This window comes from Vandammella animalimorsus (assembly GCF_002288875.1).
In the GTDB taxonomy this organism is placed as follows: Bacteria; Pseudomonadota; Gammaproteobacteria; order Burkholderiales; family Burkholderiaceae_C; genus Lampropedia; species Lampropedia animalimorsus.
The window spans coordinates 1-107,344 of sequence record NZ_NTBH01000010.1 but is presented as its reverse complement, the minus strand read 5'-3'; the positions used below and the strand labels follow the sequence as shown (position 1 = coordinate 107,344).

At 65.1% G+C, this 107,344-nt stretch carries 93 protein-coding genes, 4 tRNA genes and 2 pseudogenes; 36 read left to right on the top strand and 63 right to left on the bottom strand.

Translation table 11 applies throughout. The annotated features are described in order from the left end of the window. Positions 1-2,135: putative Ig domain-containing protein (locus CLI93_RS13070; protein ID WP_172425555.1), on the top strand; the 2,135-nt coding region annotated here is incomplete at its 5' end. 256 nt (positions 2,136-2,391) lie between these two features. Here the strand turns inward: CLI93_RS13070 and glyS are convergent. The 6 genes from glyS to CLI93_RS15225 all read right to left on the bottom strand — a co-directional run bounded on the left by glyS (position 2,392) and on the right by CLI93_RS15225 (position 7,824). Continuing rightward, positions 2,392-4,539 (bottom strand): glycine--tRNA ligase subunit beta, encoded by a 2,148-nt coding sequence (gene glyS, locus CLI93_RS13065; RefSeq protein ID WP_095543317.1) that lies wholly within the window; start codon positions 4,537-4,539, stop codon positions 2,392-2,394. 21 nt (positions 4,540-4,560) lie between these two features. Next, complete coding sequence (locus tag CLI93_RS13060) at positions 4,561-4,995, bottom strand: type II toxin-antitoxin system VapC family toxin (RefSeq protein WP_095543316.1); 435 nt, start codon at positions 4,993-4,995, stop codon at positions 4,561-4,563. Further along, the gene (locus CLI93_RS13055; protein ID WP_095543315.1) at positions 4,992-5,261 is read right to left on the bottom strand and encodes an AbrB/MazE/SpoVT family DNA-binding domain-containing protein; all 270 of its coding nucleotides are present in this window, start codon (positions 5,259-5,261) and stop codon (positions 4,992-4,994) included. The genes CLI93_RS13060 and CLI93_RS13055 overlap by 4 nt, the downstream gene beginning before the upstream one ends. A gap of 46 nt (positions 5,262-5,307) precedes the next feature. Further along, positions 5,308-5,625: an antibiotic biosynthesis monooxygenase family protein gene (locus tag CLI93_RS13050; protein ID WP_095543323.1), complete on the bottom strand. Its 318-nt coding sequence runs from the start codon at positions 5,623-5,625 to the stop codon at positions 5,308-5,310. A 676-nt stretch (positions 5,626-6,301) separates the two neighbouring features. After that, positions 6,302-7,222, bottom strand: a complete 921-nt coding sequence (gene glyQ / locus CLI93_RS13045) for a glycine--tRNA ligase subunit alpha (RefSeq protein WP_095543314.1) — start codon at positions 7,220-7,222, stop codon at positions 6,302-6,304. A gap of 443 nt (positions 7,223-7,665) precedes the next feature. Next, entirely contained in the window at positions 7,666-7,824 is a 159-nt protein-coding gene (locus CLI93_RS15225; protein ID WP_172424343.1) for a hypothetical protein, read from the bottom strand. On the opposite strand from CLI93_RS15225, the gene CLI93_RS13040 reads away from it, so the two are divergent. From CLI93_RS13040 to CLI93_RS13030, 3 genes are read left to right on the top strand one after another with little or no spacing between them, the layout of a single operon-like run. After that, entirely contained in the window at positions 7,823-9,109 is a 1,287-nt protein-coding gene (locus CLI93_RS13040) for a COX15/CtaA family protein (protein ID WP_095543313.1), read from the top strand. The two genes, CLI93_RS15225 and CLI93_RS13040, sit on opposite strands and share 2 nt — an antisense overlap. Then, positions 9,106-10,020, top strand: a complete 915-nt coding sequence (cyoE, locus tag CLI93_RS13035; RefSeq protein WP_095543312.1) for a heme o synthase — start codon at positions 9,106-9,108, stop codon at positions 10,018-10,020. Before CLI93_RS13040 ends, cyoE begins: the two co-directional genes overlap by 4 nt. Beyond that, positions 10,017-10,643, top strand: coding sequence for an SCO family protein (locus CLI93_RS13030; protein WP_095543311.1), 627 nt, complete (start codon positions 10,017-10,019; stop codon positions 10,641-10,643). Before cyoE ends, CLI93_RS13030 begins: the two co-directional genes overlap by 4 nt. Before the next feature lie 117 nt (positions 10,644-10,760). On the opposite strand, the gene CLI93_RS13025 is transcribed toward CLI93_RS13030, so the two are convergent. From CLI93_RS13025 to gluQRS, 4 genes are all read right to left on the bottom strand, one after another. Beyond that, entirely contained in the window at positions 10,761-11,783 is a 1,023-nt protein-coding gene (locus CLI93_RS13025) for a Bug family tripartite tricarboxylate transporter substrate binding protein (RefSeq protein WP_095543310.1), read from the bottom strand. 330 nt (positions 11,784-12,113) lie between these two features. Continuing rightward, positions 12,114-12,398 carry a cell surface protein gene (locus tag CLI93_RS13020; RefSeq protein WP_095543309.1) on the bottom strand — a complete coding sequence of 95 codons (285 nt, stop codon included), beginning with the start codon at positions 12,396-12,398 and terminating at the stop codon, positions 12,114-12,116. Positions 12,399-12,549: 151 nt separating this feature from the next. Next, the gene (rpoH, locus tag CLI93_RS13015; RefSeq protein WP_347485092.1) at positions 12,550-13,506 is read right to left on the bottom strand and encodes an RNA polymerase sigma factor RpoH; all 957 of its coding nucleotides are present in this window, start codon (positions 13,504-13,506) and stop codon (positions 12,550-12,552) included. A gap of 176 nt (positions 13,507-13,682) precedes the next feature. Next, the gene (gene gluQRS / locus CLI93_RS13010; protein ID WP_275249667.1) at positions 13,683-14,636 is read right to left on the bottom strand and encodes a tRNA glutamyl-Q(34) synthetase GluQRS; all 954 of its coding nucleotides are present in this window, start codon (positions 14,634-14,636) and stop codon (positions 13,683-13,685) included. A gap of 116 nt (positions 14,637-14,752) precedes the next feature. Between gluQRS and CLI93_RS13005 the strand changes: the two genes are divergently transcribed. Next, positions 14,753-15,529, top strand: coding sequence for a tyrosine-protein phosphatase (locus tag CLI93_RS13005; protein WP_095543307.1), 777 nt, complete (start codon positions 14,753-14,755; stop codon positions 15,527-15,529). Positions 15,530-15,636: 107 nt separating this feature from the next. Here the strand turns inward: CLI93_RS13005 and rpmG are convergent, their stop codons facing one another. From rpmG to tolB, 14 genes are all read right to left on the bottom strand, one after another. Next, on the bottom strand, positions 15,637-15,807 hold the full coding sequence (gene rpmG / locus CLI93_RS13000; RefSeq protein WP_095539778.1) for a 50S ribosomal protein L33: 171 nt from the start codon (positions 15,805-15,807) through the stop codon (positions 15,637-15,639). Between the two features lie 19 nt (positions 15,808-15,826). Beyond that, positions 15,827-16,060 (bottom strand): 50S ribosomal protein L28, encoded by a 234-nt coding sequence (gene rpmB / locus CLI93_RS12995; RefSeq protein WP_095539777.1) that lies wholly within the window; start codon positions 16,058-16,060, stop codon positions 15,827-15,829. 181 nt (positions 16,061-16,241) lie between these two features. Beyond that, positions 16,242-17,114, bottom strand: coding sequence for an endonuclease/exonuclease/phosphatase family protein (locus CLI93_RS12990; protein WP_095543306.1), 873 nt, complete (start codon positions 17,112-17,114; stop codon positions 16,242-16,244). A gap of 25 nt (positions 17,115-17,139) precedes the next feature. Continuing rightward, positions 17,140-17,976, bottom strand: a complete 837-nt coding sequence (locus CLI93_RS12985; protein ID WP_095539775.1) for a carbohydrate ABC transporter permease — start codon at positions 17,974-17,976, stop codon at positions 17,140-17,142. Continuing rightward, positions 17,973-18,878, bottom strand: coding sequence for a carbohydrate ABC transporter permease (locus tag CLI93_RS12980; protein ID WP_095543305.1), 906 nt, complete (start codon positions 18,876-18,878; stop codon positions 17,973-17,975). The genes CLI93_RS12985 and CLI93_RS12980 overlap by 4 nt, the downstream gene beginning before the upstream one ends. Positions 18,879-18,988: 110 nt before the next feature. Beyond that, positions 18,989-20,293: an ABC transporter substrate-binding protein gene (locus CLI93_RS12975; RefSeq protein WP_095543304.1), complete on the bottom strand. Its 1,305-nt coding sequence runs from the start codon at positions 20,291-20,293 to the stop codon at positions 18,989-18,991. Positions 20,294-20,356: 63 nt separating this feature from the next. Next, positions 20,357-21,388, bottom strand: coding sequence for an ABC transporter ATP-binding protein (locus CLI93_RS12970; RefSeq protein WP_095543303.1), 1,032 nt, complete (start codon positions 21,386-21,388; stop codon positions 20,357-20,359). 51 nt (positions 21,389-21,439) lie between these two features. Next, entirely contained in the window at positions 21,440-22,024 is a 585-nt protein-coding gene (locus tag CLI93_RS12965; RefSeq protein ID WP_095543302.1) for an anthranilate synthase component II, read from the bottom strand. A gap of 149 nt (positions 22,025-22,173) precedes the next feature. After that, positions 22,174-23,478, bottom strand: coding sequence for a solute carrier family 23 protein (locus tag CLI93_RS12960; RefSeq protein WP_095543301.1), 1,305 nt, complete (start codon positions 23,476-23,478; stop codon positions 22,174-22,176). Positions 23,479-23,772: 294 nt separating this feature from the next. Next, positions 23,773-23,848, bottom strand: a tRNA-Lys gene (locus tag CLI93_RS12955). A gap of 91 nt (positions 23,849-23,939) precedes the next feature. After that, positions 23,940-24,713 (bottom strand): tRNA threonylcarbamoyladenosine dehydratase, encoded by a 774-nt coding sequence (locus CLI93_RS12950; protein WP_095543321.1) that lies wholly within the window; start codon positions 24,711-24,713, stop codon positions 23,940-23,942. A 134-nt stretch (positions 24,714-24,847) separates the two neighbouring features. Beyond that, on the bottom strand, positions 24,848-25,648 hold the full coding sequence (ybgF, locus tag CLI93_RS12945; RefSeq protein WP_095543300.1) for a tol-pal system protein YbgF: 801 nt from the start codon (positions 25,646-25,648) through the stop codon (positions 24,848-24,850). A gap of 7 nt (positions 25,649-25,655) precedes the next feature. Continuing rightward, positions 25,656-26,201 (bottom strand): peptidoglycan-associated lipoprotein Pal, encoded by a 546-nt coding sequence (pal, locus tag CLI93_RS12940; protein ID WP_095543299.1) that lies wholly within the window; start codon positions 26,199-26,201, stop codon positions 25,656-25,658. Positions 26,202-26,307: 106 nt separating this feature from the next. Next, positions 26,308-27,591, bottom strand: a complete 1,284-nt coding sequence (gene tolB, locus CLI93_RS12935; RefSeq protein WP_095543320.1) for a Tol-Pal system beta propeller repeat protein TolB — start codon at positions 27,589-27,591, stop codon at positions 26,308-26,310. Between the two features lie 331 nt (positions 27,592-27,922). Here tolB and msbA point away from each other — a divergent pair, with 331 nt between their 5' ends. Further along, positions 27,923-29,761 (top strand): lipid A export permease/ATP-binding protein MsbA, encoded by a 1,839-nt coding sequence (gene msbA / locus CLI93_RS12930; protein ID WP_095543298.1) that lies wholly within the window; start codon positions 27,923-27,925, stop codon positions 29,759-29,761. A gap of 173 nt (positions 29,762-29,934) precedes the next feature. On the opposite strand, the gene CLI93_RS12925 is transcribed toward msbA, so the two are convergent. The 3 genes from CLI93_RS12925 to CLI93_RS12915 form a co-directional block, all read right to left on the bottom strand. Continuing rightward, a complete protein-coding gene (locus CLI93_RS12925) occupies positions 29,935-30,633 on the bottom strand; it encodes a hypothetical protein (protein WP_143327012.1) in 699 nt (232 codons plus the stop codon). Positions 30,634-30,730: 97 nt separating this feature from the next. Then, positions 30,731-32,770 (bottom strand): bifunctional chorismate-binding protein/class IV aminotransferase, encoded by a 2,040-nt coding sequence (locus tag CLI93_RS12920; RefSeq protein WP_095995972.1) that lies wholly within the window; start codon positions 32,768-32,770, stop codon positions 30,731-30,733. Beyond that, positions 32,767-33,579, bottom strand: a complete 813-nt coding sequence (locus tag CLI93_RS12915) for an arylesterase (protein WP_095543295.1) — start codon at positions 33,577-33,579, stop codon at positions 32,767-32,769. The genes CLI93_RS12920 and CLI93_RS12915 overlap by 4 nt, the downstream gene beginning before the upstream one ends. An 87-nt stretch (positions 33,580-33,666) precedes the next feature. Here CLI93_RS12915 and CLI93_RS12910 point away from each other — a divergent pair, with 87 nt between their 5' ends. The 4 genes from CLI93_RS12910 (at position 33,667) to CLI93_RS12895 (ending at position 38,112) form a co-directional block, all read left to right on the top strand. Beyond that, on the top strand, positions 33,667-34,338 hold the full coding sequence (locus CLI93_RS12910; protein ID WP_238944887.1) for an ABC transporter ATP-binding protein: 672 nt from the start codon (positions 33,667-33,669) through the stop codon (positions 34,336-34,338). A 105-nt stretch (positions 34,339-34,443) separates the two neighbouring features. Then, complete coding sequence (locus CLI93_RS12905; RefSeq protein ID WP_095543293.1) at positions 34,444-35,994, top strand: fumarate hydratase; 1,551 nt, start codon at positions 34,444-34,446, stop codon at positions 35,992-35,994. A gap of 11 nt (positions 35,995-36,005) precedes the next feature. Beyond that, entirely contained in the window at positions 36,006-37,379 is a 1,374-nt protein-coding gene (locus CLI93_RS12900; protein ID WP_238945905.1) for an FAD-dependent oxidoreductase, read from the top strand. A 97-nt stretch (positions 37,380-37,476) separates the two neighbouring features. Then, a complete protein-coding gene (locus tag CLI93_RS12895) occupies positions 37,477-38,112 on the top strand; it encodes a response regulator transcription factor (RefSeq protein WP_095539761.1) in 636 nt (211 codons plus the stop codon). A 177-nt stretch (positions 38,113-38,289) separates the two neighbouring features. Here CLI93_RS12895 and CLI93_RS12890 read toward each other — a convergent pair whose 3' ends face one another. Then, entirely contained in the window at positions 38,290-41,847 is a 3,558-nt protein-coding gene (locus CLI93_RS12890) for a hybrid sensor histidine kinase/response regulator (RefSeq protein ID WP_095995975.1), read from the bottom strand. 114 nt (positions 41,848-41,961) lie between these two features. Here CLI93_RS12890 and CLI93_RS12885 point away from each other — a divergent pair, with 114 nt between their 5' ends. After that, positions 41,962-43,680 carry a lysylphosphatidylglycerol synthase domain-containing protein gene (locus CLI93_RS12885; protein ID WP_095543007.1) on the top strand — a complete coding sequence of 573 codons (1,719 nt, stop codon included), beginning with the start codon at positions 41,962-41,964 and terminating at the stop codon, positions 43,678-43,680. A gap of 7 nt (positions 43,681-43,687) precedes the next feature. Here CLI93_RS12885 and CLI93_RS12880 read toward each other — a convergent pair whose 3' ends face one another. From CLI93_RS12880 to CLI93_RS12865, 4 genes are read right to left on the bottom strand one after another with little or no spacing between them, the layout of a single operon-like run. Further along, complete coding sequence (locus CLI93_RS12880; RefSeq protein ID WP_095543006.1) at positions 43,688-44,638, bottom strand: ABC transporter ATP-binding protein; 951 nt, start codon at positions 44,636-44,638, stop codon at positions 43,688-43,690. Next, positions 44,635-45,540, bottom strand: a complete 906-nt coding sequence (locus CLI93_RS12875; RefSeq protein WP_095543005.1) for an ATP-binding cassette domain-containing protein — start codon at positions 45,538-45,540, stop codon at positions 44,635-44,637. Before CLI93_RS12875 ends, CLI93_RS12880 begins: the two co-directional genes overlap by 4 nt. Next, a complete protein-coding gene (locus tag CLI93_RS12870; protein WP_095543004.1) occupies positions 45,537-46,400 on the bottom strand; it encodes an ABC transporter permease in 864 nt (287 codons plus the stop codon). The genes CLI93_RS12875 and CLI93_RS12870 overlap by 4 nt, the downstream gene beginning before the upstream one ends. A 13-nt stretch (positions 46,401-46,413) precedes the next feature. After that, positions 46,414-47,409 carry an ABC transporter permease gene (locus CLI93_RS12865; protein WP_095543003.1) on the bottom strand — a complete coding sequence of 332 codons (996 nt, stop codon included), beginning with the start codon at positions 47,407-47,409 and terminating at the stop codon, positions 46,414-46,416. Positions 47,410-47,571: 162 nt separating this feature from the next. On the opposite strand from CLI93_RS12865, the gene CLI93_RS12860 reads away from it, so the two are divergent. The 5 genes from CLI93_RS12860 to CLI93_RS12840 all read left to right on the top strand — a co-directional run bounded on the left by CLI93_RS12860 (position 47,572) and on the right by CLI93_RS12840 (position 52,331). Continuing rightward, positions 47,572-47,787, top strand: a complete 216-nt coding sequence (locus tag CLI93_RS12860) for a hypothetical protein (RefSeq protein ID WP_143326432.1) — start codon at positions 47,572-47,574, stop codon at positions 47,785-47,787. Positions 47,788-47,820: 33 nt separating this feature from the next. Further along, the gene (hemB, locus tag CLI93_RS12855) at positions 47,821-48,828 is read left to right on the top strand and encodes a porphobilinogen synthase (protein WP_095543002.1); all 1,008 of its coding nucleotides are present in this window, start codon (positions 47,821-47,823) and stop codon (positions 48,826-48,828) included. Positions 48,829-48,926: 98 nt separating this feature from the next. Beyond that, on the top strand, positions 48,927-50,009 hold the full coding sequence (locus CLI93_RS12850) for an SPFH and helix-turn-helix domain-containing protein (RefSeq protein WP_095543001.1): 1,083 nt from the start codon (positions 48,927-48,929) through the stop codon (positions 50,007-50,009). A 102-nt stretch (positions 50,010-50,111) separates the two neighbouring features. Next, positions 50,112-51,269 (top strand): TFIIB-type zinc ribbon-containing protein, encoded by a 1,158-nt coding sequence (locus CLI93_RS12845; protein ID WP_095543000.1) that lies wholly within the window; start codon positions 50,112-50,114, stop codon positions 51,267-51,269. Positions 51,270-51,599: 330 nt separating this feature from the next. Beyond that, entirely contained in the window at positions 51,600-52,331 is a 732-nt protein-coding gene (locus CLI93_RS12840) for a response regulator transcription factor (protein WP_095542999.1), read from the top strand. Between the two features lie 85 nt (positions 52,332-52,416). Here the strand turns inward: CLI93_RS12840 and CLI93_RS15650 are convergent, their stop codons facing one another. Then, complete coding sequence (locus CLI93_RS15650) at positions 52,417-52,878, bottom strand: heavy-metal-associated domain-containing protein (RefSeq protein ID WP_420823128.1); 462 nt, start codon at positions 52,876-52,878, stop codon at positions 52,417-52,419. On the opposite strand from CLI93_RS15650, the gene CLI93_RS12830 reads away from it, so the two are divergent. After that, positions 52,878-54,341 carry an NAD-dependent succinate-semialdehyde dehydrogenase gene (locus tag CLI93_RS12830; protein ID WP_095542998.1) on the top strand — a complete coding sequence of 488 codons (1,464 nt, stop codon included), beginning with the start codon at positions 52,878-52,880 and terminating at the stop codon, positions 54,339-54,341. The genes CLI93_RS15650 and CLI93_RS12830 overlap by 1 nt on opposite strands. Positions 54,342-54,391: 50 nt before the next feature. Here the strand turns inward: CLI93_RS12830 and CLI93_RS12825 are convergent, their stop codons facing one another. Then, on the bottom strand, positions 54,392-55,105 hold the full coding sequence (locus CLI93_RS12825) for a hypothetical protein (protein WP_095542997.1): 714 nt from the start codon (positions 55,103-55,105) through the stop codon (positions 54,392-54,394). A 487-nt stretch (positions 55,106-55,592) separates the two neighbouring features. Here CLI93_RS12825 and CLI93_RS12820 point away from each other — a divergent pair, with 487 nt between their 5' ends. From CLI93_RS12820 to CLI93_RS12785, 8 genes are all read left to right on the top strand, one after another. Next, complete coding sequence (locus tag CLI93_RS12820; RefSeq protein WP_095542996.1) at positions 55,593-55,955, top strand: hypothetical protein; 363 nt, start codon at positions 55,593-55,595, stop codon at positions 55,953-55,955. Between the two features lie 128 nt (positions 55,956-56,083). Beyond that, positions 56,084-59,725: a hypothetical protein gene (locus CLI93_RS12815; protein ID WP_095542995.1), complete on the top strand. Its 3,642-nt coding sequence runs from the start codon at positions 56,084-56,086 to the stop codon at positions 59,723-59,725. Between the two features lie 43 nt (positions 59,726-59,768). Further along, complete coding sequence (locus CLI93_RS12810; protein ID WP_095542994.1) at positions 59,769-60,182, top strand: hypothetical protein; 414 nt, start codon at positions 59,769-59,771, stop codon at positions 60,180-60,182. Between the two features lie 128 nt (positions 60,183-60,310). Then, positions 60,311-61,519 carry a hypothetical protein gene (locus CLI93_RS12805; protein ID WP_095542993.1) on the top strand — a complete coding sequence of 403 codons (1,209 nt, stop codon included), beginning with the start codon at positions 60,311-60,313 and terminating at the stop codon, positions 61,517-61,519. 2 nt (positions 61,520-61,521) lie between these two features. Beyond that, the gene (locus CLI93_RS12800; RefSeq protein ID WP_095542992.1) at positions 61,522-62,400 is read left to right on the top strand and encodes an SEL1-like repeat protein; all 879 of its coding nucleotides are present in this window, start codon (positions 61,522-61,524) and stop codon (positions 62,398-62,400) included. Positions 62,401-62,450: 50 nt separating this feature from the next. Next, a complete protein-coding gene (locus CLI93_RS12795; protein ID WP_095542991.1) occupies positions 62,451-62,849 on the top strand; it encodes a hypothetical protein in 399 nt (132 codons plus the stop codon). 164 nt (positions 62,850-63,013) lie between these two features. Further along, complete coding sequence (locus tag CLI93_RS12790; protein ID WP_143326431.1) at positions 63,014-63,967, top strand: hypothetical protein; 954 nt, start codon at positions 63,014-63,016, stop codon at positions 63,965-63,967. Between the two features lie 61 nt (positions 63,968-64,028). After that, entirely contained in the window at positions 64,029-64,802 is a 774-nt protein-coding gene (locus CLI93_RS12785) for an OmpA family protein (protein ID WP_095542989.1), read from the top strand. A 106-nt stretch (positions 64,803-64,908) separates the two neighbouring features. Here CLI93_RS12785 and CLI93_RS12780 read toward each other — a convergent pair whose 3' ends face one another. Beyond that, entirely contained in the window at positions 64,909-67,329 is a 2,421-nt protein-coding gene (locus tag CLI93_RS12780) for a penicillin acylase family protein (RefSeq protein ID WP_095542988.1), read from the bottom strand. Positions 67,330-67,534: 205 nt separating this feature from the next. Between CLI93_RS12780 and CLI93_RS12775 the strand changes: the two genes are divergently transcribed. Beyond that, positions 67,535-69,385, top strand: a complete 1,851-nt coding sequence (locus CLI93_RS12775) for a M48 family metallopeptidase (RefSeq protein WP_095995971.1) — start codon at positions 67,535-67,537, stop codon at positions 69,383-69,385. Between the two features lie 91 nt (positions 69,386-69,476). Here the strand turns inward: CLI93_RS12775 and CLI93_RS12770 are convergent. From CLI93_RS12770 to CLI93_RS12710, 13 genes are all read right to left on the bottom strand, one after another. Next, a tRNA-Asp gene (locus CLI93_RS12770) sits at positions 69,477-69,553 on the bottom strand. Between the two features lie 60 nt (positions 69,554-69,613). Continuing rightward, positions 69,614-69,688 (bottom strand) — tRNA-Glu (locus CLI93_RS12765). Between the two features lie 72 nt (positions 69,689-69,760). Continuing rightward, a tRNA-Pro gene (locus CLI93_RS12760) sits at positions 69,761-69,837 on the bottom strand. Between the two features lie 18 nt (positions 69,838-69,855). Then, complete coding sequence (locus tag CLI93_RS12755) at positions 69,856-70,344, bottom strand: MerR family transcriptional regulator (RefSeq protein ID WP_095542986.1); 489 nt, start codon at positions 70,342-70,344, stop codon at positions 69,856-69,858. 141 nt (positions 70,345-70,485) lie between these two features. Then, positions 70,486-70,818 carry an integration host factor subunit alpha gene (locus tag CLI93_RS12750; protein ID WP_095542985.1) on the bottom strand — a complete coding sequence of 111 codons (333 nt, stop codon included), beginning with the start codon at positions 70,816-70,818 and terminating at the stop codon, positions 70,486-70,488. A gap of 13 nt (positions 70,819-70,831) precedes the next feature. Beyond that, complete coding sequence (pheT, locus tag CLI93_RS12745) at positions 70,832-73,294, bottom strand: phenylalanine--tRNA ligase subunit beta (RefSeq protein ID WP_095550109.1); 2,463 nt, start codon at positions 73,292-73,294, stop codon at positions 70,832-70,834. 10 nt (positions 73,295-73,304) lie between these two features. After that, the gene (locus CLI93_RS12740; protein ID WP_143327011.1) at positions 73,305-73,952 is read right to left on the bottom strand and encodes a hypothetical protein; all 648 of its coding nucleotides are present in this window, start codon (positions 73,950-73,952) and stop codon (positions 73,305-73,307) included. A 22-nt stretch (positions 73,953-73,974) separates the two neighbouring features. Beyond that, positions 73,975-75,030: a phenylalanine--tRNA ligase subunit alpha gene (gene pheS, locus CLI93_RS12735; protein WP_095995969.1), complete on the bottom strand. Its 1,056-nt coding sequence runs from the start codon at positions 75,028-75,030 to the stop codon at positions 73,975-73,977. A 382-nt stretch (positions 75,031-75,412) separates the two neighbouring features. After that, positions 75,413-75,772 carry a 50S ribosomal protein L20 gene (gene rplT, locus CLI93_RS12730; protein ID WP_095539729.1) on the bottom strand — a complete coding sequence of 120 codons (360 nt, stop codon included), beginning with the start codon at positions 75,770-75,772 and terminating at the stop codon, positions 75,413-75,415. 18 nt (positions 75,773-75,790) lie between these two features. Further along, a complete protein-coding gene (rpmI, locus tag CLI93_RS12725) occupies positions 75,791-75,994 on the bottom strand; it encodes a 50S ribosomal protein L35 (protein WP_095549940.1) in 204 nt (67 codons plus the stop codon). Positions 75,995-76,173: 179 nt separating this feature from the next. After that, positions 76,174-78,342, bottom strand: coding sequence for a peptidase U32 family protein (locus CLI93_RS15475; protein WP_238946645.1), 2,169 nt, complete (start codon positions 78,340-78,342; stop codon positions 76,174-76,176). Between the two features lie 72 nt (positions 78,343-78,414). Beyond that, complete coding sequence (locus CLI93_RS12715; RefSeq protein WP_095542981.1) at positions 78,415-81,573, bottom strand: efflux RND transporter permease subunit; 3,159 nt, start codon at positions 81,571-81,573, stop codon at positions 78,415-78,417. Continuing rightward, positions 81,570-82,721 (bottom strand): efflux RND transporter periplasmic adaptor subunit, encoded by a 1,152-nt coding sequence (locus tag CLI93_RS12710; RefSeq protein ID WP_238946074.1) that lies wholly within the window; start codon positions 82,719-82,721, stop codon positions 81,570-81,572. Before CLI93_RS12710 ends, CLI93_RS12715 begins: the two co-directional genes overlap by 4 nt. A 379-nt stretch (positions 82,722-83,100) precedes the next feature. On the opposite strand from CLI93_RS12710, the gene CLI93_RS12705 reads away from it, so the two are divergent. Continuing rightward, complete coding sequence (locus CLI93_RS12705) at positions 83,101-84,387, top strand: lactonase family protein (protein ID WP_095542980.1); 1,287 nt, start codon at positions 83,101-83,103, stop codon at positions 84,385-84,387. A gap of 99 nt (positions 84,388-84,486) precedes the next feature. Here CLI93_RS12705 and efeO (CLI93_RS12700) read toward each other — a convergent pair. The 4 genes and pseudogenes from efeO (CLI93_RS12700) to efeU all read right to left on the bottom strand — a co-directional run. After that, positions 84,487-85,335 (bottom strand): annotated as a pseudogene (efeO, locus tag CLI93_RS12700) (iron uptake system protein EfeO); the annotation flags it as partial. Between the two features lie 34 nt (positions 85,336-85,369). Next, positions 85,370-86,776, bottom strand: coding sequence for an iron uptake transporter deferrochelatase/peroxidase subunit (gene efeB, locus CLI93_RS12695; RefSeq protein ID WP_095542979.1), 1,407 nt, complete (start codon positions 86,774-86,776; stop codon positions 85,370-85,372). 64 nt (positions 86,777-86,840) lie between these two features. After that, on the bottom strand, positions 86,841-88,061 hold the full coding sequence (gene efeO, locus CLI93_RS12690; RefSeq protein WP_095542978.1) for an iron uptake system protein EfeO: 1,221 nt from the start codon (positions 88,059-88,061) through the stop codon (positions 86,841-86,843). Positions 88,062-88,099: 38 nt separating this feature from the next. After that, positions 88,100-88,930, bottom strand: a complete 831-nt coding sequence (gene efeU / locus CLI93_RS12685) for an iron uptake transporter permease EfeU (RefSeq protein WP_095542977.1) — start codon at positions 88,928-88,930, stop codon at positions 88,100-88,102. A 193-nt stretch (positions 88,931-89,123) separates the two neighbouring features. Here efeU and CLI93_RS12680 point away from each other — a divergent pair, with 193 nt between their 5' ends. The 9 genes from CLI93_RS12680 (at position 89,124) to CLI93_RS12645 (ending at position 99,748) form a co-directional block, all read left to right on the top strand. Continuing rightward, positions 89,124-91,646, top strand: coding sequence for an ATP-dependent helicase (locus tag CLI93_RS12680; protein WP_238945880.1), 2,523 nt, complete (start codon positions 89,124-89,126; stop codon positions 91,644-91,646). 28 nt (positions 91,647-91,674) lie between these two features. Next, the gene (locus CLI93_RS12675; RefSeq protein WP_095542975.1) at positions 91,675-92,625 is read left to right on the top strand and encodes a LysR substrate-binding domain-containing protein; all 951 of its coding nucleotides are present in this window, start codon (positions 91,675-91,677) and stop codon (positions 92,623-92,625) included. A 143-nt stretch (positions 92,626-92,768) separates the two neighbouring features. After that, positions 92,769-94,193 carry an FAD-dependent tricarballylate dehydrogenase TcuA gene (tcuA, locus tag CLI93_RS12670; RefSeq protein WP_095542974.1) on the top strand — a complete coding sequence of 475 codons (1,425 nt, stop codon included), beginning with the start codon at positions 92,769-92,771 and terminating at the stop codon, positions 94,191-94,193. A 5-nt stretch (positions 94,194-94,198) separates the two neighbouring features. Beyond that, the gene (gene tcuB / locus CLI93_RS12665) at positions 94,199-95,389 is read left to right on the top strand and encodes a tricarballylate utilization 4Fe-4S protein TcuB (RefSeq protein WP_095543009.1); all 1,191 of its coding nucleotides are present in this window, start codon (positions 94,199-94,201) and stop codon (positions 95,387-95,389) included. 41 nt (positions 95,390-95,430) lie between these two features. Next, positions 95,431-96,414, top strand: a complete 984-nt coding sequence (locus CLI93_RS12660; protein ID WP_095542973.1) for a Bug family tripartite tricarboxylate transporter substrate binding protein — start codon at positions 95,431-95,433, stop codon at positions 96,412-96,414. Between the two features lie 231 nt (positions 96,415-96,645). After that, the gene (locus tag CLI93_RS15220) at positions 96,646-96,966 is read left to right on the top strand and encodes a hypothetical protein (RefSeq protein ID WP_172424316.1); all 321 of its coding nucleotides are present in this window, start codon (positions 96,646-96,648) and stop codon (positions 96,964-96,966) included. Positions 96,967-96,988: 22 nt separating this feature from the next. Further along, entirely contained in the window at positions 96,989-97,861 is an 873-nt protein-coding gene (locus CLI93_RS12650) for a formylglycine-generating enzyme family protein (RefSeq protein WP_095542971.1), read from the top strand. Further along, positions 97,827-98,246 carry a hypothetical protein gene (locus CLI93_RS15000; RefSeq protein ID WP_143326429.1) on the top strand — a complete coding sequence of 140 codons (420 nt, stop codon included), beginning with the start codon at positions 97,827-97,829 and terminating at the stop codon, positions 98,244-98,246. The genes CLI93_RS12650 and CLI93_RS15000 overlap by 35 nt, the downstream gene beginning before the upstream one ends. Further along, positions 98,243-99,748: a CoA-acylating methylmalonate-semialdehyde dehydrogenase gene (locus CLI93_RS12645; protein ID WP_095542970.1), complete on the top strand. Its 1,506-nt coding sequence runs from the start codon at positions 98,243-98,245 to the stop codon at positions 99,746-99,748. Before CLI93_RS15000 ends, CLI93_RS12645 begins: the two co-directional genes overlap by 4 nt. A gap of 151 nt (positions 99,749-99,899) precedes the next feature. Here the strand turns inward: CLI93_RS12645 and CLI93_RS12640 are convergent, their stop codons facing one another. The 11 genes and pseudogenes from CLI93_RS12640 to CLI93_RS14980 form a co-directional block, all read right to left on the bottom strand. After that, positions 99,900-100,169, bottom strand: coding sequence for a hypothetical protein (locus tag CLI93_RS12640; RefSeq protein ID WP_476726713.1), 270 nt, complete (start codon positions 100,167-100,169; stop codon positions 99,900-99,902). A gap of 440 nt (positions 100,170-100,609) precedes the next feature. Then, positions 100,610-101,080, bottom strand: a complete 471-nt coding sequence (locus tag CLI93_RS12630; protein ID WP_172424315.1) for a tetratricopeptide repeat protein — start codon at positions 101,078-101,080, stop codon at positions 100,610-100,612. Continuing rightward, positions 101,077-101,982: an RHS repeat domain-containing protein gene (locus CLI93_RS12625; protein WP_476726712.1), complete on the bottom strand. Its 906-nt coding sequence runs from the start codon at positions 101,980-101,982 to the stop codon at positions 101,077-101,079. Before CLI93_RS12625 ends, CLI93_RS12630 begins: the two co-directional genes overlap by 4 nt. Positions 101,983-102,060: 78 nt before the next feature. Further along, positions 102,061-102,525 (bottom strand): hypothetical protein, encoded by a 465-nt coding sequence (locus CLI93_RS14995; protein WP_143326428.1) that lies wholly within the window; start codon positions 102,523-102,525, stop codon positions 102,061-102,063. Between the two features lie 121 nt (positions 102,526-102,646). Then, positions 102,647-103,321 carry an RHS repeat-associated core domain-containing protein gene (locus CLI93_RS12620; RefSeq protein WP_095542966.1) on the bottom strand — a complete coding sequence of 225 codons (675 nt, stop codon included), beginning with the start codon at positions 103,319-103,321 and terminating at the stop codon, positions 102,647-102,649. Positions 103,322-103,369: 48 nt separating this feature from the next. Beyond that, positions 103,370-103,606 carry a hypothetical protein gene (locus CLI93_RS12615; protein ID WP_095542965.1) on the bottom strand — a complete coding sequence of 79 codons (237 nt, stop codon included), beginning with the start codon at positions 103,604-103,606 and terminating at the stop codon, positions 103,370-103,372. A gap of 1 nt (position 103,607) precedes the next feature. Then, positions 103,608-104,810: pseudogene (locus CLI93_RS12610) on the bottom strand (RHS repeat domain-containing protein); the annotation flags it as partial. A 27-nt stretch (positions 104,811-104,837) separates the two neighbouring features. Continuing rightward, the gene (locus tag CLI93_RS14990; RefSeq protein WP_143326427.1) at positions 104,838-105,182 is read right to left on the bottom strand and encodes a hypothetical protein; all 345 of its coding nucleotides are present in this window, start codon (positions 105,180-105,182) and stop codon (positions 104,838-104,840) included. A gap of 1 nt (position 105,183) precedes the next feature. Next, on the bottom strand, positions 105,184-106,293 hold the full coding sequence (locus tag CLI93_RS12605; protein WP_476726711.1) for an RHS repeat domain-containing protein: 1,110 nt from the start codon (positions 106,291-106,293) through the stop codon (positions 105,184-105,186). A gap of 14 nt (positions 106,294-106,307) precedes the next feature. After that, complete coding sequence (locus tag CLI93_RS14985) at positions 106,308-106,661, bottom strand: hypothetical protein (RefSeq protein ID WP_143326426.1); 354 nt, start codon at positions 106,659-106,661, stop codon at positions 106,308-106,310. Positions 106,662-106,768: 107 nt separating this feature from the next. Beyond that, complete coding sequence (locus CLI93_RS14980) at positions 106,769-107,164, bottom strand: hypothetical protein (RefSeq protein ID WP_172425554.1); 396 nt, start codon at positions 107,162-107,164, stop codon at positions 106,769-106,771. Positions 107,165-107,344 lie beyond the last annotated feature (180 nt).

Below are 107,344 nucleotides of genomic sequence, written 5' to 3'. Positions count from 1 at the left end.
AAAGCCGCGACGGCCAACTGCTGCTGCAGCGCAGCGGCGACGACCTGCAACTGCGCAGCGCCACGCCCGGCGCGCAAGAAGGCGTGGTCGTGTTTGCCAACTTCTTCAGCCAGCAGCAATTTTTGGGGCTGCAACTGCCCGAATACGTGCCGCCGGTCAACGAAGAAGAGCCGCCGGCCAACCAGCCGCCGGTGGCCGGCGCGCCGCTGGCGGCGCAGCAGGCCGATGAGGACAGCGCCTGGCAATTCACACTGCCGGCCGATGCCTTCAGCGACCCCGAAGGCCAGCCGCTGCGCTACCGTGCCAGCCTGGCCGATGGCGGCCAGCTGCCGTCCTGGCTGCAATTCGATGCGGCCAGCGGCCGCTTCTGGGGCACGCCAGCCAACGAAGACGTCGGCACACTGGCGCTGCGCGTGCAAGCCATCGACGCCCAGGGCCAGCCCTCGCCCTGGCAGGCGCTGCAGCTGCAAGTGCGCAACACCAACGACGCGCCCGAGCCCGGCGCGCCCCTGAGCGCACAACCACTGGCCGCAGGCCAGGCGCTGGATTGGACTCTGCCCGCAGACGCCTTCATCGACGTGGACGAAGGCGAGCAGCTGCGCTATGGCGTGCAACTGGCCAATGGCGCAGCCCTGCCGACCTGGCTGCACTGGGACGCGGCCAGCGGGCGTCTGCACGGCACGGCCCCGGCCGATGCGCCCAGCGCAAACCTGGACATCCTCATCACCGCCACCGACCCGCACGGCCAAAGCGCCAGCCAGCGCCTGGTGCTGCAACTGGGCGCAGCCAACGAACAGCCCGAACCCCAGCCGGGCGGCCCCATCGTCGGCAGCGAAGCAGATGACACCCTCACCGGCACCGCCGCGCGCGATGAAATCTATGGCCTACAGGGCAACGACCAGATCTACGGCTTGGAAGGAGACGACTTCCTGGCCGGGCACGCGGGCGATGACTTCATCGCCGGCCACGAAGGGCGCGACGAACTCTATGGCGAGGCCGGCGACGACCAGCTCTACGGCGGCTGGGGCGAAGACCGCATCGCCGGCGGCCAAGGCCAGGACTTCCTCGCCGGCGGCCAGGACGACGACCTGCTCTTTGGCGACGCCGGCGAAGACCAACTCTATGGCGACCAGGGCAGCGACAGCCTCTACGGCGGGCAAGGCCACGACCAACTCTTTGGCAGCGAGGGCGACGACTACCTCGAAGGCGGCCAGGGCGAAGACCGGCTCGACGGCGGCGCAGGCCGCGACGTGCTGCACGGTGCCCAAGGCAGCGACAGCCTCTACGGCGGCAGCGACGGCGACTTCTACATCCTCCAAGCCGGCGACGGGCAAGACCGCCTCATCGAAGTGCTGGACGACAGCGCCGCGCACGACATCATTGAACTGCGCGGATTGGCCTCCAGCGACAGCTGGCAACTGCGCCGCGTGGGCCAAGACCTGCACCTGCACTACGGCCAGGGCGGCCAGGACCTGCTCATCGTGCAAGACCAATTCGCCGCCGGCGCCATGGCCATCGAAGAAATCCGCTTCAGCGACGGCGTTTCGCTGAGCGCAGAACAAATCGCCCAGCAAGCCATAGACAGCGCAGCGCCAGGCAGCGGCAGCGCGCACGGCGGCGATACCGGCGCCGATGCAGACATCAACCCCGGCAGCGGCACAGGTGGCGGCACAGGCAGCAAACACGGCAGCGCCGACCAAGGCCTGACTGCGCAGCCCAGCGCAACAGCGCGCGCCGACATCGCCGCACTGCTGGTCGCTGCCCAGGCCCTGCCCAAGCCCGCCAACGCCGCAGCCGCCGACGACGCATGGATGCTCGAAGACCTGCAGACCCAGGCCTGGCTGCCCCAACACGGCCTGGCCCAGACCCCATGGCATGCCCAGACCTGGAACGAAGCAAACAGCGCAGCAGCCTTGCAGGCCGGTGCGCAGGCGAGCAGCGCAGCGGGCAGCACACCAAGCAGCGCACTGGACAGCGCAATGAGCAGCGCCGCCCAGGCGCAACAGCTCATCGCCGCCATGGCTGCCATGGCCCCGGCCGACGCCCTAGCCAGCGCCAGCTTCATGACCGCAGCGGGCTACCAGCCGGGCAGCTACCAGGACCTGACCAAGCCCTTGCTGGCTGCGGCGGCTTGAGCGTTGCCACAAAAAACCGCCGCACGGCTTTGGCCGTTGCGGCGGTTTGTTCTTTTTGGGGTCAAGCCAAATGGCTTTCGGAAAATTTCAGGGAGGAAGTCTCTGCACGAATCACAGGACTGTATGCATCTACGGCATTGGGCGGTGTGCGGCGATGCAGATTCTCACGAGCCCGATGAGCATCGCCACGCTTTGCATTTTGCAGCCCATCTCAATCCGAAACAAACATGTCACCGTGGATTCGCGCAGTCCTTTGTTAGCCTGCCAGCCGCGCCAGATCGGCCACGCGGTTCATGGCCTGGTGCAGCATCTTGAGCAGGCCCAGGCGGTTCAGGCGCAGGTCCATTTGCTCGGCGTTGACCATGACGCCGTCGAAGAAGGCGTCCACCGGCGCGCGCAGCTGGGCCAGGGTTTGGAGGCTGGCGGTGTAGTCGCCGGCCTGGAACTGGCTGTCGGCCTGGGGCAGCACCTGGTTCATGGCGGCGAACAGGGCTTGCTCGGCAGGCTCTTGCAGCAGCACGTCGCTGACGTGTGCGTCCACCGCGCCTTCGGCCTCGGCTTTCTTGAGGATGTTGCCGATGCGCTTGTTGGCCGCGGCCAGCGCGGGGGCTTCGGGCAGCTGGGCGAAGGCGCGCACGGCCGCCAGGGCCTTGGGCATTTCGCCCCACATGGGGCGTGCGGCGATGACGGCATCGGCCTCTTGCACGCTGGCGCCCAGCTCGCGCAAATAGCCGGCGATGCGTTCGTAGATGAAGGCCAGCAGCTGCTCGTTGCTTTTGGCGGCGTCGGGCAGCAGGGGGCCGAAGGCCTGGGCGGCGCTGGCCACGGTGGCAGGCAGGTCCAGCGGCAGGCGTTTTTCGACCAGCATGCGGATCACGCCCAGCGCGTGGCGGCGCAGGGCAAAGGGGTCTTTGTCGCCGGTGGGCAGGTTGCCGATGCCGAACATGCCGACCAGGGTTTCCAGCTTGTCGGCCAGGGCGACGACGGTGCCCACGTCGCCGCGCGGCAGTTCGTCGCCGGCGAAGCGGGGTTTGTAGTGGTCTTCGATGGCGAAGGCAATGTCTTCGCCCAGGCCGTCGTGGCGGGCGTAGTAGCCGCCCATGATGCCTTGCAGCTCGGGGAATTCGCCCACCATGTCGGTGAGCAGGTCGGCCTTGGCCAGCATGGCGGCCTGGTCGGCAGCGGCGACCAGCGCGGGGCCGCCCAAATGCGGGCCCAGTTGTTCACCCAAGGCTTTGGCGATGGCGCGCACGCGCTGCACGCGATCGCCCTGGGTGCCCAATTTGTTGTGGTAGACGACTTTGGCCAGGCCCTCGACGCGGCTTTCCAGCGTTTTCTTGCGGTCGGTGTCGAAGAAGAACTTGGCATCGGCCAGGCGCGGGCGCACCACGCGCTCGTTGCCGCCGGTGACGGCGCTGGCGTCCTCGGGGCGGATGTTGCTGACCACGAGGAACTGGTGCGTCAGGCGTCCGTCCTCGTCCAGCAGCGGAAAGTATTTCTGGTTGGCCTTCATGGTCAGGATCAGGCATTCCTGCGGCACGTCCAGAAATTCTTTTTCAAACTGGCAGATGAGCACGTGGGGGCGCTCGACCAATGCGGTCACTTCGTCGAGCAGGGCCTCGTCTTCGATGGGCTTCAGGCCCGCGCCTGCTTTCTGGGCGGCGGCTTGGAGTTGGGTGGCGATGTCGGCGCGGCGCTCGTCAAAGCTGGCGATGACGGCGCCCTGGGAACGCAAGGCTTGGGCGTAGCTGTCGGCGTCGGGCAGTTCGATGGGGTCTTGCTGCGCCTCGAAGCGGTGGCCGTGGGTGGCGCGGCCGGCGGCCAGGCCCAGCGCGGTGACAGGCACGACGGCGCTGCCGTGCAGGGCCACCAGACCGTGCGCGGGGCGCACGAATTGCACGCTGTCCCAGCCGGGCAGGGCGGTGCCGCTGTGCAGCTGGTAGGTCATGACCTTGGGGATGGGCAGTTTGGCAATGGCCTCGTGCAGCGCCTTTTGCAAGGCCACGTCCAGCGTGGCGCCAGTGGCCACACTGTCGAAGAACAGGGCTTCGGCCTTGCCGTCAATGGCGCGCTGCAATTGCGCCACGGCCTCGGGCCCGGCGCCGATGGCTTGCAGCTTCTTCAGCAGTGCGGGCGTGGGCTGGCCATTCGCATCCAGCCCCACACTGACGGGCATGAGCTTGGTGCGCAGCGGCTTGTCGGCTGCCTTGGCCGCCACGTGCGTGATGTGCACGGCCAGGCGGCGCGGGCTGGCGTAGGGGGTGACCTGCGAATCGGCCGCCGTCAGGCCCAGGGCCTGGAGCTGCTCAAACAGCTGGCCGGCAAAGGCTTCGCCCAGCTTTTTCAGCGCCTTGGGCGGCAGTTCTTCGACAAAGAGTTCAACGAGGAGGTTGTGTGCGGTCATGAAGAAAAGGGGGACGGATGTTCAGAAGGCAATGGGCGACAGGCCCAGCTTGCGGGCGGCTTTTTGCATGTCGGCGTCCAGCGTGGCCAGCGCCTGGCAGCCGCTGCGCGCGGCCACGGCCAGGTGCAGGGCGTCGGGCGCGCGAAGGCGGGCGCGGGCGTCGGCGCACAGGCCGGCGGCGGTGTCGAAGTCGGCGGGGGTGATATCCACGCCCTGCGTGTCGGCCAGCACTTCCAGCCCCTGCGCGTAGGCCTTGCGCGCCGCAGCCGGGCTGAGCTGCCGCGCGCGCTGCTTGACGGACAGGGCGCTGCACAGCTCGGTGTGCAGCCAGGGCGAGCCGATCAGTGCGTCAGGCGTGCGTTCGTACCACTGCATGATGCGCTCGGACTCGGGCTCCTTGCACAGCAGCGCCATGAGGATGCTGGTGTCCAGGTACACCCGCTGCGGCGGCGTCATATCTCTTCATCCCGCATCTGGCGCACCACGGACGTACCCATGGGCATCTTGCGGTGCGAGGCACGCAACCTGGCCACCAGTTGCGCACGGCTTTGCGTGGGCGGCTGCACGGGCTTGATGAGCAACCCGCCCGTGGGCAGGCCGGTGATTTCCACCTTGGCGTTTTTGTCGCCGCCCAGATAGGCCAGCAGCTCGGCCGGGATGCGCAGGCCGGTGCTGTTGCCCCATTTGCTCAGCTGGGTTTGCATGGCGTGGCTGGTTGGCATGGCAGGCTCCCTGATGGTTTATACGTGATGGTCAATTGTATATACGTCAGAGGCCCTCGCCCAGCACGCGCTGGTAATGCAGCACGGTGGGGAAAGGGTCGTAGAAGTGGTGGAGCAAGGCTTTCCACTGCTGGTATTGGGGCGAGCCGCGAAAGCCTTCGGTGTGGTCTTGCAGGCGGCGCCAGCGCACGAGCAGCAGGTAGTGGTGCTCCTGCTCCAGGCAGCGCTGCAGCTCATGCCCCAGGTAGCCGGGCATGCTGGCGATGATGGCCTGCGCCTGGGCAAAGGCAGCCTCGAAGGCGGTGGCCTGGCCGGGCTTGATGTGCAAGGGGGCTGCTTCCAGCACCGTCTGGGCCGCAGGCATGGCCTGGGTGCGCTGGCGCCGCCTGGGTTGGGGTGTGACCGCTGCTGGCGCGGGGGCCGGTGCTTCAGGGCTGCGCCAAAAGCGTGCTTGCGTCTTGGCAGCGCTGAAGTCGGCCTGGGCGCTGCGGCGCAACGACGGGCCGAGCCAGACCAGTTCGCTGATTAGGCCGTCGCAGACGAAGCGGCCACGGTATTCGCAGACGCCGGTTTCGATCATGGAGCCGCTGCCGCCGATGATGGCGCTCAGCGGCTGGGTCAGGGCGTGCACGGCCCAGGCGGCGGGCGGCTTGCTGTCGTCGAGGAAGACGGCGTGGCGCGTCAGTTCCTTGAGGAACACCCAGCGCCGCACGCGCAGTGTGCGCAGCGCGTGCTGCATGTCGCCTGCGATGGGGTGGCCGTCGGCGGCGCAGCGCGCCAGCACTGCGTCCAGCCGGGCCGGCTGCGCCTGGGGCTGGAACAGGTGGTCGCGCCCGGCCAGCAGCAGCTGGTGGTAGTCCAGCTTCTTCTTGCTAGGCGCGGGTTGGGCGGCATCGCGCCAAGCTTCCAGCAGCACGCGCTGGTAGGCGTCCAGGAATGCCTGGGCGTCGGGCGGGGGCAGGCAGAGCGGGTCCATTGCCGGGTCCATTGCCGGGTCCATTGCCGGGTTCATTGCCGGGTTCATTGCCGGGCGCGGGGCATCAGGCGGCCTTGATCTCGATCTGCTCCACCCACTCGCGCGGCGCCAGCGGAAAGCCCAGGCGTGCGCGGCTGTCGTAATAGCTTTGCGCCACGGCGCGCGCCAGGTTGCGGATGCGGCCGATGTAGGCGGCGCGCTCGGTCACGGAAATGGCCCCGCGCGCGTCCAGCAGGTTGAAGGTGTGGGCGGCCTTGAGCACCTGCTCATACGCGGGCAGCGCCAGCTGCTCGGCCATCAGGTGCTGGGCCTGTTTTTCATGCGCGGCGAAGGCGGTGAACAAAAAGTCGGCGTCGCTGTGCTCGAAGTTGTAGGTGGACTGCTCCACCTCGTTCTGGTGGTAGACGTCGCCGTAGGTCAGGCGCGTGCCGTCAGGCTGCTCGGTCCAGACCAGGTTGTAGACGTTGTCCACCCCTTGCAGGTACATGGCCAGGCGCTCCAGGCCGTAGGTGATCTCGCCGGTGGCGGGCTTGCAGTCGATACCGCCGACTTGCTGGAAGTAGGTGAATTGCGTCACCTCCATGCCGTTGAGCCAGACCTCCCAGCCCAGGCCCCAGGCGCCCAGCGTGGGGTTCTCCCAGTCGTCCTCGACGAAGCGGATGTCGTTCTTCTTCAGATCAAAGCCCAGCGCCTGCAGGCTGCCCAGGTACAGGTCGAGGATGTTGGCCGGCGCGGGCTTGAGCACCACCTGGTACTGGTAGTAGTGCTGCAGGCGGTTGGGGTTGTCGCCGTAGCGCCCGTCCTTGGGGCGGCGGCTGGGCTGCACGTAGGCGGCCTTCCACGGCTCGGGGCCGATGGCGCGCAGGAAGGTGGCGGTGTGGCTGGTGCCCGCGCCCACTTCCATGTCGTAGGGCTGCAGGAGGGCGCAGCCCTGGTCGGCCCAGTACTGTTGGAGCTTGAGAATGATTTGCTGGAAGGTGAGCATGGCGGGGGCGAAAAAGCTGGATATGCAGGCTGCTTTGGCCTTGGTGACAGGGCAGGCCTCGTGTGCAGCTGCATGCGGTGTCTGCCAGCCTGGGCGCGGTGCCGAGCCTGGGCAATGGCATCGGTGAGCATGAGCAGTCTGGGCCTTGCCAGTGGCCAGGGAAACGTGCGATTTTACGCTCTGGCACTATCCATGAAATCAACGGAGCACTCCTGCGCAAGGCGGCTGGCAGGTATGGCGCGCATGCCAAGCCAGATGCCCCCTGGGCAAGGTCATGGGTTGGAATGCGGCAAAATAGCGCCTTTTGCCGCCGACCTTACCCGCTTGCCTTGATCCGGCCGCTCTGCCGGGTGCCTGGGCACTTCAAGCCGCTTTCTGCATGTGCATGTAAGTGCCGATGGAACAGAGTTTCCCTAAAGCTGCCTTATGCCAAATCCCGAGAGTCAAACGCGCATCTGCAGCTTGTGCAGGCGGTAAACGCCTTCGCGGAGATTCTGAACTGGCGCTGGCTGGTGAGCTTGTGGCGGGAAGGCGGGCGTTGCATCGCTGGGTTGCGCGCTGCCATCGTTGCGCACCTGGCGCTGCGGCATGAGAAATGCCATGGATACCGACATCGCCTTGTACGACTGGAGCCCTTTGCTGCATTTGCTGCTGGTAGGGGCTGCTGTGGCCGCCCTGCCTTTGCTGTGGGTGTGGCGGCGCCACCGTGCGCGCGGCACGCGCGGCGTCATGTATGCGCTGACGTTGATGACGTTGGTGCTGACTTTTGACTTGGTGATGTTTGGCGCCTTCACCCGCTTGACCGACTCTGGCCTGGGCTGCCCGGATTGGCCCGGTTGCTACGGCCATGCCAGTCCGGTAGGGGCGCAAGAGCAGATCAGCGCGGCGCAGCAGGCGCAGCCCGACGGCCCGGTGACGCACAAAAAGGCCTGGATCGAGATGGTGCACCGCTATCTGGCTACTGGCGTAGGGGCCTTGATCGTGGTGCTGACGGCGCTGGCCTGGCGATATTGGTTGCGCTGGGGCCGACAGGGTGAGGCCGACCCGGTGGCGCAGGCGCTGGCCGATGACCCGGATGCCATTGGCGCCGCAGGCGCGCCGCAGGCGCTGCGCAAGCCGGTGCACCCCATCTGGCCCACGCTGACGCTGCTCTGGGTGTGCCTGCAAGGGGCGTTTGGCGCCTGGACGGTGACGATGAAGCTCTTGCCGGCCATCGTGACATTGCATTTGCTGGGGGGCATGGTGTTGCTGGCATTGCTGGGCCTACAGGCGGCCTGGTGGCAGCATCGTGTCACAGGCCGGCGGCCTGTCGCGGTGCGGCCTGGGTACATGTTGCTGGCGTCGCTGGTGTTCGTGGCGTTGTTCGTGCAGATTGCGCTGGGCGGTTGGGTCAGCACCAACTACGCAGTGCTGGCTTGCAGCACCTTCCCCGATTGCAACGGCGCTTGGTGGCCGCAAATGGATTTGCGCCAGGGCTTCACCATCTGGCGCGAGCTGGGTCATCAGGGCGATGGCGGACTCATCACGTTTGAGGCCTTGGTGGGCATCCACTACGTGCATCGCTTGTTTGCGTTGGCGCTGCTGATGTTGGGGGGCTGGTTGGTGGCAGTGCTGTGGCGCCACAGCGCGCCATTGCGCCGGCTGGCCCAGTGGCTGCTGGTGCTGCTGGTGCTGCAGCTGCTGACGGGGCTTTCCAACGTGGTGCTGGACTGGCCCTTGCTGGTGGCGGTTTTGCACACTGGTGGGGCCGGGGCGTTGGTCGTGGTGCTGACGCGGGTGCTGGCCAGCATGAGGATGGCCAAGGTATGCGGGACAACGCCGTTTTTCACTGAATCCAACCTGGCTCGCCAGGTCGATACGCGCCGCAATAAAAGGGGGCAGGCATGAATGGGGCCGCTTTGCCGCTGCCGCAGCGTTCGCGCTGGTCGCAATTTTGGGTGTTGACCAAGCCACGCGTGGTGCAGCTGATCGTATTTTGTGCCCTGATCGGCATGTTGCTGGCCATCCCTGCCGTGCCTGACGGGCCGCAGATGATGCGCATCGTGCTGGCCGGCCTGGGGATTTGGATGGTGGCCTCGGCAGCTGCGGCATTCAACTGCCTAGTGGAAAAAACCATCGATGCGCGCATGAAGCGCACCGCCTGGCGGCCCACGGCGCGTGGCGAGCTGCCCGACTGGCAGGCGCTGGTGTTTTCCGCGCTGCTGTGCACGGCAGGCAGCGCGCTGCTGTGGGTGACGGTGAACACCTTGACGATGTGGCTGACGCTGGCGACTTTCGTCGGCTATGCGGTGATCTACACCGTCGTGCTCAAGCCCATGACGCCGCAGAACATCGTCATCGGCGGCGCATCCGGCGCCATGCCGCCAGTGCTGGGCTGGGCGGCAATGCGCGGTGAGGTCGGGGCGGAGGCCTTGGTGCTGTTTCTCATCATCTTTTTGTGGACGCCGCCGCATTTCTGGGCCTTGTCGCTGTACCGGATTGAGGACTACCGCCAATCGGGCCTGCCGATGATGCCCATCGTGCACGGCCCGCGCCATACGGCCATGCAGGCCTTTTTCTACACGCTGGTGCTGTTTGCCGCCTGCACGCTGCCCGTGGCATTGGGCATGAGCGGGCTGTTCTATGCCATGGTCGCGGCCGTGCTCTGCGCGGTGTTCTGCGTCTACGGCTGGTATTTGTGGCGCGATTATTCGGATGCGCTGGCGCGGCGCATGTTCCGCTGGTCCTTGTGGCATTTGAGCGGCGTGTTTGCCGCATTGCTCATCGACCATTACCTGAGAATTGGAGGTCTTCTATGACGGCGTGCAAGCCTGGGCGTGCATTGCGCTCGCGGCTGCTGGCGGCAGCGCTGGTCGGCGCTGCCCTGCTGGGGCTGGCTGGCTGTACCGGCAGCGAGCCAGCGGCCAAGTTCCACACTCTGGACATCAGCGGCGTGGACTATGCCAAGGGCTTTTCCATGCCCGATGCGCATGGCCAGCATCGCAGCCTGGCCGACTTCGCCGGCAAGGTGGTGTTCGTCTACTTCGGCTTTGCGCAATGCCCTGACATCTGCCCTACAACCATGCTGGAGATGGCCGAGGTCAAAAAGCTGCTGGGTGAGGATGGCGACAAGCTGCAAATCGTCTTCGTCACTGTCGACCCCGAGCGTGACACCCCCGAGGTCATGCGCGCCTACATGGAAAGCTTCGACCCGCAGGCCGTGGCGCTGGTGGGCAATGCTGAGCAAATCGCCGCCATGGCGCGCGACTTCAAAGTCTTCTACGAGAAAAAGCCCGGCAGCACGCCCGATACCTACACCATCGACCACTCGGCCTCCGGCTACATGTACGACCCGCAGGGGCGCCTGCGCCTTTACGTGCGCTACGGCACGCCGGTGGATCAGATCGCCGCCGACGTGCGCCAACTGCTGCAAGGGCGTTGAGCACAAGGCCTGCACGCATCCAGCGCGCCTCTACAACAGCTTTCAGCGGCGCAATGTGCGCTGCGAGCATCGCTCAGGCAGCTGTGGCGCCTGCGCGCTGTGGCAGGCGCGGCGGCTTCAGCCTGAAATCTGGATGTCCTGCTCGCGAATGATGTCGCCCAGTGCCTGGGTGTCGGCGGCGATGCGTTGGCGCAGCGCGGCGACGCTGGTGTCTTGCACCACCCAGCCCTGGGTCAGCAGTTTTTGCTGCACCTCGGGCAGGGCCAGCGCCTTGCCTACGGCCTCGCGCAACTGCGCCTGAATGGCTTCGGGCATGTGCGCTGGTGCGGCCACGGCATTCCAGACCTCCAGATCCAGCCCTTGCACGCCCAGCTCCTGCAGGCTGGGCAAGTCGCCGGTGAGCGGGCTGCGCGCGGCGCTGGTGATGCCAATCAGCGCCACCGTGCCGGCCTTTTGCTGCGCCAGCGCCGTGGCCGGCGGCAGCAGCGCCATTTGAATCTCGCCACTGACGATGGCCTGCAGCGCCTGCGGATTGCCCTGGTAGGGCACATGCACTGGGGCAATACCGGTGCGGCTCTTGAGCAGCTCCATGCCCAAATGGGCCACCGTGCCAATACCGGGCGAGCCGTAGTTCCATTGGCTGCCTGCCTCGCGCGCCTTGGCCAGGAATTGCGCCGGGCTCAAATCCTTGGCCAGTGCGGCATTCACCGTCAGCACGTAGGGGGCCGTGCCAATCAGCGCGATGGGGGCCAAATCCTTGTGTGGATCGAAGCCCAGCTTGGGGTTGAGCAGGCGGGCAATGGTCATGTTGCCATTGATGAGCACGCCAATGGTGTGTTCATCGCGGGCGCGCGCCAGCGCTGCCGTGGCCACATTGCCCCCTGCGCCGGGGCGGTTTTCCACCACCAGCGGTTGCCGATTGGCCAGGAACTGGCCCAAGTGCTCGGCCAGCAGGCGCGCCGTTAGATCTGGCGAAGTGCCGCCGGGAAAGCCCACCATCAGCGTCACCGGGCGGCTGGGCCAAGATGCGTGATCGGCGGCACTGGCCAGTGGCCAGTGCAGGCCTGGCAGGGCCGCCAGGCCCAGGGCGCTGCTGCGCAGCAGTTGGCGACGGGAGAGGGGAGGGCGGGAGTCGTTCATGGGTAGACGATGAGAAAAATCATGAAGGCCGCAGCGACGCGGACGGGATGAATCGGCCTTGGCGGGGAAACAGCCGCTTGCAGTTGTGCCCAGCCGCGATTGGCGCGCGGGGCAATGGGTGGTGCCCTCGGCGGGGGCCCCCAAGGCTGTGTGGATGTCACTGCGCATTATCGGCCAAGCGCTGGCGCTTGAAGCGCGCCGCCCTGCGCTGAGCGCTGGCGGCGGGATGCGAGTCGGGCGAGTACAAAGAAAAAGGCGCAACCCGTCAATGGGTCGCGCCTTCAAAGAATGTTGATTCGATTGAGTTGGTGAACAGACCTTCAACAGGCGTCACTTCTTCTCTTCATCGTCCTTATCGTCATCTTTGTCGTCGTCCTTGTCATCGGCGTCGGAGTTCTTCACGCTCTCCAAGGCGCTTTTGCAGAAGGCGCTGCGCTGGTCGGCGCCCACGGCGTTGATTTGGTCATCGATGATTTTCATGGCCTGCTCGGAGTAGGAGCCGTCTTTCTTCATCGTTTCGGCCATGTGGTTCTTGTATTCGGTGCAGGCCGCATCGGCGGCAAATGCAGGGGCAAAGGCACCGGCCACCAACGTGCAAATCAGCAGTTTTTTCATTTCAGAAACTCCTCTTGGAAGGGAAAGCAGAAACGGCCACGCGCCGTTTCAGGGGTGCCCATCGTAGTGCCGCCGGGGGGTTGCAACTGATAGGGAAATGTAAGTTCGGTTGGCGTCTGCAGCAGTGGCGTGCGGGCGCTCAAACGTGGATTCAATGTGCGGCGGCGTTGGCCGTCATGGCTTTTTTCATTTTCTTCATCGCAGCCACTTCGATCTGGCGAATGCGTTCGGCGCTGACACCGTACTCATCGGCCAGCTCATGCAAGGTCATGCCGCCGGAGCCGTCGTCGTTGACGTTCAGCCAGCGCTCCTGAACGATGCGGCGGCTGCGCTCGTCCAGGGTTTGCAGCGCCATCTGGATGCCATCGGTGGCCAGGCTGTCGCGCTCGCGCGCCTCCAGCACGGCGGTGGGCTCTTGCGAGTAGTCGCTCAGGTAGGCGATCGGGGCGATGCCGGGGCTGTCCTCATCGTGCGGCGTTGGGTCCAGCAGCACATCGCCGCCGCCCAGGCGCGTTTCCATCTCGATGACTTCTTCGCGCTTGACGTTGAGCTGGCTGGCCACTTGGTCGATCTCACGTTCGGTCAGGCTGGCGCGGTAGATCTCGCCATCGCTCAGGGCCTGGTTGGCCTTGAGCTCCTGCTTGAGCGAGCGCAGGTTGAAGAACAGTTTGCGCTGGGCCTTGGTCGTGGCGACCTTGACCATGCGCCAATTCTTGAGGATGTATTCGTGGATCTCGGCCTTGATCCAGTGCAGCGCGTAGCTGACCAGGCGCACGCCCTGGTCGGGGTCGAAGCGTTTGACGGCCTTCATCAGGCCGATGTTGCCTTCCTGGATCAGATCGCCTTGGGGCAGCCCATAGCCCTGGTACTGGCGCGAGACGGCCACGACGACCCTCAGATGGGACATCACCAGCCGACCGGCAGCCTCCACGTCGTTGTGCTGGCGCAGGCGCTGCGCGTACAGGCGCTCTTCCTCGGGAGTGAGCATTGGCATGCGATTGACGGCAGAAATGTACGCATCCAGATTCCCCAGCGCAGGCAAAACGGCAGGCCATTGGGTGGCGCTCGTGGTGCTCGGCATCAGTGTGGTGGTGCGGGCAGTGCTCATGTGGCGGGGTGTTCCTTTCGCTGTGCTGCAAAGATCAGGACCTTTGCAAAGATTGGCGGCTATGTTAGCACTCGTTCAGAGAGAGTGCTAAAGCGAAAGTTCAATGGCCCTACGAGTTTTTTTGAGCGATGCCCTGCAGTCGTCCAGATGGGCAGGCACCGGATTGGCGTTGGGGATCACAGCGGGTAACGCTGGGCCCACAGGGCCGTCCAGTGGGCCAGGGCATCGCTGACGCTGGCACGCCCGGAGCCGTCAATATTAGGCGGCAGGCCCAACACTTGGGCGGCCAGGCACAGTGTGGGTAAAGGAGCGTTGGCGTCGATGCTGGGGGCATGGTTGCCCTTGGAGAGCTTTTCGCCCCGCGCATCCCGCGCCAGCGGCACGTGCAGGTAGCTGGGGCGCGGGTAGCCCAAGGCCCGTTGCAACAGGATTTGCCGCGCCGTGTTGTCGGCCAGATCCTCGCCGCGCACGATGTGCGTGATGCCTTGCAGGCCGTCGTCCACCACGCAGCCCATCTGGTAACTCCACATGCCATCGCCGCGCAGCAGGGCAAAGTCGCCCACGGCCTGGGCCACGTCCTGCTGCTGTGGCCCCAGCCGCCGGTCTTGCCAGTGCACCAGGGCGCTGCCCAGCCCACCATGGGCCGCCGGGTCGTCGGCTTGCACCAGGAAGCGCCAGGTGCGCACTGGCTCGCTGTGGGCCGAGCGGTGGCGGCAGGTGCCGGGGTAGACCAGGGTTTGAAAGCGCTGTCGGCCGCCGCCCAGAGTCTGCTGAGCGGCGGCAATGTCCTTGCGCGTGCAGCTGCATGGATAGGCGCGCCCCTGAACCTGCAAGGTCTGCAGGGCCTGCGCGTAATGCCGCTGGCGTTGGGATTGCCATTGCACGGGCGCATCGGGCACCAGGCCCAGGCTGTGCAGTTGCTGCAAAATGGTTTGCGCAGCCTGGGGCGAGCAGCGCTGGGTATCGAGGTCTTCGATGCGCACCAGCCATTGCGCGCTCAGGCCTTGCGCACTGGCGGCGCGGGCGTCCAGCCAGCTGGCCAGTGCCGCCACCACTGAGCCCAGGTGCATGGGCCCGGTGGGCGAAGGGGCAAAACGGCCAACGTAGCGCCGAGCTGTCGTGGATGTCACAGCAGTGGCAGGCCAAGGCAGGGCAGTGGCCAGGTGAGCAAGAGCATGAAAGCAGAGTCGCAAAGGTGGCAGGCAGGCATGGGCCGATGATACGCAATCCCTGCAACAATGCGCCCATGAGCACCACGGTCCCCGCCCCATCCCCCAGTGCTGCGCTGCAGCGTCACATCCCCTTGCAAGGGGCGAGCAACTTCCGCGATTTGGGTGGCTATACCACCAGCGATGGCCGGCGCGTACGCTGGCGTCGGCTGTTTCGTTCCGACCGCCTCTCCAGCCTGAGCCAGGAGGATGTGCGCACCCTGCAGGCTTTAGGGGTGCGGCACAGTATTGATTTTCGTGGCGATGCCGAGCGTTTGCGCAACGACTATGAGATTGAGCAGCTCACGCGCATTGCCATTCCCATAGAGCCGCAGGTGGTGCAAAGCCTGCAAGGCCTGCTGGCGCAGGGCGCGGCGCTGGATGGGCCTTCGGCCCACCACTTGATGGAGCAGACCTATGCGGCCTTCGTCGAGCACAATGCGCCGCAGTTTCGCGCCTTTTTCGACGCCTTGCTACAGCACGAGGGCCCCTTCGTGTTCCACTGCACGGCAGGCAAGGATCGCACCGGTTTTGCTGCAGCCTTGTTGCTCGAAGCCCTGGGCGTGGCGCGCGAGGCCATCATGGACGACTATTTGCTGACCAATGCGCTATACCAGCCGCCGGCCTACAAACCTTCGGGTTCGTTGCCCGAGAGCGTGCTGCAGGTGCTCTGGCGCGTGACGCCCAATTTTCTGCAGGCAGCGCAGCGTCAGATCGAGGCAGAGCACGGCAGCGTCGCTCAGTATCTGCGCGAGGTGCTGGGCCTGGGGCCGGATGCGCTGGCGCAGCTCAAGGCGCTTTATCTGGAGCCGTGATGCTTTTGGGCGTGGCCTGGTGCGAGCACAGGCGACAGGCACAAAAAAGCCAGCGCGTGCGCTGGCTTTTTTGCTGGGTAAGCCCGGTGTAGCCGCCAATGATGGCTTTACTTGAGCTTGACTTCCTTGTATTCCACGTGCTTGCGGGCCTTGGGATCAAACTTCATGAACGAGAGCTTGTCCGGTGTGGTCTTCTTGTTCTTGGTCGTGGTGTAGAAGTGGCCTGTGCCCGCTGTGGATTCGAGCTTGATCTTGTCGCGACCGCCTTTGGATGCCATGGTGTTACTCCTTCAATGATTAGGCTTGACCGCGGGCGCGCAGGTCGGCCAGTACGGATTCGATGCCATTCTTGTCGATCAGGCGCAGTGCGGCGCTGGAGACGCGCAGACGCACCCAACGGTTTTCGCTCTCGACCCAGAAGCGCTTGTACTGCAGATTGGGCAGAAAGCGGCGCTTGGTTTTGTTGTTGGCGTGGGAGACGTTGTTGCCCACTTGCGGGCGCTTGCCCGTGACTTCACATACGCGTGCCATTGCATGTTCCTTGTATTTGCGGCAGGGCTGCTTGAACGGCGGCCTCTTTGCCTCACCTCGCCAGATATCAGGGTGGCGGTATCCCCCGCGCTTGGCGCAGTTCAAGGCCCAAAATTGGGCCAGGGCGCGCCGCGCGCATGCGGCAAAACGGGCGATTATAGCGCGGCCCGCACACAGGCGCTCACTGCAGCACCAGCAGCAGCGGCTGATGGTCCGAGGCGCGGGTGTAGCCATCGACCTGCAGCTGGCGCACGCGCGGGGCCAGTGATTGGCTGACGAAGGCGAAGTCACAGGCCACGGGTTCGGGGCCGTAGCTGCGATCGAACAGGCGGAAGGTGGGCGCATGCGGCTGGCTGCCATGCACCAGCGGCCAGGCGTCGCACAGCGGGTTGTCCAAGGGCGCTGCGCCTGAAGGCGCTTCAGTGGCAGTGATGGCGGCGTATTCGGGCGAGCCGGGTTCTAGGTTGAAGTCGCCGCACAGGATGGCATGCGGCGTGTGCGTCTTGGCCTGGAAGGGGCCGCCGCTGTCGTCGGCCAGCGGCGCTGCGGCGGCCAGCGCGCAGGCCTGTTGGTGCAGTGCGTGCAGCGCCTGCGCCTGGGCCATGCGCTGGCGCGCCGAGTAGTACTCCAGATGCGTGGTCATGACGCGCACGGCGCCCAGTGCCGGGCTGAGCAGCGTCAGCTCGGTGCACAGGCGCGGCATGCTGCGCAGGCCGGCATCGGCTGGCCAGGGCAGGCGGTGGTGCGCTACCTGCGCCACCGGCAAGCGCGTGGCAATCAGGTTGCCAAAGCGCTGGCGCTGGCCTTCGGGGCCGAATTCGTCCACGGCAGGGCCGAAGAACAGCTGGTAGCCCGGCAGCAGCGCGGCCAGCTCGGCGGGCTGGTCGCCTGGGGCGCCTTGCAGGCGCGGGTAGCCCTGGGCGATTTCCTGCAGGCACAGCACGTCAAAGCCCTGCGCGCCGGCCAAGGCCTGCGCTCCGGCCACGATGCGCTGCGCGCTGACCTGCCCATCCAGCCCGCAGCACCATTGGGTGTTCCAAGTGACCAGTCGCATGCGGGCAAATCCTATTTCTTCTGTGTCATTTGATGCCGGCGCGCATGAAGCTTTGCACGAACTGGCGCTGAAACAGCAGAAAGGCGACCAGCAGCGGCGCGCAGCTGAGCAAGGTGGCGGCGGTGATGATCGACCAGTCCACTCCCTGATCGACCGAGGAGAAGACCTGCAAGCCCACGGTCAGCGGGCGGGCATTGGGGCTGTTGGTGATGATCAGCGGCCAGAGGAAGTTGTTCCAGTGAAAGCTCACCGACACCAGCGCAAAGGCGGTATAGACTGGCTTGGCCAGCGGCACGTAGACGCGCCACAGGGTTTGCATGGCATTGGCGCCTTCGACGCGCGCGGCCTCGTCCAGCTCCTTGGGGATGCCCATGAAGGTCTGGCGCAGCAAGAAGATGGCAAAGGCCGAGGCGAAATAGGGCAGGCCGATGGCCAAAAGCGTGTCCATCAGGCCCAGGCGCACCATGGTTTCGTAGTTTTCGACCAGCAGGATGTCGGGCATGATCATCAGCTGTACCAGCACCAACGCGAAGGCCAGGTTGCGACCCGGGAAGCGGTAGCGTGCAAAGGCATAGGCCGCCAGCGTGGCCAGCACCAGTTGCGCGGCCAGGATCATGGCCACCAGCAGCGTGGTGTTGAGCAAATAGCGCGCAAAGGGCGCTGCCGCCCAGGCGCGGCGGAAGTTCTCCAGCGTCAGCGGCGCCAGCAGCTCGAAACGGGTGGCGTATTCGATGGGGTGAAAGGCCGTCCAGACGGCATAGGCCAGTGGCAGGATCCACAGCAGCGCCAGCAGCCAAGCGGCCACAGTGTCCAGCCAGCTGGGTTCGTTGAAGGCCAAGTGGTGTGTGGCAGGCGTACTCATTGGTAGTGCACCTTTTTGTCGAGCACGAAGAATTGCAGCAGTGCGATACCGGCCAGCACGGCCACCAGCACCACGGTGATGGCTGCGGCGTAGGCCGTGTCCCAGAAGCTGAAGCCGACTTCGTAGAGGTAGTACAGCAGCAGCGTGGAGGCGTTGTTGGGCCCGCCGCGTGTGAGCACGAACAGGTGATCGACCATGCGGAAGGCGTTGATGAAGGCGTTGATCAGCACGAACAGCGTGGTGGGCATGAGCAGCGGCCATTGCACGCGGCGGAAAAAAGTCCAGCGTGATGCGCCTTCGATGGCGGCGGCCTCGCGCAGGCTGGGGTTGAGCGTTTGCAGCGCGGCCAGGTAAAAGATCATGAAGAAGCCAGCCTCCTTCCAGATCGCCACCGCGGTGACGGCGCCCAGCGCCGTGCTGGGGCTGCCCAACCAGTTGTGCGATGGCAGACCCAGTGCGCCGGTGATTTGTTCGAGCAGCCCGTACTGCGGTGTGTAGAAGAACAGCCAGATGTTGGCCACGGCAATCATGGGCAGCACCGTGGGTGTGAAGTAGGCCATGCGCAAAAAGGCGCGGCCAGCGATGCGCTCGTTGACCCACAGCGCCATCAACAGCGCCAGCGCGATGGAGCAAGGAATGGTGGCAGCGGCAAACCACAGGTTGTTGCGCACGGCCGTCCAGAACACCGGGTCGTCGAGCATGACCTGGTAGTTCTCCGCCCCGACCCAGACAGCGGCACGCGCGCCCTTGGGGGTGGAGTACAGGCTGTCAATCAGCGTTTGTACGGCCGGGTAGTGGGTGAATGCCACCAGCAGCGCCAGCGCAGGCAGCAGCAACAGCCAGGCATGGATGGCCTGACGGCTGGGAAAAGGCGCGCGGTGGTGCGCGGCAGGAGAGGTCATGGGGCAAGGCCTTGCAAAGAGCGCCCCCGCGTTGCGCAGCGGCAGGCGCTGGCGGGCGAAGGCGCTTGGGGTGTGGCGTGCGCGGAAAGGGCGCGCGCCTGTGCTGGTGGTTACTGGTAGCCGCGCAGCAGGCGGGTGGCTTCGCGCTGGGCGTCCTTCATGGCCTGCTCGGGCGTCTTGGTGCCTGTCAGGGCTGCCTGCAGGCCGTCGTTGAGGGCCTTGGTCACGCGCTGGTTGTCGTGTGTGGAGAACTCGGCCACGGCGTGCGGCAGTTGGTCGCGCGCGACCAGGGCGGGCGGGAAGTCGGCCGTGTATTGCTTGAGCTGTGGCGTGTCGTAGGCGGCGGCGCTGGTGGCCACATAGCCCGTGTCAATGCTCCACTGCGCGGCGCGCTCGGGCTGGGTCATCCAGTGGATGAATTGGAAGGCGGCCTTTTGCTGCTCAGGCGTGGACTTCTTGAACAGATAGAAATTGCCACCGCCTGTGGGCGAGCCCTTGCGCGCATTGCCTGGGATCATGGCCACGCCAAATTCGAACGGGGCATTGTTGCGGATGTTGGTCAGGTTGCCGGTGGTGGTGTAGATGATGGCGGCCTTCTGCTCAAAGAAGTCCTTGGGCGTGGTGCCCCACTCGACCACGCCCTGCGGATGCACGCCGCTTTTGCCCAGATCCACCCAGTATTGCAGCGCCTCGATCACCTTGGGGTCGTCAAAGCGCACCTGGTTGCCTGTGTCGTTGGCCAGGATCACGCCATTGGTGGTCGAGAGTGTTTGGAACAGCCAGTACGGAAAGCCGCTGGATGGGATTTGCACGCCGTATTGGGTGACTTTGCCGGAGGCGTCCTTCTTCGTCAGCTTGGCGGCCATGTCCTTGAGCTCGGCCCAGGTGGTGGGCGGCTGCTCAGGGTCCAGCCCGGCTTCCTTGAAGGCCTGCTTGTTCCAGTACATCACCACGGTAGAGCGCTGGAAGGGCACGCCCCAGGTCTTGCCGCCGGTTTGGCTGTTGAGCATGAAGGCCGGATAAAAGCCCTTGAGCCATTGCTGTTCGGCCTCGCTCTTGGCGAAGTCGTCAAAGGGCACGATGGCGTCCTCGTCGATCAGCGTGAACATGTCGGTGGACAGCAGCACCGAAGTCACCGGAGGCGTGCCCGACTTGTGCGCGGTCAGCGCCTTGACGATGGTTTCTTGGTAAGTACCAGCATAAATCGGCTTGACCAGGATGCCGGGGTGCTCTTTCATGAAGTCGGCGGCATAGCCGTCGATGATCTTGGTGATGGGCCCGCCCACGGCCACGGGGAAGTAGAACGGCACTTCAACCTGAGCCTGTGCTTGCGCAGCGCCGCCGCCGAGCAGCGCGCCGGCCAGGGCCGCCGCCACAAAGGCCGCGCTGCGGCGCAAAAAGGTCTTTCTCAGCATGAATCGATCTCCTTGGTCGGATGAAAAGGGGAAAGCGCAGACAGGGCGCGCGCCGCTGCAGGGCTACAGGCGCAGGCCGCGCTCGTCAAAAGCGTGTGCATCCTCGGGCGCCCAGGCCAGGCCCACGGTGGCGCCCGGTTCGGCAGGCAAACGGCCATCGGCGCGCACTAACAGGTTTTGGCTGCCAACGGCGCAGGCCAGCACCAGATCAGCCCCGAGGTATTCGGTGTTGGTAATGCTTGCGGCCACGGTGCCAAGCGTACCGGCCGGGTGGGCTGTGACGGCTTCGGGGCGCACGCCCAAATGGGTGGCAGTGGCAGGCAGTGTGGTGAGTACATCGCTGCCGGCAATGCGGCCCTGCTCCAGCGCCAGCAAGTTCATCGGCGGGGTGCCAATGAAACGTGCCGCAAAGGTACTGGCCGGGCGGGCATACAGCTCGCGCGCGCTGGCCGCTTGTTCGATGCGGCCGCCGTTGAGCAGCACCACCTGGTCGGCCATGCTCATGGCCTCGGCTTGATCGTGCGTGACGTAGATCACCGTCAGCCCCAACTGGCGCTGCAGTTCGCGCAGTTCGCGGCGCATGTCTTGGCGCAGCTGCGCATCCAGATTCGAGAGCGGCTCGTCCATCAGGCACACCTTGGCTTGCGCCACCAGAGCCCGGCCCAGGGCCACGCGCTGCTGCTGCCCGCCAGAGAGCTGGCCGGGCCGGCGCTCGAGCAAGTGGCTCAGACCCAGCAAGGCTGCGGTCTCCTGCAGGCGGCGCTGGCGCTCGGCGGCGGGCAGCTTGCGCACTTGCAGGCCGAAGGTGATGTTGTCGGCCACCGTCAGGTGCGGAAACAGCGCGTAGTTCTGGAACACCATGGCAATGCCGCGCTGCGAGGGCGGCAAATGGGTCACGTCGCGCCCGTCGATATACACGCTGCCGCTGCTGGCCGTCTCCAGCCCGGCGATGATGCGCAGCGTGGTCGATTTGCCGCAGCCCGAGGGGCCGAGGAAGACGCAGAAGCTGCCCGAGTCGATCTGCAGGTTGATGTCCGAGAGCGCGTGCGTTGCGCCCCAGTGCTTATTGATGTTGTTGAGCGCGATGGAAGCCACGGAGCGAAATGTAAAAGGGTTTTTTGACAAACAGATGACGCACGCCCGGATTCATGCTGGCTGCCAGGGCCTGTTGAGGAAGTTGCGCAGCATGGCGTGGCCGTGCTCTGTGAGGATGGACTCGGGATGGAACTGCACCCCTTCGATGGACAGCGTGCGGTGGCGCACACCCATGATTTCACCGTCCTCGGTCCGGGCGGAGATTTCCAGCACATCGGGCAGGCTGCTGCGCTCGATGGCCAGCGAGTGGTAGCGGTTGACGGTGAATTGCCGCGGCAGGCCTGCGAATACGCCGCGCTCGTCGGTGATGATGACGCTGGTCTTGCCGTGCATGAGCTGCTGAGCGCGCACGATCTGGCCGCCAAAGGCTGCGCCAATGCTCTGGTGGCCCAGGCACACGCCCAGAATCGGCAGCTGGCCTGCGAAATGCTGGATGGCCGCTACGGAAATGCCCGCCTGTGCGGGTGATGAAGGGCCAGGTGAGATCACCAACCGCTGCGGAGCCCAGGCCTCGATGCCGGCCAGGTCGATCTCATCGTTGCGAAAGACGCCCACCTCGGCACCGAGCTCACCAAAGTACTGCACGATGTTGTAGGTGAAGCTGTCGTAGTTGTCGATCATCAAAACCCGGGTCATGGGCAAGGGCCTTTGCAAGAGGGGGACGGCGTGAGGCAACACGGCGTGCTGCGGCGTCGATTGTGCCGCAGGCCGCGTCCGCCATGGCCGCAGTCGATGCCCAGGCTGTCACGGCGGCGGCCAGGGCAGGGGCCATGGTGGGAGGTGGTTCAGGGCCTGTCCTGGCGTGGGCCGGGCTCGGCGCGGTTGAGCAGGGCGTACAGCGCAATGGCACCGAAGGTGGCGGTGCCGATGCCGGCCATGGCGAAGCTGCCAAAGTGCAGCGTGAAATCGCCCGTGCCCAGGATCAGCGTGATGGCTGCCACCAGCAGGTTTTTGTTCTGGGAGAAGTCCACGCGGTTGTCGACCCAGATCTTGGCTCCGGCGATGGCGATCAGGCCGAACACCACGATGGAGACGCCGCCCATGACCGGAACCGGAATGGCGCGGATCACCTCGCCGAACTTGGGCGAAAAGCCCAGCAGAATGGCTGCAGCGGCGGCCACGAGGAAGATGGCCGTGGAGTAGATGCGCGTGGCGGCCATGACGCCGATGTTCTCGGCATAGGTGGTCACGCCGGTGCCGCCCACGCTGCCGCTGACCATGGTGGCCACGCCATCGCCGATGAAGGCCCGGCCCATGTACTGGTCGATGTTGCGCCCGGTCATGGCGGTGACGGCCTTGATGTGGCCCAGGTTTTCGGCCACCAGGATGATGGCCACCGGGGCGATCAGCAGCATGGCCTTGCTGTCGAAAATCGGGGCAGTCAGGCTGGGCAGGCCGAACCAGGCGGCATTGGCGATGCCGCTGAAATCCACTGGCTTGCCCAGGCCCAGGCCGTTGGTCAGGGCGATGTAGCACAGGCTGGCGATGATCAGCCCGACCAGAATCAGCAGGCGTTGCAGCATGCCGCGAGTGAACACGGCCACCAGGGCCACGCAAACGAAGGTCAGGGCCTGCATCCAGCTCTCGAAGTTGTTGCTGGCCATGTTCTTGATCGGAATGGCCGCCAGGTTCAGGCCGATGACGGCCACGATGGCGCCAGTGACCACCGGCGGCATCAGGCGCTCGATCCAGCCTGTGCCGATGGCGTGCACGACCGCACCGATGAGGGTGTAGATCAGACCGCACATGACAATGCCGCCCAGCGCCAGGCCAATGTTGGCGTTGGCCCCACTGCCGGGATAGCCCGTAGCGGCCACAACCACGGCGATGAAGGCAAAGCTCGAACCCAGGTAGCTGGGCACTTTGCCGCCGGTGATCAGAAAGAAGATCAGCGTACCGATACCGCTCATGAGCACGGCGATGTTGGGGTCGAAGCCCATGAGAATCGGCGCCAGAATGGTCGAGCCGAACATGGCGATGACGTGCTGCAGGCCCATGATGCCGGTTTGCGGCCAGGGCAGGCGCTCATCTGGGGCAATGATGCCGCCGTTGTCCAATGCTTTTGGGGACTTTTCGATCCAGTGAAACATGCAGGCCTCTTTTGGGGTGCTGGCAGTCGATGGCCGCACAGCCTGCGCAAGGGGCTGTTGAGATTGAATATTGCGGCGGTGTTTTCGGTCAAAAACCCGCAACTGCCGCGTTGAAAACGCTTGCAAGGCATCCAGGCCTTGCGTGCGTTTTCGCCTTGCATTTGCGACTTTTGCCTCGAAAAACCGCTTCGCAAACCCAATCTCAACAACCCCTAGCCTTTGGCGCAGTTGCAGGACAAGCGGCCAAACAAAAAAGGGTTACAGCCCGATTGTGCTGTAACCCTCTGGAAATTTTGGTGGGTCGTGCAGGATTCGAACCTGCGACCAACGGATTAAAAGTCCGCTGCTCTACCAGCTGAGCTAACGACCCGCCTCATTGCATGCCAGATACACAGCGGCGCTTGCTGCCTTTGGTATCGTCTTCAGCATCTGAAGAAGCATGCGATGCGAAAGCCGTGATTCTAGCATGAGTTTTTTGACGGTTTGGCTTGTTGTGTGCAGTTTTTATTTTTTTCTGTCTGAACCAGTGCATTCATGATCCAGCCGGAGGCCACAGCGCCGAAGGTGGCGGTGACGGCCATGGAGGAGCCGTAGCCGGCGCAGTTGAGCGAGCCTTCCTGCTGCAGGCCGCAGCTGGCGTCGGCGCGGCGCACGGGTTCGCGGCTGAAGACGCAGGGCACCTGCATACGCTGGCCGGCGCCGGCAAAGCCGTGGCGCTTGCGCAGCTGTTGGCGCAGGCGAGCCAGCAGTGGGTCGTGAGTCAGCCGGCCCAGATCGTCGATTTCCACCTGCTGGGCCTGCACGCGCCCGCCCGCTGCGCCCACGATGATGAAGGGCAGCTGGCGCTGGCGCATGTGACAGGCCACGGCGGCCTTGGCGCCGATCTGGTCGCAGGCGTCGATGGCCGCATCCAGGTCGCCTGCGCCCAGTAGCTGGTGGACGTTGTCGGCGCTGAGAAAGTCCTCGACGCCATGCACCTGGCAGGCTGGATTGATCTGCGCGATGCGCGCCTGCATGGCCAGCACCTTGGGCTGGCCGATGGTCTCGGTCAGGGCGTGCACCTGGCGGTTGATGTTGGATTCGGCCACGTTGTCCAGGTCGATCAGCGTGAGCTGGCCCACACCGCTGCGCGCCAGGGTTTCGGCGGCCCAGGAGCCCACACCGCCAATGCCCACGATGGCGACGTGGGCGCCGGCCAGGCGCGCAGCGCCGTCCAGCCCATACAGGCGCTGCATGCCGCCAAAGCGGCGTGCCAGGTCAGGCTGGGGGCTGGTCAGGTTGACGGTTGTGGGAGAGGCTGTGGGCACGGGCGACGGGGCGGAAAAAACAACGCGCGGCAGTGCCGCGCGCGAAAAAGGAAAACAGCTGCTTAACGCAGGCGCGCCAGGCGCTCCTTGGCATCGCTGGCAGCGTTGGAGTCCGGGTAGGTGGCCACCAGGTTCTGCAGTGTTTTGCGTGCGGCGGCGACGTTCTTGAGCTCGATCTGCGAATTGGCGATGGCCAGCGCGGCATCGGGCGCTCGCTCATGCTGCGGCGCTTGCCTGAGCATGGCGTTGAAGGTGTCGATGGCGCGCTGGTATTCGCGTGTGGCATACAGCGAATTGCCCAGCCAGAACTGCGCCGATGGCAGGTAGCCGCTGCTGGGGTACTGGCCAATGAATTGGCTGAAAGCATCGCGTGCGTTGGCGTACTGGCCTTTGCGCAGCAAGTCCAAAGCGGCTTCGAAAGCCTGTTGTTCAGCCGGCTGGGCCTGGAAGCTGCCGCCGTCGATTTGCACAGGGCGCGGCTCGAACTGCTTGAGCCGCGATTGGGCTTGTTGCAGGCTTTGGCCCAATTCTTCATTCTGGCCGCGCAGATGGGCGATTTCATTGCGCAGCGTGCTGATCTGGCCCTGCAGCTCCAGCAGGCTGGAGCGCAGTTGCTGGATCTCCGAGCTGGTGTTCTGATCCACCAACTGCAGCTGTTCGACCCGGCTGCGCAAATCCAGAATGGCCCGCCGGGCGTCGCCGTCCTCGAACAGGGCATGGGCGGCGCTGGGCAGCAGCAGAGCTGCTGCGCCAGCCAGACTGGCGCAGCGCGCTGCGGCGGCGCTCCAGCGCCGCGCGCGCGCTGGGGCGCTGGCGCTGTGGTCAGCGCTCGGGAATGGAAGCACGGGTCGTCCTTGGGTCATGGCAGGCTCACTTGTTGTAGCGAATCTCTACGCGGCGGTTTTCAGCGTGGGCTTCCTCGCTGTGGCCCATGGCCTTGGGCTTTTCCTTGCCGTAGCTGACGGCCTCGACGCGGGCCGTGGGTACGCCCAGCACGCCCAGGGTCTGCAGCACGGCCTCAGCACGGCGCTGGCCCAGCGCCAGGTTGTATTCGCGGCCGCCGCGTTCATCGGTGTGGCCTTCCAGGGCCACGCTCATGCCGCCCTGGGCGCGCAGGAAGTCGGCATGGGCCTGCAGGGTCGATTGGTATTCGGGCTTGACGGTGTAGCTGTCGAAATCGAAGTAAATGACGTGCGAGACGTTGACCGGGCCTTCGCCGGGCACCGAGGAGACGGGGATGTCGAGCCCTTCGATGCGGCTTTGGCTGCCTTGGTTGGGGTCGTACTGGCCGCTGGTGGTGGGCACGCCCGTGCCGGCGTTGGCTTGGTCATCCAGCTTGGTTTTGGAACTGCAGCCTGCCAGGGCGATGGCTGCTGCCAGTGCGCCGTAGGAAAGGGTTTTTTTGATTGTCAGCATGGTTTCACTCCTCAAGAAAGCGCGTGTGCGCCGAAAGTTTGCATCGTTCAGGGGCGCTGGCAGCTCGCTGCCAAGCGTGTGGTTGTTTTCAGCGTTGGGCGCAATGTCAGCGCAGCAGTGGCCCCCAGGCCGGTTCGCGGATCTCGCCGCCCTTGGCAGCCAGGCGCACCTTGACGCTGCCGTCAACTGTGCAGGTCATCAGTGCGCTGGCGCCGCCTTGGCGGGTGGCGTACAGCAGCAGCTCGCTGTTGGGGGAGAAGCTGGGGCTTTCGTCGGCATTGGTGTCGGTGACGGCTTGTACGCCGCCGCCGGCCAGGTCCATGACGTGCAGGCGGTAGCCGCCGCCGGTGCGCGAGACGAAGGCCAGGTATTTGCCATCGGGGCTGATCGAGGGCGAGATGTTGTAGCTGCCGCTGAAGGTCACGCGTTGGGCCGCTCCGCCGCGGCTGCCCACGCGGTAGATCTGGGGCGAGCCGCCGCGGTCGCTGACGAAGTAAATGAACTGCCCGTCAGAGGAGAAATCCGGTTCGGTGTCGATGCCGGCGCTTTGCATGATGCGGCTGGGCTCGCCGCCGCTGGCGCTGATGGTGTAGAGCTGCGAGCCGCCATCGCGCGTGAGCGTCACGGCCAGCCGGCTGCCATCGGGCGACCAGGTGGGTGCGCTGTTGGAGCCGCGGAAGTTGGCCAGCAGGCGCCGGCGGCCGCTGGCCACGTCGTGCGTGTAAACGACCGGCTTGCGCGACTCGAACGACACATAGGCCAGCTGCCGGCCGTCGGGCGACCAGGCCGGCGAGATGATGGGCTCGGGGCTGGTCAGGGCCGCCTGGGCGTTTTCGCCGTCGGAGTCGGCCACCCACAGCGAGTAGCGCCCGGCTTTGGTGACGTAGGCAATGCGGGTCGAGAAAATGCCGGGCTTGCCGGTGATCTTCTCGTAGATGAAGTCGGCGATGCGGTGCGCTGCCAGGCGCAGGTCGGCAGGGGGCACAACGTAGCTTTGCCCGCCCAGGTCTTCGCCGCGCACCACGTCCCAGAGGCGAAAGCGCACATCGAAGCGGCCATCGGCCTGACGGTTGACGCTGCCGGCGCTGAGCCAGCCAGCGGCGCGCTCGCGCCAGGCGTTCATGTCAGGGCGAGAGAGCTCGTCGAGTGCTTGGCCGGAGGCGTCAATGCTGCGGAAAAAACCGCTGCGCTCCAGGTCAGCGCGCACGATTTCGGCCACGCGCTGCGGCGCCTGCGCTTCGCCTCGGAAGCTGGCGATGGCAATGGGGTATTGGCGGTTGCGACCGCTGATGTCTACCCGCGGCCCTTGCTGGGCCAGCAATTGTGGGGCGACACCAGTGGCCAGCAGTGCAGCCAGGGCCTGGCGGCGCGATGCACCTGCGCCTGCCATGGGCTGCAGCAGCTGGCCTGTAGGCCCTGGCAAATCAAACTTCTTCATGCTGTTTCCGTTTCGACACTGACGCTGCGAGGACTGGCCAAATTCTGGCTGTGGTTTCAAGGGAAAGTCTGCGGGCATTGCAGCGCCTGCTTGCCGCTGGGTTCGTGCAGAGCATTCCCGGGCAGCTCCCACTGAAGGTAAAAGCAGGGCGATTGTGCCGCAAAGCCACTGCGCACGGGCCTTTCCCGAATAGGGCTGCGCGGATTTTGCCGAGCCAGCATGCCTTGGCACGGCCGTGCCCGCAGGTGGGGCGCTGCTGCGCGGCCCGTAAAATCGCCGTCCTATGCGTTCCTCCCCCTCTGCGGCCCCGCCGCCTGCCGCTTCGGACTTGCCCACTGCCGCCGCCGATGCGGCCTTGCCGCCGCTGTGGCAGCGGCTCAAGCGCCTGACTCCGTACTTTGCCAAACACCGCTGGGCCTGGGTCCTGGCGGTGCTGGCATCGGCCGTTGCCGCCATCACCGAGCCACTGATGGCGCAGGAAATGGGGCGGATTTTGGATAAGGGTTTTACAGAAAGTAGCCTGGCGCTGTGGTGGATTCCACTCGTCATGGTGGGCATCTTCCTGATGCGCGGCATGGCCCAGTTCATCGGTCAGTATTCGCTGGCGCGCATTACCAACAACGGCATGTTCCGCATTCGCACGCTGTTGTTCGAATGCATCATGCGTGCCGACATGGGGCTGTACCGCGACCACTCGGCCAGCAAGCTGGCCAACACCATCGTCTATGAGACTCAGCTGGGCGCGCAGCAACTGGTGCAGGCCCTGCTGGGGGTGTCGCGCGATGGCTTCACGCTGTTGGCGCTGGTGGGCTTTTTGCTCTACCGCAACTGGCAGCTGACCTGCATCGTGTTCGTCATGGTTCCGGCCATCGCCTGGGTCATGAAGCAGCTCTCGCGCCGGCTCTACAAAGTCACCAAGCTCAGCCAGCAAGCCACCGACGAGCTGGCCTATGTGGTCGAGGAAAACGCCCTGGCGTACCGCATGGTGCGCTTGCACGGCGCGCAGCAGCAGCAGAACCAGCGCTTTGCCGGCCTGAGCCGCAGGCTTGAAGGCCTGGCCGTGAAAAGCACCATCGCCTCTGCGGCCATGACGCCGACCACGCAAATCCTGGCGGCCATTTCGCTGTCCATCGTCATTTGCATTGCCCTGTGGCAAAACCGCAGCGGCCAGGTCAACTGGACGGTGGGTGACTTCACCGCCTTTGCCACGGCCATGCTGTTGCTGGTGGCGCCCATGCGCCGTCTGACCGATGTGGCCAATCCCCTCACGCGCGGCGTGGCGGCGCTCGAGCGTGGCTTGAGCCTGCTCGATCAGGCCCAGCAGGAGCTCAGCGGCCAGCATCGCGCTGAGCGCGCCCGTGGCGAGCTGGTGCTGCAGGACGTGGGCGTGCAGTTCCCTGCCCAGGCGCAGCCGGCGCTCGATGGCGTGAGCCTGCATATCCCGGCCGGGCAGGTCGTGGCCCTGGTCGGTCCTTCGGGGGCGGGCAAGACGACGCTGGTCAATCTGCTGCCGCGATTTATCGAGCCCACGGCCGGTCGCATCCTGCTCGACGGCCACGCCCTGCCCGATTGGCATCTGGAAGACCTGCGGCGCCAGTTTGCCGTCGTCAGCCAGGATGTGGTCATGCTGCACGTCAGTCTGGCCGAGAACGTGGCCCTGGGCAGCCAGCCTGATCCGGCGCGCGTGCAGGCCTGCCTGGAAGCGGCCAATCTGGGCGATTTTGTCGCCAGCCTGCCGCAGGGCATCGACACCATCGTGGGTCACAACGCTTCGCAGCTCTCGGGCGGTCAGCGCCAGCGCTTGGCCATTGCCCGGGCGCTTTACAAAGATGCGCCGGTGCTGATTCTCGATGAGGCCACCTCGGCGCTGGATACCCAGTCCGAGCGCCTGGTGCAGCAGGCCCTGCAGCGGCTGATGCAGGGGCGCACGACGCTGGTCATCGCGCACCGCTTGGCCACCATCGAGCACGCCGACCGCATCGTCGTCATGGAGCAGGGGCGCATCGTCGAGCAAGGCAGCCACGGCCAGCTGCTGGCTGCCGGGGGGCTGTACGCGCGCCTGCATGCGCAGCCCGGGCAGCAGGGCGATGCCGCTGCCGAGCCGCTGACGGGCGCGGCCTGATTGCCGGGCGGCTGTTCAAAATCTCTCCAGGGAGTGCGATTCAGCTCAGCGCGCCGGTCACAACTGGCGCTCTGGCCACGCGATATGCACAAAAAGGGGTGGCCTGCCTTGCAGTCCACCCCAAACAGTTTGTGCCCATAGGGCTGAGATTGTGAACAGCGCTCCAGCGCTCTTTACAGCGCGTTCAGCCAGGCCTTGTCGTCCTCGGTCATGCCATTGCGGTCGGTGATGTTCCAGAGGATTTGCTGCACGCGGATCATTTGCGCCGCATCCAGCGGGGTGCGGCGGTTGTTCACTGCCTGGCACACGCGCAGCAGTTCTGCGCCCTGAGTGACGCTGTCCGGGCTGTAGGGGATGCCTGGTGGCGGGGCGTAGCGGTACAGGTTCAGGCAGTAGGTGCCCAGCAGTACGGTTTGGGTGCTGCGCGGCGCCAGTGTGACGACGCGGGTCTGCAGGTTCAGGCCGTCTTGGTAGCTTTGCTGGCCGGAGAGGAAGACGAAGCAGGAGGGAATGGTCACCTGCCGGGTTTCGTGGCTGTCGTTGGCGAAGGTGATGGACAGCGGCACCAGCGTGTGTGTGCTCAGATCGTTGTAGTCGCGCTCGCTGGAGATGGGCTGGCCGCGCAGCGTCACCCCCTCGGGCAATTGCAGGCCGCCGCCGGGCTGCTGTGGGCCGGTGCTGGGTGGATTGGGGCGGGGCGCAGGCAGCAAGGGGCCAGTCATGGGCGGCTTGATGAGGACTGGCGGCGGGCCGGAGTGGCCCGGCCCGGGTTGCTGGGGCGGGCTGGGCTCATCATTGCCGCCGCCGCAGGCGCTGAACAAGACACTGGCAGCGGCCAGGCAGGCGAGCAGGGAAAGACGGGGCTGGTGCATGCGGATCTCCTCCCAGGAATGTGTGAACGGGCAGCGCCATGCGCGCTGGCGCAATGAGTGTATCAACATGCAATTGATTTGTGAGTGCCCCGGCTCTTCAGCCCAAGGTCTGTTGCGCGGGCGCTGCGCCCTGCGGCGGCGGCACCTGGGCCTGCAGGATGCCGCGCAGCGCATTGCACACCAGCACCCGCTTGGCCGCCAGCAGCTCCTGGCGGTGGATGCTGCGCTCCTGGCAATGCCATTCGGGGCTGTTGAGCAGCAGCTGGCGTTGGATGCCGGGCAGCAGGCCGTCGCTGACGGGCGGCGTCAGCCAGGGCGCATCGGGGGCGTCGTCCAGTTGCACGAAGACGTTGCTGCGCGCGCCCTCGGTCAGCAGGCCTTGCTCGTTGAAGAACAGGCAGTCGAACGCGCCCTGGGCCATGGCCTGGCGCAGCGCAGCGTCGTAATCCTGGCGCAGCGTGGTCTTGTGCTGGCGCAGCCAGGCCGGCACGCGGCTGGGCTGGGGGCTGAGCAGCAAACCCACGGGTTGGGCCAGCTGGGCCTCGGGCCCGGCCAGCACGGTGTGCTCGATGTCCAGCTGTCCGCCCTGGCGCAGCGTCAGGCGCAGCCGCCAGGGGCCGGGCGCAGCGCTGGAGCGCTGCTGTGCGATGTAGGCCTGCAAGCGCGCCTGCCAGCCAGGCACATCGCTGGCAAAGCCCAGGGCCTGAGCGCTGCGCTGCAGACGCTCGCAGTGCAGCGCCCAGTGCTGTGGCAGGCTGGCATGTGTGGGCAGCAGCATGGTCTCGAACAGGGCCAGGCCGGCCATGTCATGCACGGCAAAGCCGGCCTTGAGTTGGCACTCCTGCCACTCCTGTGTGGCTTGGCTGTCCCAGACGATGCCCGCGCCCACGTGCAGCCGGGCATGGTGGCTGGGCAGGGCCGGGCCTGTGCTGGCCGGGCCTTGCAGTTGCAGGGTGCGGATGGGGATGGACAGGCAGAAGTCCAGCGTGGGTGCGCCGCTGGCGTCTGCGTTGGCGTCGGCAGCGGGGTCAGCCTGGGCGGAGCGCTCGACCCAGCCCAACGCGCCGGTGTACAAGCCGCGCGGCGTGGGCGGGCTGGTGCGCTCCAGCTCGTCGATGTACTGCATGGCCTTGCGCTTGGGCGCGCCGGTGATGGAGCCACAGGGAAAGCTGGCGCGCAGCACCTGCGCCAGGCCCACGCCAGGGCGCAGCTGGGCGCTGATGGTGCTGGTCATGCCCAGCACGCAGCCGTTGCGCTGCACCTCAAACAGCGCTGGCACCTGCACGCTGCCGGTCTGGGCGATGCGGCCCAGATCGTTGCGCAGCAGGTCCACGATCATGATGTTTTCGGCGCGGCTCTTGGCGTCCTGGCTCAGCCGCTGGGCGGCGGCCTGCAGCTGTGCGGGATCGTCGCCTGCGGGGGCTGGTGCTGTGCCCTTCATGGGCTGCGCCTGGATGCGGCCGCCCTGGCAGCGCAGGAACAGCTCGGGCGAGAGCGACAGCACCCATTGCTCTGGCGCCTGGGCCTCATCAGTGGCGGGCAGGTGCAGCAAGGCGCCATAGCGCGAGGGCTGGCGCGCGCGCAGCCGCTGGTACAAGGCCAGCGGCTGCCCCCAGCTGCGCCCATGCAGCGCAAAGGTGAAATTGATCTGGTAGGTGTCGCCACAGGCAATGGCCTGGTGGATGCGGGCAATGCGCTGCGCGAAGGCCTGTGCGTCCAGGCTGCCGTGCCAGGCCAGCAGGCCGGCGTCGGGCGTGTTGGGCGTGTTGGGGGCCTGGGCGCTGACCTGGCCGGTGCGCTCGGCGTGGCTGCGGCATTGGGCCGCCAGCCAGGCATCGACCTGCTGCCTGTCCAGCTGCTGCATGTGGCCAAACAGCTCGGCGCGCAGACAGGGCGTTGGCGCGCCCTCGGGCGGTGTATGTGGCAGGCCCTGCAACTGCAGGCCCCATTCGTAGTCGGCCAGTACGATGGCGTGCAGGCCGGCAGCCAGGGCCTGCTGCAGCTGCTGTTCCCAGGCATCGAGTGTGGCGGCATCGGTGCAGATCAGGCGGCTGTGCCAGTGTTGGTAGAGGCGGCTGCTGGGTTGGCCGGGGTGGGCCTCGCAATCGTCCAGCAACGCAAAGGCGGCGTGGCTCATGGTGGCGGCAGTAGGCTTTGCAGGGTAGGCCAGATGGTCTGCAGGATCAGCGGCTGCGCGGCGGCGTTGGGGTGGATGCGGTCGGCCTGAAAGTATTTTTCCAGGTCGGCTGGCTCGGCAATGGCCTGCAGCATGAAGGGCACCAGCGGCACGTCATGGGCCTTGCCCAGCTCGTGGAACATCGTCGCCAGCTCCTGACTGTAGCGCGCGCCGTAGTTGGGCGGCACCTGAATGCCCACCAGCAGCGCGCGCGCCTGGGCCTGGCGTGCGGCATCGAGCATGGCCGTCAGGTTCTCGCGCGTGCTCTGCAGCGGCAGGCCGCGCAGCGCATCGTTGCCGCCCAGGGCGATGAGCAGGTACTGCGGCGCATGCGCCTGCAGCAGCGCCGCCAGCCGCGTCCGGCCGCCGGCAGTGGTTTCGCCGCTGATGCTGGCGTTGATGACCTCGATGGGTGGCTGCCGCTTTGCCAGCCGGGCGCTGAGCAGCTGCACCCAGCCCTGGCCGCGCGCCAGGCCGTATTCGGCGCTGATGGAGTCGCCCACGACCAGCAGCCGCGCGGGCTGGGGCGTGGCGCTGGCGGCAGGCCCTTGCTGGGCGGCCAGCGGGCCGGGCAGCAGCGCCAGCAGCGCCAGCACACCGGGCAGCAGCGCCAGCAGCCTGCGTGCGCCCACTGGGGCTGGCGCGCCCGTCTTGGCGCTACAGTCATGCCGCTGCACACCAAGCCAGCGCAGCTGCGGCAGCCACGCGCAAAGCCTTTGGGCCGTGTGACCCTCTACCGCCGTGGCCCAGCGTACCAACCGATTCAGCATTTCCCTATGCATTGCCTTATGAACTCCGAAGAAACCAGCGCCGCAGCGCCCCCTGCTGTGGCGGCAGAGGCGGCGGCGACCGTGCCGATGATTATGGTGGAACATCTGGACAAGACCGTGCAGGACTCCAGCGGCACGCTGCACATCCTGCAGGACATCGGGCTGCGCATTCCGTCGCGCAAGAGCGTGGCCATCGTGGGCGCGTCCGGCTCGGGCAAAAGTACGCTGCTGTCAATCCTGGCCGGGCTGGACACGCCCAGCCGCGGTCGCGTCTGGCTCGATGGGCAGGACATTTTTGCCCTCGATGAAGATGCCCGCGCCGCGCTGCGCGCGCGCAAGACTGGCTTTGTGTTCCAGAACTTCCAGCTGCTGGGCAGCCTTACCGCGCTGGAGAACGTCATGCTGCCGCTGGAGCTGGCCGGGCAGCGTGGCGCGCGCCAGCTGGCGGCGCAGATGCTCGAGCGCGTTGGCCTGGGCCAGCGCCTGGGGCATTACCCCAAGGTGCTCTCCGGCGGGGAGCAGCAGCGCGTGGCGCTGGCGCGCGCCTTCGTCGTGCAGCCGCAAGTGCTGTTTGCCGACGAGCCCACGGGCAGCCTGGACTTCGCCACCGGCCAGGCGGTGATGGAGCTGATGCTGCAACTGAACCAGGAGCGCGGCACGACCCTGGTCATGGTCACGCACGACCGGGAGCTGGCCGCACGCTGCGACATGCGCGTGCGCATCGAGGCCGGGCGACTGGCCGAAGTGCAGGGCGGCTGAAGATAGGGCGAGGGTGGCAGGGTGCGGGGCGCAGCGGCGATAATCCGGCCCCTATTCCAACAACAGAAGGGCCGTCTGCGGCACCTTCACCATCCTCCCCACGCCATGACCACCATTACCCAAGACGAGCTGATCGAGTCGATCAGCGCCGCGCTGCAATACATCAGCTATTACCACCCGGCCGACTACATCCAGCACCTGGCGCGCGCCTACGAGCGCGAGCAATCGCCCGCCGCCAAGGATGCGATGGCGCAAATCCTCACCAACAGCAAGATGGCCGCCTTCGGCCACCGCCCCATCTGCCAGGACACGGGCATCGTCAACGTGTTCCTGAAAGTGGGCATGGACGTGCGCTGGGGGGGCTTTACCGGCAGCCTGGAAGACGCCATCAACGAAGGCGTGCGCCGCGGCTACAACCACCCGGACAACACGCTGCGCGCCTCCGTCGTGGCCGACCCGCACTTCGCGCGCAAGAACACGCGCGACAACACGCCGGCCGTCATCGTCACCGAGATCGTGCCGGGCAACACGGTGGATGTGACTGTGGCCGCCAAGGGCGGCGGCAGCGAGAACAAGAGCAAGATGGTCATGCTCAACCCCAGCGACTCGCTGGTGGACTGGGTGCTGAAAACCGTGCCCACCATGGGCGCGGGCTGGTGCCCGCCGGGCATGCTGGGCCTCGGCATCGGCGGCACGGCCGAGAAAGCTGTGCTGCTGGCCAAGCAAAGCCTGATGGAAGACCTGAACATGTACGAGCTGCAGGCCAAGGCCGCGCGTGGCGAGAAGCTCACCCAGGTCGAAGAGCTGCGCCTGGAGCTGTACGAGAAAGTCAACGCCCTGGGCATTGGTGCGCAGGGCCTGGGGGGCCTGACCACCGTGCTGGACGTGAAGATCGCCATGTACCCCACGCACGCGGCCAGCAAGCCCGTGGCCATGATCCCCAACTGCGCCGCCACGCGCCATGCGCACTTCGTGCTCGACGGCTCTGGCCCCGTGCACCTGGAGCCGCCCTCCATCGACCTGTGGCCCAAGCTGGACTGGCAGCCCAACACCGAGCAAAGCCAGCGCGTGGACCTCAACACCCTCACCAAAGAACAAGTCGCCAGCTGGAAGCCCGGCCAGACCCTGCTGCTCAGCGGCAAGATGCTCACCGGCCGCGACGCCGCGCACAAGCGCATCCAGGACATGCTGGCCAAGGGCGAGCCGCTGCCGGTGGACTTCACCAACCGCGTCATCTACTACGTCGGCCCGGTCGATCCCGTGGGCGATGAGGCCGTCGGCCCCGCCGGCCCCACCACGGCCACGCGCATGGACAAGTTCACCGAGATGATGCTGGCGCAAACCGGCCTGATCGCCATGATCGGCAAGGCCGAGCGCGGCCCGGCCGCCATCGAGGCCATCAAAAAGCACCAAAGCGCCTACCTCATGGCCGTGGGCGGCGCGGCCTATCTGGTGAGCAAGGCCATCAAGACCGCCAAGGTCGTGGGCTTCGAGGACCTGGGCATGGAAGCCATCTACGAATTCGACGTGGTGGACATGCCCGTGACCGTGGCCGTGGACGCCGGCGGCACCAGCGCCCACATCACCGGCCCGGCCGAGTGGCAAAAACGCATCGCCAGCGGCGAGTTCAAAGGCGTGGGCATCACAGCGGGCTGATGGCCCACTTCATGAAAGACTTGTACATGCAGCACACCCAACACTTGGTTATTGGCTTTGGCAAGGGTGGCAAGACGCTGGCGGGCAAGCTCGCCGCGCGTGGCGAGTCGGTCGTGCTGGTCGAGCGCAGCGCCGCCATGTACGGCGGCACGTGCATCAACGTGGCCTGCATCCCCACCAAGACGCTGATCCACGGCGCCGAGCTGGGCCACCCCTACGCCCAAGCGCTGGCCGCCAAGCAGGAGTTGGTGGGTGCGCTGCGCGCCAAGAACCAGGAGGCGCTCACGCGCCACCCCAGCCTGACGCTGCTGACCGGCCAGGCCCGTTTCATCGACCCGCACACCGTGGCGGTGCAGCTGGCCGATGGCGGCCAAACCCAGGTGCGCGCCGAGCGCATCTACATCAACACTGGCACTGTGCCGGCGCTGCCGCCGATCGAAGGGCTGGCGCAGTCGCAGCGCTGCTACACCAGCACCACGCTGATGGAGCTGCCCGAGCGCCCGGCCAGCCTGGCCATCGTCGGAGGTGGCTTCATTGGCGTCGAATTTGCCAGCATGCTGGCGCAGTTCGGCAGCCAGGTCACGCTGCTGGAGGGGGCCGAAACCTTTTTGCCGCGCGAGGACGAGGACGTGGCCGCCGCCCTGCGCACCCAGCTCGAACAGCGCGGCGTGCGCATCCTCACCGGCGCGCGCGTGCTGCGCGTGCAGGATGAGCAAGCTGGCGGCGATGGTGGCGTGCGCCTGCACTACCAGCAGGGCCAGGGCGGGGCCGAGCAATCGCTGCAGGCCCAGGCCGTGCTGTTGGCCACGGGCCGCGCCTCGACCGCTGCGGATCTGGATTTGCCCGCCGCCGGCATCGCCACCGACGAGCGCGGCTTCATCCAGGTCAACGAGCAATTGCAGGCCAGCCACCCGCACATCTGGGCGCTGGGCGATATCAACGGCGGCCCGCAGTTCACCTTCATCTCGCTGGATGACCAGCGCATCGTGCTCGGCCAGCTCGACGGCGGCAGCTACCACTCGCGCGAGCAGCGCAAGCAATGGGCCACGTGTGTTTTCACCTCGCCGCCGCTGGCGCACATCGGCCTGCGCGAGCGCGAGGCCCGCCAGCAGGGCTTGAAGTTCCAGCTCGTCAAGCTGCCCGCTGCGGCCGTGCCCAAGGCCCGCATCCTGGGGCAGACCGAGGGCTTTCTCAAAGCCCTGGTCGAAGAAGGCAGCGGCCGCGTGCTGGGCTGCACCTTGCTGTGCCCCGAGGCGCACGAAGTCATCAACACCGTGCAAATGGCCGTCAATGCCGGCCTGCCCTACACTGCGCTGCGCGACGCCATCTACACCCATCCGTCGATGACCGAAGCGCTCAACGACCTGTTCGGCGCCGTGTCGTGAGCATCGCGCGCCGGGCCCTGCGCAGGGAAAGCCCCCAGGCCGCTGCAGTGCCAAGCGCTCTATCATGGTCGGCACCATGTACGCCCCCTGACTGCCCATGCCCACGCTGCTGATCGCCGACGACCACCCGCTGTTTCGCGACGCTTTGCGCACCACGGTGCTGCGCATCTGGCCGCAGGCGCGCATCCATGAGGCGGAATCGGCCGAGCAGCTCTATGCCTTAACCCAGGCGCACGGCGATGCGGATCTGCTGCTATTGGACTTGCGCATGCCCGGCCAGCAGGGCTTTGAGGCGCTGCGCCAGCTGCGCCTGCGCCATCCGCAGCTGCCGGTGGTGGTGGTCTCGGCCGATGAAGACGCGCAAACCATGCGCTGCGCCATGGAGCAGGGCGCGCTGGGCTATCTGCCCAAATCCACCGATGCGGCCACGCTGGCGCAGGCGTTGCAAGGCATTCTGGACGGTGAGCCCTGGTTCCCGCCCGATGCGCTGCAAGCTGCCGCGCCCGGCGCAGCGCAGCCCGGCCCGAGCGCGCTGGCCGGGCTGACGCCGCAGCAAACCAAGGTCTTGCAAATGGCCGCCGCTGGCCGCTTGAACAAGCAGATTGCGCATGAGTTGGGCACGTCGGAGGCCACCGTCAAAGCCCATATGTCGGCCATTCTGCGCAAGCTCGGCGCCAGCAACCGCACCGAGGCCGTGACTTTGGCGCAGCGCTGGGGCCTGAGCGAGCGCTGAGCCCCAGGGCTTTCAGAGCCTGTTCAAAATCTCGGCGCGAGTGGGCAAGAAGCGGTTTGGGGTGGGCTGCAAGGCGCAAAACGCAGCCATAGCTGGGGCTATGGCGAGGCTTTGCGGGCGCAGCAGAGCGCCAAAATCCGCTCTCTTGACCGCCGTGCAAAGATTTTGAACAGGCTCTTAGCCAGCCGTGCGGCGCTGCGCCAGTAAAAAGGCGCGCAGCGCGGCAGGCTTGATGGGCTTGTTCAACACCACCACGCCATGGGCTGCGGCCTGGGCCTTGAGCTGGTCGCTGCCATCGGCCGTGACCAGTGCCCCCGGCGTGCCGGGCCTGGTCTGGCGCAGCGCCTGCAGCGCAGCCAGACCATCGAGGCGCTCATGCAAGTGGTAGTCCACCAGCAGACAATCCAGCGCCGTGTCGCGGGCGATCTGCAAGGCCTGCTGCAGATTGAGCGCCGTGTGCACGGCAATGCCCCAGCGGCCCAGCAGGGCCTGCATGCCTTGCAGGATGTCCGGGCTGTTGTCCAGGCACAGCACCTGCATGCCCTGCAAGGGGTTGAAGGGCGTGGCAAGGGCAGGCCTGGCGCTGCGCGGGGCTGCGCTCGTGTTGCCCAGGCCGCGTTGGGCCGCAGCGCCGCCGACCAGCGGCACGGTGATGGCGAACATGCTGCCGCGCCCCAGGGTCGAGCGCGCTTGCAGCGGGTGCTGCAGCAGCCGGGCGATGCGCTGGCAGATTGACAGGCCCAGACCCAGGCCGCGCCCGTCCCAGTCGAAGACCTGCTGGTAGCGGTGAAACTCGTCGTAGATGCGCGCCAGGTGCGCTGGCGGGATGCCGGGGCCGGTGTCCCACACCTGCAGCAGCAGCGCGCTGCCGCGCGGGCGGGCCGTCATCAGCACGCCGCCATGTTGGGTGTAGCGCAGCGCGTTGGCGGCAAAGTTCTGCAGCACGCGGCGCAGCAGCCGCGCGTCGCTGCGCACCCAAAGCGGCGCGCCGTGGCGGGCGCTGATGCGCAGCCGCCATTGAAGCTGCCGCTTGGCCGCCAGCGGGGCGTACTGCTGCTGCAGTGCGCCCAGCAGAGCGTGCAGGTCGATGGCCTGGATGTCCGGCTGCAGCGCGCCCGCATCCAGGCGCGAGATGTCCAGCACGCCATCGAGCAGGTCTTCGGCAGCGCCCAGCGCGGCGTCGATCTGCCCGGCCAGTTGCCGCATCTGGGCCGGATGCGCCTCCTCGCGCAGCGCGGAGGCGAACAGCCTTGTGGCGTGGATGGGCTGCAGCACGTCGTGGCTGATGGCCGTCAGGTAGCGCGAGCGCGATTCGTGCGCTGCGGCCAGCTCGCGGCTGCGCTGGGCCACGCGCTGCTCCAGGGTTTCGTTGACGTCGCGCAGCTTGCGCTCGGCGTGCTTGAAGGCGCTGATGTCGCTGTAGCTGGTGACGTAGCCGCCGTTGGGCAGTGGGTGGCCGCGCATTTCGATGAAGCGCCCGTCGCGCAGCTCGCGCACCAGGGTGTAGGCGCGCCCCTGGCGCATCAGCGCGATGCGTTTTTGCACCTGCTCCTCGATGGGCAGGTGCTGAGCCGGCTCGCGCGCCAGGCCCAGGGGGTCGTGGCGCAGGTTGTGGGCGATCAGATCGGCCACGCTGCGCCCGACATACAGCATCCCGGCCGGGTAGTTGAACAGCTGCTGGTAGCGTCGGTTCCAGGCCACCAGGCGCATTTCGGCATCGACTACGCTCACGCCCGGGTCGATGTGCTCCAGCGTGGCCAGCAGGATGTCGCGGTTAAAACGCAGCTCCTGGCCGGCCTCGTCCAGCACCGAGACGATGGCCGCCAGCTCCATGCCCGAGCCCTGCAGCGCGCGCGTGAGCAGCAGCCGCGCCGAGGCTGCGCCCACGGCCCCGGCCAGCAGCAGCTCGGTCAGGCGCAGCCAGCGGGCATCGGCGCGCAGCTCGGGGCTGAGCGTCAGCGCATGGCGGCGCGCGTGCTCGGCAAAGGCGCGCTCGGCGGTGCGCTGGCCCACGATGCGGCTGGCCACGGTCTGCAGATCGCGCACGCGCAGCCGGCTGGCCTGTAGCGGCGCGCCGGGCTGATCGGCGGCCGGCTGCGCCTGGCCTGCGCCAGGGCGCGGCGCGTGCTGCGGCGCCAGAAAGGGCTGGGCCTGCATCTGCTCGGTCAGGCTGGGGCGCCAGCGCAGCGACACCAGCACCAGCGTGGCGGCATTGGCCAGCAGCGACCAGAAGGTGCCGTGGGTGATGGCGTCCCAGTCGGCGCTGCCCAGCACCAGGCCGACGCTGCTGCCCAGCAGCTGGTGGGGGCGCAGCCATTGCTGGCCCCAGGGGCCGTGCTCGATCCATGCCGTATCCAGCCAGCCGCTCTCAGCCAGGCTGGGCAGCAGCAGCGTATAGCCCCACAGCGCAAAGCCGACCAGCAGCCCGGCCTCGACACCGCGGCGGCTGGCGCCCGGCCAGTACAGCCCGGCCACCAGCGCCGGGGCAAACTGGGCCACGGCGGCAAAGGCCATCAGGCCCAGGCTGGCCAGCGGCATGCGCCCGTCCATGCCGCGCGAGTAGCCATAGGCCAGCAGCGCCAGCAGCACGATGGCGGCGCGGCGCACCCACAGCACCAGGGCGGCGGTGTCCGCGCCTGCGGCCAGGCGCTGCGGCTGGCGCCTCAGCAGCCAGGGCATGACCAGATCGTTGCTGACCATGTTCGACAGCGCCACGCTGACCACGATGACCATGCCGGTGGCGGCCGAAAAACCGCCGATGTAGGCCACCAGCGCCAGCCCCTCATGGCCCAGCGACAGCGGCAGGGCCAGCACGAAGCTGTCCGGCGTGACCGCACCTGCCGCGTGGAACAGGGCCTGACCGGCTGCGGCAATGGGCAGCACCATCAGGCTGATGAGCAGCAGGTAGCCGCCAAACAGCCAGCGCGCGCGGCGGATGTCGGCCACGTCGCCGCACTCCACCACGGCCACGTGGAACTGGCGCGGCAGGCACATCATGGCGGCAAAGGCCAGCAGCGTTTGGGCGACAAATCCGGTGGGCGGGCCGCGCTGGATCAGCTGGGCGATGGCCTGGCCTGCGCTGTGCGGCTGCGCGCCCAGCCAGCGCAGCGCCAGCACGCCCACGGCCAGCAGGGCCAGCAGCTTGATGACCGACTCCAGAGCCACGGCCAGCATCAGGCCCGGGCGGTGCTCGCTGGCATCGACTTGGCGGGTGCCGAACAAAATGGCAAACAAGGCCATGATGGCCGCCACGTACAGGGCCGGGTCGCCCCAGCGCTGCCCGCGCGCATCCAGCCCGGTGAGCACGCCCAGGCTGGTGACCACGGCCTGGTACTGCAAGGCCAGGTAGGGCACGGCGGCAATCAGCGCGATCAGCGCCACCAGCGCCGCCAGGCGCGGCGCGCGGCCAAAGCGCGAGGCGATGAAATCGGCGATGGAGACGGTGTTGTGCTGACCGGCCACCAGCGCCAGGCGCTCGAGCATGCGCCAGCCCAGTAGGAACAGCAGCATCGGCCCCAGGTAAATGGGCAGATAGCCCAGGCCATGGCGCGCGGCCGTGCCTACGGCGCCATAGAACGTCCATGAGGAGCAGTACACCGCCAGCGCCAGGCTGTAGATCACTGGGCGCACGCCATCGCGCTGCGTCAGGCTGGCATGGCGATCGCCCAGCCAGGCCACGGCAAACAGCATGGCGGCATACAGCAGCGAGACGAGGATGACCCAGATGGCAGGCATGGGGTAGGCAGGCGCGGGGGCAGTGGCGGGGGCCACACAGTGTAGCGGCCGGCCTTTCCGGGCATTTTTCTGTAACCCCTTGCAAAACCGCGGGCCGCAATCCGGCGCGCTGCCATGGCCGTGGGAATAATGGCCGTCTGGCGTGGCGGCGCGCAGCGCGGCGGGCTGCAGCCAGCGGCATTGTTGGGAATTTCCATGGCTTCGGCGTCTTCTCTGTTGGATTGGTTCGTGCGGGTGCTCTACCACCCGCGGCTGCGCCGTGGCCTGTCGCTGGCGCTGACGGCTGCGGTGGCGCTGCTGGTGGTGTGGGCCCTGCACCATGCGTTGGCCGAGGTCGATGCCGCGCAGGTGCTGCAGCTGATGGGCCAGGTGCCCGCGCAGGCGTTGGGCTACGCCGCGTTGGCGGCCGCGGCCAGCTACCTGGTCATGACTGGTTACGACTTTTCGGCGCTGAAATACCTGGCGCCAGCACACCCGCCGCCGCGCACGGCCGTACTGGTGACCTCATTCATGGCCTACACGCTGGGCAATACCGTGGGCCTGGGGGTGCTGGCCGGCGGCGCCGTGCGCATGCGCATGTTCACACAATGGGGGCTGACGGCGCTGCAAGTCACGCGGCTGATTGCCTTCAACGCACTGGCCTTCGGCGCTGGCATCACCGTGCTGGGGGCCCTGGCGCTGCTGTTGGGCGCGCAGCGCACGGCGCTGCACACCCAGTTGCCGGTGGCGGCCATCGTGGTGCTGGCGGCGCTGGTGCTGGCTGCGGCGCTGGCGTTCCTGTGGTGCTGCGCGCGGCTGCAGACGCTGCGCCTGGGGCCTTGGCAGCTGCAGCTGCCCTCGCTGGGCCTGGCGCTGCGGCAGCTGCTGATCACGGCCACCGATACCGTGCTGGCTGGCCTGGCGCTGTGGTTTTTGCTGCCGCCCAGCCCGCTGACCTGGTGGGCCTTTCTGATGGTGTACATGCTGGCGCTGACGGCCGGCATCCTCAGCCACGTGCCTGGCGGGCTGGGGGTGTTCGAGGCGGTGATGTTCACCGGCCTGTCGGCCTCGGGCCTGCCGGCGACGGCGCTGGCGGCGGCGCTGGTGCTGTATCGGGTCGTGTACTACCTGCTGCCGCTGGTGGCGGCGGCGTTGTTGCTCACTGGCTATGCGCTGTGGATGCGGCTGAACAGCCGGCCGGGCCGCGCGCGCCGGCGGCTGCACGTCACGGGCATGCAGATTGCGCGCAACATCGCCTGGGCGGCGCCGCTGGTGCTGGGCGGGCTGGCCTTTGCCGCCGGGGCAGTGCTGCTGGCCGCTGGCGCCAGGCCCGACAACCAGGCCGCAGCGCTGGCCCTGCAGCGCTGGCATGTGCCGCAGTTCTGGATCGAGGCCTCGCGGCTGCTGGGCAGCGTCTGCGGCCTGCTGCTGCTGGTGCTGGCGCGGGCTCTGTTGGAGCGTCTGGATGCGGCCTGGTGGCTGGCGCTGCTGGCCACGGGCCTGGCGCTGTGGTTGTCGTTGCCCAATGGCTTTGCCTGGTACGAGATGGCCATGCTGGCGGTGCTGCTGGGGCTGTTGCTGGTGTCCAAGGAGCAGTTCAGCAGCCATTCCTCGCTGTTTGCCGTGCGCCTGGAGTTGGGCTGGCTGCTGGCGCTGGGCCTGGTGTTCGCGGCGCTGGGCTGGATCATTTATTTCGCCTATAGCCACGAGGATCTGAGCCATATGCCGTGGTGGCGCTTTGCCCTGGACGCGCGCCTGCCGCCGGTGTTCCGCGCGGCCATGCTGGCGGCGGTGCTGGCCCTGCTGCTGGGCGCCTGGCAGCTGCTGCGCAGGCGCGAGCGCCGCCCGCATTGAGGGCTGCTCAGTGGCCTTCGTGGCCGTGGCTCTCGCCAGGCGCTGCGGGCTGGGCCGCTGCTGGCGGTTGTTGTAGCTGTTGCTGCTGTTGTTGCTGAGCCAGGCGGTCGCGGCGTCGGCCCTGGCCCAGTTGCGGCATGGCGGCGATCAGGGCCTGGGTGTAGGGCTGCTGCGGGGCGTGAAACAACTGCGCCGGGCTGCCGCGCTCGATGATGCGCCCCTGGTGCATGACCAGCATGTCCTCGCACAGGTGGTGGATGGCGGCCATGTCGTGGCTGATGAGCAGGAAGGAGATGCCGTAGGTTTTCTTCAGCTCCAGCAGCAGGTCCAGCACCTGGGCCTGGATGCTGACGTCTAGGGCGGAGACGGGCTCGTCGGCGACGATCAGGCGCGGGCGCGTCATCAGCGCGCGGGCGATGGCGATGCGCTGGCGCTGGCCGCCGGAGAATTCATGCGGGTATTTGTCCAGGTCGCGGCTGTGCAGGCCGACCTGTTCGAGCATTTGCTCGGCGCGGCGGCGCATGGGCAGCAGCTCGCGCTCGCCCAGTGCGCGCAGCGGCTCGGTGACGATGCGCTCGATGCGCTGGCGCGGGTTCAGCGAGCTGTACGGATCCTGAAAGACCATCTGGAAGTCGGCCCGCGCCAGGCGCAGCTGCTCGGGCGACATTTGGTGCAGGTCGCGCCCGAGCAGGCGCACGCTGCCGCGGCTGGGGCGCTCCAGCGCCATGACGATGCGCGCCAGCGTGGATTTGCCCGCGCCCGATTCGCCAACGATGCCCAGGCTTTGCCCGGGCTGCAGCGAGAAGCTGATGTGCTCCAGCACTAGCCCTTGCTCAGTCTGCTGGGCCAGGTGCCGGCCCGGCCAGGGCAACGCCGGCCAGCGGCGCGGCTGGTGGTAATGGTGGCTGAGGTCGCGCACCTCCAGCAGGTTGCAGCGCGAGGTACTGGGCGCGCTCATGCAGTCCTCCCTGCGCCATTGCTGCCATTGCTGCAGTTGGATGCAGCAGCAGGGGCAGTGGGCGTGTCGCTCTGGCAAAAGGCCATCAGGCGCTGGCGCGACTGCATCAACTGCTGGGTGTAGGGGTGCTGCGGCTGCGCGAAGACGTTGGCCGTGGCGCCGTGCTCGACGATCTGGCCCTGGGTCATCACGGCCACGCTGTCGCAGTAGTCGGAGATCACGGCCAGGTCGTGTGAGATCAGCAGCAGGCCCATGTGGCGCTCCAGCACCAGCTCGTCGAGCAGATCCAGGATTTGCTGCTGCACGATACCGTCCAGCGCCGTGGTGGGCTCGTCGGCAATCAGCAAGGCGGGCTTGCAGGCCAGCGCCATGGCGATGGTGATGCGCTGGCGCTGGCCGCCGGAGAACTGGTGTGGGTAGTCCGCCAGGCGCTGGCTGGCGCGGGCAATGCCCACGCGCTCGAGCAAGGCGGCGGCCTGTTGCAGCGCGGCGCGCCGGCCCAGGCCTTGGTGCAGGCGCAATGGCTCGGCCACTTGCTGGCCAATGGCGTGCACGGGGTTGAGGGCGCTCATGGGCTCCTGGAACACCATGGCCATGCGGTTGCCGCGCAGGCGCTGCAGCTGCCGCTGCGACAGCCCCAGCAGCTCCTGGCCCTGCAGGCGGATGCTGCCGCTGCATTGCGCGGGCGTGGGCAGCAGGCCCATGATGGCCAGCGCTGTCATGGATTTGCCGCTGCCCGATTCGCCCACCAGGCCCAGGGTCTGGCCGGGCTGCACTTGCAGGTGAATGTCGTGCAGCACGGCGGTGCTGTGCGGCGGGTTGCCCAGGCTGACGTGCAGGCCTTCGATGGCCAGCAGCGCGGCGCTGGGTGCTGTGGCGCTGGCTGTAATTGCTGGGCTCATCGCTGGCTGCCCGTCAGCCGAGGGTCAAGTCGGTCGCGCAGCCCATCGCCCAGCAGGTTCAGCCCGAACACGGCCAGGGCGATGGTCACGCCAGGGTAAACGGCCAGCATGGGGGCGTCGAACAGCGTGGTTTGGGCCTCACTGAGCATGCGCCCCCAGGATGGGGTGGGGTATTGCGTGCCCAGGCCGAGGTAGGACAGCGCGGCCTCGGCCAGGATGGCAATGGCAAATTGGATGGTGGCTTGCACGATCAGGATGGGCAGCAGGTTGGGCAGCACGTGCTCCCAGGTGATGGCCCAGGGGCGGCGGCCGCAGGCGCGCGCGGCCAGCACGAAATCGCGCTCGAGCAGGGCATTGGCCGAGGCGCGCGTCAGGCGCGCGAAGATGGGCACGCTGGCAATGCCGATGGCGATGATGGAGATCACCACGCCGGAGCCATAGACGGCGCGCATCATGATGGCCGTGAGAATGGCCGGGAAGGCGAAAGTCAGGTCGGCCAGGCGCATGATGAGCTCTTCAACCCAGCCTTTGCGCGTGGCGGCCAGCAGGCCCAGGGCCACGCCCAGCAGCAAGCCTATGCCTACGGCCACAACGCCCACCAGCACGGAGCTTTGCGCGCCCACCATCAGCTGGGAGAGCATGTCCTGGCCATAGACGTCGGTGCCCAGCCAGTGCTCGGCGCTGGGCGCGGCCTGGCGCCGGTCGGTGTATTGCTCGCCGGGCGGGTGCGGCGTCCAGACCATCGACAGCAACGCCGTGCACAGCAGCAGTAGCGTCAGCAGGCCGCCCACCAGCAGCGATGGCTGGCGCCAGGCGGTGCGTAGCGTGTGGGCGGCAGCAGGGGGCAGCGTCGTGGGCATGGCGGGCGCTCATTCAGGCGGGGATGGACATGGCTGCGCGGCGCGTGCGCGTGCGCGTGTGGCGGATGCGCGGATCCAGCCAGGCGTAGGCCAGATCGACCAGGAAGTTCACCACGATCACCATGGCCGAGAGCAGCAGCACGCAGTTGCGCACCACCACCATGTCGCGGTTTTCGATGGCCTGAAAGATCAGCCGCCCCAGGCCAGGCAGCTGGAAGACGTTTTCCACCACGATGGTGCCGGCCAGCAGGTTGGCAAATTGCAGGCCGGCGACCGTGATCACCGGGATCAGCGCATTGCGCAGCGCATGGCCCAGCAGCACCTGCCAGCGCGCCAGGCCCTTGGCCTGGGCCGTGCGGATGTAGTCCTCGCGCAGCACCTCCAGCATGGCCGAGCGCGTCATGCGCGCCAGCATGGCCGCCTGCACCATGGCCAGGGCCAGGGCGGGCAGCAGTAAGGCCTTCAGCGCCGGCCAGGGACCGCCGCCGTACTCGCTGCTCCAGCCGGGAAAGCCCCCGGCGGAGAACCAGCGAAGCCGCACGGCAAACAGCATGATGAGCAAGATGGCCAGCCAGAAGTTGGGCACCGCGATGCCAATTTGCGTCAGCCCCATGGTGAGCACGTCGCCGGCGCGGTTGTGCCGCGCTGCGGCGTAGATGCCGGCGCACAGCGCCATGGCGATGGCCAGCGCGATGGCCAGCAGGGCCAGCGGCAGGGTCAGCTTCAGGCTCTCCAGAATCAGCTCGCTGGCCGGAATGCCGTAGGCGTAGCTCTCGCCCATGTCGCCGCGCAGCAGGCCGCTAATCCAGCCAGCGTAGCGCCGCAGCAAGGGCTGATCCAGCCCCAGTTGCTCGTACAGCGCCTGTACGGCCTCGGGCGCGGCATCGGGCCCGAGCATGGTCTGCGCGGCATTGCCCGGCAGCACTTCCAGCACGAACATGACCAGCACCGATGCGCCCGCCAGGGACAGCAGCAGCGAGGCAAGGCGCCGAAAGAAAAATTGGAGCATGGGCGGAAAAGCAGGCGGAATGCAGGGCTGGCAGGCAAAGGGGCCGCAGTGTAGCAATCTCGGCGATGCGCCTCAAATTCCGGCGCGGCGCTTGCACGAGGCGCGCCTGGACGCTCCCCATCATGGGGCGGCCCGATGGGCAAAACCATGCACAATGGCGGCATGTCGATTGAATTGCAGGTCTTTCATATCGTGTCGCAGGTGCTGGAATGCCCGCGCGGGGACATCGATGCCCATACGCCCATTCGCGATTGGCTGAAGATGACCATCATCAACGACGAGACATGCCTGGCGCTGAACATCAACATCAGCACCCAAAGCGCCAGCCAATGCCGCACTGTGGGCGAGTACCTGCGTCTGGTGCAGAGCATGTTGTGATGGGTGCGCGCTTTTGCCTTTTCTGGACTGCCCATGTCACATGCCCATTTCTCCTTTCCGCTGACCCGGCCGCGCCGCTTGCGCTACGACGCCTTCACGCGCGATCTGGTGCGCGAGAGTCAGCTCACCGTCAAGGACTTGATCTATCCCGTATTCGTGCAGGAAGGCCAGGGCCTGCGCACGCCCGTGCCGTCGATGCCGGGGGTGCAGCGGCTCAGTCTGGATCAATTGCTGCGCGTGGCCGAGGAGTGCGTGGCCCTGGGCATCCCCTGCCTGGCGCTGTTTCCGGTCATTGACGCCAGCCTGAAAACCCCCGATGGGGAAGAAGCCACCAACCCCGATGGCTTGGTGCCGCGCGTGGTGGCTGCGCTCAAGCAGCGCTTCCCGCAGCTGGGGGTGATGACCGACGTGGCGCTGGACCCTTACACCAGTCACGGCCAGGATGGCCTGCCCGACGAGCGCGGCTACATCCACAACGATGCCACCGTGCAGCAGTTGGTGCGCCAGGCGCTGGTGCAGGCCCAGGCTGGGGTGGACATCGTCGCGCCCAGCGACATGATGGACGGGCGCATCGGCGCCATCCGCCAGGCGCTGGAGACCCATGGCCATGTGCATACGCGCATCATGGCCTACAGCGCCAAGTACGCCAGCGCCTTCTATGGCCCGTTCCGTGATGCGGTGGGCTCGGCCGCCAACCTGGGCAAGGGCGACAAAAAGACCTATCAGATGGATCCGGCCAACACCAACGAGGCCCTGCGTGAGGTGGCGCTGGACATCCAGGAGGGCGCGGACATGGTCATGGTCAAGCCCGGCATGCCTTATTTGGACGTGCTCTGGCGCGTCAAGCAGGCTTTCGAGGTGCCGACCTTCGCCTACCAGGTCAGCGGCGAGTACGCCATGCTCAAGGCGGCAGCGGCCAATGGCTGGCTGGCCCATGATGCGGTGGTGCTTGAAAGCCTGCTGGCCTTCAAGCGCGCCGGCGCAGATGGCGTGTTGAGCTACTTCGCGCTGGAGGCCGCGCGCCTGCTCAAGACCGGCTGACGGGCCCATGGCCTGCGGGCACTTCATGCAGAAGGCAGCCGCTGCGCCAGGCCGCGCGCAGCCAGCATTGACCCCTATCGATCAAACAGAGGCGTTTTATGGACCGGATTTGGAACTTGGTGCGCAACCAGCTGATTGAAGTCATCGAGTGGACCGATGACTCGCGCGACACGCTGTCGTACCGCTGGCCCGATGAAGACAAGGAAATCAAGAACGGCGCGCAGCTCATCGTGCGCGAGTCGCAGATGGTGCAGTTCGTCGCCGCCGGCCAGTTCGCCGACCTGTTCGGCCCGGGCAAGCACACGCTGACCACTGAGAACATCCCCATCCTCTCGACCATCCTGGGTTGGAAGTACGGCTTCCAATCGCCTTTCAAGTGCGATGTGTACTACCTGAATACGCGCCTGTTCACCGGCAACAAATGGGGCACTTCCAACCCGGTGATGATGCGCGACCAGGACTTTGGCGTGGTGCGCCTGCGTGCCTTTGGCACTTACGACTTCCGCATTGTCGATGCGCCCAGGTTCCTCAAGGAAGTGGCCGGCACGGATCAGAACTTCCGCCTTGACGAGTTCAACGACACCATGCGCTCGCGCATCGTCAGCGTGTTCACCGAGGCGCTGGCCAAGGCCCATGTGCCAGTGCTGGATATCGCACAACGCTATGCCGAGCTGGGCGATGCGTTGCTGCCCATCATCAACCCGGCCATCCGCGACAAGTACGGCCTGGAGGTCAGCAGCTTCATTCTGGAAAACGTCTCGGTGCCGCCGGAGGTCGAACAGGCCATCGACAAGCGTTCGAGCATGAGCGTGATCGGCAACCTCAACGACTACGTCAAATACCAGATGGGCCAGGCCATGGGCCAGGGTGGCGAGGCTGGTGCCGCGGCCACCATGCCAGCGCAAATGGCCATGGGCTTTGGCATGGCGCAGGAGATGATGAAAAGCATGCAGCAGCCTCAGCACGCCCCGGCCGCTGGCATGGCAGCGGCTGGCGCCGTCCAAGGGGCGGCGGGGGCCGGCGCGTTGGATGTGCTCACGCCCGAGCAGGCTGCGCAAGCGCTGGGCGTCTCGGTGGAGGACGTGATGGCCTCGATCGAGGCCGGTGATCTCAAAGCGCGCAAGATCGGCAGCGCCTGGCGCATCGCCCGTGGCGCACTGGAGGAGTTCCTGCGCGGCTGATGGCCTTCCCACCACGCGCCCGCAGCAGCCCGCGGGCGTCCATTGCACAAGCGCTGAGCATTCGCCTGCGCTTTTGCAAGGGCAGGCAGCGAGAGAACCGGCATGACAAACGCTATCCCCCCAGCGCCTGCCAGCGCGGCGGCGGCCCCCACGACCGCCATTGGCAAACACCCTTGCCCTGAATGCGGCGCCAATCTGGAATGGAATGCCGCCCGGCAGGCGCTGGTCTGCCCCTATTGCGGCACTACCGCCGCCTGGCGCCCGCCCGACCCGAACGCAGGCGATGGCAGCGAGGCCGGCGGCGTGCTCGAGCAGGATCTGGAGCAGGCCCTGCGCGACCCGGCCAACCAGCGCGGCTGGAGCAACCAACGGCGCGAAGTGCAATGCCGCAACTGCCATGCCATTTCGGTGTTTGTTGATGGCCGGGTGGCGCAGCGCTGCGATTTCTGCGGCTCGCCGGCCATTGTGGCCCACGAGCAGCTGCAGGATGCGATCACGCCTCAAAGCATCTTGCCCTTCCGCCTCAGCGATGCGCAAATGCGCGAGCGCGTGCGCAAGTGGTATGGCTCGCGCTGGTTTGCACCCAACAAGCTCAAGCGGGCGGCGCTGACCGATACGCTCAAGGGCGTTTACCTGCCGTACTGGACTTTTGACGCGCACGCCAGTGCGCGCTGGCGCGCAGATGCGGGCCACTACTACTACACCACCCAGACCTATCGCGACAGCCAGGGCAATCTGCAAACTCGGCAGGTGCAGCACATCCGCTGGGTGCCTGCCTCGGGCCAGCTGCAGCATTTCTTCGACGATGAGCTGGTGCCGGGCACCGTGGGCGTGCATGCCGGCCTGCTGCGCAAGATCGAGCCCTTCCCGACCCTGACCGACTTGCGCCCCTACTCGCCCGAGTACGTGCGCGGCTGGACGGTGGAGCGCTATCAGGTGGATCTGCGCCGCGCAGCCACGCTGGGCGAGCAGCAAATGCAGCAACGCCTGCGCGCGCTGTGTGCCAGCCGCGTGCCGGGTGACACCCACCGCAATCTGGTGGTCGATGCGCAGTACCAGGGGCGCACTTTCAAGCATGTGCTGGTGCCCGTCTGGCTGGTGCATTACACCTATGGGGCCAAGACCTACCAGATCGTGGCCAATGGCTATACCGGCACACTGGCTGGCGAGCAGCCCTATAGCTGGGTCAAGATCGCTCTGGCGGTGTTGTTGGGCCTATTGGTGTTGGCGCTGCTCGTTTGGATGCAGTCACAGCAATAACCGAGTCATTTACCTGGATTTAACAGAGGTTTTTGTAAATATTTGTGAAAATTCCTGCTGCTGATAATCAATTTTCGCTGTGGCAATTTCGGGTAAAGTTCAGCGGCGAAAAGAAGCTGCAGACTTGTAGCGATTAAGGATGTGTTGCACGGATTGATGCCCAAACAAGGGTTTTGCTGCATCGGATGGGCTGTTCGGGACTTTTGTTTTGCAATGGCTTGTGCCTTCAGATGGTTTGCCAAAACGCTGTTGACGTCCGGTCAAGAAGCTCTTGTGCGGTGATTTGTGCAAAGCATTTTTAAAACCCATTGAAGGCGTGAGAGCATCAACATGCGAATTGGCGTTCTGGATGATGATCCCCTGGTGCAGGAGTTCATGCGTGCGGCCATCGAGAAACTGGGCCACAGTTGCTATTTGTATTCCGACGGTACCAGTCTGCTCATAGACCTGCGCACGCGCACGCTGGATTTACTGGTGGTCGATTGGTATTTGCCCGATATGGAAGGGCCGCAGGTCGTGCAAAGCGTGCGCCAGAGCATTGGCTCAAACATGCCCATTTTGTTCGTGACGCGCCGTGGCAGCGAGGAAGACGTGGTGCAGGGTCTGAGCAGCGGCGCCGATGACTTTATGACCAAGCCCGTGCGCATGGGTGAGTTACTGGCGCGCATTCAAGCCTTGCTGCGCCGCTCATACCCTGAAAGCCAGATGGCGCACATCGTCGATTTTGGCGTATACCGCTTTGATACGGAAAAGCGCACGCTGGAAGTGCGCGGCGAGCCGGTGGACATCAAACACCGTGAATTCAATCTCGCGCTGTTCATGTTTCAGAACTGTGGGCGCTTGCTTTCGCGCGATCACGTGCGGGAAATGGTCTGGGGGCAGCTCACGCCGATGCCCTCGCGCTCGCTAGACACCCATATTTCCCGTCTGCGCAACAAACTGAATTTGAAGCCAGAGAATGGCTATGTGGTCACGGCCGTTTATGGCGTGGGTTATCGTCTGGAGCAGGTTGAGGCAGACGGTCAGCTGGCCGAGCCGGCCAGTTTGCCGGGCAACGCATGAAAAAAAAGCGCTGCTTTCAAGCAGCGCTTTTTTTGGGGGGCCGGTTGTAACGGGCCAGGCGAGGCCTCGGGGCCTGCCCCTGATCTCAAGGGCTACCCACTGTATAGCCAGCTTCCTCAATGGCCGCAACGAGTGCGCTGCGTGGTTGCGAGCTGGCAATGCTGACCAGCCCCGTGGGCAAATCCACCTGAACCTTGGCCGTATTGTCGGTCTTCAGAATGGCCTTTTGCACCGCCTGAACGCAGTGCTCACAGGTCATGCCCTGGACTTTGAAGGTTTGGTTCATTGCAATCTCCTTGTTGGTGAACGGGTGGGCGACACAAAAGCCGGCCCTCAAAATTGCCGAGCGCAGCACTGGCCGTCTATCCATGCGGTCGGTGGCCTGGCGCAGGCTTACAGCTTCATTATCCGCCTGTTCGGCGCTGCTCGGCGGGCGTGCGAGGCTGTTGCGGCCATGGTTTTGGTGGAAAAATGCGCCTGCCTGTGTTTTGCAAGGCCTGCGCTGCAGACCTTGCAGAGTTTCTTTTGCCCGACCGGAAGATTGCAATGACTGCCACCAGCTCAAGCCAAGCCACCCAGTACCCAGATACCCGTTTGCTGATCGACAACCAATGGCAGGACGCGGCCGATGGCCGCACCCTGGATGTGCTGAACCCGGCCACGGGTCAGGCCATCGGCCGCGTGGCCCATGCTGCCCAGGCCGATCTGGACAAGGCCCTGGCGGCGGCCCAGCGCGGCTTTGAGCGCTGGCGCGCTACATCCAGTGTGGAACGCCAGAAGATCATGCGCCAGGCCGCCGCCTTGTTGCGCGAGCGGGCCGATCACATCGCCGCGCTGATGACCATGGAGCAGGGCAAGCCCTTGGCCGAGGCGCGCGTCGAGGCGCTGTCCTGCGCCAACATGATTGATTGGTTTGCCGACGAAGGGCGGCGCGTCTATGGCCGAATCGTGCCTGGCGCCAACCTGGCCAGCCAGCAAATGGTGCTCAAGCAACCCATTGGGCCGGTGGCGGCCTTCACGCCGTGGAACTTCCCCCTCAACCAGGTTACGCGCAAGCTGGGCCCTGCCCTGGCCACGGGCTGCTCGTTCCTGTGCAAGGCGCCAGAGGAAACGCCGGCCTCGCCAGCGGCGCTGCTGCAGTGCTTTGTGGACGCGGGCCTGCCTGAGGGCGTGGTTGGCCTGGTGTATGGCGATCCGGCGCAGATTTCCGACTACCTGATTGCCAGCCCGGTCATCCGCTTCGTGACTTTCACCGGCTCCACCCCCGTGGGCAAGCAACTGGCCGCCAAGGCTGGGGCGCAGATGAAAAAAGTGGTGATGGAGCTGGGCGGGCATGCGCCGGTGATCGTGGCCGAGGATGCGGACGTGGCCCTGGCGGTGAAGTCCGTGGCCATGGCCAAGTTCCGCAACGCCGGCCAGGTGTGCATTGCGCCCACGCGCTTTTTGGTGCATGAATCGCTGGCGCGCGACTTCCAGGACGCCTTCGTGGCCCACTGCGAAAGCCTCAAGCTGGGCAATGGCCTGGCCGAGGACACCAAGCTCGGCCCATTGGCCAACGCCCGCCGCGTGCAGGCCATGGAGCGCATCGTGGCCGACGTGCAGGCCAAGGGGGGCGAGGTCGTCACTGGCGGGCGCCGCGTGGGCGAGCAGGGCAACTTCTTTGCCCCCACCCTGGTGCTGCAGCCAGCGATGGATTCATTGCTCTTCAACGAAGAGCCCTTTGGCCCGATTGCCGGGCTGCGCACCTTCACCAGCCTGGATGAAGCCATCGCCGAGGCCAACCGGCTCGACTATGGCCTGGCGGCCTACGCCTTCACGCGCTCGTTCAAGAATGTGCAAACCCTGGCCGAGCAGGTCCAGGTCGGCATGCTGTGGATCAATCAGCCGGCCACGCCATCGGCAGAGCTGCCCTTCGGGGGCGTGAAAGACTCCGGCCTGGGCACCGAAGGCGGCCATGAGGCGCTGGAGGAGCACCTGATCAGCAAGGCCGTGGCGGTGACGGGCATTTGAGATGCCCGTTCACGATCGCTGCCCGCTCGTGCCAAGACTCTGAAAAGGTTTTACAGCGGCAGGCAGGCGATCTGCATGTCCGGCGCGGCGACTTTTTCTGCATACCAGCCCTGATTGCGCTCGGGCCAGAGGTGGGCCCGCAGCCGCGCCATCAGCACCACTTCGTCGCCCTTGTGGCGTTCTTGGTAGCACTGCTGCATGTTCTGCAGCATGCGCTCCAGGGCCTGGGCCTGATCAGCCTGGGTGGCGCGCAGCTGCTCGATGGCTTTGTGCAGCTCGGCGTTGCCCGATTCGCTTGAGGGCTGCGAGGCTTCTTTGCTTGGGGCCTCCGGTGCGCTGCCGCTCTTGCCCTGCGTCCCTGCGCGCTGCTGTGCCTGCTGGGCCAATTGCTCAGCCAGTTGTTGCTGAAACTGCTGCAGGCTCTGGGCCCCATCCTGCTGCAGCTGCACGAGGGCATCGTATTGCACAAGAAAGCCCACAGGCTGCGCAATCACCCGGTGGATGCGGTAGCGCACGTTGGCCCCGGGGCCGCCCAGGGTGTGCAGCAAGGCTTTGGCCTGCTGGCCTGCCGGGTCGCTGTCCCAGTCGATGCGCAAGGCCTTGGTGATGGCTGCGTCATCGGGGAAGGCGACTGCATCAGGCGCTGCGCCGCGCAGATCGCAGGCGCTCAATGCCAGAGCAAGCAGGGCAGTGCTGGCCGCAGCAAGGCGGTGCGAGCAGGGGAAGCGCTGTGCGCTGGAGGCTGGCAGATATGGAGCATTCATGGGCCAAAAGAAGTCTTGTTGCAGGAGCGCCTGGCCAGGCCATGGCGGCGGCGATGATAGTGAGACTGTTGCGCCGCCCGCGTCGCAAAAATGTGCTTTTGGTAAGCGCTGATCAAGGATTGAAACCAGCAGCAACGCAGATTTGGTGGTGTAGGTCTGGCGCTGCCTGGCTGCGCCAGATTGCGGTCCATTCGGCTTTTGGCACGAGGGGCGCTCAAGGGAAAACAGGCCCGCTTGCTGAGCCGTCTGCGAAGGTGCAGCGCCTTTGCAAAGTCAAGGCTGCGGCGTTTGCAACTCCATACAGCCGCGAACATTTTGCGTACAGCCCGAGTGCGGGTTTTTCTTAAATTTCGCAGCGCTGGTCAGGCAGTGTGACTGCCCGGCACAGTGGTCCGCCAGGCCTTGCGTCGGTCTCGCGTCAGTGGCCATGGGCCTACGTGGTCGGCCATGTCTTGGCGAATGCTCTGAACTTTTTAGGAGAACCCCTATGTCTCGCAAACTGGTTTGTGTTGGTGCATTGCTCGCTTCGGTACTGGCTTCCAGTGCCATGGCCCAGTCTGGCAATATCAGCGTTCCTGGATTGATTTCCGCATCAGGCTCGAACGGCTCGACGGTCAAGAACACCACCATCAACGTCTCGGGCAACTCGGCCAAGCGCGTGACCGCTGGCGGCGGCAGCGTGGGCATCAAGGTGGCCGAGCTGGAGATGCAAGGCGTTGCCAACGTCAACAGCGTCAACATCACGGGCTCCGAGGTCAGTGATTCCGTCATCAACGTGACGGACAACACCGCCGAGGACATCTACGCCATCGGTGGCACGGCCAACGTCAACAGCGTCAACATCAACTGATACGGCATGAATTCAATCCACGCCTGCGCCCCCGGCTTGTGATGTGGCGCATGCGTGGATTGGTTCCCGTGTTTCGGGCCAGCCTGTGGCAAAGAGCCCGGGAGGTTTTTTGGGGCGCTGGAGTTTTTATGGTGCGAATCAACAAGACCGTGGTGGCCACGGCCTGCGCTGCAGCCTGTGCGCTGACGGCATGGCCGGTGCAGGCGCAGGAAAACATGCTGCACGGCCTGGGTTGGGTCATGGAGGGCAACCCTGGCAGCAGCATCCGCTCCAGCGCCATCACGGTATCGGGCAACCGCAGCGCGGCAAAGGTCGAGGCCGTGGGCCTGGGCGGCAGCCTGGGGTTTGGCTTGGCAGGTGTGTTGCGTCTGATCGCCACGGCGCAGGTCAACACCATTGGGCTGGAGGCCATGGATGTGGGGCAAAGCCAGCTGCTGGTCAGCGGCAACCGCCTCAGCGGGCCGATGACGACCCTGGGCGGCGCGGCCAGCGCCAACAGCATTTTGATTTCTGGCCAGGGTGAGCGCAAACGCCTGCAGGGCTCGCAGGTGACGGTGGCTGGCAATGAGGCGGGCGATGTCCATGCCCAGGGCGCCGAGCTGTATGCCTTGCTGGGCAGCGCCTCAATGCAGATCCCGGGGCGCGCCAGCGCCAACAGTGTGTTGCTGCAAAGCACCGATGTAGAGAATTCTGAAATCAGCAATACCCAGCAGCGTGCGCAGGGCGTGCGCAGTGTGGGTGGCTCGGCCCTGGCCAATGTGCTGACGGCCAGCCAGTCGGGCTTGCAGCAGGTGCGCATTCAGCAGCATGGCAATGTGGCCAGCGAGGTGCTGGCCTCGGGCGCTTCGGCCGCGCTGGGCTATGGCGCGCTGGCGCAGGCCAAGCTCGAAGGCGCGGCGCTGGCCAACAGCATCGCATTGGCGCAGACGCAGTTGAGCCACAGCCGCTTGCACCAACAGGGCAACGAGGCCCGGCAGATCGTGGGGGCAGGCGGTGGCGCGATGGCCAACTCCATGGCGTTGACGCAAATGGATGGCCAGGTGCGCAATTGGCATGCTGTGCAGCAAGGCAATGTGGCCCAGCGTGTTGGCGCATTCGGTGGCGAGGGCTCCGTGCTGATGGGGGCACTGGCCTCGGTGGACAACTACGCCAGCGCCCTGGCCAACAGCATCAATCTGGACCGCTCCCGCCTGGCGGGTCGCAATGAGCACACGCAGACCGGCAACGATGCGCAGGATGTGCAGGCGCGTGGTGGTGTGGCGCTGGCCAACAGCATCTGGGCGCTGCAGGCGCAGCTCGATGCCAGCAGCCTGACTCAGCAGGACAACAGCGCGCAGCAGGTGCGCACCAATGGCGGCAGTGTGTCCGCATTGGGTGGTGCCCTGGGCGCGGCAGAGCGCTCCAGCCGCGCTGGGGCCAACAGCGTGGTGTTGGCCGATCAAGCCGCGCTGAAAAACATGCAAGTGCTGCAGCAGGGCAACCAGGCGCGGGGCCTGGATGTGCGCGGCGGCCAGGCCATGGCCAATAGTGTGTTGGCCGATCAGCAGGCCAGCCTGCAGGATGGGCAGGTGCTGATCGAGCACAACCAAGCCCAGGAGCTGAGCACACAAGGCAGCCAGGAGCAACTGGCCGGCGGCCTGCTTTGGAAAGCCCAGCAGGATGCGGTGGTGCTGGCCAACAGCCTGGCGGTGGTTGGCTCTCAGTGGCGCAGCCCGCAGCTGGCGTTGCAGGCCAATACGGCCGGGCAGCTGCATGCCGATGGCGGCAGCATCACGGCCAACTCCGTCAGCCTGGAGCGTGGCGATGGCGCGGGCAGCGCTTTGCACGCGCCGGTCTGGCTGAAGGGCAATACGGCCATCGAGGTGCAGACGCAGGCCGAATCCAGCAGCACAGCCATCAGCAGCAGCCACACCCGTGCGCGGGCGGCGCTCAATGCAGTGCTGCTGCACGATAACAGCAGCGTCGATGCCGATTCGCAACTGCAGATTGCAGGCAATCGGGCCGAGCTGGTCTCCGGCATGGGCGGCACGGCGCTGGTGCAGTCGCTGGCCGCCTACCGGGGCGCCAGTTTGGTGCGCACGCCGGTGACGATCGAGAACAACCGCGCCCAGGGCATCCATGCGCGTGGCGACCATCAGCAGACGCTGGGCTACGGATCGTCGCGCCATGGCATTGCCGCAGTCAACAGCGTGTATCTGGAAGGGCAACAGGGCGCCGGCCTGAAGGATAGCCATGTGCAGGTACAGGCCAACCGGGCCGAGGAAATGCACGCCGATGGCGCGCTGGTGCAGGCCAATACGCTGGCGCTGAGCCAACGTGGCCGGTTACTGGAAAGCCAGGCGCTGGTGCGCAACAACCAGGCGGCATCGGTGAGTGCATTTGCACAGACCACGCGCGGCCTGTTCGGTGTGAATGAGCGGCAGAGCTTTGCCGATGTGAACCTCAATACGCTGGACATCCAGGCCCCGCTGACAGCCAGCACCTTGTTGGTGGAGGACAACCGGGTCGAGCGCGTCGATGCGCAGGAAGGCGGTGCCTCGGTCAACAGCGTGGCGCTGGGCCAGAGGGCCCAAGGCCTGCGCGCGCTGGAGATGCGCGTGGCTGGCAACCAAGCCACGGGCGTGCGCTCCAGCCAGGGCCAGCAGGCCTTGGCCCACAGCGTGACCATCGATGGCACGGCCAGCAATAGCCGGCTCGATGTGGTGGGCAACCAGGCCCAGCAGGTGCATGCGGATGCGGCCGGGGCCGAGGCCAGCAGCGTGAAGGCCGATGGCGGCTCCAGCGTGGCGCACAGCTCGATCGGCATCACGGGCAATCGCGCCTCCATCGGCACGGGCGGCACGGTGGCCAGCGTGAAGAATCAGCAAGGCGGGCGCATAGCCCAGTCGCGCATCACGATCGCCAACAACCAGGCCAGCGCCAGCCAGGGCGGGGTGAACGCCTCGGTGATCAACAGTGGCAGCCTGGGCAATGCCGCTATCACCATCAGCGGCAACCGTGGCAGCGCCAATGCCGCATTGGCCAACTCGGTGCGCAACCGCCATGGGCGCCTGGGCGGGCAGATCGCCATCCTCAACAACCGGGGGCAGGCGGCCGCTGGCGGCGTGCTCAACAGCGTGGACAACAGCGGCAGCCTTTCGGGCAGCGTCACCATCGTGGGCAACCAGGGGCAGGCCAGTGGCAATGCGCTGGCCAACTCGGTGCACAACAGTGGGTCGATGAATGGCCGCATCGTGCTGGCGGCCAACAAGGCCAATGCCAGCTCGGCGGGCGTGGCCAATGCCGTGAAGAACCAGGGGCAGCTCTCTGGCCGGGTGAACATCGTCGGCAACGATGGCACGGCCTCCACAAGCGGCACGGTCAACAGCGTGGTCAACAACGGGATGATGGCCGCCGATGTCAGCATTGTGGGCAATCGAGGCTCGGCCAGCATGGGCGGGGTCAGCAACTCGGTGGTGAACAACGGGGTGATGGCTGGGCGCGTGCTGATTGCCGGCAACCAGTCGAGCACGGCCGGCGGCACGGTCAACTCGCTCATCAACCACGGCGTGATGACGGGCTCGGTGAACATCGTTGCCAACCGGGGCGCTGCGGCGCCGGGCGCGACCACGGGCAGCGTCATCAATGCCGGCGCGCTGGTGGGGGCAGCGGGCGTGGCGGCCAATGTGCCGCATGTGGCCAACCCCGGCTACACCTATACCGTGCCGTCCACCGGGGTGATCAACCAGAGCGTGTTGATCGCGCCGGCCTACAACTTTGTCTTTCAATGAGGAGCAAGCAATGCGCAGACGAACAGCAATCCATCGCACCGCAGTGGCATGCAGCTGTGCCGCCCTGGCCTGGCTGAGCGGCGCCGGCCTGGCGCAGGCGCAGATGGTGCAGTACGGCACGGCCATGAGCATGTACAAGGACATGCAGGACAAGGAGATCAAGGTCACGGACACCGTCACGCCCAGTGTGGCGGCGCGCTCTCGCGTGGCCAAGGCGCTGGCCGATCGCTCCATGGTCGATGCCAGGGCCATGGTGGGCGAGGATGGCACGCTGCGACTGCCGCCCAACCAGAGCAACCTCGTGATCCGCACGGACTACACGGATGTCACGCAGGGCCCCGATGGCTCGGTGCGCGTGGCCAGTCCGGTGATTCAGGGCAATGTCTCGGGCAATGTCACGCTGTATGTAGAAGGCGAGGGCGTGGAAAACATCACTGTGCTGAACAACCGCCGGTGAGTGGCGCGGCGGCCTGCCGCATGGGGGCAGGCTGTTTGCATTCCATCCGATCTCCCAGGTCAGGCACTGTGCGCTTTGCGCCGGTGCCTGCCGGTTTGTCCATTGAAGAGAATTTTGTGAATACAACAATGAAAAACAATTGGCCTGGCCACGCCGGGCTGTGTGCAGCCCTGGCAGCGGCGGCGCTGCTGGCCGCTTGCTCGACGCCCAAACACGCCATGCGCGATGCGCAAAAGCAGCTGGCCACGTATCAGGAGCTGCGCGAGCTGCCGCAGGCCAACCTGAACCTGTACTCCCAGGCGCTGCAGCGCCTGGGCTACATGCTCAATGTCTACAAGTCCGGCGACCCGGTGCTGTATGTGCAGTCGCGCACCATCCTGGATTCCACCAACCTCTCCAGCCCATTGGCCGGGGCCGAAATCCCAGGCGACGTGACCGAGATGGTGCGCACGGCGCTCAACCGCATTGGCGCCAAGGTGGTGTACGTGCCCTACCACCCCGATTACCTGGTGGCCCAGGCCCAGCTGGGCGGGCAGTTCGGCGTCACCATGCCTGATTACTTGATTACCGGCGCACTGACCGAGTTCGACCGTGCGTTGTCGGGCGCGGGCCGTGCCAACAATGCTTCGGTGGAATTCGGCAAGGGCCATGGCAGCACGGCCCTGGGCTACAACGCCACCAATGTGGCGATTTATTCGGCGCTGGCGCTGGATCTGAACGTGGTCAACTTCCAGACGCAGCAAATGGTGCCGCGCATGCAGTCCTCCAATGTCGTGAAGGTGCTGGACATGACCAGCGAGCGCAATGCCAGCCTGGGCTTTTACGGCGACGCCTTTGGCTTCAAGACCGAGGGCAAGTACATGCAGGGCCGGCATTCGGCCATTCGCACCTTGGTGGATTTGAGCGTGCTGGAAATCGTCGGCAAGGTCACCAACACCCCGTACTGGCGCACCATCCCCAACGGCCACCCCGATCCGGTGGTGGTGGAGAACATGCGCAACGCCTTCGAGGCGCTGAGCCCGCAGGTGCGCATTGGCCTGGCGCAGGTGATGCTGCAAAAGTACCAGCAGCCCGTGCAGGTGACGCAGCAGCTCGATGCGCCCACGGCCCAGGCCGTGGCCCAGGTGTATGCGGCGCATTTTCCGCAGTTGGGCGCGCAGATCGACCTCACGAGCTGGGAGCATTTCGAGCCACTGTTCTTCAACGTGCCCATGCCATGGGACGAGGAGTTCAAGCGAGAGGCCGCGCTGGCCGAGCAAGCCGCGCAGCGCCAGGCCGAGGAGGCTGCGCAGCGCGCCCGCACACAGGCCGCGCCGGTGCTTTATGAGGAGGGCTGAGCATGAGTCAATGGCCAATCAATACCCGCCAGACATCGCCCACGCCGCCAAGGCGGCTGCCGCAACCGACGCGCCAGAGCCGCCGTGGCCTGGCGCTGGCCGCAGCCTGCCTGGGGGCGGCTACATGGTGCTGGGCACAGCCACAGCTTGAGGCGCCCTCGCCACCGCCGGCCCAGGCCGCCGCGCACAGCCATGCCGCGCGCTACGTGCAGGCCTGCCAGGAGGCGCTGGACAAAGGCCAGCCTGGGCTGGGTTGCAGTGGCGCGCTGTTGCACAACGAATTGCGCGAGCTGCAGGCCCAGGCCTTGCAAAGCCAGAACCCGGTGCTGATGGCGCTGGTGGGCGATGCCTATCGCAATGAGCGCTCGCCCATCGCCGATATCGGCCAAGCCTATCGCTGGTATTTGATGGCGGCCGTGCGTGGCGATGCCGCAGCCATGGAGCGCCTCAGTCGCATGTACCACAAGGGCCAGGGCGTGCCCCAGGATTCGGTCAAGGCGCTGGGCTACGCACGCCTGACCCAGCAATTTGCTGCGGCGCAGGGCCAGCGCAGCGGCCGTGATGTGGCGCGCCTGATTCAAAGCCTGGGCTCACAAATGGCGGCCGAGGAGCTGGCGCTGTCCGAGCGCTTTGCGCAGGAGATGGGCGCTGCCATCGCATCCGGCAAGCCGCCCGGCCAAGGCGCTGCGGCTGCCCACGCCACGCCCATGCCAGGCGCTGCGGCCATGCAGGCGCACCCGGTCGATCGCGCTGCGCCCATGCCTGCCGCCGAGGTGTCGATACCAGGGCTGCGCCAGGGCTCGATCGTCACTGCGCCACCACCACCACAGCCTGATTCGGCCACACCGGCGCAGCCTGAGCAAGAGTCATCCGCGCCATGAGCCGGGCACTGAGCGCAGCACAACTTCTTCCACTTCAGGAGGGCCATGCCATGAGTCACCGCTATCACCGAGTCGCCCTGGGCGCCTGCACCGCCGCAGCGGCCATGCTGAGCATGGTCAGTGGCAGCTGGGCGCAATCGGGTCATTCGCAACAAGAGCAGAAACAGGGGCAAAACATGCCGGCACAAAAGGCCCAGCCACAGCGCGGCAACCGCATCGAAGTCACAGGCAATCGGGCCGAGCGCATCCAGGTGCATTGCGACGCCAACACTGCCGTGAACGTCAACAGCGTCAACATCCAAGGCCGCGCATTGCGAGGCGAGACGGTCGTGGTGACCGGGCGCAATACGCAGGACGTTCGCATCGTCGGCGATTGTGCCGAGGCGCAAGATGGCGCGACAGGCCAGCGCAATGGCCCAGTGCAGATCAACAGTGTGACCATCCGCTGAGGTGCTGCTGCACTGAAGCGCAGCCACGTCAGACTGGCCAGGCTGCGATGCGTGTGCCTTGCCTGGTATCTGGGGGCTATGCCATCATGCCCGCCGGGCCACCACGGCTGGCTGTGCCTGTGGGCTGGAGCCGATCTCATCATCAATGGACGACAGGAGCTTGCATGAAAGACCGCCGAGTGTTTTCAGACATCTTCAGGCTGACTGCCAGGCCCGCCGCACGGGCTTGCATGTGTTTGGCGCTGGCCGCCAGCGCGTGGGCTTGGGGCCTGCCTGCAGCGCAGGCACAGCAACAGACTAATGCGGCGGTGCAGATGACGGCCGTGCAGGCGCAGGCCAGCAGCGAGGGCGGCTGGAATTTGCGCGTCAAGGGCATGGCCGCCCAGCCCGACCACACGGTGCTGGATGTGGCCGTGTCCTTTGCCAACCAGCGCCGCCCGCAAGGCGCACAGCTGGCTGGCGGCGACACCTTCTTGCTCACCGATGGCGGCACTCGCCTGCTGCTCAAGCGCCCGGCTGAGGATGCCAATGTGCAAATTGCCAACAACGCTTCCATGGAAGGGCAGCTGACCTTTTTGGGCGCCATCCCCGTGGGCACCCAGCAGCTGACGCTGGTGGTCAATGAAGGCAATGGCGAGCAGGACACCCGAGCGCCTGCGCTGAAGCTGCCCATCGCCGTGCCGCCCGAGGTCCAGTCCCAGCTGCGGGTGCACAGCGTGGGCGCCGATGCTGCCAAGCTGGCTACCGATGTGCGCTACCCGGTGCAGGCCAGCAACGAAGGGGGGCTGTTGGTGCAGGTGCAATCGGTGCAGCGCGAGGCCGACCGCACCCGGCTGCAGGTCAGCATCGCCTTCAGCAACCGCCGCCGCCCGCGCGGCACGGAGTTGGCAGGGGGCGAGACCTTCCTGCGCACCGCTGCGGGCGATCGCCTCATGCTGCAGCGCTCGACCGACAACCCCAAGCTGCTGATCGCCAACAACGAGGCCATGGTGGGTGAGCTGGTGTTTCAGGGCGCCTTGCCAGCCGATGCGCAAGGGCTGACGCTGGTCATCAACGATGGGCACTCGGCCACATCGACCAGGGCCTCGGCCCTGGTGATGGCGTTGCCTGCGCCTTGATGCAGTCGTTGTGGCGGGCCAATCTGCGCCAGGCACTGTTTTGACGAACCAGGGGCATGCCATGCTGAGACGAAACCGTGAAAGGCGCGCGATGCGCACGCTGCGTCAATGGGCGACACGCGCCTGGCCGCTGGCCCTGGTCGTGAGCGCCGGCAGCGCAGTGGCGCAAGCCAGTTTGCAGCCAGCGCCTCCCAGGGCTGAGACGGGCCTGCAGCTGCAGCAGCCGCCAGCGGCCTCGGGGCTGCAGGCCGCGCCCCGGCACACGCAGTTGCAGGAGCAGCCGCTGCAACCGGCCGATCTGCGGGCTGCTCCGCGCACCATGCAACTGCAGCCCACGGCGCAAGCGGGCCAATTGCAGCCTGCCTCTGCGGCAACGGCCAGCGCCTTGCGCCCCAGCCAGAGCAGCGCGGCGCACCTGCAGCGCACGCAAGAGCTGCTGGGCGAACTCCAGGCCGTGCAGCAAGGCCAGGAGCGCATCGTGCTGGAGCTGCCCTCGGACGTGCTGTTCGATTTCGACAAATCCGACATTCGCCCCGATGCACAGCCCGTGCTGGACAAGGTGCGAGAGTTGCTGCAGGCCTACCAGGATGTGCGCCTGAGCGTGCACGGCCACACGGACAGCAAGGGCAGCGAGGACTACAACATGGCCCTGTCGCAGCGGCGCGCCAACACTGTGGCTGCGGCCTTGCAAGACGTATTGCAGCACCCGATCCAGGTGCACGCCCACGGCGAGGGCCAGCCCATTGCGCCCAACGCGCACCCCGATGGCCGCGACGATCCGCAGGGCCGGCAAAGAAACCGTCGCGTGCAGCTGGAGATCACGCAAGGCCCTTGAAGGTCGCATTGCGCACTTTGATGACACGCTCAGCAAAACGCCTTGCCATGCCCATTGCGTGGGTGCATGGCAAGGCGAGCTGTTTGGGCTGTGGCGCCTGCAAACGCTATTCGCTCAGCATTTGTGTGCGGTAGTTGCTGTGGCTTGTGATCTCGCTTTCAGTGAAGGGCACGCGGAGCCATTGCTTGGCGGCATAGGCGCGGGTGTAGTCGCTGTAATGCGGCGAGGCCGGATCGTCCGATTGCGAGAAGGTCAGGAAGCTGTGCGCCTGCACGCCGTTGCTGCCAAAGCCCACCACCTGCATGTAGGTGTTGCCGTGCGGCTGCCCGTCCATGGCGTAGCCGCCTTGGCCCAGAGGCAGTTCGGAGCAGGCAATGGTGAAGTAGCCCAGGCCGCCGCAGCCGCCGTACAGCGCAATGCGCTGGCCATCGCGGGTGGCGTAGAGCAGTTGGCCGCGCGGCGCGTCCATGGCGGCGCCGCTGGCGGCCACGGCTTGCACGGCGGCGGCAAAAGCCGTGCGCAGCGCGGGCGCGGCGCTGGCCTGCAGGCCGCGCGGGGTGTGCAGCGGGTCCTGCGGGTCGAAGGGCACGGCAAACAGTTGCGCGGCCGGCACTTGTATGCGGCCCCAGAATTCGTCCCACAGGTGCGAGCCGCGTGAGTCTGCGTGGCCGTGGTTGTCCCAGGCTTGCAGGGCGGCGCAGGCGGCGCGCACGTCCACGCCTTCGATGCTGGCCTCGGTGCACACCAGCGCCAGCGCCGGTTCCTTGAACAGCTCGGCGCTCAGCACGCGGCTGTTGAGCACCATGTCCCGCACGATGGCGGCGCTGGCCTGGCGGCCTGGGTAGCCATCGGCGCCGGCCAGGCGCTCTTGCACCATGATGTGCCCCAGGCGGGTGCGCAGCGTTTGCGCGCTGCTGCCAGCGGGGCCGAAGATGGCAGGGTAGCCGCTCAGCGGCGCGGCCGGGTTGGCCAGCCAGTAGCTGTCGTTCATGTTGGCCACGTAGTCGCTGCGCAGCAGGCTGGGCATGCGCGCCGGGCCCAGTGCGCCGGGCTGGGCCGAGTCGGCATCGCTTTGCCAGTTGCAGGCGCTGCGCGCGCCGTTGAGCACCGGCACGCCTGGCAGTGCAGCGGCCAGGGCCTGGCCGGCGGGTGTGGCGCACTGCGCCAGCAGCGCGTCGGGCACGTTGGGCACGGCGCCGATGTCGGCGTACCAGGCTTGGTCGCTGCCGCGGCCCACGGCCACGGTGTTCACCCAGGGCACGGCGGATTCTTGCTTCTGGATGGCGATGAAGGCCTGCAGCGATGTGGCCTGGCCCCAGCGCAGCCAGTTGCGGAAGATGCGGTGGTTGTCGCTGTTGATGTCGCGCATGGCAAAGGCGCTGGCGTTGCCCCAGCCCAGCGCGGGGTGCAGGGCGCCCAGGTTGACCAGCGGGCCGTGGCGGCTTTTGTAGAGCGTGCGGGTGACGGTGCTGAGGCTGCCATCGTCGTTACGCACTTGCACGCTGATGGGCGTGGCCTGCATGGGCACGGGTTGACCATCGACCAGGTAGGTGGTGGGAGAGCCTTCGGCCAGGCTGAGCTGGAACAGGCCAAAGCGCCGCGCGGTGGAGACGGTGTGGCTCCAGGCCACGTGCTCATTGAAGCCGATGAGCACCAGCGGCACGCCCAGGAAGGACACGCCGCTGACGTTGATGCGATCAGGGATGGTCAGCTGTGTCTGGTAGAAGCGGTCGGCCCCCTTCCAATACCAGTGTGGGTTGCCAAACAGCAGCGGGCCATCGCCGCCGGTGACGGCGCTGCCAAAGCCGTACATGTTGCTGCCCACGCCTGCGCTGCCGCCCACTTCCAGCCGGGGCGCGTGTACCTCGCTTGGCTTGGGCCAGTCGGCCGGCGTGGCCTTGCCGCCAGCGGCCGGGGGCTGGGCATTGGCGATGGCGGCCACGAAGTTGCTGTGCCCGGCAGCCAGGCCAGCCTGCATCATGCGGCGCCAGAGGTCTTGGGGGGTGATGGCCTGCACCCAGGGCTGCGTGCGGCAAGCAGCGTGCGCGCTGCGGTGCTCGCCGGCCTGGATTTCGCGCACATAGCGGTTGTAGCCGGTGGCAAAGCCGTCCACCAGCGCATGCATGTCCGCAGATTGCGCGGCGGCCATGGTTTGCACGGCATCGTCAGGCAACAGATGGCGATGGAAAAAGTCCGAATCGATGTTCCGTGGCCGGCCGATGGTGCTGTTGTTCACCGCCAGCGCCTGGCCGCCCAGATGGCGCGAGCGCTCGCCCCGGTAGGTGAGAAAGGCATCGGCCAGGGTGCAGAGGTTGTCCTGCGCCTGCGCATAGCCCAGGCCATAGCCCAGCCCGCGCCAGTCCTCGGCCTTGATGTGGGCAATGCCCATGGCCGTGCGTCGCAGCTCAGACTGGTAGTTGGGGGCAACAGGTGTTGGGCTCCCATCGTCCGAGCCGCCGCAAGCGGCCAGCCAGGTGGAGGTCAACAATAACAGCGGCCAGCGGCCGCCCGGTGCATGCCTTGCCATGGAAATGTCTCCTTTTGATGTATGCCGCCCTCTTGTGTGGGGCGGCGCAAAGGATAGCGTCAAGGCCGCGCGCGTGCCAAGTGGGAAGCTGGCGGCATCGCCGCCAATCCACCCAGTGCAGTGAATGGCCTGGGTGTTGTTACGATATGAAACCTGCCAGTTGCAAGACAGCTTCTGCATTTCACTCATGCGGGGTGCGATACCCATGAAATATTCGGACTTCATTCACTTGGTGCGCCTGTCGGAGCAGGACAGCGCCAGCGATGAACAGGCCTACCGGCGCTCCGTGTTCTGGTTTGCGGCCTTGGGCTATTTGTGGGTGCTGGGCTGTGTCGGCGTGGGCCTGGTTTTGCTGTGGGTGCTGTTGGCGGCGATCTGGAGTGGCCGATTTCATGGGGGGTATGTCTGGTTGTTGGTGGCGGCGCCCTCGCTGCTGTGGGCGGGGTTGCGCGCACTGTGGCTGCGCCTGCCGCCGCCCCAGGGCCTGGAGCTGACGCAGGAAGACGCGCCGCGCCTGTTCGAGCTGCTCGAGCGCATCCGCAAGAAAGTGCAGGGCCCACCCATCCACCAGGTGCTGCTCGATGGCGATTTCAACGCCTGCATCACGCAGACGCCGCGGTTTGGCCTGTTCGGCGCGGCCCGCAACACGTTGACCGTGGGCTTGCCCATGCTGATGGCGCTGGACACCCCGCGCCTGTGCGCCGTGCTGGCGCATGAATATGGCCACTTGCGCGGCGACCATGGGCGCTTTGCCGCATGGATTTATCGCAGCCGCCTGTCCTGGGCGCGCCTGCACGCCAGCCTGGCGCGCAACTTCAGTTTTGCCGGCGTGGCCACCGACCAGTTTCTCGATTGGTACTTTCCGCGCTTTTGCGCCAAGACCTTTGCCATGGCCAGGCAGGACGAATACGAGGCCGACCGCATTGCCGCCAGCCTGACTGGCCGCGGCACGGCCGCAGCCGCCCTGGTGGAACTCGATGTGAAAGCGACCTGGCTGGAAATGCATTTCTGGCCCGCCCACTGGAGCCAGGCCGCTGCTCAGCCCGCGCCCATTGGGCCTTACAGCGCCATGCGCACCATGCTGGCGGCGCCGCCGGAGCCGGAGTTTGCGCAAGCGGCCTTGCGCCAGGCATTGCGACGGCGGCCCCAGCACGACGACACCCACCCCAGCCTGCGCGAGCGCATAGAGGCCCTGCAAAAGCCTGCGGTGCTGCCCGCCTGGTCGGCCAAACCGGCTTTGGGCCTGCTGCGCGAACCCAAGCGCTGGATCGAGCTGCTTGACCAGCAGTGGCGCCGTGAAAACCACCAGCGCTGGCGCAGCCACCACCAGCATCTGGCGCGCCTGGCCCAGCGCGTGCAGGCCTTGCAGGCGCGGCAGGCGCAGGCCAGTGCCGATGAGCTGACGGAATTGGGCCTGCTGCGGCGGCGGCTTAACCCCAAGGCGGCAGTGGCGCCGCTGTTCGAGCAGGCATTGGCCGCTGATCCGAACCATGCCCAGGCCTTGAAGGCCTTGATTGGCAGCCTGCCGGCCCGCGATACGCGCACCCTGGCTCTGTGCGAGCGGCTGTGGACGGTCGATGCGCAGTACCAGTGGTGGGCCAGCGATCATGCGGTGCAATGGCTGCAGCAGGCCCTGCAAGAGGAGCCGGCGCAGGAGGAGCCGCTCAAACTATGGCGCCAGCGCCTGAAAGAGGCTGCGGCCGCCGAGACGCGCGCTTGGCAGGAGCTGCATCAAGCCCCTTGCTTTGAGCGCATATCCCGCCACGATTTGAGCGATTTTGAGCTGCAGCAGCTGCGGGCCCAGTTGCGCGAGACGGCCCCGATCCGCACGGCCTGGCTGGTGCGCAAGCAGCTGCGCGAATTCCCCCGCCGCCGCGCCTATGTGCTGTTCATCCAGGCCCATGATGGCTTGGACGAGCCCGAATGCGCCCGTTTGTGCGACCACCTGGAGCAAACGCTGGAGCTGCCCGGGCCGTTGCTGGCGCTCTGGGCCGGCCAATCCTTGGAGCTGCAGGCGATCGAGCAGCAGGCCTTCGAGCCCATCTACCGCAGCTGAGTCAGGAAAAGCGTCAAGAAACGCCAAAAGCGCCCAAAAGAGCCAAGAAAAAAACCCTTGCAACCGGCAGGCTGCAAGGGTTTTCATGTTGTGGCGGAGCGGACGGGGCTCGAACCCGCGACCCCCGGCGTGACAGGCCGGTATTCTAACCAACTGAACTACCGCTCCTGGTAGTGCCAACAGGCGCGCTGAAGCAAATGCCATGGGCTGAGCTACAGCAAGCCAATCTGGCGACCCTACGGGGACTCGAACCCCGGTTACCGCCGTGAAAGGGCGATGTCCTAACCGCTAGACGATAGGGTCTTTGTGCATGGCATGTCAGTGATCGATGCGCCCAAAAGGCGTTTCTGTTACTGACGATGCTATGCGCATGAATGGTCGGCGTGGCGGGATTCGAACTCGCGACCCCTTGCACCCCATGCAAGTGCGCTACCTGGCTGCGCTACACGCCGAAAACGTGAGATTCTATCCTAGTTTTTGGGCTGGTCGGACAAAATGGCGCGAATTTTTGACAGCTCGTCGCGCAATTCGTCCCACGACAGGCTGCCTGTGCTGGAGGCAGACGCCGTAAATAGGGTGCCTTGCGCCTGCACGGCATCTTGTTGTGCGGCACCAGAAGGCGTGTCGGCGGCCGTGCTCACTTCTTCGCTGGCTGAGGCGCCGGCTGCACTCATCTGTGCTTGGGCTGCGGGGGCTTTGTTGGGGCTCCAGTTCTGCAAGCGCGAGCGTGCGCCGCTGATGGTGAAGCCTTGTTCGTAGAGCAGCTCCCGGATGCGACGGATCATCAGCACCTCGTGGTGCTGGTAATAACGCCGATTGCCGCGGCGCTTCATGGGGCGCAGCTGCGTGAATTCCTGTTCCCAATAGCGCAGGACATGGGGTTTGACGTCGCACAGTTCGGCCACTTCGCCAATGGTGAAGTAGCGCTTGACAGGGATGGGTGGCAAGGGGGTGTTCATAGCAGGCAAACAAGGGCCATGGCACGCACCGCGCTCAATGGCGCACGCACAGTAGCGCACGCCATCATAACGCGCCAGTCACTGACGGGGCAGGATGGCGGGGCCTTCGTTTGGGAGAAAGATGGCTTGGCTGTCTCTGACTCAGCCTGAGCTGCCGGGCTGGACTTTTTCTTTGAGCTTGTTGCTGGCGTGGAAGGTGACCACGCTGCGGGCCTCGATGGGGATGGCTTCGCCGGTGCGGGGGTTGCGCCCTGGGCGCGCGGCTTTGGTGCGAACCTGGAAATTGCCAAAGCCGGAGATGCGCACGCTCTCACCGGCAATCAGTTGCTTGGCGATGAGCTCGAAGAAGGCATCGACGATGTCCTTGGATTCGCGCTTGGACAGGCCAATGCGCTCGTAAAGCAGGTCGGCCAGCTGGGCCTTGGTCAGCGAATTGGGCTCCAGGCTGGCGATGTCGAGGGGGAACTCAGTCATGGCATGGGCTCTTTCAGCGGCGCAGGCGCGCCGCTACGGCGCGCTCCAGCGCTTGTACCACAGCCGCGACGGCGGCATCGATGTCGGCATCGGTCAGCGCTGCGCCGGCGCTGTCGAAGCTCAGGCGCATGGCCAGGCTTTTCTCGCCAGGGCCAATGCCGCCCTGCTCGCCGGCGGCCTGGTTGGCGGCGGGGCGGTAGATGTCGAACAACAGCGCTTGTGTCAGGGCAATGGGCAGCTTGGCCTGCACAATGGCTTGGTGCACCTGGGCATAGGGGGTGGCTTCGGCCACGACGATGGCGATGTCACGCTCAATGGGCTGATGCTTGGATATGGCCTGGGCTTGGGGCAACTGGCGCGCCAGCACGGCCTGCCAATCCAGCTCGAACAGCATGGGCGCGTGCGGCAGCTCCCATTGTTGACGCCATTGGGGGTGCAGCTCGCCCAGCACGCCAATGGGCTGGCCGTCCAGCAGCACCTGGGCGCTGCGGCCGGGGTGCAGCGCAGGGTGTTCGTAGGGGATGAATTCGGCCTGCGCGGGCGCCAGCAGGGCTTGCACGTCGCCCTTGAGGTCGTAGAAATCCACGCGGCGCTCGGTCTGGCCCCATTGGCGGCCAGCGGCGTCGCCATAGGCGATGCCGGCCACGCGCAGGGGCTGGTGCACGCCTTGTACGCTGGCCTCGCTGGTGACTACGCTGGCATCGCGCGCAAAGACGCGGCCGACCTCGAACAGGCGCACGCGGCTGGCTTTGCGATCCAGGTTGAACTTGAGCACGTTCAGCAGCGAGCCCAGCAGGCTGGAGCGCATCACGCTCATGGGTGCGGCGATGGGGTTGAGCAGGCGGATGGGGTTGGCGTTGCCAGCCAGATCGCGCTCCCAGCTCTCTTGCACGAAGCTGAAGTTGATGGTTTCCTGATAGCCCAGCCCCGCCAACAGGCGGCGCACGGCGAATTTACCGCGCTGGGTTTCGCTGGGGGCTTGCGCGACGATGGGGGCCAGCGGCGCGGTATCGGGCAATTGGTTGAAGCCAATGATGCGGGCGACTTCTTCGATCAGATCGGCCTCGATGGCCAGGTCAAAGCGGTAGGGCGGGGGGGTGACGCGCAGCACTTCCCCTTCGGCATGGGCCACGCGCTCGCAGGGCAGGCCCAGGCGGGCAAAGACCTCCTCGCACTGCTGGGCGCTGATGGGCATGCCGATGACCTTGGCGGCGCGCGCCACGCGCAGCTCGATGGGGCGCGCCTCGGGCAGGCGCAGGCGCTGGTCGTCGATGGGGCCAACCTGGGTGTGCGGCGTGCCGCAGATCTCCAGTACCAGGGCGGTGATGCGCTCGATGATCTCCACCGTGCGGCTGGGGTCCACGCCGCGCTCGAAGCGGTGGCCGGCATCGGTGGCGAAGTTGAAACGTCGCGAGCGGCCCTGGATGGCCTCGGGGTGCCAGAAGGCCGCTTCGATGTAGATGTTGCGCGTGGCATCGCTCACGGCGGTGGCGTTGCCGCCCATGATGCCCGCCAGCGATTCGACCTGGCGGGCATCGGCGATGACGCCCACCTGCTCATCCAGCGCGACGGTGTTGCCATTGAGCAGCTCCAGGCTTTCGCCCGCGCGGGCCCAGCGCACTTGCAGGCCGCCCTCGATCTTGTCCAGATCGAAGATGTGGCTGGGCTGGCCGTACTCGAACATGACGTAGTTGGAGATGTCCACCAGCGGTGAGACGCTGCGCTGGCCGCAGCGCGCGAGTTGCTCGACCATCCACGCCGGGGTGGTGGCCTGGGGGTTGACGCCCTTGACGATGCGGCCGGAGAAGCGCCCGCACAGATCGGCAGCCTGCACCTGCACGGGCAGGGTTTCGCTCATGGTGGCGGGCACGGCGGGGATGGCTGGCGTGTGCAGCGGCGCGCCGGTCAGCGCGGCCAGCTCGCGCGCAATGCCGTACACGCTCAGGCCGTGCGCCAGATTGGGCGTGAGCTTGATGGTCAGCAGCGCATCGTCCAGGCGCAGATACTCGCGCACGTTCTGGCCCACGGGGGCGTCGGCGGGCAGCTCCAGCAGGCCGCCGTGCTCGTCGGAAATGCCCAGCTCGCGCGCCGAGCACAGCATGCCAAAGCTTTGCACGCCACGCAGCTTGCCGACCTTGATCTTGAAGGGCTTGCCATCCTCGCCCGGCGGCAGCTCGGCACCGACCATGGCGCAGGGCACTTTGATGCCCACGCGCGCATTGGGCGCGCCGCAGACGATGTTCAGCAGCGCGCCATCACCCGCCGCGCCCACATCCACCTGGCAGACGCGCAGGCGGTCGGCATCGGGGTGTTGCACGGCCTCCTTGATTTCGCCGATGACGATGCCGCCAAACGGCGGCGCGGCCGGGCGGATCTCCTCCACCTCGAAGCCGCCCATGGTCAGGGTCTCGGCCAGTTGCTCGGTGTTCAAAGGCGGGTTGCAGAAGGCGCGCAGCCAGGATTCTGGGAATTGCATGGTGTGTGCTTTAGGTTTGGGCGTCGCGCGCATCGCGCGCGGACGCATGGTCGGCAAGGCGTTCGAGGGCGGCGGCTTGGCGCGCCAGCAGCTGGTTTTGTTCTTGCACCGAGGCCAGCAGATCCCTGGAATAGGTTGAGCCACCGGAGCGGCGCACCAGCCACAGCCACACGCCAATGAGCAGCAGCATGGGACCCCAGTTGAGCAGCAGCCGCATCCAGACGGTTTGCGCAAACGCCGGGGCTTGCGGGCCGCTGCCGGCTTCGGTGAATGCACCCGAAATCAGGCGGATTTGGGCGCTGGCGTAACGCCCGGCTTCGTAACGGGCGCGGCCGCTCAGGCTCACCATCATGTCTTGCCCGGGCGGCAGTTTCAGGCCGTAGGTGACATCGTTGAAGGCATCGATGAGCTTGCCTTGGGCGTCGAAAAACTGCACTTCGAAGACAGGGTCTTCCAGCGCCAGATCGCTGGTGTTAGTGGCCTTGCCCAAAGCGGTGAGCGCGCCGCAGCAGGCTTTGCCTTCGGCGGGCGCGTTGTAGCTGAAATCGATGTCGCTCAGGCGCACGGTGTCGTAGCCGGGCGCGGCGGCGCTGGCTGTTGCACCTGCAAGCGCCATTGCCAAAGCCAGGGTGGCAGTGAACAGGGCAGGGCGTTTCATGCGGTTGATCCGGCAGATGGGGTCAGCGGAACTGCTGCAAAAAGCGCACATCGCCGTCAAAGAACAGCCGCAAGTCGCTCACGCCATAGCGCAGCATGGCCAGGCGGTCGATGCCCGAGCCGAAGGCAAAGCCGATGAAGCGCTCCGGATCCAGCCCCATGTTGCGCACCACCTGCGGGTGCACCTGGCCGGAGCCGGAGACTTCCAGCCACTTGCCCGCCAGCGGGCCGCTTTGGAACTGGATGTCGATCTCGGCGCTGGGCTCGGTGAAGGGGAAGTAGCTGGGGCGAAAGCGCAGCACCAGGTCATCGGCCTCGAAGAATGCGCGGCAGAAGTTCAGGTAGGTGGCCTTCAAGTCCTTGAAGCTGACGTTCTCGCCCAGCCACAGGCCCTCGACCTGGTGGAACATGGGCGAGTGCGTGGCGTCGTTGTCCACGCGGTAGGTGCGCCCGGGGGCGATGACGCGCACCTCCTGCACCTCGCCGCGCGCCAGGGCTTCGGCGTGCTTGCGCGCATGGGCCGTGGCGTAGCGGATTTGCATCGGGCTGGTGTGGGTGCGCAGGCAGTAGGGCTGGCCGTCCTCGCCCTGCATGTCCACGTAGAAGGTGTCCTGCATGGAGCGCGCGGGGTGGTTGGGCGGGTTGCCCAGCGCGGTGAAGTTGAACCAGTCGTTTTCGATTTCCGGGCCATCGGCCACGTCAAAGCCCATGGAGCCGAAGATTTGCTCGATGCGCTCCCAGGCCAGGGTCACGGGGTGCAGGCCGCCTGTTTCGCGGCGGCGGCCGGGCAGGCTCACGTCCAGGCGCTCGGCCTGCAACTGGCGCTGCAACTCGGCATCGGCCAGGGCCTGGCGGCGCGCGTTCAGCGCTGCTTCGATGGCCTGCTTGGCCTGGTTGATGGCCGCGCCCTGGGTTTTTTTCTCCTCCACGCTGAGCTGGGCCAGGCCTTTCATCAGCGCGGTGATCTGGCCGCTTTTGCCCAGGAACCGGGCCTTGGCGTCTTCCAACGCCGCAGGGGTGGCGCATTGTGCAAATTGGGCTTGGGCCTGCTCGACCAGGGCCGCCAAATCGGTGCTCATATCCGTGCTCTCAAATCAGGGGCTAGTGTGTCGTCCCGCAAAAACCTACACATCAAATCGAGTCTGCCGCGCCATGGCTGCGTGCAACTGCACGCGATACCGCCCGGTATCGCTGTACTTTGCGCCTTGGCCTGACACGCCACGCATTGGTTTGATTCGTGCAGTGGTCTTCGGGACAGCATGCTGGCAGCGAATAGCAGCGGGGCTGGCTTGGCATTCCCGGGCGGCCTGATGGCGCTGCTTGCCAGGAATGCAATCACACGCTGCAGCTGCGCCGCGCGCTGCAAAAGGAAAAAGGGCCGGCGCTCAGAGAACCTGCATGCAGATTCGCAAAGCCCGGCCCGACGGCGGAAAAGGCAAATTGCCTTGTATGGTGAAGCGATTACGCCGCCAGTTTGGCCTTGGCCTGCTCGACCAGGCTGCCGAATGCGGCTTTGTCATGCACGGCCAGATCGGCCAGCATCTTGCGATCGATTTCGATCTGGGCCTTCTTCAGGCCGTTGGTGAACTGGCTGTAGGTCAGACCCAGTTCGCGCGAAGCGGCATTGATACGGGCGATCCACAGCTGGCGGAACACGCGCTTTTTGTTGCGGCGATCGCGGTAGGCGTATTGGCCAGCCTTCATCACCGCTTGCTTGGCAACGCGGAAGACGTTGCCGCGGCGACCGCGGAAACCTTTGGCCAGCTTCAGGATTTTCTTGTGACGGGCATGTGCCGTAACACCACGTTTGACGCGAGGCATGTGCGTGACTCCTTCTGATTACAGACCGGCAAATGGCAGCATTTGCGCCATGTGGCCGAGGTTGGTTTCATGCACGTTGGTCACGCCGCGCAGTTGGCGCTTGTTCTTGGTGCTCTTCTTGGTGAGGATGTGGCGCTTGAACGCTTGACCGCGTTTGACGGTGCCACCTGGGCGAACGCGAAAACGCTTTTTCGCGCTGCTTTTGCTCTTCATCTTAGGCATAACAGTTTCCTGACTTGTTTGACATTGTGGCTGTTCAGGCGTGCCGCCTGCGCCGCTGCAATGGTGTTTGCCGCTGCAGCCCGCGCGGGCTGGCCCTTGGCGATCGCTGCCGATCTGCCTGCAGCCACTTGTGATTTCCCCAGGCGCAGCAAAGCCGCCTTACCCAGGAAAACCGGCGATTATACATGCCGCGTGCTGGCCGGGCGTTGGCGATAGAACCGCATGGGCACGCCTTCGGCCAGCGCCTGCTGCTGGGCCTGGCGTTGCTGAGCCAGCACGCCGGGCTTGATCTTGCCCACCACGTGCATTTCGCAGGGCTTGCAGTCAAAGCGCAGGGTGAGCTTTTCCTTGCCGTTGATCAGGTGCAGCGGCTCGGCCTTGATGGTGCCCTTGACGCCGATCACCCCCTTGGCTTGCTTGGGGCACAGGCTCATGGAATAGCGCACGCAATGCTTGGTGATCATCAGGCTGACTTCGCCCAGCTCCTGGTCGGCCTCGTAGGCCGCGTCGATCACCTGCACCCCGTGCTTGAGGTAGAAGGCGTGCGCCTGGTGGTTGAGCACGTTGGCCAGATACGTCAGCGTGTCCTCGGGGAAGGGCGCGGGCGGCTCTACAGGCTGGGCGCGCGGCGGGCGCACGTAGCCGCTGGCGCGCGCCGCCTCCAGCGCGGCCAGGGCGTCGCGGCGCAGGCGGTTGAGCAGCGAGGCGGGCAAAAACCAGCTCTGTTGCAGCCGCGCCTGCACGGCCAGCGGCTCGAACATCGTGTTGCCAAAACGCTGCAACTGCTGGACGGCGGCGCGCTCGCTCTTGGCCAGGGTCTGTGGCTGGCGCGGCGCCTGCTGCGGGTGCGCCGCCTGGGCGCTGGCGGCAAAGCCGTCCTCATCGCTCAATTGCAGCAGCAACTGGCCCGGCTGCGGCTCGCTGAGCGTGGCCCACAGGCCGATGCGGCGCTGGCTGGAGGGGCGCTCGAGCATGCGCTGCCAGTGCATGTCGCGGTTGCGGTTGATCGTCAGATCCTTGCGCAGGTCTTTCAGGCTGGCGATCGGGTCTTTGGGCCAGATGCGCCACTGGCCGGGGCGGCCGCTGGGCGCTGGCTCGGCGCGGTTGATGGCCATGCCCACCAGCTCGCCGCGCAGGTCGTAATAGCACAGGCCATCGCCGTTGGAGAGCTGCGCGGCGCTGTCGCTCAATTGCACGTCCAGCCAGTTGTCGGCGGCGCTGGCGTTGGCGGCAGCCGTGGCAGAAAGCGCAGCCGCCGCTGCCGGGCGCTGGCGGCCCGCTTTGGCAGCCGGGCGGCCTGCGGTGGCCGCGGGCGCGGCCTTGTTGACTGCTTTATTAACGGCAGCCTTATTGATGGCCAGCACCCAGCCAATGGGCGTGCCGGGGTTTTTGGGCGAATCGAACGCGCCAATGTCCTGCTGGCGGCCGTTGACGAAGTAATCGGTGAAGGCGCGGTTGAAGTTCTGCTGCGGATCGGGCGTGAAGAAAAACGTGGTGCACCCGCTGGAGGCGCGCGCCAGCGGCTGGGCGCTGGCCTGGCTGGCCTCAATCTGCTCATCGAGCAGGCGGCGGTAGTGGGCGGTGATGTTTTTCACATAGCCCATGTCCTTGTAGCGGCCCTCGATCTTGAAGCTGCGCACGCCCGCCTCGATGAGCGCGCCCAGGTTGGCCGATTGGTTGTTGTCCTTCATCGACAGCACGTGCTTGTCGTAGGCGATGAAGCGGCCCTGACTGTCTTGCACCTGGTAGGGCAGGCGGCAGGCTTGCGAGCAATCGCCCCTGTTGGCGCTGCGGCCCGTGTGGGCGTGGCTGATGTAGCACTGGCCGCTGTAGGCCACGCACAGCGCGCCGTGGATGAAGAATTCAATCGTGGTGCGTGCCGGGTCGATGGCATCGCGGATGGCGGCGATCTGCGCCAGCGTCAGCTCGCGCGCGGGCACGATTTGCGAAAAACCCACGTCCTGCAAAAAGCGCGCCTTTTCGGGCGTGCGGATGTCGGTTTGCGTGCTGGCGTGCAGTTGGATGGGCGGCAAATCCAGCTCCAGCAAGCCCATGTCCTGCACGATCAGCGCATCGGCGCCCGCCTCGTACACCTGCCAGGCCATGCGGCGCGCCGCCTCCAGCTCATCGTCGCGCAAGATGGTGTTGAGCGTGATGAAAATGCGCGCGCGATAGCGGTGCGCGTGCCGCACCAGCCGCTCAATATCGGCAATGGCATTGCCCGCCGTGGCCCGCGCGCCAAAGGCAGGCCCGCCGATATAGACAGCATCCGCGCCGTGGTTGATGGCCTCGATGCCGATGTCGGCATCGCGCGCCGGGGCGAGCAGTTCCAGTTCGTGCGCTTGCATAGGTGGGGCCTTGGGTGGTGTGGGGGCGGTGTTTTGCGGGCCGGCATTATCCGTGATGGCCCTTTGCCCATGTTATGCGGCGCTGCCGGGTGCGGCGGGCGTTTCGCGTCGCACGCGAAACAGCAGGGCGTACAGCGCGGGCAGGGCCAGCAGGGTCAGCACGGTGGCCACGATCAGGCCGCCCATGATGGCGGTGGCCATGGGGCCCCAGAACACGCTGCGCGAGAGCGGGATCATGGCCAGCACGGCGGCGGCGGCGGTCAGGGCGATGGGGCGCAGGCGGTGCGTGGCGGCGTTGAGGATGGCATCCCAGGCGGGCACGCCGGCGGCGCGTTCGAGTTCGATCTGGTCGATCAGGATCACGGCGTTGCGCTGGATCATGCCCATCAGCGCGATCACGCCCAGCAGCGCGACGAAGCCAAAGGGCCGCCCTGTGGCCAGCAGCGCGGCGGCGATGCCGGCGATGCCCAGCGGGCCGGTGAGGAACACCAGCAGCGCGCGCGAGAAGCTGCGCAGCTGGATGACCAGCAGCGTGAAGATGATGAACAGCATCAGCGGCACGCCGGCGGCGATGGAGGCCGAGCCCTTGGCGCTTTCGGCGATGGCGCCGGCCACTTCGATGCGGTATTCCTGCTGGCCATCGGCGTGCCATTGCCGCTCCAGCGCGCGCAGCGCGGGCAGCAGCGCGTTGGTGACGGTGGCGCCTTGCTGGCCTGCGGTGACGTCGCCCTGCACGGTGATGGCGTACTGGCGGTTGCTGCGCCAGAGCACGCCCCATTCCCAGTCCATGCGCGCGGTGGCGATCTGCGACAGTGGGATGGCGCCGCCGAAGCTGGTGTTGATGTAGGCATTGCCCAGCGCCGTAAGGCTGTCGCGCTCGGCCAGCGGCGGGCGCAGCACGATGGGGATGAGCTGGTCGTCCTCGCGGTACTGGCCGATGGTTTCGCCCTCGAGAATCATCTGCGTGCCGCGCGCGATGGACTGGCTGTTCACACCCAGGGCCAGGGCCTTATCCTGGTCGATATCGAGGCGCCAGGTCTTGATGCGCTCATTCCAGTTGTCGTTGACGCCGCGCATGTGCGCATGGGCGCTCATGATGGCCTTGACCTCATCGGCGCGCGCGCGCAGCGCGGCCGGCTCGGGGCCGATGACCTTGAATTGCACCGGATAGGGCACGGGCGGGCCCATGGGCAGCAGCTTGATGCGCGCGCGCACTTCGGGCAGTTGCTCGGCCAGGGTCTGCGGCAGGCTGCGCAGCAGCGCGTCGCGCTCTTGCAGCGAGTGCGGCTGCACGATGAATTGCGCCACGTTGCTTTGCGGGAAGATCTGATCGAGCGGCAGGTAAAAGCGCGGCGTGCCCGAGCCGATCCAGGTGGCGACGTTGCGCACGCCCGGCTGCACGGCCAGGGTTTGCTCGGCGCGCAGCGCCACGTCCTCGATGGCCTGGAAGGACGCGCCTTCTGGCAGCCAGAGATCGACCATGATCTCCGGGCGGTTGGAGTCCGGGAAGAACTGCTGCTGCACCTTGGCCATGCCGACCAGGCCCAGCGCGAACAGCGCGAAAGTGGCAAAGGTGGTCAGCCAGCGGTGCACCAGGCACCAGTCGAGCAGGCGGCGAAAGCGCTGGTAGAACGGCGTGTCGTAGACCTCTCCATGTGCGCCGGGCGCGGGCGGCTTGAGCAGCAGCACGCCCAGGTAGGGCACGAAATAGACCGAGACGATCCACGACAGCAGCAGCGCCACGACGGTGACGCCGAAGATGGCGAAGGTGTACTCGCCAGTGGTGGAGCGGGCAATGCCGATGGGCAGAAAGCCAGCGGCGGTGATCAGCGTGCCCGTGAGCATGGGCTTGGCGGTGATGTCGTAGGCAAACAGCGCGGAGCGGAACTTGTCGTAGCCCTCTTCCATTTTGCGCACCATCATCTCCACGGCGATGATGGCGTCGTCCACCAGCAGGCCCAGCGCGATGATCAGCGAGCCCAGCGAGATTTTGTGCAGGCCAATGCCCCAGTAGAGCATGACCAGAAAGGTCAGCGACAGCACCAGCGGGATGGTGATGGCCACCACCAGGCCGGGGCGCATGTCCAGCGTGTAGCGCCGCCACAGCGGCGCTGGGCCAGCGCGCTTGTGCAGGCCCAGTGAGAGAAAGCTCACCGCCAGCACGATGGCCACGGCCTCGATCAGCACCTTGACGAACTCGCCCACGGCGCTGGTGACGGCCTCTGGCTGGTCCTGCACGTTGCGCAGCGTCATGCCCGCGGGCAGCGCCTGGCCGATGGCCTCGGCCTGGGCGTGCAAGGCCTGGCCCAGCGCCACGATGTCGCCGCCCTTGGCCATGGAGATGCCCAGCGCGATCACCGGCTGGCCCTCAAAGCGCACCTTGACGGAAGGCGGGTCTTCATAGCCGCGCCAGACCTGGGCAATGTCGCCCAGGCGCAGCTGCTGGCCGGATGCGGCCTGGATGGGCATGGCGCGCAAATCCTCCAGCGCGCCGAACTGGCCCTGCACGCGCACGCGCACCTGCTCGCCATCGCCGTGCACGCTGCCGGCGGCGGCCACGGCGTTTTGCTGGCCCAGCTGCGCCAGCACCTGGTTCATGTTCAGCCCCAGCTGTGAGAGGCGTTGCTGGGGCGCTTCGATGTACAGGCGCTCTTGCTGCACGCCAAACAGCTCGACCTTGGCCACGTCCGGCACGCGCAGCAGCTGCTGGCGCACGCGCTCGGCCTGGGCCTTGAGCTCGGCCGGGCTGTAGCCAGGGCCTGAGAGGGCGTAGATCACGCCATAGACATCGCCGAAGTCGTCGATGAAGAACGGGCCGCGCACGCCCTGGGGCAGCTGCCAGGCCATGTCGCCGACTTTTTTGCGCACCGTGTACCACAGCTGCTGCACCTGCGCCGGCGGGCTGCTGTCGTCGAGCTGGAAGACGATTTGCGACTGGCCGGGCTTGGAGTAGCTGTCGATCTTGTCGGCAAAGGGCACCTCCTGCAGCGTGCGCTCGATGCGGCTGGTGACCTGCTCGGCCACCTGCTCGGCGGTGGCGCCGGGCCAGTGCGTCTGGATCACCATGGCGCGGAAGGTAAAGGGCGGGTCCTCGTCCTGGCCTAGCTGGAAGTAGGCGAAAAAGCCCAACACCATCAGCACCACCAGCAGGTAGCGCGTCAGCGCCGGGTGCTCCAGCGCCCATTTGGAGATGTTGTGGCGCGAGACGGGCGGATTGTGGGCGGCGCTCATCGCGTTGGCTCCGCTGCGCTGGGCTCGCCGCTGCCCGGCCCCTCGAAGATGCGCACCTTCTCGCCCTCTTGCAGCACGTGTGCGCCCGTGGCCACCAGCTGCTCGCCAGCTTGCAGGCCGCTGCGCACGATCCATTGATTGCCGTCGGCCTCGCCCAGCTCGACGTGGCGGCGCTGCACGGTGCTGCTGCCCGGCTCATAGACCCAGACGCTGCTGCGCCCGGCCTCATCGCTCCAGATGGCCGTGCCGGGCAGGCGGATGCTGGGCTGCGCCTGCGCCGCGCGCGGCCAATCGACGGTGACGGTCGCGCCCAGCGGCGGCTGCGCCGCCCCGAGGATCTCCAGCTTCACGGCAAAGGTGCGCGTGGCCGGATCGGCACTGGCGGCGATCTCGCGCACCCGCGCCGCTTGCGGCGTTTGCTGATCGGCCCAGGCGCGCACCGTCACCTCCTGCCCCACCTTGACCTGCGCCAGGCGCTGCTCGGGCACGGCAAAGCGCACCTCGCGCGCGCCATCCAGGGCCAGGCGCACCACCGGCGTGCCGGCGGCCACGACCTGGCCGGGCTCGGCCAGCGTGGCGGTGACCACGGCATCGGCATCGGCCACCAGCCGCGTGTACTCGGCCTGGTTGCCCTGCGCGCTGAGCTGGGCGCGGGCCTGCTCGACGCGCGACTGCGCCGCCTTCAGAGCGGCGCTGCGCCGGTCCAGCTCGGCAGCGCTGATGAAGTTCTGCGCGCGCAGCTCGCGGTAGCGCTGCAAATCGGCCGCTTGCAGATCGCGCTCCGTAGTGGCCGCGCGCAACTGGGCCTGCGCCGCCGCGGCCGAAAGCTCGTAATCGGTCGCATCCAACTGCGCCAGCAGCTGGCCCTTGCGCACCGCCTGGCCCTGCACCACCGGCCGCGCCAGCAGCTTGCCGGCCACGCGAAAGCCCAGCGCGGCCTCGCTGCGCGCGGCCACCACGCCAGCGTACTGAATGGGCGGCTGCTGCGCGGTCTCGCCCACCGTCAACAGCTTGACGGCGCGCACCGGCGGGGGTGGCGCCTCGGGGCGCGAACAGGCGGCCAGCGACAGGGCAAGCAGACACATCAGGCACAGCGCCGCAACGGCACTGCGGGCGCGCAATGGCGATCGGAAATCAGGGCTGGACATGGGGGAGGGCGGCAAAGCGGGCGCATGGCCAGCGGGCTGCGAACCTGCGGCAGTCACTGGCAGCGGCAAGGCTGAAAAAACGCCGATTGTGCGCCAAAAGGGCGGCAGGCCGGGCACTGGGGCATGGGGCTGGCAGCTGCTGGTGCAGCGCCAAAGGCCGGGCGCAATGGCCATGCTCGGGATTCCGCACTGCGGGCCGCTATGCGGGGAAAACCCCAGCAGGCCATAACCCCGCCACCACGGCCCGCCTGCGTAACATAGGGCCTGCTTGGCCTGCTTGGCCTGCTTGGCCTGCTTGGCCTGCTTGGCCTGCTGGGGCCTTTTCTTTGGCTCTGGGCAGGCCGCTGCCAGGCGGAAACCCCTTGAAGGAGAGAGCCCCATGCACAGCAATTTCTCATGGCCCTGGGCCACCTTGATTGCCATTGCCCTGACCGCCTGCGGCGGCGGCAGTGATGTGTCCGATACCACCGCCCCGTCGCCCGCCCCGCCCCCTGCGCCAGCGCCGGCCCCAGTGCCGCCAGGCGGGCTGGAAGTGGTGCTGGGCAATACCGCGTTGCCCCAGCCCTATTGCCAGCAGCCCGATATTGAGGGAGAGGGGCAGCGCACGCAGTTGGCCGGCACCATTGATCGCATGGTGTTCTTCGATGGGCAATTGCTGCTGCTGGACAACCACTACCCGCAGGGCATGTGCCCGCAGCCGCAGCAGAATTCCTACATCCGGCGCGTGCGCGATGGCCTGCCCGAGGCCCTGGTGCGTGGCGGCGGCTACGCCACGGCGGGACAGCAGTATGTGATCTACGGTCATGCTGGCGGCCTGTACCGGGATGGCAGTGGTCAATGGCATGTGCTGAGCCACTCTGACGCCATGCCCATGGACAACCAATGGCGCATGGTCGATGCGCAATGGCCTTTTGGCGTCGGTGCCGCGCAGCATTTCAGATACCACAACGGCCCAGGCATCGTGGCCTACGATCCGGCGCAGAGCTTCGTCGGCCTGCAGCGCGTGGCGGGCGAAACGCCCGCGCCCCCTTTGGGGCGTCCCGCCATCACCCCGCGCCTGCAGGATGGGCAGGGCCATGCGGCCGCCTTTTATGCCCCGCACGCCCTGGCCGTGCGCCAGGATGGCCTGAAGTTCTTCATCGATGCCGGCCGGCTGCGCACGGTGGATGCGGCCCTGAACGTGCAAACCCTGGACCATGCCAGCCTGGGCATTCGCGGCGCGCTGCTGGATTTGACGGCCGATGCGCAAGGCCGCATCCACGCCCTGGCGCAAGAGGGCCAGGGCGCTTACGCCTGGCACCGCCTGGACGATGGCCGCGTGCAGCGCTTTGCCATCAGCGATGGCATAGACGCCACCCATGCCAGCATCAGCGCCACGGGCACGGCGCTGTACGTGGCCTTGCGCCAGCAAAGCGCCAATCTGCGCGACCCCTGGCGCGTGGATTGGTCCTCCATCTACCGCGTCACGCCCGATGGCGTGCAAGTGGTTGTCGGCGGGCCGGACATCCCGCAGCAGGCCGCGCAGTACCTGGCCCAGCCGCGCCAATACCGCCTGCCCAGCGTGCGCCACATCGCCCTGAGCCCCGATGCCCAGCACCTCTACATCGCCCTGCCCAAGGCCGTGCTGCGCCTGAAGCTCGATGGCGCTGCAGCAGGGCAGCCTTGAAAGCCCATCCCCCAGTCAAGGCCAGAATTTCAACGGCCCCAATCGGGGCCGTTGTGCCGTGGGCGTGGCGCGCCAGTTGCGGCCTGAGGGCGGCGGGAATCAGTTCAGGCCGAGCTTGCCGCGCAGGGTGGAGAGGTCTTCGGCCAGCTTGTTGATGGCGGCGGCCATGACGGTGCGGTCTTTGTCGCTGAGCTGGTCGTAATCGACATAGCCCTTGCCGTCCTTGGCCTCGTATTTCTTCAGGATGTCGAAAACGGTGTTGAAGTTCTTGTCCACTTCGGCCAGGAAGGGTTTTTCCTTCTCGGCGATGAGCGGGCGCACGAGTTCGACGATTTTGTAGGAGCCATCGACGTTGGCCTTGAAGTCCCACAGGTCTTTCTTGCTGTAGCGGTTTTCCTCGCCGGAGATTTTGGTGGCGGCCACTTCTTCCATCAGCACGGCCGCGCCGCCGACGACGATCTCGGGCGGGAAGGTCAGCTTGGCGATGCGCGATTGCAGCTCCTTGACATCGGCCAGCAGCTTGTCGGCCACGGGCTTGACGTCGTCAGCGGTTTTCTTGGCCCAGAGGCTGTATTCGATGCGGTGAAAGCCGGGGAAGGCGGGGTCTTTCTCGGCGCCTTCGTAGTCGTCGGCGCGCGAGTCGATGGCCACGTCCAGGTCGCTGAACAGCTCGGCGATGGGTTCGACTTTTTCATAGCTCACGCGCGTGGGGGCGTAGAGGGTTTTGGCTTTTTCGACATCGCCGGCCTTGACGGCTTCGACGAAGGCGCTGGTGTCCTTGACGAGCTGGTCAACGTTCTCGCTGACGTAGAGTTTGTATTCGGCAATGGGGGCCACGAGGTCGAGCGCGGCGGCCTTGGCCTGCGCGAAGACGTTGCCCGCCAGGGCGGCCAGTGCGGCGGTGGCGATGAGGTGTTTGAGGGTCATGGTCAAGTCTCCTGGCTGGCGTGCAGCCGTTGGGGTGGGGAAAAACGGTTTGGCCTTAGCTGGCTTTTTGCGAGCCCTGACGCACGGCGGCGATGAGGGCGCTGCCCAGGTAGTCGCTGTTGCCTTGCACGCCGGGCAGGGTGAAGAAGTAGCCGCCGCCGACGGGTTTGATGTATTCCTCCAGCGGCTCGCCGTCGAGCTTGCGCTGCACGGCGATGAAGCCTTGCTCCAGATCGGCCTGGTAGCAGATGAACAGCAGCCCCTGGTCAAGCTGGCCGTTCTTGGCGATGCCGTTGGAGTAATTGAAGGGGCGGCGCAGGATGAGGTGTTTGTCCGATTCGGGCGTGCGCGGGTTGGCCAGGCGGATGTGCGAGTCCAGCGCGGTGATCTCGCCCTCGGGGTCTTTGCTGTAGTCGGGCACCTGGAATTCGGTGGCGTCGCGCTGGTCCAGCGGCGCGCCGCTCATCTTGGTGCGGCCGAAGATTTGCTCTTGCTCGTTGAGCGGGGTGCGGTCCCAGCGCTCGACGAAGTTGCGGATGATGCGCACGGCCTGGTAGGTGCCGCCGTGCGCCCAGGCCGGCTCTTGCTGGCGCTGGCTGTCCACCCAGACGATGCGGCGCATCAGCGCGTCGTCGTCGGCGTTGGGGTTGGCCGAGCCGTCGCGAAAGCCCAGGAAGTTGCGCGCGCTCTCGACGCTGCCGTCGGGGCCGGGGGCGATGATGGGGACGTTGCCTTCTTGCTTCCAGCGCGGCACGAGCTGGTCGCTCAAGTTCTTGATGATGTCGCGCAGGGCGTGGATGGTGGTGTCTTGCGTGTTGGCGCAGATTTGCAGGCTGATGTCGCCGTGGCAGAGGGCGGCGTCCAGCGCGTCGTTGGGAAAGCGCGTCATGCGCTGCAATTGCACGGGCTTGTGCGGCGCCAGCCAGGGGCGATCGTCAAACAGCGAGCTGCCCAGCGAGACGGTGATGGTCAGCGCATCGGGCGCGATGTCGGGGCCGAGGATGCCCGAATCGGCTGGCGGCAGCAGCGGGTCCAGCTCGGGCGGCGTGCCGCCCTGGGTGAGGAACAGGGCGCGCTCGGTCAGGCGCCGCAGCAGGCGCTCAAGCTCATCGGGCGTTTCGGCCAGCGCCGCAAAGCTGGCGATCATGCCGTTGGCCGGGCGCGCGGTGGTGATGCCCGCCTGGTGCGGGCCGAAGAAGGCCACGCGGTCTTGCGGCGAGGCGCGGTGGCTGACGGGCGCATCGGTGACTTTGCCCGAGCCTTTGGGGTCGGCCGCAGCGCCTGCGCTGGCGGCGGCCTGGTGGGCGCAGCCGCCCAAGGCGGCCGAACCCAGCCCGGCCAGCCCGGCCAGGCCCAAGCCCTTGAGCGCCTGGCGGCGCGGCAGGGCGGGGCGGTCGTTGTCGGGGGTGGGGTTTCCGGCGGTGGGGTTGTGGGGGGTTGCCTGGGATGTCTCGCGTGTCATGGCATGGATCCGTGGGTATGAAAAATGGGTGCGCTGGCTGGCGTGCCTGTTGGTGATGGCCGGCTTACTCCAGCCCCAGCGCAGGGTTGATCTGGGCGATGGCGTCGGCCAGATCGCCCAGCAGGGCGCTGAGTTGGGCGCGCTGCTCGGGCGTGATCTGGGCGTAGGGCGGCCAGCTTTTTTCGGCATCTGCTTGGCCTTGCGCCTGCACTTGCAGGGCCTGCAGCGCGGCGCGCACGGCGGCAAAGCGCTGCTGCACCTGCGCGGCCAGCTCGGGCTGCGCGCCTTGCAGCAGCGGGCTGGTGAGCAGGACGATTTTTTCCATGCCCTCCAGGTTGGCGTGCACATCGGCCAGGTCGGTCTGGGCATAGGGGTTTTCGCCTTGCGCCAGCGCGCCTTCTTGCAGGCGGTGGATGAGCCAGAGGGCGCTGTCGCTCAAGTCCTCGGGCTTTTGTTGCAGCTCGCGCAGGCGGGTTTTGAGGGCATCGGCATCGGCGGCCAGTTGCTGGGCTGCGTTGCTCAGGCCAGCGGCGCTGCCTTGCTGGAACAGGGCTTTTTCCAGGCGGTGAAAGCCGGTGAAGGCGGGGTCGTCCTCGCGCTGGGCCAGGTAGCTGGCCTGCGGGTCGATGCGCGCTTCCAGATCGGCAAAGCGCCCGGCCACGCCCTCGATGCGCTTGTAGGCCGCGCGCGCTTGCAGCCAGTGCGTGCGGGCGGCGCTCACATCGCCCGCCGCAACGGCTTCGGCCAGGGCCAGGGCCTGCTTGTGCAGCGCGCCCGATTGCATGATGAGGTGCACGCGGCTCTCCGACAGCGGGCCGATGAAGGCTTCGATGGGCGGGCGCAGGCGCTCGGCCTCGGACGATGCGGTGGGCGTGACGGTGAGGCTGCCGCGCGGGTTGGACAGCAGGCCACAGGTGATGGCGAAGCTGCCGGGGCGCAGCTTGACGGTCAGCAGCGAGTGAAAGCCCGGCGCGATGTTCTCGCGCTCGGCCACGACCATCACGCCGTCGAGGATCTCCCACTCCAGCGGGCGGCGCGAGGCGTTGTGGATCTCGAACGTGGTCACGCCCGCAGGCAGGGTGAAGTCGGCCGGCTCGCAGGTGGCGTCGTTGACGATGACCTTGTGCGTGTGGCCACGCTCAGGCCCCTTGGCCGTGCGCGTGGCGTAATAAAACAGGGCGATGGCGGCCACCACCAGCAAGGCCGAGAGCGCCAGCGCGACGTAGATGAATTTGCCGGGGCCAGGGGCGCTGGCCGGGGTTTGAGGGGCGGCGGTGGGCTGCATAGGCGGTTTGAAAAAGTGGGCTGGTGGGGGGGGTCGATTCAGGCAGAGCGGGGCGGGGCCTCTTTCACCGGCTGCAAGAACAGCGCCAGCGCGGGCACGAGGTAGAGCAGCCAAGCCAGCGCCTCGCCCCAGGTGGGCGATTCGTGGTAGCCCAGCAGGCCCGAGAGCACAGTGCCCGTCACGCTGGCATTGGGCAGGGTGCGGCTTAAATCCCACACCGGCGCTTGCAGCCAATTCCACACGCCCGCCTCGTGCAGGTTGCGCACCACGCCCGCCATCAGGCCCGCAGCGACGAACAGGATGAAGATGCCGGTGTAGCGAAAGAACTTGTGCAGGTTCAGCCGCACGCCGCCCCAGTAAATGCCCAGGCCCAGCGCCACGGCTACGGCAATGCCCGCCAGCGCGCCCAGCGGCGCGGCCGGGCCGGGGCTTTGCTGGAAGATGGCCAGCAGGAAGAACACCGACTCCAGCCCCTCGCGCGCGACGGCGAAAAACGCCATGCCGATCAGCGCCCAGGCCCCGCCCTGGCCCCGGCTGGCATCCAGCGCGGCGTCGATGCCCGCATGCAGCTCGGCCTTGAGCGAGCGCGCCGCGCGCCGCATCCACAGCACCATGTAGGAGAGCACGCCCACGGCCACCAGACCGACGATGGCCTCGAACAGCTCCTGCGTCTTCTGCGGGAACTCGCGCCCGGCCAGCAGCACGGCAGCGCCGGCCAGCAGCGACAGGGCCACGGCCAGCAGCACGCCCACCCAGATGGCGGGCAGCCATTGCGCGCGCCCCGTCTGGCGCAGGTAGCTGGCGATGATGCCCACGATCAGGGCCGCCTCCAGCCCCTCGCGCAGCATGATGAGAAATGGTGCAAGCATGAAAAACGTTCCCGAAGTGCAGGGCAATGGCGCCTGTGGCCGGCGCATTCTACGGGGATGACAAAGCCAATAAGAACAGATTGCATTCGCTTTCTTGGTCGATGCCAACCCGGCCCAGGCGCACGACGAGGCGTAGCAGCCAAGGCGAGCGGGGGGCTGGGCTGTCTTGGGCCGGGGCATACAATCGCCGGCCATGAGCTTGCCCCAGATGGATTTCTCAACGCCCCGCCCTGCGCCCGATGCGCCGCTGCTGGCCGGCCTGAACCCCGAGCAGCGCGCGGCCGTGACCTTTGCCGGCGGCAACGCCCTGATCCTGGCCGGTGCAGGCTCGGGCAAGACGCGCGTGCTGACCACGCGCATCGCCTGGCTGCTGCAGACCGGCCAGGTCTCGCCCGCCGGCATCCTGGCCGTGACTTTCACCAACAAGGCCGCGCGCGAGATGGTCGCGCGCCTGTCGGCCATGGTGCCGGTGTCGGTGCGCGGCATGTGGATTGGCACCTTCCACGGCCTGTGCAACCGCATGCTGCGCGCCCATGCGCAGACCGTGGGCCTGCCGCGCCAGTTCCAGATCCTGGACGTGCAAGATCAGCTCTCGGCCATCAAGCGCCTGCTCAAGGAGCAGGGCGTGGATACTGAATTGCAGCCGCCCAAAAAGCTGCAATCCTTCATCAATCACTGCAAGGAAGAAGGCCTGCGCGCCGGCGACGTGCCCGCGCGCGATGCCGAGTCGCGCCAGCGCGTGGAGCTGTATGCGCTGTACGAGCAGCAGTGCCAGCGCGAGGGCGTGGTGGACTTTGGCGAGCTGATGCTGCGCAGCTATGAGCTGCTGCGCGACAACGCCGCCGTGCGCCAGCACTACCAGCAGCGCTTTCGCCATGTGCTGATCGACGAGTTCCAGGACACCAACCGCCTGCAATACCAGTGGCTGCGCCTGATCGCCGGCGCCAGCCTGCCCGGCAGCAGCGCCGCCGCCCAGGGGCAGGCTGGCAGCGTGGTGGCCGTGGGCGATGACGACCAGAGCATTTACGCCTTTCGCGGCGCGCGCGTGGGCAACATGGGCGACTTCGTGCGCGAGTTCGGCGTGGTCGCGCCCATCAAGCTGGAGCAGAACTACCGCTCCTACAGCCACATCCTCGACGCGGCCAATGCGCTGATCGCACACAACCGCCAGCGCCTGGGCAAGAACCTGCGCACCGACCAGGGCGCGGGCGAGCCGCTGCGCATCCACGAAGCGCCCAGCGACGGCGCCGAGGCGCAATGGATCGTCGATGAAGTGCGCCAGCTGATGCAGATCGACGGCTTCGCCCGGCACGAAATCGCGCTGCTGTACCGCAGCAACGCGCAAAGCCGCGTGCTTGAATCGGCGCTGCTGGCGGCCAATGTGCCCTACCGCATCTATGGCGGGCTGCGCTTTTTTGAACGCGCCGAGATCAAGCACGCGCTGGCCTATCTGCGCCTGCTGGAGAACCCCAGCGACGACACCAGCTTTTTGCGCGTGGTCAACTTCCCCGCGCGCGGCATCGGCGCGCGCACGCTCGAAGCCCTGCAGGACGCCGCGCGCGCGCAGGGCCTGGCGCTGCACGCCGCCGTGGCGCTGCTGCCGGGCAAAAGCGGCGACAAACTGCGCGGCTTCACGCAGCTGCTGGAGCAACTGCGCCAGGACAGCGCCAGCCTGACGCTGCGCGAGCTGATCGCGCTGATGCTCGAGCGCAGCGGCCTGATCGCCCACTACCAGGGCGAGAAGGACGGCGTGGACCGCGTCGAAAACCTCGAAGAACTGCTCAACGCCGCCGAGAGCTTCATCGTGCAGGAAGGCCATGCCGGCAGCGCCCGCCCGCAGGACGAACAAGGCCAGCCGCTGCGCCAAAGCCCGGCCAGCCAGGGCCTGCAGGGCGATGCGCCACTGCAGTTTGACGCTCCGCCGCCCTGGCAGGAGCAGCAGGTGCAGCAGCCAGCCGCGCTCGATGCCCAGGCGCTGTCCTTCTACGACGCCGACACTGGCGAGGCGCTCACACCGCTGGCTGCCTTCCTCAGCCACGCCGCACTCGAAGCGGGCGACAACCAGGCCCAGGCCGGGCAGGACGCCGTGCAACTGATGACCGTGCACGCCTCCAAGGGGCTGGAGTTCGACGCCGTCTTCATCGCCGGCATGGAAGAAGGCCTGTTCCCGCACTACAACAGCCTGAGCGACCAGGATGGCCTGGAGGAAGAGCGCCGCCTGATGTACGTGGCCATCACCCGCGCGCGCAAGCGCCTGTACCTCAGCCTGGCGCGCGAGCGCATGCTCAACGGCCAGACACAGTACAACCCGCCCAGCCGCTTCCTTGACGAGCTGCCTGAGCACGCCGTGCGCTGGCTCACCCCGCCGCGCAGCGCCACGCCCCAGGCCAGCCTGGGTTGGGGGGCGCGCGCTGGCGGCAGCTGGCATCAGCCCCGCCAGCCCGCGCCTTGGGACGCCCCGCCAACGGCGGCGTCAACCACGGCGCCTGCCGCCACGCGCCATCGCCCGGGCCCCGGCGCGGCGGCCAGCAGCCCCAGCAACGCCGTCAGCCACGGCCTGCACGTCGGCCAGCAAGTCTTTCACGCCAAGTTCGGCCAGGGCCAGGTGCTCCACATCGAAGGCCAGGGCGCCGACAGCAAGGCCAAAGTCCACTTCGCCCGCCACGGCACCAAGCTGCTGCTGCTGAGCGTGGCCAAGCTGACGCCGCTGGCCTGAAAAGTCACACACTAAGGCTGGTGCGCGCATGGAACTGCGGCAATTGCGTTATTTCGTCCGCGTGGTGGAGCTGGGCTCCATGAGCGCGGCTGCGCAGGACTTGGGGGTGGCGCAATCGGCCATCAGCCAGCAGCTGAGTCGGCTGGAAGGTGAGCTGGCGGTGCGGCTGCTCAAGCGCACGACCCAAGGCGCATTGCCCACGGAGGCTGGCCTGGCATTTTTCAAGGAGGCGCAGCTGGCCCTGCGCCACGCGGGGCAGGCCGTGCACAACGCACAGCAGGCGCGCCTGGCCGGCGCCATCAGCGTAGGCTTGCCGACGACGACGGCAACGATATTGGCCCTGCCCTTGATCCATGCCATGCGGGCGCGCTATCCAGACGTGCGCCTGCTGCTGACCGACGGCATGTCTGGCCATCTGGCGCAAATGCTGCAGGCGCGCGCGTTGGACATGGCCATTCTGTTTGACTCCACCGCGCTGGATGCCTCGGCGCGCCAGCGCTGGCAGGCATTGTCCTTGCTGGATGAGGAGTTGTTTTTGTTCCGCTCCCGTGCCAATGCCCAGGGCAGGCATGCACTGCCTGCGGCGATTTCGCTTTCGGCGCTGGAGCATGAGCCCTTGATATTGCCCACGGGCCACCACGGCTTGCGCAGCACCTTGCAGGCGGCTTTCCGGCAGGCGGGCATACAGCCGCGCGTGGTGATGGAGATCGACTCGCTGCACGTGGTGATGGCCGCCGTGGCCGAAGGCCTGGGCTCGACGATCCAGCCCTGGGCTGCATTGGGCCGGGTGGAAGAGCCAGCGCGCCGCTATGCATGGGCGCGCATCGAGGATGCGGGCGCCATGCGCTCGAACTTGCTGTGCTGCCTGCCGGGCGAGGAGCTTTCGCCAGCAGCGCTGGCCGCGCGCGTGGTGTTGCAGGAGTGCGTGCGCCAGCTGGTGTCATCCGGGCGTTGGCTGGGCACGCGGCTGAAGCTTTGAGGGGGGCAGGCGTTGCCTATCCGCCCTGGCTGCAGCCATCGGTTTTCGTGATACCCCTATCGTGAAGAGGCCCTGGCACCTGCTGTGCGTGCTTTTGATAATGGGCGCCCCACGGTGAACAACCAACCCACGAAGAGGTTTCCATGCAAGCCGATGTGCTCGTCATCGGCGGTGGCAACGCTGCCCTGTGCGCCGCGCTGATGGCGCGTGAAGCAGGAGCCAGCGTGCTGCTGCTTGAAGCTGCGCCCAAGGCCTGGCGCGGCGGCAATTCCGCCCACACCAGAAACCTGCGCTGCATGCACGATGCGCCGCAGGATGTGCTGGTGCAGGCCTATCCGGAAGAAGAGTTCTGGCAAGACTTGTACAAGGTCACGGGCGGCAATACCAATGAACATCTGGCCCGCATGGTGATCCGGGCCTCTTCCACCTGCCGCGGCTGGATGCGCCGCCATGGCGTGCGTTTTCAGCCGCCGCTGTCGGGCGCCTTGCACGTGGCCCGCACCAATGCTTTTTTCATGGGTGGGGGAAAGGCGCTGGTCAATGCCTACTTCCGCAGCGCGCAGCAACTGGGGGTGCAGGTGCGTTATGAGGCGCCGGTGGAGCGGCTCGAAATCGAGGCAGGCGTTTTCAAGGCCGCCTGGTGTAAGGGGCAGCGCATCACGGCCAAGGCTTGTGTCCTGGCCGCAGGTGGGTTTGAGTCCAATCGCGCCTGGCTGCGCCAGGCCTGGGGGCAGAACGAGCAGGGTGAATGGCCTGCGGACAATTTTCTGATCCGAGGCACGGCCTTCAATCAAGGGGTGCTGCTGCGCCACATGCTGCAAGAGCACCGGGCAGATGGCATCGGGGATCCGACTCAGGCCCACATGGTGGCCATTGATGCGCGTGCGCCCCTGTACGACGGCGGGATTTGTACGCGCATCGATTGCGTTTCCCTGGGGGTGGTGGTGAATCGGCAGGCCCAGCGCTTTTACGACGAGGGGGAAGACTTCTGGCCCAAGCGTTACGCCATTTGGGGGCGGTTGGTGGCTCAGCAGCCAGGGCAGATCGCCTATTCGATCATCGACAGCAAAGCCATCGGGCGCTTCATGCCGCCGGTGTTCCCTGGCGCCAGGGCCGATACCTTGGGCGAACTGGCGGCCCAAATGGGCCTGGATGCGGCGGCTTTTGAGGAAACCATTGCCGCCTACAACGCGGCTTGCCAGCCCGGGCACTTTGATCACACCGTGCTTGATGACTGCCACACACAGGGCATTGCGCCGCAGAAATCCCATTGGGCGCTGCCGCTGGATCGGCCGCCTTTCTACGGCTATGCGCTGCGCCCCGGCGTCACCTTCACTTATCTGGGCCTGAGAGTGGACGATACCGCTGCTGTCCGTTTTGACGACCGGCCCAGCGCTAATCTGTTCGTGGCCGGGGAGATGATGGCCGGCAATGTGCTGGGCAAGGGCTATACGGCTGGGGTGGGCATGTCCATCGGGACGGCCTTTGGCCGCATCGCAGGCCTGAATGCGGCGCGGGTTGCCCAGGGGCTGCCAGTGCAAAGCGGCCCAGTGCGGGATATGGAGTGAGCGCCATGCAAGCCATCGACGCATTGACACAGCAGGCCAGGAATCTGGCCAATGCACAGCCCGTACCGATGACGCCGGCAGAGCAGGAAGTGGCTCGGGTGCTGCAAATCTGCAATGCCTGCCGCTACTGCGAAGGGTTTTGCGCAGTGTTCCCGGCCATGACCCGCAGGCTGGAATTCGCCAGGGCCGACGTGCACTATCTGGCCAATCTGTGCCACAACTGCGGCGCCTGCTTGCATTCCTGCCAATATGCGCCACCGCATGAATTCGCCATCAGCATCCCCAGGGCCATGGCCGAGGTGCGGCAACACACCTATGCCGCTTACGCCTGGCCCGCGCCATTGGGGCGGCTTTATGAGCGCAATGGCCTGACGCTGAGCCTGGCGTTGTTCGCTGCGCTGACGCTTTTTCTGCTGCTGTCCATCGTCTGGGCAGGCCAGGGGTGGGGCGTGCTTTTGGGGCGGGCGGACCTGGGCGGCAATTTCTACAACCTGTTTCCACACAACCTGCTGGTGGGGGTGTTCGCGCCAGTGTTTCTTTTTGCCGTGCTGGCGCTGGGCATGGGGGTGCGCCGCTTCTGGAAAGACATCAAGCCCGCCACCAGCGGGGCCGACCTCACTGCTGCGGCCACCTTGGAGTCGACGCACGACGTGCTGAAACTCAAATATCTGGACGGCGGGCATGGCGATGGCTGCCCCAACGAAGACGACGCCTTCACCCTGTCTCGGCGGCGCTGCCACCACCTGACCTTCTATGGCTTTTTGCTGTGCTTTGCCGCCACATCTGTGGGCACGCTCTACCACTATGTGTTTGGCCTGGTTGCGCCCTATGACCTGCCCAGCGTGCCCAAACTGCTGGGTGCCTGTGGCGGGGTGCTGATGATGCTGGGCACAGGTGGCCTGTGGCGCTTGCATCGTCGGCGCCATCCCGAGCACATCGCGCGGTCGCAAAAGCCCATGGACCTGGGCTTCATTGCCCTGCTGTTTCTGGTGGCGGCAACGGGCATGGCACTTTGGCTGGGGCGCGCCACGCCGGCATTGGCTGCGCTGCTGTGCCTGCATCTTGCGGCCGTCATGGCGCTGTTCCTGACCTTGCCCTACGGCAAATTTGCGCACGGAATTTTCCGCACCGCCGCGCTGCTGCGCCACAACACGGAAAAACGTCGTCCCAATCCGGTGGGCTTGGGCGCGGATTGATTTTTCAATGAACTGGCACTGCAAGCCAGAAGGAGACCACGATGAAACGACGACATGCGCTTGCCGGCGCAGCCCTGGCTGCGACCTTGCTGGGCTGGGGGCACAACCCGGCGACGGCACAAACATTTCCGCCCCCGAAACCCGTGACCATGGTGGTGGGCTTTGCGCCTGGCGGCGCTGCCGACATGGCGGCCCGTCTGATTGCCAGCGAGCTGGGCGGCCTCATTGGGCAATCGGTCGTGGTGGAAAACCGCGCTGGCGCTGGCGGCAACATCGCCCATGCCTTGGTGGCCAAAGGCCCCAAGGACGGCAGCATGCTGCTGTTCGGCTCGGTGGGGCCATTGACGATTTCGCCCCACCTGATGAAGCTCAATTACGACCCGTTCAAAGACCTCGCGCCCGTCTCCGGTGGGGTGCATTTCCCCAATCTGCTGGTGGTGCACCAAGGCACGGGCATGAAGCGCTTTGCCGACTTCATTGAAAAGGCCAAGGCACAACCCGACACCGTGGAGTACGCATCTTCCGGGGCAGGCTCGGCCTCGCATCTGACCGGGGTTTTGCTGGGCCAGCGTGCCGGCGCAGCCATGGTGCATGTGCCCTACAAGGGCGGAGCGCCTGCTTTGCAGGACGTGCTCGGGCAAAGGGTGACGGCGTACTTTGCGGCGCCGCCCACTGCCATGCCCTATGTGGTCACCGGTCAGCTGACGGCCTTGGCAACGACGGGCTTGACGCGCCCAGACTACATGCCAGATGTACCCACAGTGGCTGAATCCGGCTTCCCCGGATTCGAAGCGCTGAACTGGTACGCCTTTGTTGCGCCAGCCGGCACTCCCGATGCCGTGTTGGAGCAATGGAATGCGGCCATCGTGCAAGTGTTGGACAAGCCGGCCGTGAAGGATTCCTTGAAAAAGCACGGCTTGACGCCCCATCCCACGACCCGCCAGGGGCTTGCCGACTTCATGCAGGCGGAATACGACAAGTGGGGGCAGGTGGTCAAGGAGGGCAATCTGGCTGCAGCGCGATAGAACCAGTTCGGCATCTCGGTGCGAGAGAGCAAGAAGTGGTTTGCGATAAATGTCGAGAGCAAACCATCCCAAGCTCTGCAGATATGCGTGCGATGCTGCGATTGGCGCAGCACTGCCCAAAACCACTTCTTGCCTGCTTGCGCTGAGGTTTCGAACACCCACCATAAAAAGCGTGTTGTCGCGCAAGTTGCAGTGATTTTCATATAGCTACAATCACTGCCCCATGAACACATGGAACACGCAGCACGCAGCACGCAGCACGCAGCACGCAGCACGCAGCACGCAGCACGCAGCACGCAGCACGCAGCACGCAGCACGCAGCACGCAGCACGCAGCACGCAGCACGCAGCACGCAGCACGCAGCACGCAGCACGCAGCACGCAGCACGCAGCATTGGATCTGCGGGCGCTAAAAGTTCCCTTTTGGCAGCATTTTTTTCACGCTGCTTTGGTGTGCCCGTGCGAGCTTTTCTACAAGCGGGCGTTGGTGTTTGTGCTGGTGGTGATGGGGCTTCAGGCCAGCGTCCAGGGCGGTTTGACCGGTGCCTTGTGATGGCCGGGGCGCAGGGGCTGTGATGCGCCGACGATGGCATGCCGGACCTGCTGCCGGGGGCTGGAAGGCCAGCGCTCTGGCGCTGGGGTGTTGGGGGCTGGCCCAGCCGGTGCTGGCCCAGCCCGGGGCCGCCTTGCCGATTGAGATGCAGGCCATCCCAGCGGGGCATTTCGTCATGGGCTCTTGCCTGCCTGTCGTTGGCCTGCGCCGCAACGTGGCGCAGGCCAACGGTTGCCGCACGTCCGATGTGCATGCCCATGAAGATGAAGGCCCTCGGCGCCAGGTGTCGGTGCCGGCCTTCCAGTTGGGCAGGACGCCGGTGACGCTGGGCCAGTTCCGGCAATATGTGAGCGCGGCGGGGCGCGATGATTTGCTGACGCCAGACTTTTTAAGCAGCAATGCCTATGGCGACAACGCCCCTGTGGTGTGGGTGAGCTGGCAGGATGCGCAGGACTTCATTGTTTGGCTGAACCAAACCCAGGGCGGCGGCTGGCGTTTGCCCAGTGAGGCTGAGTGGGAGTACGCCTGTCGCGCGGGCGGTCAGTACAGCCACTGTGGCGGCAGCGATTTGTCGGCCCTGGGCTGGTACGACGCCAACAGTGGCGGTCAGCAGCAGGCTGTGGCGCAAAAACTCCCCAATGCCTTTGGCTTGTACGACATGAGTGGCAACGTTTGGGAGTGGGTGCAGGATTGCTGGGTCGACAGCTACCAGGGCGCGCCTACGGATGGCAGTGCGTGGCTGGCTGGGAATTGCCCAAAAGATCGGCGGTCGCTGCGCGGCGGCTCCTGGGGCGGTAGCGCCAGTGCTGCGCGTGCGGCCAATCGCTTTGAAAACAGTGCTGTCATGCGCTCGCACTACTATGGATTTCGCCTGGCGCGCAGCCTGGAGCCTTGATGCCGCTTGGCCGCAGGGCGATGGGCTTTGGGGTTTTTTGAGATTGAGCATTGCGGCGGTGTTTCGGTCAAAAGTCCAAGGCCACATCGTTGGAAACGCTTGCAAGGCGTTCAACCTTGCAAGCGTTTTCGCCTTGCATCTGCGGCTTTTGCCTCGAAAAACCGCTTCGCAAACCCAATCGCAACAACCCCTAGCAAGGCTTGTCCCCCAGCGGACTGGCCCGCTGACCGGCTGGGCCGCAGCGCGCCTTGTGGTGCCGCACAATCCGTTGCAGGCGCAGTGCCCAGTGGCAGTGGCGCAATCTCTGGTTTTCTTTTTCCAACTTGGTGCGATGCCGCGCCGCGAGGCGGCGCGATCGAGCGGTTTTTTCAGGAGACAGGCATGACGCAACACATCGGACATTTCATCGCAGGCCAGATTGAGCCGGGCAGCGGTGCGCGCAGCGGGGCGGTGTTCAACCCCTCCACGGGGCAGGAGATCGCGCGCTGCGACTACGCCGATCGCGCCACGCTGGACCGCGCCGTGGCCGTGGCCACCGAGGCCGGGCGGCGCTGGGCGCGCGCTTCGCACGCCACGCGCCAGGCGGTGATTTTCAAGCTGCGCGAGCTGATGATTGCGCGCACCGATGCGCTGGCCGAGATCATCGGCCGCGAGCACGGCAAGACCCTGGCCGATGCCAAGGGCGAGATCGGCCGCGCCATCGAGGGCATCGAGTTCGCCGTCAATGCGCCGCACGTCACCAAGGGTGAGTTCGCCAGCAACGTTGGCGGCGAGATCGACGTGTTCTCCATGCGCGTGCCCATTGGCGTGGTCGGGGCGATCACGCCGTTCAACTTCCCCATCATGGTGCCGGCGGTGATGATGACCATGGCTGTTTCGGTGGGCAATGCCGTGGTCTGGAAGCCTTCGGAGAAAGTGCCCAGTGCGGCGCTGGAGTTCGCGCGCATGTGGCAGGAGGCCGGCCTGCCCGACGGGGTGTTCAACGTCGTGCAGGGCGACAAGGAAATGGTCGATGCCATCCTGGAGCATCCTGGCATTGCCGGCGTGAGCTTCGTAGGCTCCACGGCGGTGGGCGAGTACGTCTACCAGAAGGGCACCTCGCACAACAAGCGCGTGGCCGCGTTCACGGGCGGCAAGAACCACATGGTGGTCATGCCCGATGCCGACCTGGAGGCCGCCGCCAGCGCCTTCGTGGCCGCAGGCTATGGCTCGGCCAGCCAGCGCTGCATGGCCGTGTCGCTGCTGCTGCCGGTGGGGCAGGAGACCGCCGAGCGCCTGCGCGCGCTGGTGGTGCAGAAGATCGGCCAGCTCAAGGTTGGCCCTTACGACGATCCGCAGGCCGACTACGGCGCGGTGGTTTCGGCGCAATCGCGCGATGCCGTGCTGCAGGCCATCGAGCGCTGCATCGCCGAGGGCGGCGAGCTGGTGACCGATGGCCGCAGCCTGAAGGTGCCTGGCTGCGAGGGCGGTTACTACATCGGGCCGACCTTGTTCGATCGCGTCACCACCGATATGCACCTCTACCGCGAAGAAGTGTTCGGCCCGGTGCGCGCCATGATGCGCCCGGCCACGCTGGAGGAGGCCATTGCCATCACCAATGCCCACGAATACGGCAACGGCGCGGTGATCTTCACGCGCGAGGGCAAATCGGCGCAGCGCTTCATGAGCGAGGTCGAGGCCGGCATGATCGGCGTGAACGTGCCCGTGCCGCTGCCTGCGGCTTACTTCAACTTTGGCGGGCTGCGCCGCTCCAAGTTCGGCGATGGCCACCTCTACGGCCCGGATGCGGCGCGCTTCTACACCAAGATCAAGACCGTCTCGCAGCGCTGGCCCGAGCCCGACCAGGGCGGCGGCGGCATGTCGCTGGCCTTCAATCCCAAGGCTTGAAAGACTGTCCTCGAAATCCTTGCGCCGCGCTCATTCCCTGGATCGGGTGGTCTGCTGCGCCCCACAGCCTATCCAAGCCTGGGGCGAGTGTTACTCGTGGTGAGTTTGAAGGCAATCCCTGAAATTTTTTCGGAACCCTATGCGGTCTGCATCAGGGTGGGGCGTTGCCCTGGCCGGCGTAGATGAACAGGCTGCGCAGCTGGCCTTGGGCGTCCAGTTCGGCCAGGGGGCGCAGCTCGTCCAGGTAGATCAGGCGGTATTGCTGCTGGCCGTTCTTGCGCTTGCCGATGCGGCGGTTCAGGGGGTCGATGTCGTAGTCGATGCGCTGGCCGCCGGGCAGTTGCACTTGGCGCAGGTTGCCCAGGGCGTCGCGCTGGTATTGGTATTCGGCGGGAATGCGACATATAGAGGTTTTATCTATGCGATAGTCCGGGATTCAACGCTTGCGGAAAAAAATCAACAAAATTTTTCTTTGAAATAAATTTCCTATGTGTATGAGACAAAGGGTCTTGAGAAGCCAATAAATGTCCACAAAAAAACCCCAAGAAACAATCTCACCCTATTCTTGAAAAAAAATTTCCTAAACAAGATAAAAGGCAGCAAAATCATTGCCGAAAAAAGCGACCACTCCAAGTTTGTGTGAATCATATAGAATATTGGACCGATTGCTATGAAAAATATCATTTCAAAGAGTTCAGCGGGATTTTTTCGCTGAGCGAGCTTGAATATTATTAACGAAAGGGCTGGCGAATGGATGAGTAAAAATACAATGCCCCATGATCTAATACCCCAAATAGGTTGATTCTGCGAGGTTTTCATTTGAATTTCATGGAAAATCCAAGGAGATATCTTGTCATTAATTCAATAGTCAGAAGACTCATGCAATAGCTTTAGTCGCTCTTGGGCTGCTTCGATGGAGGCCTCAGGCACCATTTTGCCACCAGCACTCAAAACCATTTGATAAAATTTTTTTGCGAGAGGCAAGTTATTCTCTTTTAGAAATATTTCGGCAAGCATAAGAGCGGAATCATGCGCCCCCATCTCAATGGCCTTAAAAAGATATTTTTTTGCTTTCTCGTTATCACCTTTTTGGAAGTAAATAATACCAATATTGTTGGCCCCAGAAGCATCTCCATGCTCCATGCAATTATGATAATGATGCAAGGCTTTCCCTTTATTTCTTTTGACTCCAATTCCGTAGTCATAGCAATAGCCAAGGTTAAGTTCGCAAGAAAGATCCCCCGCAAGCGCGCCCTTCAAGTAGAGGCGGAAAGCCTTGCGGTATTTTCCTTTGCTTTCTGCGTCGTGAGCTTTCCAGAAGAAATCTTTCATTTCGCGACCCATCCTTTGCATGGGTCCCAGTCATAATAGCAATCCATTGTGGAGCATGCCAGTTCATTCGGAATTAATGGCCACGGAATAATGATCTCCAATAGCTCCAAATCAATCCATCCATTTTTCTTTTTTTGAGCCTCGTCAAAGCCTGGTGGCTTGGGTTTTGTTTTGGTTTTTCCATTTGCATCTTTATAGATTGCTTTGTTGGGATTGTTGGGGTCCTGTGTCATATGCTTAAATGGATTATTCGTGCCATCAGGCCGCGCTGTTCTGTTGCGCTCACCTCTTCTCGGCCCGCCAAACCTTGCCAGCCCCTCCGGATCCACAAAATTCACCGGATCCTGCAACACATACCCGTAGAGGTTGGAATCCCCACCATCAAACAAGATGGGATCCTTGGCCGTCCATCTGCCCGTTTCTGCGTCGTAGTCTCTTGCGCTAAAGCGGGTCAGGCCGGTGTCTGGATCGTACAGGCCACCAGCAAACCCAAAGGGCTGGAAGCCTGGCTGGCTGTCGTGGGTGATGCGGCCCCAGGCGTCGTAGTCGAGGCGCTGGCCGATCTGGCCCGTCTCGGCATCGATGACCAGGCGGATGCTGCCCAGGTGGTCGGCGATCAGACGCCAGGTTTTGCCTTCCCTGAGCATCAGCGTCGGGGCGTTGCCCTGGCCGGCGTAGATGAACAGGCTGCGCAGCTGGCCTTGGGCGTCCAGTTCGGCCAGGGGGCGCAGCTCGTCCAGGTAGATCAGGCGGTATTGCTGCTGCCCATTCTTGCGCTTGCCGATGCGGCGGTTCAGGGGGTCGATGTCGTAGTCGATGCGCTGGCCGCCGGGCAGCTGCACTTGGCGCAGGTTGCCCAGGGCGTCGCGCTGATATTGGTATTTGGCGGAGAGATGACATATAGCGCTTTTTACCTGTGCAATTGTCTGGAATGCGACACTGTATAGAACTGAAGCAGCCTAGCGCGACAAGCAGGATTGTTATTTTTTTGTTAGACATTCTTTCATTTTTTCAATGAACTGCATTCTTGCGGTACAGTCTTTCTCTTTGAATAAAAGCCACTCCATGAGCCAATCCTCATTTTTCCCAAGTCGCATCAATAGGCTTATGCAACAAATATCAATTGAAAAATGGGAGTTCTTTTGTATGAGCGGACCAAGACTGCCAGAAAGCCTTTCAATAACTCCAACATCTGCATAAGGAAGAATTTTTGCAGTCAAATAATATATGCTTCCGTCGTTGCCATTTTTTAATGTATGTTCGATTCTATTAAAAATGGGTTGATCTTCTAAGTCGCTGACTATCTTTCTTGCTAGGATTTTCGAAACCGGCGTCTCGAACCCAGACTTAAACCAGCCAAAAATAAAATTTAATTTCTTCTCGGTATACTCCAGGCGATTTATGAATTCTAAAGCGCCTACCTCGTCGTTTCTGTCCTTGATCATTTATTCACCCCTTTTGCTTTTGGTTTTGGTTTTGAATGGATTTTGTAATGCTATAAACTGACTCGTACAAAAGAGCGATTGCAAAATAATCTAATTGGCTGTCAAGCTTCGATCTTAAGATTTATTCTAATCCACCAGACCGAAGGAAGGATCTCGGCACACCACCTCTCAGGCTTTGCATCTGTCCTATCCTCATAATTTGATTAATCGTTGGCTTTCCAGTGTGAAATATTTCCCTATTTACTCTATAAATAAATTTCTTCTCGCCGTCTGTAAGTCCTTCGCAAAACCTCCTCACTTCTTTACTTTTATTGTAGAGATCTCGGTCTTTTTCTGTGAGAGGCTCCCATGTTTCCGTGGATATTCTTATGTCCCTTCCATTTTTATCATAAATGTGGACATGATAGTTTCTTCCCTCACCAGCCCTGGCATGCTCATTCCCTCCCGCAGGCTGCCCTGGATAAGCATCCACGCGAATTTGCCCATCCACATATATGGTTAATAGCCCCTCCGGATCCACAAAATTCACCGGATCCTGCAAAACATAGCCATAGAGGTTGGAGTCTCCACCATCAAACAAGATGGGATCCTTGGCCGTCCACCTTCCCGTTTCTGCATCGTAGTCTCTGGCCCCAAAGCGGGTCAGTTGGGTGTCTGGATCGTACAGGCCGCCGGCAAACCCAAAGGGCTGGAAGCCCGGCTGGCTGTCGTGGGTGACGCGGCCCCAGGCGTCGTAATCGATGCGCTGGCCGATCTGGCCCGATTCGTACCGGTGCTGACACGAATGATGGATCATCGCGCTGGGTTGGGAATGGGCAGGTTTTACTGATTTTTATTCGGATTTTTATTCGGATTTTTTATTTTTGATTATTTTTAGCGCGGATCGAATGAATATAAAAAATCCAATTATTATCATAAATAATGATAATGGAGCAAGCATGGAGGCAATGGTTTCGTAACGCGTCTTAATGGCTTCATTTATATTGGGGTTGGCGGTGATTAGCCAGGCGTAAAAGTAGGCTATATAAAAACCAAATAATCCAACAACAATAATAATAAGGGAGGTAAAAATCTTTTTCATACTACCTCCTGCATGAATCAATCACGCTGTAGGCGAAAGATTGGCATTGATTGAGAGGCGTCCACCTACCTGTAGGCTGGCCTGTTGAAATTTTTCTCTCTACGCAATCTATGTCGATGGTGGGTGACGTCGGTATGCACGAGGCATCGTCAGATTCAGATTGTCCAGAGTGATCCTTCACCACCGTCTGACTGTATGGTTTGTCTGAGCACTGTTGGCCTGGGATTTCACATTCGCCTCCCATGCCTGCCTCTAGGTTTGGGGTTTTTATCCATGCGTGATATGGAATAAATTTTCTAATAAATCCTAAACCATCGATATCCACAGGTCTGAAGCAAATCATCACAGGAGTCGGCTCTCTCCATTCCGAATAAGGAATTAAGCGTGGTGCTCTCCAACCGCTATTCGCCAATCCACTCGGATCCACAAAATTCACCGGATCCTGCAACACATAGCCATAGAGGTTGGAGTCTCCGCCGTTGAAGAGGATGGGATCCTTGGCCGTCCATCTGCCCGTTTCTGCGTCGTAGTCTCTTGCGCTAAAGCGGGTCAGGCCGGTGTCTGGATCGTACAGGCCACCCGCAAACCCAAAGGGCTGGAAGCCCGGCTGGCTGTCGTGGGTGACGCGGCCCCAGGCGTCGTAGTCGAGGCGCTGGCCGATCTGGCCCGTCTCGGCGTCGATGACCAGGCGGATGCTGCCCAGGTGGTCGGCGATCAGACGCCAGGTTTTGCCTTCCCTGAGCATCAGCGTCGGGGCGTTGCCCTGGCCGGCGTAGATGAACAGGCTGCGCAGCTGGCCTTGGGCGTCCAGTTCGGCCAGGGGGCGCAGCTCGTCCAGGTAGATCAGGCGGTATTGCTGCTGCCCATTCTTGCGCTTGCCGATGCGGCGGTTCAGGGGGTCGATGTCGTAGTCGATGCGCTGGCCGCCGGGCAGCTGCACCTGGCGCAGGTTGCCCAGGGCGTCGTAGTCGTAGCGGGTCTGGCCTGCGGCGCTGGTTTTGGCTTGCAGGTCGCCCGCTGGGCTGTAGCTGTAGTGTTGGTCTTTCCAGGTCAGCAGCCGGTCTTGCGCGTCGTAGCTGGCAATGGGCTGGCCGTTTTCGTGGGTGCGGTTGCCATTGGCGTCGTAGGCCCACTCCGTGCGCTGGCCGTCCACGGTGTGGGCCAGCAGGCGGGCGCTGCTGTCGTATTCGTAGTGGTGCTGGCGCTGCTGGTCCGGTAAAAATTCTGCAAGTCATTCTTCACAAGGGTAGAAATTGACTTCCAAGTCTGCTCCTAATTTTCCAATAAGCGACAGTGAATGATTCATGATCTCAGTTGAGAAAAAGGCCACTCTGTCAGACGGATAGACGAAAAATGCAATTCTGAACAATTTTCGTCCGAAGCCAGTCATATTGATGCTCGATATTTTCTTTAGAAAATCATCTATCATTTCCTCAAGGTAAAGATTACTTTCATTCTGATATGTGATTATGATATAGCGATCATTTTTCTCAACAGCAATCCCCTGAATTGCTGGGGATTTACCAAGTTCCTTGGCTCCTTTGCCAAAACAAGAGAGGGAAATTTCAATATTCATTTCAATCTTTCTGGATCCATGTTTTATTGCAAGGATCCCATCTGTAATGACAATCCATTGTTGAGCAAGCAAGCTCTCTGGGATAAAGGAACCAAGGCATTAGCATTTCACCAATAGATTCAATGCCACCCTTTTGCTTTTTTTGTATGGATTGCCACTCTTGAAAGTAAGTACGAGCATCTTCTTCTGGGACCATTTTCGTTTTAGGGTCCTTTAAGGCCTGCATTTCTTTGCCGCCATCCAATCGATGAAACCAATGCCAAAACTCTTTGGGAAGACCATAAAGCTTATCCCAAGGCCCTGTACCCATGGGATCTAGTCCATTCACCGGATCCTGCAACACATAGCCATAAAGGTTGGAATCTCCGCCGTTGAACAGAATGGGATCCTTGGCCGTCCATCTGCCCGTTTCTGCGTCGTAGTCTCTGGCGCCAAAGCGGGTCAGGCCGGTGTCTGGGTCGTACAGGCCGCCGGCAAACCCAAAGGGCTGGAAGCCCGGCTGGCTGTCGTGGGTGACGCGGCCCCAGGCGTCGTAGTCGATGCGTTGGCCGATCTGGCCGGTCTCGGCGTCGATGACCAGGCGGATGCTGCCCAGATGATCGGCGATCAAACGCCAGGTTTTGCCGCCCCGCAGCATCAGGGTAGGGGCGTTGCTGCGGTCTGCGTACACGAACAGGCTGCGAATGTTGCCCTGCTGGTCGAACTCGGCCAGCGGGTGCAGCTTGTCGAGAAACAGTAGGCGGTATTGCACCTGCCCGTTCTTGCGCTTGCCGATACGGCGGTTCAGGGGGTCGATGTCGTAGTCGATGCGCTGGCCGCCAGGCAACAACACCTGGCGCAGGTTGCCCTGGGCATCGTATTGGTAGCGGGTCTGGCCCTGCGGGGACGTTCTGGTCAGCAAATCGCCAGCAGGGGTGTAGGTGTACTGGTTGTCTTTCCAGGCCAGCAGCCGGTCTTGCGCGTCGTAGCTGGCGATGGGCAGGCCGTTTTCGTGGCTGCGGTTGCCATTGGCGTCGTAGGCCCACTCCGTGCGCTGGCCGTCCATGGTGTGGGCCAGCAGGCGGGCGCTGCTGTCGTATTCGTATTGGTGCTGGCGCTGCTGATCGAGCAGACGTTCGTGTGTCCTCAGCTGAATAAGCGAATCGCGCGGCCATTTTCAAATTTGTATTGCGGCGGCTGGGCGGGAAGAATTCTCAGTGTAGGAGCTGATACAGCATAAATGATTTTCAATATTAACCCAACTCCATTGTTGGAAGGGCGGCTAATAATAGCATCTCTTGAAAAAATAATATCATGCTCTATTTGACTCGGAATATCGAGGCAGGCGATCGAAATATCCTCTGCAGCCAAGCTGATACTGATTTTTGCGAGATGGGTTTTAAGGATTTTTTCCAGGGATAAATGCTGCTCTTTTCTTAAGTCAACTTCGTAAGAAAGTTCAATCATTCCGCTTGGTGCAAGACTGATTTCGGAAAGCATGGTCTCATTGAAATGAATGCCGCTTGGGTGTCTTTTTTCCAGCTCCCGACTATTGGCCAAGGAGTCAAAGTTGTCTAAATGGATTGACATAAAATAATTGAAATCAACTACAGAGGGTAGACTGGCGCGATATTGAAAACGAGTGATCCAGGAACGAAGAAGATCTCCAAATAGGGACTGCTTTCAGAGCCGCTTGATCTGCAGATGATTTTTTCCTCATCAAAAACACCATCATCCATACCCCCATTCAAGTAACATTGAATATTGATGAGTAATTTTTTGAATTCTGCAGATATTTTTAATTCTGCCAGACTTGATTCGAAATGTCTTTTCAGACCCTGATGATTCTTGAGGTCTACTACAAAAGTGATTTCTATGGAGTGGGCGTCCTTGATAGATGCCTTGGAGAAGTATGATTCATCAAAGCGAATGCCATCTGGAAAATTTTCGAGCAACTCATCTCGGTTGGAGAAGGGCTGAAAATTCTTTATCATCAAGGGCATTCTACGCTTACCATCGGGACGTAGCACGACCCGCAATCAAAGTTTTCATCTTTTATTGATCAGAAATAAAAAAACTTGAAATAAAAGCTTCAATCTGCAGATAATGTCTTATGGAAATGATCGACATGAGAAAGCTGAGCCCTGAAGCGCGGCAAGAGCGGCGCAGACAGGTCATCAAAC

Bases quoted from the DNA above. Each gene is read 5' to 3' on its own strand.
- CLI93_RS12715 (WP_095542981.1), bottom strand. From the start codon at position 81,573: ATGAGCGCCGCCCACAATCCGCCCGTCTCGCGCCACAACATCTCCAAA.
- tcuA (WP_095542974.1), top strand. From the start codon at position 92,769: ATGCAAGCCGATGTGCTCGTCATCGGCGGTGGCAACGCTGCCCTGTGC.
- CLI93_RS12660 (WP_095542973.1), top strand. From the start codon at position 95,431: ATGAAACGACGACATGCGCTTGCCGGCGCAGCCCTGGCTGCGACCTTG.
- CLI93_RS12675 (WP_095542975.1), top strand. From the start codon at position 91,675: ATGGAACTGCGGCAATTGCGTTATTTCGTCCGCGTGGTGGAGCTGGGC.
- CLI93_RS13055 (WP_095543315.1), bottom strand. From the start codon at position 5,261: ATGCCAACCAGCCACGCCATGCAAACCCAGCTGAGCAAATGGGGCAAC.
- rpmB (WP_095539777.1), bottom strand. From the start codon at position 16,060: ATGGCACGCGTATGTGAAGTCACGGGCAAGCGCCCGCAAGTGGGCAAC.
- pheS (WP_095995969.1), bottom strand. From the start codon at position 75,030: ATGAGCACCGATTTGGCGGCCCTGGTCGAGCAGGCCCAAGCCCAATTT.
- CLI93_RS12965 (WP_095543302.1), bottom strand. From the start codon at position 22,024: ATGACCCGGGTTTTGATGATCGACAACTACGACAGCTTCACCTACAAC.
- CLI93_RS12800 (WP_095542992.1), top strand. From the start codon at position 61,522: ATGAGTCAATGGCCAATCAATACCCGCCAGACATCGCCCACGCCGCCA.
- CLI93_RS12975 (WP_095543304.1), bottom strand. From the start codon at position 20,293: ATGCTGAGAAAGACCTTTTTGCGCCGCAGCGCGGCCTTTGTGGCGGCG.
- hemB (WP_095543002.1), top strand. From the start codon at position 47,821: ATGTCACATGCCCATTTCTCCTTTCCGCTGACCCGGCCGCGCCGCTTG.
- CLI93_RS12830 (WP_095542998.1), top strand. From the start codon at position 52,878: ATGACTGCCACCAGCTCAAGCCAAGCCACCCAGTACCCAGATACCCGT.
- rplT (WP_095539729.1), bottom strand. From the start codon at position 75,772: ATGCCTCGCGTCAAACGTGGTGTTACGGCACATGCCCGTCACAAGAAA.
- CLI93_RS12645 (WP_095542970.1), top strand. From the start codon at position 98,243: ATGACGCAACACATCGGACATTTCATCGCAGGCCAGATTGAGCCGGGC.
- CLI93_RS13025 (WP_095543310.1), bottom strand. From the start codon at position 11,783: ATGAACGACTCCCGCCCTCCCCTCTCCCGTCGCCAACTGCTGCGCAGC.
- CLI93_RS13030 (WP_095543311.1), top strand. From the start codon at position 10,017: ATGACGGCGTGCAAGCCTGGGCGTGCATTGCGCTCGCGGCTGCTGGCG.
- glyS (WP_095543317.1), bottom strand. From the start codon at position 4,539: ATGACCGCACACAACCTCCTCGTTGAACTCTTTGTCGAAGAACTGCCG.
- CLI93_RS15225 (WP_172424343.1), bottom strand. From the start codon at position 7,824: ATGGCATTTCTCATGCCGCAGCGCCAGGTGCGCAACGATGGCAGCGCG.
- CLI93_RS13005 (WP_095543307.1), top strand. From the start codon at position 14,753: ATGAGCACCACGGTCCCCGCCCCATCCCCCAGTGCTGCGCTGCAGCGT.
- CLI93_RS12630 (WP_172424315.1), bottom strand. From the start codon at position 101,080: ATGAAAGATTTCTTCTGGAAAGCTCACGACGCAGAAAGCAAAGGAAAA.
- CLI93_RS13020 (WP_095543309.1), bottom strand. From the start codon at position 12,398: ATGAAAAAACTGCTGATTTGCACGTTGGTGGCCGGTGCCTTTGCCCCT.
- CLI93_RS12795 (WP_095542991.1), top strand. From the start codon at position 62,451: ATGAGTCACCGCTATCACCGAGTCGCCCTGGGCGCCTGCACCGCCGCA.
- CLI93_RS12900 (WP_238945905.1), top strand. From the start codon at position 36,006: ATGAAAGACTTGTACATGCAGCACACCCAACACTTGGTTATTGGCTTT.
- CLI93_RS12880 (WP_095543006.1), bottom strand. From the start codon at position 44,638: ATGAGCGCGCCCAGTACCTCGCGCTGCAACCTGCTGGAGGTGCGCGAC.
- CLI93_RS12895 (WP_095539761.1), top strand. From the start codon at position 37,477: ATGCCCACGCTGCTGATCGCCGACGACCACCCGCTGTTTCGCGACGCT.
- efeU (WP_095542977.1), bottom strand. From the start codon at position 88,930: ATGCTTGCACCATTTCTCATCATGCTGCGCGAGGGGCTGGAGGCGGCC.
- CLI93_RS12905 (WP_095543293.1), top strand. From the start codon at position 34,444: ATGACCACCATTACCCAAGACGAGCTGATCGAGTCGATCAGCGCCGCG.
- CLI93_RS12755 (WP_095542986.1), bottom strand. From the start codon at position 70,344: ATGAACACCCCCTTGCCACCCATCCCTGTCAAGCGCTACTTCACCATT.
- CLI93_RS12785 (WP_095542989.1), top strand. From the start codon at position 64,029: ATGCTGAGACGAAACCGTGAAAGGCGCGCGATGCGCACGCTGCGTCAA.
- CLI93_RS13050 (WP_095543323.1), bottom strand. From the start codon at position 5,625: ATGCCTGCGGCCCAGACGGTGCTGGAAGCAGCCCCCTTGCACATCAAG.
- CLI93_RS14980 (WP_172425554.1), bottom strand. From the start codon at position 107,164: ATGCCCTTGATGATAAAGAATTTTCAGCCCTTCTCCAACCGAGATGAG.
- CLI93_RS12615 (WP_095542965.1), bottom strand. From the start codon at position 103,606: ATGAAAAAGATTTTTACCTCCCTTATTATTATTGTTGTTGGATTATTT.
- CLI93_RS12740 (WP_143327011.1), bottom strand. From the start codon at position 73,952: ATGAAACGCCCTGCCCTGTTCACTGCCACCCTGGCTTTGGCAATGGCG.
- CLI93_RS12620 (WP_095542966.1), bottom strand. From the start codon at position 103,321: ATGATCCATCATTCGTGTCAGCACCGGTACGAATCGGGCCAGATCGGC.
- CLI93_RS12950 (WP_095543321.1), bottom strand. From the start codon at position 24,713: ATGCAGCGCCTGTATGGGCTGGACGGCGCTGCGCGCCTGGCCGGCGCC.
- CLI93_RS12875 (WP_095543005.1), bottom strand. From the start codon at position 45,540: ATGAGCCCAGCAATTACAGCCAGCGCCACAGCACCCAGCGCCGCGCTG.
- CLI93_RS12790 (WP_143326431.1), top strand. From the start codon at position 63,014: ATGAAAGACCGCCGAGTGTTTTCAGACATCTTCAGGCTGACTGCCAGG.
- tcuB (WP_095543009.1), top strand. From the start codon at position 94,199: ATGCAAGCCATCGACGCATTGACACAGCAGGCCAGGAATCTGGCCAAT.
- CLI93_RS12980 (WP_095543305.1), bottom strand. From the start codon at position 18,878: ATGACCTCTCCTGCCGCGCACCACCGCGCGCCTTTTCCCAGCCGTCAG.
- CLI93_RS12845 (WP_095543000.1), top strand. From the start codon at position 50,112: ATGACAAACGCTATCCCCCCAGCGCCTGCCAGCGCGGCGGCGGCCCCC.
- CLI93_RS12960 (WP_095543301.1), bottom strand. From the start codon at position 23,478: ATGTTTCACTGGATCGAAAAGTCCCCAAAAGCATTGGACAACGGCGGC.
- CLI93_RS12920 (WP_095995972.1), bottom strand. From the start codon at position 32,770: ATGAGCCACGCCGCCTTTGCGTTGCTGGACGATTGCGAGGCCCACCCC.
- CLI93_RS12815 (WP_095542995.1), top strand. From the start codon at position 56,084: ATGGTGCGAATCAACAAGACCGTGGTGGCCACGGCCTGCGCTGCAGCC.
- CLI93_RS12890 (WP_095995975.1), bottom strand. From the start codon at position 41,847: ATGCCTGCCATCTGGGTCATCCTCGTCTCGCTGCTGTATGCCGCCATG.
- rpoH (WP_347485092.1), bottom strand. From the start codon at position 13,506: ATGAGCACTGCCCGCACCACCACACTGATGCCGAGCACCACGAGCGCC.
- CLI93_RS12775 (WP_095995971.1), top strand. From the start codon at position 67,535: ATGAAATATTCGGACTTCATTCACTTGGTGCGCCTGTCGGAGCAGGAC.
- CLI93_RS12840 (WP_095542999.1), top strand. From the start codon at position 51,600: ATGCGAATTGGCGTTCTGGATGATGATCCCCTGGTGCAGGAGTTCATG.
- efeB (WP_095542979.1), bottom strand. From the start codon at position 86,776: ATGACACGCGAGACATCCCAGGCAACCCCCCACAACCCCACCGCCGGA.
- ybgF (WP_095543300.1), bottom strand. From the start codon at position 25,648: ATGACCCAAGGACGACCCGTGCTTCCATTCCCGAGCGCTGACCACAGC.
- pal (WP_095543299.1), bottom strand. From the start codon at position 26,201: ATGCTGACAATCAAAAAAACCCTTTCCTACGGCGCACTGGCAGCAGCC.
- CLI93_RS12780 (WP_095542988.1), bottom strand. From the start codon at position 67,329: ATGGCAAGGCATGCACCGGGCGGCCGCTGGCCGCTGTTATTGTTGACC.
- CLI93_RS12865 (WP_095543003.1), bottom strand. From the start codon at position 47,409: ATGCTCCAATTTTTCTTTCGGCGCCTTGCCTCGCTGCTGCTGTCCCTG.
- CLI93_RS12870 (WP_095543004.1), bottom strand. From the start codon at position 46,400: ATGCCCACGACGCTGCCCCCTGCTGCCGCCCACACGCTACGCACCGCC.
- CLI93_RS14995 (WP_143326428.1), bottom strand. From the start codon at position 102,525: ATGATCAAGGACAGAAACGACGAGGTAGGCGCTTTAGAATTCATAAAT.
- cyoE (WP_095543312.1), top strand. From the start codon at position 9,106: ATGAATGGGGCCGCTTTGCCGCTGCCGCAGCGTTCGCGCTGGTCGCAA.
- CLI93_RS15475 (WP_238946645.1), bottom strand. From the start codon at position 78,342: ATGCAAGCGCACGAACTGGAACTGCTCGCCCCGGCGCGCGATGCCGAC.
- CLI93_RS12850 (WP_095543001.1), top strand. From the start codon at position 48,927: ATGGACCGGATTTGGAACTTGGTGCGCAACCAGCTGATTGAAGTCATC.
- CLI93_RS12910 (WP_238944887.1), top strand. From the start codon at position 33,667: ATGATTATGGTGGAACATCTGGACAAGACCGTGCAGGACTCCAGCGGC.
- tolB (WP_095543320.1), bottom strand. From the start codon at position 27,591: ATGGCAGGCGCAGGTGCATCGCGCCGCCAGGCCCTGGCTGCACTGCTG.
- CLI93_RS15000 (WP_143326429.1), top strand. From the start codon at position 97,827: ATGGATTTCGCCTGGCGCGCAGCCTGGAGCCTTGATGCCGCTTGGCCG.
- efeO (WP_095542978.1), bottom strand. From the start codon at position 88,061: ATGCAGCCCACCGCCGCCCCTCAAACCCCGGCCAGCGCCCCTGGCCCC.
- CLI93_RS12710 (WP_238946074.1), bottom strand. From the start codon at position 82,721: ATGTCCAGCCCTGATTTCCGATCGCCATTGCGCGCCCGCAGTGCCGTT.
- CLI93_RS12885 (WP_095543007.1), top strand. From the start codon at position 41,962: ATGGCCGTGGGAATAATGGCCGTCTGGCGTGGCGGCGCGCAGCGCGGC.
- CLI93_RS12750 (WP_095542985.1), bottom strand. From the start codon at position 70,818: ATGACTGAGTTCCCCCTCGACATCGCCAGCCTGGAGCCCAATTCGCTG.
- CLI93_RS12680 (WP_238945880.1), top strand. From the start codon at position 89,124: ATGAGCTTGCCCCAGATGGATTTCTCAACGCCCCGCCCTGCGCCCGAT.
- CLI93_RS12805 (WP_095542993.1), top strand. From the start codon at position 60,311: ATGAAAAACAATTGGCCTGGCCACGCCGGGCTGTGTGCAGCCCTGGCA.
- CLI93_RS12705 (WP_095542980.1), top strand. From the start codon at position 83,101: ATGCACAGCAATTTCTCATGGCCCTGGGCCACCTTGATTGCCATTGCC.
- pheT (WP_095550109.1), bottom strand. From the start codon at position 73,294: ATGCAATTCCCAGAATCCTGGCTGCGCGCCTTCTGCAACCCGCCTTTG.
- CLI93_RS13060 (WP_095543316.1), bottom strand. From the start codon at position 4,995: ATGACGCCGCCGCAGCGGGTGTACCTGGACACCAGCATCCTCATGGCG.
- CLI93_RS15220 (WP_172424316.1), top strand. From the start codon at position 96,646: ATGGAACACGCAGCACGCAGCACGCAGCACGCAGCACGCAGCACGCAG.
- rpmI (WP_095549940.1), bottom strand. From the start codon at position 75,994: ATGCCTAAGATGAAGAGCAAAAGCAGCGCGAAAAAGCGTTTTCGCGTT.
- CLI93_RS14990 (WP_143326427.1), bottom strand. From the start codon at position 105,182: ATGAATATTGAAATTTCCCTCTCTTGTTTTGGCAAAGGAGCCAAGGAA.
- CLI93_RS12990 (WP_095543306.1), bottom strand. From the start codon at position 17,114: ATGCGACTGGTCACTTGGAACACCCAATGGTGCTGCGGGCTGGATGGG.
- CLI93_RS12925 (WP_143327012.1), bottom strand. From the start codon at position 30,633: ATGCACCAGCCCCGTCTTTCCCTGCTCGCCTGCCTGGCCGCTGCCAGT.
- CLI93_RS12825 (WP_095542997.1), bottom strand. From the start codon at position 55,105: ATGAATGCTCCATATCTGCCAGCCTCCAGCGCACAGCGCTTCCCCTGC.
- rpmG (WP_095539778.1), bottom strand. From the start codon at position 15,807: ATGGCATCCAAAGGCGGTCGCGACAAGATCAAGCTCGAATCCACAGCG.
- CLI93_RS12860 (WP_143326432.1), top strand. From the start codon at position 47,572: ATGTCGATTGAATTGCAGGTCTTTCATATCGTGTCGCAGGTGCTGGAA.
- msbA (WP_095543298.1), top strand. From the start codon at position 27,923: ATGCGTTCCTCCCCCTCTGCGGCCCCGCCGCCTGCCGCTTCGGACTTG.
- CLI93_RS13040 (WP_095543313.1), top strand. From the start codon at position 7,823: ATGGATACCGACATCGCCTTGTACGACTGGAGCCCTTTGCTGCATTTG.
- CLI93_RS12820 (WP_095542996.1), top strand. From the start codon at position 55,593: ATGTCTCGCAAACTGGTTTGTGTTGGTGCATTGCTCGCTTCGGTACTG.
- glyQ (WP_095543314.1), bottom strand. From the start codon at position 7,222: ATGCTCACCTTCCAGCAAATCATTCTCAAGCTCCAACAGTACTGGGCC.
- CLI93_RS14985 (WP_143326426.1), bottom strand. From the start codon at position 106,661: ATGCTTTCCGAAATCAGTCTTGCACCAAGCGGAATGATTGAACTTTCT.
- CLI93_RS12650 (WP_095542971.1), top strand. From the start codon at position 96,989: ATGCGCCGACGATGGCATGCCGGACCTGCTGCCGGGGGCTGGAAGGCC.
- CLI93_RS12985 (WP_095539775.1), bottom strand. From the start codon at position 17,976: ATGAGTACGCCTGCCACACACCACTTGGCCTTCAACGAACCCAGCTGG.
- CLI93_RS12915 (WP_095543295.1), bottom strand. From the start codon at position 33,579: ATGCTGAATCGGTTGGTACGCTGGGCCACGGCGGTAGAGGGTCACACG.